Source organism: Citrobacter sp. Cb023 (genome assembly GCF_030336805.1).
Taxonomy (GTDB): Bacteria; Pseudomonadota; Gammaproteobacteria; order Enterobacterales; family Enterobacteriaceae; genus Citrobacter; species Citrobacter braakii.
Genome location: NZ_JAOWCV010000034.1, coordinates 288228 through 403570 on the forward strand (window position 1 = coordinate 288228; position 115343 = coordinate 403570).

Annotated in this window: 100 protein-coding genes, 1 pseudogene, 1 riboswitch and 1 other annotated feature (1 of these 103 only partly in view); of the genes and pseudogenes, 59 read left to right on the forward strand and 42 right to left on the reverse strand. The window is 50.7% G+C overall.

Annotation, left to right across the window (positions count from 1 at the left end; genetic code table 11):
* Together OGW44_RS11590 and OGW44_RS11595 are read left to right on the forward strand one after the other, a co-directional pair.
* Positions 1-53, forward strand: the end of a protein-coding gene (locus OGW44_RS11590) for a fimbrial biogenesis outer membrane usher protein (protein WP_185654852.1). The gene continues 2434 nt to the left of window position 1, outside the view; the window shows 53 of its 2487 coding nt (coding positions 2435-2487); the start codon falls outside the window, past its left edge; its stop codon occupies positions 51-53.
* An 11-nt stretch (positions 54-64) separates the two neighbouring features.
* Complete coding sequence (locus OGW44_RS11595) at positions 65-1048, forward strand: fimbrial protein (RefSeq protein WP_047359144.1); 984 nt, start codon at positions 65-67, stop codon at positions 1046-1048.
* Between the two features lie 53 nt (positions 1049-1101).
* Here OGW44_RS11595 and OGW44_RS11600 read toward each other — a convergent pair whose 3' ends face one another.
* Positions 1102-1434, reverse strand: coding sequence for an RcnB family protein (locus OGW44_RS11600; RefSeq protein WP_103284015.1), 333 nt, complete (start codon positions 1432-1434; stop codon positions 1102-1104).
* Positions 1435-1655: 221 nt separating this feature from the next.
* Positions 1656-1752: riboswitch (TPP riboswitch) on the forward strand.
* 31 nt (positions 1753-1783) lie between these two features.
* Here OGW44_RS11600 and thiM point away from each other — a divergent pair.
* Genes thiM through OGW44_RS11615 form a run of 3 tightly spaced genes read left to right on the forward strand, consistent with a single transcriptional unit; the run spans position 1784 to position 4157 of the window.
* Positions 1784-2572, forward strand: a complete 789-nt coding sequence (gene thiM, locus OGW44_RS11605) for a hydroxyethylthiazole kinase (RefSeq protein ID WP_185654851.1) — start codon at positions 1784-1786, stop codon at positions 2570-2572.
* The gene (gene thiD, locus OGW44_RS11610; protein ID WP_019077204.1) at positions 2569-3369 is read left to right on the forward strand and encodes a bifunctional hydroxymethylpyrimidine kinase/phosphomethylpyrimidine kinase; all 801 of its coding nucleotides are present in this window, start codon (positions 2569-2571) and stop codon (positions 3367-3369) included. Before thiM ends, thiD begins: the two co-directional genes overlap by 4 nt.
* 41 nt (positions 3370-3410) lie before the next feature.
* Positions 3411-4157 (forward strand): GntR family transcriptional regulator, encoded by a 747-nt coding sequence (locus tag OGW44_RS11615; RefSeq protein ID WP_016153677.1) that lies wholly within the window; start codon positions 3411-3413, stop codon positions 4155-4157.
* Here the strand turns inward: OGW44_RS11615 and OGW44_RS11620 are convergent.
* From OGW44_RS11620 to OGW44_RS11630, 3 genes are read right to left on the reverse strand one after another with little or no spacing between them, the layout of a single operon-like run.
* Complete coding sequence (locus OGW44_RS11620; RefSeq protein ID WP_019077203.1) at positions 4131-5096, reverse strand: PfkB family carbohydrate kinase; 966 nt, start codon at positions 5094-5096, stop codon at positions 4131-4133. The two genes, OGW44_RS11615 and OGW44_RS11620, sit on opposite strands and share 27 nt — an antisense overlap.
* The gene (locus OGW44_RS11625) at positions 5093-6097 is read right to left on the reverse strand and encodes an ADP-ribosylglycohydrolase family protein (RefSeq protein WP_019077202.1); all 1005 of its coding nucleotides are present in this window, start codon (positions 6095-6097) and stop codon (positions 5093-5095) included. Before OGW44_RS11625 ends, OGW44_RS11620 begins: the two co-directional genes overlap by 4 nt.
* Positions 6094-7371, reverse strand: a complete 1278-nt coding sequence (locus OGW44_RS11630; RefSeq protein WP_049269027.1) for a nucleoside permease — start codon at positions 7369-7371, stop codon at positions 6094-6096. Before OGW44_RS11630 ends, OGW44_RS11625 begins: the two co-directional genes overlap by 4 nt.
* A 252-nt stretch (positions 7372-7623) precedes the next feature.
* Here OGW44_RS11630 and fbaB point away from each other — a divergent pair, with 252 nt between their 5' ends.
* Complete coding sequence (gene fbaB / locus OGW44_RS11635; protein ID WP_016153672.1) at positions 7624-8676, forward strand: class I fructose-bisphosphate aldolase; 1053 nt, start codon at positions 7624-7626, stop codon at positions 8674-8676.
* A gap of 22 nt (positions 8677-8698) precedes the next feature.
* On the opposite strand, the gene yegS is transcribed toward fbaB, so the two are convergent.
* The 7 genes from yegS to OGW44_RS11670 all read right to left on the reverse strand — a co-directional run bounded on the left by yegS (position 8699) and on the right by OGW44_RS11670 (position 14316).
* Entirely contained in the window at positions 8699-9598 is a 900-nt protein-coding gene (gene yegS, locus OGW44_RS11640) for a lipid kinase YegS (protein ID WP_046275436.1), read from the reverse strand.
* A gap of 131 nt (positions 9599-9729) precedes the next feature.
* A complete protein-coding gene (artJ, locus tag OGW44_RS11645; RefSeq protein ID WP_185654850.1) occupies positions 9730-10461 on the reverse strand; it encodes an arginine ABC transporter substrate-binding protein ArtJ in 732 nt (243 codons plus the stop codon).
* Between the two features lie 246 nt (positions 10462-10707).
* Positions 10708-11376, reverse strand: coding sequence for an arginine ABC transporter permease ArtM (gene artM / locus OGW44_RS11650; protein ID WP_016153669.1), 669 nt, complete (start codon positions 11374-11376; stop codon positions 10708-10710).
* Entirely contained in the window at positions 11376-12092 is a 717-nt protein-coding gene (gene artQ / locus OGW44_RS11655) for an arginine ABC transporter permease ArtQ (protein WP_016153668.1), read from the reverse strand. The genes artM and artQ overlap by 1 nt, the downstream gene beginning before the upstream one ends.
* A 6-nt stretch (positions 12093-12098) precedes the next feature.
* Positions 12099-12830 carry an arginine ABC transporter substrate-binding protein ArtI gene (gene artI, locus OGW44_RS11660; protein ID WP_003027298.1) on the reverse strand — a complete coding sequence of 244 codons (732 nt, stop codon included), beginning with the start codon at positions 12828-12830 and terminating at the stop codon, positions 12099-12101.
* 16 nt (positions 12831-12846) lie between these two features.
* Positions 12847-13575: an arginine ABC transporter ATP-binding protein ArtP gene (gene artP / locus OGW44_RS11665; protein WP_016156950.1), complete on the reverse strand. Its 729-nt coding sequence runs from the start codon at positions 13573-13575 to the stop codon at positions 12847-12849.
* 225 nt (positions 13576-13800) lie between these two features.
* On the reverse strand, positions 13801-14316 hold the full coding sequence (locus OGW44_RS11670) for a lipoprotein (protein ID WP_019077200.1): 516 nt from the start codon (positions 14314-14316) through the stop codon (positions 13801-13803).
* 251 nt (positions 14317-14567) lie between these two features.
* Here OGW44_RS11670 and OGW44_RS11675 point away from each other — a divergent pair, with 251 nt between their 5' ends.
* Both OGW44_RS11675 and OGW44_RS11680 read left to right on the forward strand, forming a co-directional pair.
* On the forward strand, positions 14568-14891 hold the full coding sequence (locus tag OGW44_RS11675; RefSeq protein WP_001160725.1) for a heavy metal-binding domain-containing protein: 324 nt from the start codon (positions 14568-14570) through the stop codon (positions 14889-14891).
* On the forward strand, positions 14888-15718 hold the full coding sequence (locus tag OGW44_RS11680) for an N-acetylmuramoyl-L-alanine amidase (protein ID WP_065554093.1): 831 nt from the start codon (positions 14888-14890) through the stop codon (positions 15716-15718). The genes OGW44_RS11675 and OGW44_RS11680 overlap by 4 nt, the downstream gene beginning before the upstream one ends.
* Here the strand turns inward: OGW44_RS11680 and OGW44_RS11685 are convergent.
* From OGW44_RS11685 to poxB, 4 genes are all read right to left on the reverse strand, one after another.
* Positions 15715-16728 carry a 3-beta-hydroxysteroid dehydrogenase gene (locus tag OGW44_RS11685; RefSeq protein ID WP_016153664.1) on the reverse strand — a complete coding sequence of 338 codons (1014 nt, stop codon included), beginning with the start codon at positions 16726-16728 and terminating at the stop codon, positions 15715-15717. The two genes, OGW44_RS11680 and OGW44_RS11685, sit on opposite strands and share 4 nt — an antisense overlap.
* A 94-nt stretch (positions 16729-16822) precedes the next feature.
* On the reverse strand, positions 16823-18256 hold the full coding sequence (locus tag OGW44_RS11690; RefSeq protein WP_185654849.1) for an SDR family oxidoreductase: 1434 nt from the start codon (positions 18254-18256) through the stop codon (positions 16823-16825).
* A 10-nt stretch (positions 18257-18266) separates the two neighbouring features.
* Positions 18267-19268 (reverse strand): low-specificity L-threonine aldolase, encoded by a 1002-nt coding sequence (gene ltaE / locus OGW44_RS11695; RefSeq protein ID WP_115190453.1) that lies wholly within the window; start codon positions 19266-19268, stop codon positions 18267-18269.
* A 36-nt stretch (positions 19269-19304) separates the two neighbouring features.
* Positions 19305-21023 (reverse strand): ubiquinone-dependent pyruvate dehydrogenase, encoded by a 1719-nt coding sequence (gene poxB, locus OGW44_RS11700; RefSeq protein WP_049042460.1) that lies wholly within the window; start codon positions 21021-21023, stop codon positions 19305-19307.
* Positions 21024-21175: 152 nt separating this feature from the next.
* Between poxB and OGW44_RS11705 the strand changes: the two genes are divergently transcribed.
* On the forward strand, positions 21176-21610 hold the full coding sequence (locus OGW44_RS11705; RefSeq protein WP_016156945.1) for a DoxX family protein: 435 nt from the start codon (positions 21176-21178) through the stop codon (positions 21608-21610).
* Positions 21611-21680: 70 nt separating this feature from the next.
* On the opposite strand, the gene OGW44_RS11710 is transcribed toward OGW44_RS11705, so the two are convergent.
* From OGW44_RS11710 to aqpZ, 5 genes are all read right to left on the reverse strand, one after another.
* Entirely contained in the window at positions 21681-23297 is a 1617-nt protein-coding gene (locus tag OGW44_RS11710; protein ID WP_047414010.1) for an FAD-NAD(P)-binding protein, read from the reverse strand.
* A gap of 201 nt (positions 23298-23498) precedes the next feature.
* Entirely contained in the window at positions 23499-24467 is a 969-nt protein-coding gene (gene hcr / locus OGW44_RS11715) for an NADH oxidoreductase (RefSeq protein WP_016156943.1), read from the reverse strand.
* Positions 24468-24477: 10 nt separating this feature from the next.
* Entirely contained in the window at positions 24478-26130 is a 1653-nt protein-coding gene (gene hcp, locus OGW44_RS11720) for a hydroxylamine reductase (RefSeq protein WP_016156942.1), read from the reverse strand.
* 155 nt (positions 26131-26285) lie between these two features.
* The gene (locus OGW44_RS11725; RefSeq protein ID WP_016156941.1) at positions 26286-27185 is read right to left on the reverse strand and encodes a LysO family transporter; all 900 of its coding nucleotides are present in this window, start codon (positions 27183-27185) and stop codon (positions 26286-26288) included.
* Between the two features lie 142 nt (positions 27186-27327).
* The gene (gene aqpZ / locus OGW44_RS11730) at positions 27328-28023 is read right to left on the reverse strand and encodes an aquaporin Z (RefSeq protein WP_016156940.1); all 696 of its coding nucleotides are present in this window, start codon (positions 28021-28023) and stop codon (positions 27328-27330) included.
* 372 nt (positions 28024-28395) lie between these two features.
* On the opposite strand from aqpZ, the gene OGW44_RS11735 reads away from it, so the two are divergent.
* A complete protein-coding gene (locus tag OGW44_RS11735) occupies positions 28396-30054 on the forward strand; it encodes an ATP-dependent endonuclease (protein WP_016153655.1) in 1659 nt (552 codons plus the stop codon).
* On the opposite strand, the gene OGW44_RS11740 is transcribed toward OGW44_RS11735, so the two are convergent.
* Complete coding sequence (locus OGW44_RS11740; protein WP_016156939.1) at positions 30051-31001, reverse strand: VirK/YbjX family protein; 951 nt, start codon at positions 30999-31001, stop codon at positions 30051-30053. The genes OGW44_RS11735 and OGW44_RS11740 overlap by 4 nt on opposite strands.
* Before the next feature lie 160 nt (positions 31002-31161).
* On the opposite strand from OGW44_RS11740, the gene macA reads away from it, so the two are divergent.
* Positions 31162-32277, forward strand: a complete 1116-nt coding sequence (macA, locus tag OGW44_RS11745; RefSeq protein WP_016156938.1) for a macrolide transporter subunit MacA — start codon at positions 31162-31164, stop codon at positions 32275-32277.
* Positions 32274-34220 (forward strand): macrolide ABC transporter ATP-binding protein/permease MacB, encoded by a 1947-nt coding sequence (gene macB / locus OGW44_RS11750; protein ID WP_103284007.1) that lies wholly within the window; start codon positions 32274-32276, stop codon positions 34218-34220. Before macA ends, macB begins: the two co-directional genes overlap by 4 nt.
* Positions 34221-34294: 74 nt before the next feature.
* On the opposite strand, the gene cspD is transcribed toward macB, so the two are convergent.
* Entirely contained in the window at positions 34295-34519 is a 225-nt protein-coding gene (gene cspD / locus OGW44_RS11755) for a cold shock-like protein CspD (protein WP_003036813.1), read from the reverse strand.
* 323 nt (positions 34520-34842) lie between these two features.
* Between cspD and clpS the strand changes: the two genes are divergently transcribed.
* Both clpS and clpA read left to right on the forward strand, forming a co-directional pair.
* A complete protein-coding gene (gene clpS, locus OGW44_RS11760; protein WP_003036810.1) occupies positions 34843-35163 on the forward strand; it encodes an ATP-dependent Clp protease adapter ClpS in 321 nt (106 codons plus the stop codon).
* Between the two features lie 30 nt (positions 35164-35193).
* A complete protein-coding gene (clpA, locus tag OGW44_RS11765; protein ID WP_016153651.1) occupies positions 35194-37470 on the forward strand; it encodes an ATP-dependent Clp protease ATP-binding subunit ClpA in 2277 nt (758 codons plus the stop codon).
* Positions 37471-37729: 259 nt separating this feature from the next.
* On the opposite strand, the gene trhP is transcribed toward clpA, so the two are convergent.
* The 8 genes from trhP to OGW44_RS11805 form a co-directional block, all read right to left on the reverse strand.
* Positions 37730-39091, reverse strand: coding sequence for a prephenate-dependent tRNA uridine(34) hydroxylase TrhP (gene trhP / locus OGW44_RS11770; protein WP_046275427.1), 1362 nt, complete (start codon positions 39089-39091; stop codon positions 37730-37732).
* A 159-nt stretch (positions 39092-39250) separates the two neighbouring features.
* The gene (locus OGW44_RS11775; RefSeq protein WP_016153608.1) at positions 39251-39583 is read right to left on the reverse strand and encodes a YegP family protein; all 333 of its coding nucleotides are present in this window, start codon (positions 39581-39583) and stop codon (positions 39251-39253) included.
* A 135-nt stretch (positions 39584-39718) separates the two neighbouring features.
* Positions 39719-40441, reverse strand: coding sequence for an envelope stress response regulator BaeR (baeR, locus tag OGW44_RS11780; RefSeq protein ID WP_016156936.1), 723 nt, complete (start codon positions 40439-40441; stop codon positions 39719-39721).
* Positions 40438-41841 carry an envelope stress sensor histidine kinase BaeS gene (gene baeS, locus OGW44_RS11785; protein WP_016153606.1) on the reverse strand — a complete coding sequence of 468 codons (1404 nt, stop codon included), beginning with the start codon at positions 41839-41841 and terminating at the stop codon, positions 40438-40440. The genes baeR and baeS overlap by 4 nt, the downstream gene beginning before the upstream one ends.
* On the reverse strand, positions 41841-43253 hold the full coding sequence (locus tag OGW44_RS11790; protein ID WP_016153605.1) for an MFS transporter: 1413 nt from the start codon (positions 43251-43253) through the stop codon (positions 41841-41843). Before OGW44_RS11790 ends, baeS begins: the two co-directional genes overlap by 1 nt.
* The gene (gene mdtC / locus OGW44_RS11795; RefSeq protein WP_185654848.1) at positions 43250-46324 is read right to left on the reverse strand and encodes a multidrug efflux RND transporter permease subunit MdtC; all 3075 of its coding nucleotides are present in this window, start codon (positions 46322-46324) and stop codon (positions 43250-43252) included. The genes OGW44_RS11790 and mdtC overlap by 4 nt, the downstream gene beginning before the upstream one ends.
* A complete protein-coding gene (locus OGW44_RS11800; protein ID WP_185654847.1) occupies positions 46325-49447 on the reverse strand; it encodes an MdtB/MuxB family multidrug efflux RND transporter permease subunit in 3123 nt (1040 codons plus the stop codon).
* Positions 49447-50694: an MdtA/MuxA family multidrug efflux RND transporter periplasmic adaptor subunit gene (locus OGW44_RS11805; RefSeq protein WP_016153602.1), complete on the reverse strand. Its 1248-nt coding sequence runs from the start codon at positions 50692-50694 to the stop codon at positions 49447-49449. Before OGW44_RS11805 ends, OGW44_RS11800 begins: the two co-directional genes overlap by 1 nt.
* A gap of 279 nt (positions 50695-50973) precedes the next feature.
* Between OGW44_RS11805 and OGW44_RS11810 the strand changes: the two genes are divergently transcribed.
* On the forward strand, positions 50974-51033 hold the full coding sequence (locus OGW44_RS11810; RefSeq protein ID WP_109017525.1) for a type I toxin-antitoxin system Ibs family toxin: 60 nt from the start codon (positions 50974-50976) through the stop codon (positions 51031-51033).
* A gap of 99 nt (positions 51034-51132) precedes the next feature.
* On the opposite strand, the gene yegD is transcribed toward OGW44_RS11810, so the two are convergent.
* Complete coding sequence (gene yegD / locus OGW44_RS11815) at positions 51133-52485, reverse strand: molecular chaperone (RefSeq protein WP_046275425.1); 1353 nt, start codon at positions 52483-52485, stop codon at positions 51133-51135.
* 136 nt (positions 52486-52621) lie between these two features.
* On the opposite strand from yegD, the gene alkA reads away from it, so the two are divergent.
* Positions 52622-53491: a DNA-3-methyladenine glycosylase 2 gene (alkA, locus tag OGW44_RS11820; RefSeq protein WP_185654846.1), complete on the forward strand. Its 870-nt coding sequence runs from the start codon at positions 52622-52624 to the stop codon at positions 53489-53491.
* Here alkA and OGW44_RS11825 read toward each other — a convergent pair.
* Entirely contained in the window at positions 53459-56788 is a 3330-nt protein-coding gene (locus tag OGW44_RS11825) for a diguanylate cyclase (RefSeq protein ID WP_049270765.1), read from the reverse strand. The two genes, alkA and OGW44_RS11825, sit on opposite strands and share 33 nt — an antisense overlap.
* 315 nt (positions 56789-57103) lie before the next feature.
* On the opposite strand from OGW44_RS11825, the gene udk reads away from it, so the two are divergent.
* The 3 genes from udk (at position 57104) to asmA (ending at position 60294) form a co-directional block, all read left to right on the forward strand.
* Positions 57104-57745: a uridine kinase gene (gene udk / locus OGW44_RS11830; protein ID WP_003036776.1), complete on the forward strand. Its 642-nt coding sequence runs from the start codon at positions 57104-57106 to the stop codon at positions 57743-57745.
* A 91-nt stretch (positions 57746-57836) separates the two neighbouring features.
* On the forward strand, positions 57837-58418 hold the full coding sequence (gene dcd / locus OGW44_RS11835; RefSeq protein WP_016153598.1) for a dCTP deaminase: 582 nt from the start codon (positions 57837-57839) through the stop codon (positions 58416-58418).
* 25 nt (positions 58419-58443) lie between these two features.
* Positions 58444-60294, forward strand: coding sequence for an outer membrane assembly protein AsmA (gene asmA / locus OGW44_RS11840; protein ID WP_185654844.1), 1851 nt, complete (start codon positions 58444-58446; stop codon positions 60292-60294).
* A gap of 44 nt (positions 60295-60338) precedes the next feature.
* On the opposite strand, the gene OGW44_RS11845 is transcribed toward asmA, so the two are convergent.
* The gene (locus OGW44_RS11845) at positions 60339-61922 is read right to left on the reverse strand and encodes a TerC family protein (RefSeq protein WP_019077138.1); all 1584 of its coding nucleotides are present in this window, start codon (positions 61920-61922) and stop codon (positions 60339-60341) included.
* 654 nt (positions 61923-62576) lie between these two features.
* Between OGW44_RS11845 and OGW44_RS11850 the strand changes: the two genes are divergently transcribed.
* The 38 genes from OGW44_RS11850 (at position 62577) to ugd (ending at position 105894) form a co-directional block, all read left to right on the forward strand.
* Positions 62577-63716: a polysaccharide export protein gene (locus OGW44_RS11850; RefSeq protein WP_016153595.1), complete on the forward strand. Its 1140-nt coding sequence runs from the start codon at positions 62577-62579 to the stop codon at positions 63714-63716.
* Between the two features lie 5 nt (positions 63717-63721).
* Positions 63722-64171, forward strand: a complete 450-nt coding sequence (gene wzb, locus OGW44_RS11855) for a low molecular weight protein-tyrosine-phosphatase Wzb (protein ID WP_016156925.1) — start codon at positions 63722-63724, stop codon at positions 64169-64171.
* On the forward strand, positions 64168-66330 hold the full coding sequence (gene wzc / locus OGW44_RS11860) for a tyrosine-protein kinase Wzc (RefSeq protein ID WP_185654843.1): 2163 nt from the start codon (positions 64168-64170) through the stop codon (positions 66328-66330). Before wzb ends, wzc begins: the two co-directional genes overlap by 4 nt.
* Positions 66331-66450: 120 nt before the next feature.
* Positions 66451-67293, forward strand: a complete 843-nt coding sequence (gene wcaA / locus OGW44_RS11865) for a colanic acid biosynthesis glycosyltransferase WcaA (RefSeq protein ID WP_016153592.1) — start codon at positions 66451-66453, stop codon at positions 67291-67293.
* Between the two features lie 2 nt (positions 67294-67295).
* Positions 67296-67784: a colanic acid biosynthesis acetyltransferase WcaB gene (gene wcaB / locus OGW44_RS11870; protein WP_016156923.1), complete on the forward strand. Its 489-nt coding sequence runs from the start codon at positions 67296-67298 to the stop codon at positions 67782-67784.
* Positions 67781-68998, forward strand: a complete 1218-nt coding sequence (gene wcaC / locus OGW44_RS11875; protein WP_065554134.1) for a colanic acid biosynthesis glycosyltransferase WcaC — start codon at positions 67781-67783, stop codon at positions 68996-68998. Before wcaB ends, wcaC begins: the two co-directional genes overlap by 4 nt.
* Positions 68973-70190: a colanic acid polymerase WcaD gene (gene wcaD / locus OGW44_RS11880; protein ID WP_286454088.1), complete on the forward strand. Its 1218-nt coding sequence runs from the start codon at positions 68973-68975 to the stop codon at positions 70188-70190. The genes wcaC and wcaD overlap by 26 nt, the downstream gene beginning before the upstream one ends.
* 5 nt (positions 70191-70195) lie before the next feature.
* Entirely contained in the window at positions 70196-70942 is a 747-nt protein-coding gene (wcaE, locus tag OGW44_RS11885; protein ID WP_049270706.1) for a colanic acid biosynthesis glycosyltransferase WcaE, read from the forward strand.
* 9 nt (positions 70943-70951) lie between these two features.
* On the forward strand, positions 70952-71506 hold the full coding sequence (gene wcaF, locus OGW44_RS11890) for a colanic acid biosynthesis acetyltransferase WcaF (protein WP_016153587.1): 555 nt from the start codon (positions 70952-70954) through the stop codon (positions 71504-71506).
* A gap of 24 nt (positions 71507-71530) precedes the next feature.
* Positions 71531-72652: a GDP-mannose 4,6-dehydratase gene (gene gmd, locus OGW44_RS11895; protein ID WP_016156920.1), complete on the forward strand. Its 1122-nt coding sequence runs from the start codon at positions 71531-71533 to the stop codon at positions 72650-72652.
* Positions 72653-72654: 2 nt separating this feature from the next.
* Positions 72655-73620 (forward strand): GDP-L-fucose synthase, encoded by a 966-nt coding sequence (gene fcl / locus OGW44_RS11900; protein WP_016156919.1) that lies wholly within the window; start codon positions 72655-72657, stop codon positions 73618-73620.
* Between the two features lie 2 nt (positions 73621-73622).
* Positions 73623-74102: a GDP-mannose mannosyl hydrolase gene (locus OGW44_RS11905; protein WP_153690222.1), complete on the forward strand. Its 480-nt coding sequence runs from the start codon at positions 73623-73625 to the stop codon at positions 74100-74102.
* Positions 74099-75325 carry a colanic acid biosynthesis fucosyltransferase WcaI gene (wcaI, locus tag OGW44_RS11910; RefSeq protein WP_185654841.1) on the forward strand — a complete coding sequence of 409 codons (1227 nt, stop codon included), beginning with the start codon at positions 74099-74101 and terminating at the stop codon, positions 75323-75325. Before OGW44_RS11905 ends, wcaI begins: the two co-directional genes overlap by 4 nt.
* The gene (gene cpsB / locus OGW44_RS11915) at positions 75325-76761 is read left to right on the forward strand and encodes a mannose-1-phosphate guanyltransferase (RefSeq protein ID WP_053388855.1); all 1437 of its coding nucleotides are present in this window, start codon (positions 75325-75327) and stop codon (positions 76759-76761) included. Before wcaI ends, cpsB begins: the two co-directional genes overlap by 1 nt.
* 127 nt (positions 76762-76888) lie before the next feature.
* Positions 76889-78259: a colanic acid biosynthesis phosphomannomutase CpsG gene (gene cpsG / locus OGW44_RS11920; RefSeq protein ID WP_185654840.1), complete on the forward strand. Its 1371-nt coding sequence runs from the start codon at positions 76889-76891 to the stop codon at positions 78257-78259.
* Positions 78260-78313: 54 nt separating this feature from the next.
* On the forward strand, positions 78314-79708 hold the full coding sequence (gene wcaJ, locus OGW44_RS11925) for an undecaprenyl-phosphate glucose phosphotransferase (protein ID WP_016156914.1): 1395 nt from the start codon (positions 78314-78316) through the stop codon (positions 79706-79708).
* 1 nt (position 79709) lies between these two features.
* Positions 79710-81188 (forward strand): colanic acid undecaprenyl disphosphate flippase WzxC, encoded by a 1479-nt coding sequence (gene wzxC, locus OGW44_RS11930; protein WP_019077129.1) that lies wholly within the window; start codon positions 79710-79712, stop codon positions 81186-81188.
* A gap of 23 nt (positions 81189-81211) precedes the next feature.
* The gene (wcaK, locus tag OGW44_RS11935) at positions 81212-82492 is read left to right on the forward strand and encodes a colanic acid biosynthesis pyruvyl transferase WcaK (protein WP_075848357.1); all 1281 of its coding nucleotides are present in this window, start codon (positions 81212-81214) and stop codon (positions 82490-82492) included.
* The gene (gene wcaL / locus OGW44_RS11940) at positions 82489-83709 is read left to right on the forward strand and encodes a colanic acid biosynthesis glycosyltransferase WcaL (RefSeq protein ID WP_169329983.1); all 1221 of its coding nucleotides are present in this window, start codon (positions 82489-82491) and stop codon (positions 83707-83709) included. The genes wcaK and wcaL overlap by 4 nt, the downstream gene beginning before the upstream one ends.
* 11 nt (positions 83710-83720) lie before the next feature.
* A complete protein-coding gene (gene wcaM / locus OGW44_RS11945; RefSeq protein ID WP_185654839.1) occupies positions 83721-85115 on the forward strand; it encodes a colanic acid biosynthesis protein WcaM in 1395 nt (464 codons plus the stop codon).
* A gap of 164 nt (positions 85116-85279) precedes the next feature.
* On the forward strand, positions 85280-86170 hold the full coding sequence (galF, locus tag OGW44_RS11950; protein ID WP_185654838.1) for a GalU regulator GalF: 891 nt from the start codon (positions 85280-85282) through the stop codon (positions 86168-86170).
* A gap of 403 nt (positions 86171-86573) precedes the next feature.
* A complete protein-coding gene (rfbB, locus tag OGW44_RS11955) occupies positions 86574-87662 on the forward strand; it encodes a dTDP-glucose 4,6-dehydratase (RefSeq protein WP_278085790.1) in 1089 nt (362 codons plus the stop codon).
* Positions 87663-87676: 14 nt separating this feature from the next.
* On the forward strand, positions 87677-88543 hold the full coding sequence (rfbA, locus tag OGW44_RS11960) for a glucose-1-phosphate thymidylyltransferase RfbA (protein ID WP_185654882.1): 867 nt from the start codon (positions 87677-87679) through the stop codon (positions 88541-88543).
* Between the two features lie 41 nt (positions 88544-88584).
* Positions 88585-89475, forward strand: coding sequence for a dTDP-4-dehydrorhamnose reductase (gene rfbD, locus OGW44_RS11965; RefSeq protein WP_185654836.1), 891 nt, complete (start codon positions 88585-88587; stop codon positions 89473-89475).
* Positions 89476-89494: 19 nt separating this feature from the next.
* Positions 89495-90043, forward strand: a complete 549-nt coding sequence (gene rfbC, locus OGW44_RS11970; RefSeq protein ID WP_185654835.1) for a dTDP-4-dehydrorhamnose 3,5-epimerase — start codon at positions 89495-89497, stop codon at positions 90041-90043.
* Between the two features lie 2 nt (positions 90044-90045).
* Positions 90046-90861 carry an ABC transporter permease gene (locus OGW44_RS11975; protein WP_181630347.1) on the forward strand — a complete coding sequence of 272 codons (816 nt, stop codon included), beginning with the start codon at positions 90046-90048 and terminating at the stop codon, positions 90859-90861.
* A complete protein-coding gene (locus OGW44_RS11980) occupies positions 90851-92170 on the forward strand; it encodes an ABC transporter ATP-binding protein (RefSeq protein WP_181630349.1) in 1320 nt (439 codons plus the stop codon). The genes OGW44_RS11975 and OGW44_RS11980 overlap by 11 nt, the downstream gene beginning before the upstream one ends.
* Before the next feature lie 3 nt (positions 92171-92173).
* Positions 92174-95521 carry a methyltransferase gene (locus tag OGW44_RS11985; protein ID WP_185654834.1) on the forward strand — a complete coding sequence of 1116 codons (3348 nt, stop codon included), beginning with the start codon at positions 92174-92176 and terminating at the stop codon, positions 95519-95521.
* Complete coding sequence (locus OGW44_RS11990) at positions 95518-96837, forward strand: glycosyltransferase WbsX family protein (protein ID WP_181630352.1); 1320 nt, start codon at positions 95518-95520, stop codon at positions 96835-96837. The genes OGW44_RS11985 and OGW44_RS11990 overlap by 4 nt, the downstream gene beginning before the upstream one ends.
* Positions 96838-96846: 9 nt before the next feature.
* On the forward strand, positions 96847-97962 hold the full coding sequence (wecB, locus tag OGW44_RS11995; protein ID WP_185654833.1) for a non-hydrolyzing UDP-N-acetylglucosamine 2-epimerase: 1116 nt from the start codon (positions 96847-96849) through the stop codon (positions 97960-97962).
* Positions 97963-97997: 35 nt separating this feature from the next.
* Complete coding sequence (locus OGW44_RS12000; protein WP_185654832.1) at positions 97998-99041, forward strand: glycosyltransferase family protein; 1044 nt, start codon at positions 97998-98000, stop codon at positions 99039-99041.
* A 22-nt stretch (positions 99042-99063) separates the two neighbouring features.
* Positions 99064-99879: a glycosyltransferase family protein gene (locus OGW44_RS12005; RefSeq protein ID WP_181630360.1), complete on the forward strand. Its 816-nt coding sequence runs from the start codon at positions 99064-99066 to the stop codon at positions 99877-99879.
* 80 nt (positions 99880-99959) lie between these two features.
* Positions 99960-100322, forward strand: coding sequence for a GtrA family protein (locus OGW44_RS25645; RefSeq protein ID WP_185654831.1), 363 nt, complete (start codon positions 99960-99962; stop codon positions 100320-100322).
* Entirely contained in the window at positions 100319-101305 is a 987-nt protein-coding gene (locus OGW44_RS12010; protein ID WP_185654830.1) for a glycosyltransferase family 2 protein, read from the forward strand. The genes OGW44_RS25645 and OGW44_RS12010 overlap by 4 nt, the downstream gene beginning before the upstream one ends.
* 105 nt (positions 101306-101410) lie before the next feature.
* Positions 101411-102079 (forward strand): hypothetical protein, encoded by a 669-nt coding sequence (locus OGW44_RS12015; RefSeq protein WP_185654829.1) that lies wholly within the window; start codon positions 101411-101413, stop codon positions 102077-102079.
* A 250-nt stretch (positions 102080-102329) separates the two neighbouring features.
* Positions 102330-102833, forward strand: a complete 504-nt coding sequence (locus OGW44_RS12020) for a hypothetical protein (protein ID WP_185654828.1) — start codon at positions 102330-102332, stop codon at positions 102831-102833.
* A gap of 252 nt (positions 102834-103085) precedes the next feature.
* Positions 103086-104492 (forward strand): NADP-dependent phosphogluconate dehydrogenase, encoded by a 1407-nt coding sequence (gene gnd / locus OGW44_RS12025; protein WP_185654827.1) that lies wholly within the window; start codon positions 103086-103088, stop codon positions 104490-104492.
* A 235-nt stretch (positions 104493-104727) separates the two neighbouring features.
* Positions 104728-105894, forward strand: coding sequence for a UDP-glucose 6-dehydrogenase (gene ugd, locus OGW44_RS12030; RefSeq protein WP_104651480.1), 1167 nt, complete (start codon positions 104728-104730; stop codon positions 105892-105894).
* Between the two features lie 46 nt (positions 105895-105940).
* On the opposite strand, the gene hisIE is transcribed toward ugd, so the two are convergent.
* The 9 genes from hisIE to hisL form a co-directional block, all read right to left on the reverse strand.
* Positions 105941-106552, reverse strand: a complete 612-nt coding sequence (gene hisIE / locus OGW44_RS12035) for a bifunctional phosphoribosyl-AMP cyclohydrolase/phosphoribosyl-ATP diphosphatase HisIE (RefSeq protein ID WP_075848371.1) — start codon at positions 106550-106552, stop codon at positions 105941-105943.
* Entirely contained in the window at positions 106546-107322 is a 777-nt protein-coding gene (gene hisF / locus OGW44_RS12040) for an imidazole glycerol phosphate synthase subunit HisF (RefSeq protein WP_016153558.1), read from the reverse strand. The genes hisIE and hisF overlap by 7 nt, the downstream gene beginning before the upstream one ends.
* On the reverse strand, positions 107304-108041 hold the full coding sequence (gene hisA, locus OGW44_RS12045) for a 1-(5-phosphoribosyl)-5-[(5-phosphoribosylamino)methylideneamino]imidazole-4-carboxamide isomerase (protein WP_185654826.1): 738 nt from the start codon (positions 108039-108041) through the stop codon (positions 107304-107306). Before hisA ends, hisF begins: the two co-directional genes overlap by 19 nt.
* Positions 108041-108631 (reverse strand): imidazole glycerol phosphate synthase subunit HisH, encoded by a 591-nt coding sequence (gene hisH / locus OGW44_RS12050; RefSeq protein WP_003030129.1) that lies wholly within the window; start codon positions 108629-108631, stop codon positions 108041-108043. The genes hisA and hisH overlap by 1 nt, the downstream gene beginning before the upstream one ends.
* Entirely contained in the window at positions 108631-109698 is a 1068-nt protein-coding gene (gene hisB, locus OGW44_RS12055; protein WP_185654825.1) for a bifunctional histidinol-phosphatase/imidazoleglycerol-phosphate dehydratase HisB, read from the reverse strand. Before hisB ends, hisH begins: the two co-directional genes overlap by 1 nt.
* Positions 109695-110774 carry a histidinol-phosphate transaminase gene (hisC, locus tag OGW44_RS12060; protein WP_047357924.1) on the reverse strand — a complete coding sequence of 360 codons (1080 nt, stop codon included), beginning with the start codon at positions 110772-110774 and terminating at the stop codon, positions 109695-109697. Before hisC ends, hisB begins: the two co-directional genes overlap by 4 nt.
* Entirely contained in the window at positions 110771-112075 is a 1305-nt protein-coding gene (gene hisD, locus OGW44_RS12065; protein WP_047357925.1) for a histidinol dehydrogenase, read from the reverse strand. Before hisD ends, hisC begins: the two co-directional genes overlap by 4 nt.
* Positions 112076-112080: 5 nt before the next feature.
* Positions 112081-112980 carry an ATP phosphoribosyltransferase gene (gene hisG, locus OGW44_RS12070; protein WP_003834191.1) on the reverse strand — a complete coding sequence of 300 codons (900 nt, stop codon included), beginning with the start codon at positions 112978-112980 and terminating at the stop codon, positions 112081-112083.
* Positions 112981-113025: 45 nt separating this feature from the next.
* Positions 113026-113148, reverse strand: a sequence feature (His leader region).
* The gene (gene hisL, locus OGW44_RS12075; protein ID WP_100250077.1) at positions 113124-113171 is read right to left on the reverse strand and encodes a his operon leader peptide; all 48 of its coding nucleotides are present in this window, start codon (positions 113169-113171) and stop codon (positions 113124-113126) included. Its footprint overlaps the feature before it by 25 nt.
* Before the next feature lie 174 nt (positions 113172-113345).
* Between hisL and OGW44_RS12080 the strand changes: the two genes are divergently transcribed.
* Both OGW44_RS12080 and OGW44_RS12085 read left to right on the forward strand, forming a co-directional pair.
* Positions 113346-114170: an SDR family oxidoreductase gene (locus OGW44_RS12080; RefSeq protein WP_016156891.1), complete on the forward strand. Its 825-nt coding sequence runs from the start codon at positions 113346-113348 to the stop codon at positions 114168-114170.
* A 40-nt stretch (positions 114171-114210) separates the two neighbouring features.
* Positions 114211-115195, forward strand: a pseudogene (locus OGW44_RS12085) (LysR substrate-binding domain-containing protein).
* The last annotated feature ends 148 nt before the right edge of the window (positions 115196-115343 follow it).

A 115343-nucleotide genomic window follows, 5' to 3' on the forward strand; every position in this document is an offset into this window, starting at 1 on the left:
CAATTACCTTCGATAGGGTGATTGATGAGAATAAAGTCTATATTTGCCGATAAGGATGCAAGATATGAAAGGATACGTATTTTTGATATTTTTGCTGCTGTCATCCTTTGGCGCTGATGCCGGGTGTACATTTCAGACGAAAAATGGCGGGTTAGCGACAATTAATCTGGATATGACATCTGGAACGGCAATAAATCAAATTAATCTCAGTTCCAGTGGCAACATAGTGTGTACAGCCAACAGTGATAGCTTATATTATACAACACCGCTTAAGGATTACATTGTTGCAATTCAGGGGGGCAGCGGCAAGAAGGTTTTAATTAATATCAATCTGACCAGCAATGATTTTCCAGTAAGTGTTGGTAAGAAAACGGTTAGTGCCGGCGAAGTGCTGGATACCAAAAGTTTCACCATCTCAGCAAGATATGTAAATTCAGGGACTATTAAGCAGACAGTATCCGGTGATGCGTTTAGTCTGAGCGACCCGGCAGTAAGTATTACCTCTGATAATTCTTGTACTTCAAACTGGCTAGCTTATCTTTATTGCTGGGTTACCGGACGTTTATCGAGTAATTCAGCTTTTACACAGAATTTAAGCTTTACAGTAACGCATCAACCCACCACGTGTCAGTTTTCATTACCCCGATACGAAATTAAAATGCCAGATACCACATTGAATGAGATGCTCACGGTTAATAATACCAAATCGGGTTCCACAAATCTGGTATTGAATTGCGAAAGTATATATAACGTTACTACCAATCCCGTCACTTTTAAAGTGGTGCGCGGTGACTGGGATGAAAGCGGGAAAATACTAAAAAACACGATAGCGAATGGCGCCAAAGGGGTGGGGTTCCAGATATATAATGGCACCGCGACTTCTCCTCTAAAACAGGGGGATAATCTGATGAACAGAATGACCAAACTGGAAGCAATCAGTAATCAGTACACTTTCCCTATCACTGCGAAATACGTTCGCGTGACAGGGGAATCATTACTGCCTGGTGAAATACAAAGTAAAGTGATATTTGCAGTATCTTATGACTAATTGATTTGCGGGTATTTCACGTACTTTCTTGCTGAAAGTACGTGTTTTTTCTATTAACGATGATAAAAAATCTCGCCGTCGTAGGCTTTAATGATCTTACCGTCAGCATCGTTGATCAGCACGTACGCACCACCCATGTAGGTCCAGTGGGTACTGGCGGTAGGTGCTGGCAGGTTGCGTTGGTTCCATTGCTTAATCGCATATTCGTCAGTACGGTACAGCGGTGGGACCGTGTCACCAGGTTTAAAATGGGTAAAATCGGCGATGAAACCGCTCAACTCATACTTATCAATTCCGGTGGGAGCAGCTGTTGCGGCCGGCGCGGCCCAGACGACGCTGCTTGCAAGCAGGAGTGCACCCAGCAACATTTTATTCTTCATACCCATCCTCTTTACCTGTTCGGGTCATCAACATCAGTCGTGTATCATTCCTGGCTTATAGGGCATCTGACAAGAACTTTTTTGTGATCACGCCAGTCATTTCGTAAAAAGTGTAAATGAATGTACAGATTAGCTGCAACCTTACCCCGTAATTTCGTGGAGGGCCATGGTGCTGCGCTAATTTACATCATCAAGCGTAGGCAGTATTCTGTTACCGAAACTTGTGTTTCAACGACTCGGGGTGCCCCATCGCTGATGGGCTGAGAAATACCCGTACCACCTGATCTGGATAATGCCAGCGTAGGGAAGTCTGACACTGCTCGTGTCCCTTCTTCGCGCGGGCAGGAGCTGAACCATGCAGCCTGACCTGCACAGCCGCGCACTCGCGGCTCACACCTTACACCAATTTAGAACGCTTTCCCCTCTCACACACTGCATGACCAACGAGGTCGTGCAAAGCTTTACGGCCAATACGCTGCTGGCGCTGGGCGCATCACCTGCAATGGTAATCGAGCCTGAGGAAGCCAGTCAGTTCGCGTCTATTGCCAGTGCATTACTGATTAATGTCGGCACCTTAACCCGGGAACGGGCTACGGCGATGCGCGCCGCAGTTGAGCGGGCACAACTTGCTAAAACTCCGTGGACGCTCGATCCCGTTGCCGTGGGGGCGCTGGAGTTTCGTCGTCGCTTCTGTCTGGATTTGTTGGCGCTACAGCCTGCAGCTATCCGCGGCAACGCTTCGGAAATACTGGCTCTGGCGGGTATGAACGGCGGGGGACGCGGCGTGGATACGACCGATACGGCAGCCGCTGCGCTTCCCGCAGCGCAGGCACTGGCTCGTCAGGTTGGGACCATTGTCGTGGTTACCGGCGAAATTGACTATGTCACCGATGGTCAGCGTACCGTCTGCGTGAACGGGGGTGACCCGTTGATGACGCGCGTGGTGGGCACCGGATGCGCGCTGTCGGCGGTCGTTGCGGCCAGTTGCGCCCTGCACGGTGACCGGCTTGATAACGTCGCCTCCGCCTGTAGCTGGATGAAACAGGCCGGACAAATAGCCACTCGACAATCAACCGGACCGGGCAGTTTTGTCCCGGCATTTATTGACGCCCTCTATAACCTGAACGCGCAGGAGCAACTATGAAACGGATTAACGCATTAACGATTGCCGGAACCGATCCAAGCGGTGGTGCGGGTATTCAGGCCGATTTAAAAACGTTCTCGGCGCTTGGCGCTTACGGCTGCTCGGTTATCACGGCGTTGGTGGCGCAAAATACGCGCGGGGTGCAGTCGGTGTATCGCATTGAACCTGACTTTGTCGCCGCGCAGCTGGATTCGGTGTTCAGTGATGTGCGTATCGACACCACTAAAATCGGTATGCTGGCGGAAACGGATATTGTTGAAGCGGTCGCCGAACGTTTGCGTCGCCATCGGGTGCAAAATGTCGTGCTGGATACCGTGATGCTGGCGAAAAGCGGCGATCCGTTGCTGTCTCCTTCGGCGGTTGAAACTCTGCGTACCCATTTGCTGCCGCAGGTTTCGATTATCACCCCAAATTTACCCGAAGCTGCGGCGCTGCTCGGGGCTCCCCATGCGCAGAGTGAGCAGGAGATGTTAGAGCAGGGAAGGGCGCTGCGGGCGCTGGGTTGCGAGGCGGTGTTGATGAAAGGCGGTCATCTGGAGGATGCGCAAAGCCCCGACTGGCTCTTTACCCGTGATGGCGAGCAGCGTTTTACCGCGCCAAGGGTGATGACCAAAAATACCCACGGTACTGGCTGTACGCTATCGGCGGCACTGGCGGCGCTGCGTCCGCGCCATGACAACTGGGCACAGACAGTGCAGGAAGCTAAGTTGTGGCTTTCAGCGGCATTGGCGCAGGCCGACACCCTGGAAGTCGGTGAGGGAATTGGTCCGGTGCATCATTTCCACGCGTGGTGGTAATGAGTATACTGGCTGCAGAAACGGCTGCAGGAAAAAGATAAATGGAACAAGCGCATACCCAGCTTATCGCGCAACTGAATGAACGTATTTCCGCGGCAGATAACACGCCGCTGTATATGAAATTTGCGCAAACGGTGAAAAACGCTGTGCGCAGCGGGATTCTGGAGCATGGAAACATCCTGCCTGGCGAGCGCGATCTCAGCCAGTTAACCGGCGTTTCGCGAATTACGGTTCGTAAGGCGATGCAAGCCCTGGAAGAAGAAGGCGTCGTGACGCGCGCCCGCGGTTACGGGACGCAGATCAACAACATCTTCGAGTATTCGCTAAAAGAAGCGCGTGGTTTTTCACAGCAGGTGGTGTTGCGCGGTAAAAAACCAGATACGCTGTGGGTTAACAAGCGGATTGTGCCTTGCCCGGAAGAGGTAGCGCAGCAGCTGGCTGTTGCCACGGGGAGTGACGTCTTCCTGCTCAAGCGCATTCGCTACGTAGATGAAGATGCGGTTTCTATTGAAGAGTCATGGGTTCCTGCCCATCTAATTCATGACGTGGATGCCATCGGCGTTTCACTGTATGACTATTTTCGCAGCCAGCATATTTTCCCGCAGCGCACCCGCTCACGTGTCAGTGCCCGAATGCCTGACGCAGAGTTCCAGGCGCACATTCAAATGGACAGCAAAGTGCCGGTGCTGGTGATCAAGCAGGTAGCGCTTGACCAGCAGCAACGGCCCATTGAATACAGCATCAGCTATTGTCGAAGCGATCTATACGTGTTTGTGTGCGAGGAGTAACGCCTCGCGCGTAGGGGCGCAATCGCCCCCGCGATGCCCTACCACCCAGGACGCCACGGCGTTTCCAAGCAGTACAGCGTCAGCCAGCGACCAGCCAGACGCCAGTCCCGCCAGCATGCCGCCAGCGTGGCTGTCACCAGCGCCAATGGTATCAACGACTGCTGTCGCAAATGCCGGTATGCAACCGGAAGTTTGCGTGCTGAAATACCACGCACCGTCTTTATCGTGGCGTACCACCACCGGTGTGGCAAAACGTTGCACCCATTGTGCGCCAAAACCTTCTATATCCTGGCTTAATGCAAACCGCTCGGCGGCAATTTCCGCCTCCTGCCGATTGAGCGATACCAGTGGACGGCAGGCCATAATTCTTGCCAGTAAGGGCTCGGGAATGTCGCCGATGCGTGGGCCAAAATCGATAAACGGCGTCACTTCCTCCAGCCCTTCCAGCCAATGCACCAGCAACTCACCACACGGAGAGGCTAACTGATAGCCCGAGAGATAAACCAGGCTGTGACGTGGGATCTCCAGCTGTGCCAGCCAGTCAGCGTTCCACTGATTTTCGACGCCACTAAAGGACATAAAGGTACGTTCTCCATCCGGCTCGACCAGAGCCAGACACCAGCCGTTATCGCCTGCGGCGTTATCGATCAGGCTGTGCAGTCCCTCTTTTGCCATCCGGTTGCGGATAATATCGGCCCACACTCCCTGACCCAGCGGTAAAGCATTACTGGCCTCGATACCTAACCGCTTGAGTGCTACGGCGATATTGAGCGCGCAGCCGCCAACGTTCACCCCTTGCTGTTTGAGTTCAATGTCACATCCGCGCCAGGGAAGGGCATACGCATCGGCAATGACATCAATCACCGCCGCACCCACCACCGTAACGGGTCGCTGTGTGCGTAACTGCGGGAGAAGTTGTTGCAGACGCGTGGTGCTCATAGTGCCTCCCGCTGCTCGCGCAGTCGCATCAATCCACTGGCGTAGCGGATAAAGTCCAGCTGATTTACCGCATCGAGCTCATGTTTCAATGCCGGATTAATCGCACTTACGCCGTGGAGCGCGCCACAAATGGCAGTTGCCATCGCCCCGATGGTGTCGGTATCGCCCCCGAGGTTCGCGCACAGAATGGCGCAGCGGTTAGGATCGGTCTGCGCCAGCTCAACCATAGCGATGGCGCATGGCACGGATTCAATGGTACTGGTTCCGGCCCCTACAACCTGATACAACTGCTCGCAGGCAGATTCAATGCCGTCAGCGTTACGGACAATTTTCAGCGCCAGTTCAAGGCGTGCAGAGAGCGATGCGCTAAAGGTAGTGATCCTTTTTTGCTGCGCATGCCGGGCAATGGCTGGCAGCGCGTCGACAATCTCTGACCATTTTCCGCCGTCGATAGCGCGTGATACCGCCCACGCGACCACCACTGCGCCAGCGATAGCCAAATCCGATTTATGCGTCGGGCTGGAGGCTAATGCCACATCATCGATAAAGGCATCGAGATCGCGCGCGGGGAGCAGACATCCCAGCGGTGAAACGCGCATTGCCGCTCCGTTGGTAACGCCGTTATTTTCCAGTTCGGCGACAGGTTTGCCGTCGCGAATGGCTTTTAGGGCAATTTTTGAGGTCGGGCCGAGCACGTTTTTATTAAAAGCATCAAAACGTTCGGCCCAGGCCAGAATATTGCGGCCAATAACGTCGGGTACAATCTCTCCGTCGCACTCAAGCAGGGCATCAGCCAGACACAGCGCCATGGAGGTGTCATCAGTGAACTCCGCCTGGTTAAAATAGCAGGCGGCATTATTCTCCGCAGGGCCGGGTAAAAAACGGTCGATCCAACCGAAATGGGCTTTAACCCGGGTTCTTGGCCACAGTTCCGACGGCATACCCATCGCATCCCCTAACGCCTGCCCATAAAGAGCACCGAGAATACGTTCTGCTTTCATTTTACTTCCCCTTGTTTCAACGCTACATCGCGATCGTCCACCTTAATGGCGGTGATTTCTTTATCTGACTCGCGAAAGAAAATCATAAACATTACGGCAATGACGGCGATCATGACCGCGCCAAATCCCCACATGCCAGCCCAGTTAAAGGTAAGGCCATTCACCGGTTCCTGATAAGCAAACATTTTTTCCATCATCACGCCGCCCAGACGATAACCGAGCAGGCTACCGAATCCCTGACAGCAGAGGGTGATAAGCCCTTGCGCCGCGGTGCGCATATGTACGGGCGCTTTTTTATCGACATAAATGTAGGCTGTGACGTAGTAGAAGTCGTAACTGACGCCGTGCAGCAGAATGCCGAGAAACAGCAGAGCGTAAGTGAAATATTCTTCCGCGCCGCCGTAAACGAAAAATCCGTAGCGGATAGCTGCAGTAATAAGACCAAGCAGCAATACCTTTTTAATGCCAAAGCGTTTGGTGAAAAACGGTAGCGCTAGCATAAAGAAGATTTCAGAGAACTGGCCCAGCGTCATCCAGCCGGTGGCGTTTTTCATCCCGACTTCTGTCAGATAACCGTTGGCGAAGATGTAATAGAACGCCAGCGGCATCGCGAACAGAAAAGAGCAAAAGAAAAAGACGAGGAAGTTCTTATCCCGCAGCAGGATCAGCGCATCCAGACCCAGCATGACCTTGAAATCCATTTTGCCGGTACTTTTCGGCGGTGTATCCGGTAAAAAGAACGCAAAGACGCCCAACAGAGCCGAGCTTCCGGCAGTGATTAGCAGAGGAATATTGGTAGGGGAGATGTCACTATAGCCAAGCATTTGCGGTAAGAAACCGCAGGCCAAACCAGAGGCGATCCAGCCAATGGTCCCCATTACACGGATGCGCGGGAAATCACGTTCAACGTCACTGACATTGGCAAAAGCGATACTGTTAGTCAGCGCAATCGTCGGCATATAGGTCAACGAATAGGCCAGTAACAGTGGGAAAAATCCGCTGAAGGTGGTTTGCTGGGCGGCGAAGTACATCAAAATAGCGCCGACGAACATCAGCACCGCCAGCACTTTTTGCGCGGAGAAAAAACGGTCAGTGACAGAACCGACCAGGATGGGCGACAGGATCGCAGCAATCGCGGTACAGGCGTAGGACCAGCCGATCTCCCCGGCGCTAAAGCCACTTTTACTCAGCCACAGCCACAGCGGTACAAACCAGGCGCCCCAGATAAACCACTCTATAAACATCATGAACGACAGCTTAACTGTAGTTTTCATCTTTAAATCCTTCATGACAGGTAAGGTACGCACTGATAGTACCATTCGATAATACCTTTAAAATACCTTTGAGGTCTAAATTTGACCGCCTTAACATTATTTCTTCCTGAATCGAGCCAGCAGAAGTTGCTGAAAAGTGCGCTAAAGATGGAAAAAAAACGCAGTCGGTACCAGGCTTATTGCTGCCCGCAACAAAGCGGGTCAGGACAATCCACATTCCGGTTTCAAATCGGAACTTACGGGAGCATAGCTATGACTGATATTGCGCAGTTGCTTGGCAAAGATGCCGACAACCTTTTACAGCATCGTTGTATGACCATTCCTTCTGACCAACTTTACCTGCCTGGACATGATTACGTCGATCGCGTGATGGTGGATAACAACCGTCCGCCAGCGGTGCTGCGTAATATGCAAACGCTGTATAACACGGGCCGACTGGCTGGGACAGGTTATCTGTCAATTCTACCGGTGGATCAGGGCGTGGAACACTCCGCGGGGGCATCGTTTGCGGCTAACCCGCTGTACTTTGATCCGAAGAATATTGTGGAACTGGCTATCGAAGCAGGGTGTAACTGCGTGGCATCGACCTATGGCGTGCTGGCTTCCGTCTCCCGTCGCTACGCGCACCGCATTCCGTTTCTTGTAAAAATTAACCACAACGAAACGCTGAGCTACCCCAATACGTTTGACCAGACGCTGTATGCCAGCGTAGAACAGGCATTCAATATGGGCGCGGTTGCGGTAGGGGCAACCATCTATTTCGGTTCAGAGGAGTCCCGTCGCCAGATTGAAGAGATTTCTGCGGCGTTCGAGCGCGCTCATGAACTGGGGATGGTCACCGTGCTATGGGCGTATCTGCGTAACTCCGCGTTTAAAAAAGATGGCGTGGATTACCATGTTTCCGCCGATCTCACCGGGCAGGCTAACCATCTGGCAGCCACTATCGGGGCGGATATCGTTAAGCAGAAAATGGCGGAAAATAACGGCGGGTATAAAGCAGTCAACTTTGGCTACACCGACGATCGCGTTTACAGCAAGCTGACCAGCGACAACCCAATTGATCTGGTGCGTTATCAACTGGCGAACTGCTATATGGGGCGCGCCGGATTAATTAACTCTGGCGGTGCGGCTGGCGGCGAAACCGATCTGAGCGATGCGGTACGTACGGCGGTGATTAACAAACGTGCTGGCGGCATGGGGCTGATTCTTGGACGAAAAGCATTCAAGAAAACCATGGCTGACGGCGTTAAGCTGATTAACGCCGTGCAGGATGTTTATCTGGACAGCAAAGTCACCATTGCCTGATCCCAGTTGGGGTGTCGTCGTGTTAACGCAGTAGCGGACAACCCGGCGGCAGTCTGCAACGTAGCGCTGCGGGCAGGATTTCAATATGAAATTCTTGTCCGCTAAGCGGTTCGCCATCGAGATTAAACGTAATTTCATGCGGGGCGCGGATATCAAACCACGATGATGCGCCTTCGATGATGTTAGGGTTGTCTTCGGATTGCGTGAGCGCCGAAAGCAGCCCTGGCAGCAGCTCTTCGCCGGTAAAAATACGCAGTTGCAGCAGACCATCGTTGATCAGCGCCGTTGGGCAAAGCTGTTGCCCACCACCGGCCTGACGACCATTACCGATACCAATGACCAGCGCCTTACCCTGCCAGTGAAAATCTTCCCCACGAATGTCGCAGATGTCGGGTTTGAGCGTATCCATGCGCATTAATCCGTGAATAAAGTACGATACGCCACCTAATGCGGCCTTGAGTTTTTCTGGCGTCTCGCTGGTGATGCGTGTGCCGAAGCCGCCGGTCGCCATATTGATAAAACAGGTTTTATCATTGACCTGAACCATATCGATATCAGTCGCATTTCCGGCGATAGCCAGTTTTAACGCCTTATCAAGGGCGTCGGGTATGCCTACGCTGGTTGCAAAATCATTCGCCGTTCCCAACGGTAAAATACCTAGCGCCGGGATATTGCCGCCCTGCGACTGGATCAGCGCCGTCGAGACTTCGTTAATTGTGCCGTCGCCGCCGCCGGCAATCACCGTTGCAACACCTAACTGGCGAGCTTCATCAACGTAGCGTTGGGCGTCGCCTTTTTCCCAGGTAACGCGAACATGGATTTCCACGCCTTCATCGCGTAGCTCTGCAATGACATCACGCAGGGGAAGATTATCAGCACTTTTTCCGTTGAGGATCAGTAAACTGGCAGGGAACGCTATCATCCGTTTGCCTCACTTTTTTTCGTTTTAACAAGTGTACGCCAGGAATGGGTTTATGGCGTAAGAACTGACTGAAAGCGAAGGCGAAGAGATAAAAAAAGCCGCAGAATGCGGCTTTTCAGATTGGGCAGACGTTACTGTGGGAACCACTGATCGCTGATTTTTTGGTACGTGCCGTCAGCTTTGATTGCGGCCAGCGCGCTATTCAGTTTTTCCAGCAGGGCTTTGTTATCCGGGCGAACCGCAATGCCAAGACCAGTACCGAAGTATTGTGTGTCGGTCACTTTGTCAGTGGCTACGCCTAACTGCGGGTTGGTTTTCAGCCACTCGTTAACCACGGCGGTATCGCCAAATACGCCATCAATACGACCATTTTTCAGGTCGATAATCGCATTCTGATAGCTGTCGTAGGCCACGGTTTTCACTTCAGGGTGTTTGTCCTGCAGGTATTTCTGGTGCGTGGTGCCGTTTTCCATGCCAATGCGTTTCCCTTTCAGGTCGGCAAAGGTTTTATAGGTGTCTTTTTTCGCAATCACCAGCGCGGAGTTTGCATAGTAAGGCTGAGTAAATGCCACCTGCTTGCTACGCTCAGGCGTGATGTCCATTCCGGAAATCACCGCATCATATTTTTTGAATTTCAGCGCGGGAATCAAGCTATCAAAAGCATGATTGGTGAAAGTACAGTCAGCCTGCATTTGTTTGCACAGTGCCGTTGCCAGGTCGATGTCAAAACCGACAATTTTATTGCTTGCATCCAGTGACTCAAATGGCGGATAAGTCGCTGATACACCGAAACTAATTTTATCAGCAGCTGAGGCGCCTGCGGCGAAAGTAGCAAGTAATGCGGCCAGTACTAACTTTTTCATGGTGGAACTCCCGTCTGTCAATCTTATGATTATTTACCGTGTCTGCGGCGTGAATTAACAATGCCATTTAATGAATTTATATGCAATAAAAATGATTAGTTATTTTTAAAGATATAAAAAAAGACGGACAATTTAGGTTGTTGTCCGTCTTTTTTATTTTGGCTTTATGCATATTCACCGGAGAGTGTACAACGGAAGATGAATCGTAGCCTGATAAGCGTAGCGCCATCAGACATAAAAACCGATTTAATTCCGGTGTTCAAACGCCAGCGCTTTACGTTCGATCAAGCGCATCATCAGCGTCAGCAAACCGTTGACGATCAGGTAAATCACACCCGCCGCGCCGAAAACCATGACGTCATAAGTGCGACCATACAGCAGCTGACTATAGCCCATGACTTCCATCAGCGTGATGGTGTATGCCAGTGAGGTACTTTTAAACACCAGCACCACTTCGTTAGAATACGAGGAGAGGGCGCGTTTAAAGGCGTACGGCAACAGAATCGCCAGCGTATCCTTCTTACTCATCCCCAACGCTCCACAGGACTGCCACTGGCCTTCCGGGATTGCGCGGATAGCACCGTAGAACAGCTGGGTGGTATAAGCCGCACTGTTTAACGATAGCGCAATTAAGGCGCACAGCCACGGTTCAGAGAGCAGGTGCCACAGTACCGGATACTCCTGTAGCGTCGGGAACTGCCCTGGCCCGTAGTAGATCAGGAAGATTTGCACCAGCAGCGGAGTACCGGTAAACAACGTGATATAGGCGCGAACCAACCAGACCACAATCGGCGTTTTTAGCGTCAGGATGACGGTGAAAACCAGCGCCAGCACCAGAGCAACTACGATGGAGGCGACCGTCAGCGTCAGGCTGGTATGCAGCCCTTTTAACAATTCAGGTAAATACTCAAGCATCAGCCTGGTCTCCGCTCAAATCGTGTCGCGCGCAGGTCAATGCGTTTGAGAATGTACTGACTCACCAGCGTAATCACCAGGTAAATAGCCGCCGCCACAATGTACCAGGTAAACGGCTCCTGGGTACGGGTGGCAATGCTTTTGGTTTGCAGCATCAGATCGTTCACGCTGATAAGGCTGACCAGCGCGGTATCTTTCAGCAATACCAGCCACTGGTTACCCAGTCCCGGCAGAGCGTGGCGCCACATCTGCGGCATCACCAGGCGGAAGAAGATCGCGGCTTTAGACAAACCCAACGCCTGACCTGATTCCCATTGTCCGAGTGGTACGGCCTTCAGCGCGCCACGCAGCGTTTGCGACGCGTAAGCCGCATACAGCAATGACAGCGCAATCACACCGCACAGGAACGGGCTGACGTCAAAGTTTTCGATCTGCATCTGAACCGGGATTTGTACAAACCCGAGATTGATCGTAAAGCCATCGGCCAGCGTCAGCAGCAGCTGTGAAGAGCCGAAATAGATGAACAGAACCACCAGAATTTCCGGCAGACCACGCAGGATGGTGACCAGAGCTGAACCCGTCCATGCCACTGGACGCCATTTTACTGACTCCCAGACGGCAAAAAACATGGCGAGCGCGAGGCCAATAATCAGCGCACAAACGGCAAGGCCGACGGTCATCCCGGCGGCGCTTGCTAAAGGAAAAAATTCATTCATCAAGTATTACTTCTGGAACCATTTGTTGTAGATGGTCTCGTAAGTCCCATCTTTCTTCACTTTTTCCAGCGCAGCGTTAAATTTCTGCTGCAGCTCGGTATTGCCCTGGCGCACAGCGATGCCCAGACCCGTACCGAAGTAATCTTTATCCGTCACTTTGTCGCCAACAGCGGCCAGCTTTGGATTGTCTTTCAGCCATTCGGTCACCACTGCGGTATCACCAAATACGCCGTCAATACGACCATTTTGCAGATCGAGTTTGGCATTCTGGTAGCTGTCATACGGTACGGTGGTCACTTCCGGATGTTTATCCATGATGAATTTCTGGTGCGTAGTACCGTTTTGTACACCGACTTTTTTGCCTTTCAACTGGTCAATGCTGGTGTATTTACCCTGTTGACCAACAAACAGGGCAGAGTTGTCGTAATACGGGGTGGTGAACAGAACCTGTTTTTCACGCTCTGGCGTGATGTCCATACCGGCCATCACCGCGTCAAAACGACGGAATTTCAGGCTCGGGATCAGGCTGTCGAAGGCCTGATTGGTGAAGGTACAGGTCGCGTCAATCTCTTTACACAGCGCATTCGCCAGATCAACGTCAAACCCTACGATTTTGTTATTCGCATCAATAGATTCAAACGGAGGATAAGACGCTTCGGTGGCGAAACGGATGGTTTGGGCTGCGGTAGCGGAAAGGCTAAAACCTGCGATTAGCGCGGCAATCAGAACTTTTTTCATTGTATTGTCCCGAATCTTAGTGAGAGAGATAGTTTTTAAACGCTTCGGTTTGCGGGTTGGCAAAGCAGCTCGCATCCCCAAACTCGACGATATGACCGTTTTCCATATACACCACACGGCTGGCCGTTTTACGTGCAACTTCCACTTCGTGGGTGACGATCACCTGAGTAATGTTAGTTTCCGCCAGTTCACGAATGATGCTGACGATTTGGGCAGTAATTTCCGGATCAAGCGCTGCGGTAGGTTCATCAAACAGCAGCACCTGCGGCTCCATCATCAACGCACGGGCAATGGCCACACGCTGTTGCTGGCCACCGGAGAGATGCAGTGGGTAGCGATCGCTGTACGGCTTCAGGCGCAGACGTTCCAGCAATTTTTCGGCACGCGCCAGCGCTTGATCTTTTGTCAGACCCAGTACGCGGCAGGGCGCTTCAATCAGATTCTGCACAACCGTGAGATGCGGCCAAAGGTTGTATTGCTGGAAGACCATGCCCACGTTCTGACGCAGCTCCCGAATGGCTTTGTCTGATGGGGTCTTCGTGAAGTCGAAACGGTTTCCCGCAATAGAGAGTGTGCCCGAGCGCGGCATCTCAAGCAGGTTGAGTACGCGCAGCAGCGAGCTTTTCCCGGCTCCACTTGGGCCAAGTAACACCAGTGTTTCACCCTGAGGGCAATCCAGCGTGATATCGAACAGCGCCTGATGTGCGCCGTAGAAGCAGTTAATGCCGTTTAATTGAATACTCATTGACACTCGATACTGGCAGTCTGATAGCTATTGAAGCCGCAGATACTACCTTTGACAGAATAGTTATGCAATATTTATGCGTTAAAAGTTAAATGCAAACCGCATTCTTATCTAAACATAGCACAAAATAGCGGGGCCACCAGTGGGCAAGAATAATTGTCGGCATTCTATGCAGAATGCCAGACAATTTATGGGGGTTATGATTCAGGCGGGTGAATGGGGCGGTTAGCGGTTTTCGACAGACTGGCGCAGCGTCCCGGCTGGCGCGTGTACGCTGCCGCCCAGATAGCGGACATCGTCAATTACCCAGCACTGGCCTTCGCGGATCATCAGCACTTCATCACGCCAGCTTTGGTCACCCTGTTTAAGCTCTACGCGCAGCGGAATGTTGCGTGCATCACTATTCGGAATGGTCGATGCGCTGGCGACGCTGGCACTGTCCGGTAACGTAGCGCGACTAGAGAACGGATCGCTGTTAAACAGATCGCGATGCGCGTTATCACGGCTGGCATCGTTCAGCAGTTTCGCCAGGTTGTCGCTGAGGTACGGACGAAGGGGAGTAATGTCATTGTTTCGGTGCTGAATACGGTAATCATAGAATTGTTGAGCCACGCTGTCTGGCCCGCCTTCTACGCAAGAGCCGCTACGCGTGCCGTTATCTTTGTAGGCCGGCGTTACGGTAGTACAGGCGCTGAGAAGTAGTGCACATGGAACCAGCAGAGAGAGTTTCGAGTAGCGCATAATGATTTCCTTATTAGCTTTCTACTATTAGTGTTCTACGTTGATTTACATGTCATACTTCAAGTTGCTTGTGCGTTGGCTACGTGCGTTCACCCCAGTCACATAGTTATCTATGCTCCTGGGGATTCACTCTCTTGCCGCCTTCCTGCAACTCGAATTATTTTGTGTAAAGAATATATCCTTTCAATGATAGTGGATCGGTTCGATAATGCTTTTGAGATCGTGCTCTTAGCGCAAAAAGGAGATTAACCATGCAGTTTTCGACTACCCCTACGCTGGAAGGGCAGAGCATCGTGGAATACTGCGGTGTTGTGACTGGCGAAGCCATTTTAGGCGCGAATATCTTCCGCGATTTCTTCGCCGGCATTCGCGATATCGTCGGCGGTCGCTCCGGCGCGTATGAAAAAGAGCTGCGTAAAGCGCGTGAAATTGCTTTTCAGGAGCTTGGTGAACAGGCAAAAGCGCTCGGTGCTGATGCGGTAGTCGGTATCGATATCGATTACGAAACCGTGGGCAAAGACGGTAGCATGCTGATGGTGAGCGTCAGCGGCACCGCGGTGAAAACTCGCCGATGAAGCGTTTGTTGTCTCTGCTGGCATTAACACTGCTGCTGGTAGGATGTGCTGGCGAAAAAGGGATTGTCGACAAAGACGGGTATCAGTTAGATACCCGTCGTCAGGCACAGGCTGCTTACCCGCGCATTAAAGTGCTGGTTATCCATTACACGGCCGATGATTTCGACTCTTCTCTGGCTACGCTGACCGATAAAAACGTCAGCTCGCACTATCTGATCCCGGCAGTGCCGCCGCTCTACCACGGCAAACCGCGTATCTGGCAACTGGTAGCGGAAAAAGATCTGGCCTGGCATGCGGGGATTAGCTTCTGGCGCGGCGCTACGCGAATTAACGATACCTCGATCGGCATTGAGCTGGAAAACCGCGGCTGGCAAAAATCGGCGGGCAGCAAGTATTTTGCGCCGTTTGAACCCGCGCAAATTCAGGCGTTAATCCCCTTGGCGAAAGATATTATTGCCCGTTATGACATAAAACCGCAGAACGTGGTGGCCCATGCGGATGTCGCACCGCAGCGCAAGGACGATCCAGGTCCACTGTTTCCATGGGAAGAACTGGCTGCGCAAGGAATTGGCGCGTGGCCGGATGCTCAGCGGGTGGCGTTTTATCTTGCCGGGCGAGCGCCCGATGCACCGGTAGAAACCTCATCATTGCTCGATCTGCTGTCGCGCTATGGTTATGAGGTAAAACCTGAAATGACGCCGCGTGAACAGCGGCGGGTGATTATGGCCTTCCAGATGCACTTCCGCCCGACCTTGTGGAACGGCGTGGCGGATGCAGAAACTCAGGCGATTGCCGAAGCGTTACTGGAGAAATACGGGCAGGGTTAACGCGGCAGCTTGCCGTGGTCACGCAGCCAGGCCGCGGTACGCTCAATCCCTTCATCCAGCGTCACAACGGGCTGATAACCTAATTCTTCCTGAGCGCGGGTGGTATCCAGCGTAAAGTCAAAATTCAGCTTCGAGACGCCGTAATGCGTAAGCTTTGGCTCTTTCGCCGATTTATTGCCTAACCGCTCCATGCTGCGGGCAATCATGTCCAGCATCGGGTAGGGTACGGAGCGGATACGACAATCAATATTTAGCTCGTCGATGAGTTTCTGCACAATACTGCGCAGGGTGCGATGCTCGCCGTTGGTAATGTTGTACGCACGACCCGACGGCAGATTATCGCAGGCTTGCTGACTTGCCAGCCACATCGCGTGCACCGCATTCTCGTAGTAGGTCATATCCACCAGCGCACTTCCGCCGTGCGGCAACAGAATGCTGCCGTAGTGGTACATCATATGGGCCAGGCGTGGGATAAAGACTTTATCGTGTGGTCCGAACAAGCTTTGCGGACGCAATACCGTAAAACGGGTCTGCGGGTTGGCCTGTGTCAGCAACGCAATCACATCTTCGCCAGCCGCTTTACTGCGGGCGAATTCATTGGCGAAGCGTTGGGGGCGGAAGTCCTCTTTGATATCGCGATGGTGGTGATAATCAAAATAGAGCGACGGTGATGAGATATGAATGAAGTTACGAACGCCCCAGGCCACGGCCCACTCGCCCAGACGGCGGGTTGCGCGAACGTTGGCCAGATCGAAGGCTTCCTGAGTTCCCCAGGGTGAGGTAAAACTGGAGCAGTGCCACAGCGTATCGATACCGGCGAGCATCACTTTTGCCTGCGAAGAGACCAGCTCGGTCAAATCGGCATGCACAAACTCTGCGCCCATTTTCTCCAGCAGCTTGCCCATCGCTTCGTTGCGACCGGTAGCTCTGACGCTGACGCCTTTGCTGCATAAAAACTCAACCGCGTTTCGGCCTAAGCCGCTGGTGGCTCCGGTAACCAGTACCTTCATATCAATCCACTGTGTTTAAAAAACGTCGTGCGCATTCTTCCGTGAATTTCGTCTGTATGCAATGGGAAACATGAAAGAATACAGGCTCTTTTTATCATGAGTCTGTGATTTGTTCTGCAAGTTTAGCAATACGCTTCGCCATCCCTCTGAAAATGAACAGATGCGCCGGGATCATTAGCAGCCAATAGAAAAGACCTGGCATGCCGTGCGGATGCCACCAGGCGCGGACATCAATGCGTCGGTGGTCGCCTTTATCTTCCAGCGTGAAGCTCAGACGACCCAATCCTGGCGCTTTCATCCCAAACAGCAGCGTCAGCTGTTTTTCTGGCTCAACGATGATAACTTTCCAGCTATCAACGGTATCGCCAACCTGCAACAGAGAGTGTTGCGGTCTGCCTTTCGCCAGCTTATGGCCGACCAGCAGGTCCAACGCCGCGCGCGTTTTCCATAAAATATTGCCAAAGAAATAGCCTTCTTTGCCGCCGAGGCGATTCACCACCTGCCACAGCGCCTGCCGACTGGCGGAGGTTTCAACGCTAAAGCCAGCTTGTTTAGCGAAATAGCCATATTCGGGGCGCCAGCGGGCAAATGCCTGCGCGTCGTAACCCCAGTCGCTGGAATTGACCAGCTTCTCTTCTTCTTTCAACGTGCTGCGCACCGCGTCATCAAAGGCAATCAGCTTTTGCGGGATCAGCGTGCGTAATTCGGTGTCATCGGCCAGCAGGTCGTGTTTTAACCCCTGTATCAGCGCTTTTGCCGTGGTCGGCGGCACTGACGTTATGACGTTCAAAAACCAGACCGAAATCCAGCGGGTAGGAAAGGGGACAGGGATGAGCAGGCGATGTTTACCGCTGACCGCCATAAAATGCTCGAACTGCTCCTGATAGCTCAATACCTGCGGCCCGGCGGCTTCGAGCACGCGGTGTTGGCGTGTAGGATGGTCCAACAACGCCACCAGGTAGTACATTAAATTCTCCAGCGCGATAGGTGTGGTACGCGAGCGCACCCAGCGCGGAGGGGTGAGTACCGGCAGGTTGTAGACCATGTCGCGCATCACTTCAAAGGCGGCAGAACCTGCCCCTACGATAATACCAGCGCGCAATTCGGTCATCGGCACGCCTGATTCGCGCAGGGTGTCCGCGGTTATCTGTCGCGCACGCAGATGATCGGATTGTTCATGCCGGGGAGCCTGTAATGAGCTCAGGAAAATAAGCTGTTTGACTGGCGTATCACGTAGCGCATCGCGCACGTTCATTGCTACCTGGCGCTCATGGGCGATAAAATCACCGCCTTCTCCCATGCCATGGACCAGGTAATAGACCGTATCAACGCCGGTCAGCAGCGGCGTTAGGTTATCTGGCCAATTCAAATCGACCTTATGGCAACTGACGTTGGCCAACTGCTGCTTTTCCAGTCGCTCGATGCGGCGTGCCGCAGCCAGCACCTGATGCCCTTGCTGACTGAGCACCTGTACCAGATGCTGACCAATGTAGCCACTGGCGCCAAGAACCAAAATCCGTTGCGGCACGCCCATCTCCTTAGCGGGTTAAAAAAGCGCGCCAGTGGGCGACGACTTCAGCAAGCTGTTCACGCGATACGTCCAGATGCATCACCAGACGCACAATCGGCGAGGCGTTAATCAGCACGCCTTGCGCTTTCATGTACTCGCCCAGTGCCGCAGCGTGTTCTTCGCCAACGCGGACAAACAGCATGTTGGTGTCGTGGCGCATGACGTCCGCTCCTGCTTCGCGCAGTTGTTCCGCCATCCAGGCGGCGTTGTCATGGTCTTCTTGTAAGCGCGACACGTTATTTTTCAGCGCATACAGTCCGGCCGCCGCCAGAATACCGGCCTGACGCATTCCGCCACCGGTCATTTTACGCCAGCGAATGGCGCGCTTGATGTACTCGTGGCTGCCGACCAGCAGTGAGCCTACCGGCGTTCCTAAACCTTTGGAAAGACAAATGGTGAATGAATCGCAGTATTGCGTGACATCTTTTAACTCACAGCCATAGGCGACGATGGCGTTAAAAATACGCGCGCCGTCGACATGCAGCGCAAGATTGCGCTCACGGGTAAATTCCCAGGCTTCTTTCAGATACACGCGTGGTAGCACTTTGCCGTTGTGGGTGTTTTCCAGGCTGAGCAGACGCGTGCGGGCAAAATGGATATCGTCCGCTTTGATTTTTGCCGCAACTTTGTCAAGCGGCAAAGTGCCATCCGGCATGGCGTCGATAGGTTGCGGTTGAATGCTGCCGAGTACCGCTGCGCCACCCGCTTCGTAGAGATAGTTATGCGCGCCCTGACCGGCGATATATTCTTCGCCGCGCTGACAATGGCTGAGGAGAGCCACCAGGTTCGCCTGAGTGCCTGTGGGTAAGAAAATTGCGGCTTCTTTACCAGCAAGCTCGGCTGCGTATTGCTGGAGGGCATTAACGGTAGGGTCATCACCGTAGACGTCGTCCCCGACCGGGGCGGCCATCATCTCTTCGAGCATGGCGCGACTTGGTCGGGTGACGGTATCACTGCGTAAATCAATCACGGGCATTCCTTTTTAAGTGAGGTAATGCCCTCTGTTTTACCTGAGCCAGTTAGTTTTCGCCAGTTCGATCACTTCATCACCGCGCCCGCTGATGATTGCGCGCAGCATATATAGGCTAAAACCTTTAGCTTGTTCGAGTTTGATCTGCGGCGGGATCGCCAGTTCTTCTTTCGCGACGACCACATCGACCAGCACCGGACCGTCAATCGACATCGCCCTTTGCAGCGCTTCATCAACCTCTGAGGATTTCTCCACGCGAATGCCTGTGATGCCGCAGGCCTCGGCAATCCGAGCGAAATTTGTATCGTGCAGTTCGGTGCCGTCGGTCAGATAACCGCCAGCTTTCATCTCCATCGCCACAAACCCCAACACGCTGTTGTTGAAGACAATAATCTTCACCGGCAGCTTCATTTGCACAACCGACAGAAAGTCGCCCATCAGCATGCTAAAACCGCCGTCACCGCACATTGCGACAACCTGACGTCCCGGTTCGGTCGCTTGCGCGCCGAGCGCCTGGGGCATGGAATTGGCCATCGACCCGTGGTTAAACGAACCGATCAGACGGCGTTTACCGTTCATTTTCAGATAACGTGCCGCCCACACCGTTGGCGTGCCTACGTCGCAGGTGAAGATGGCGTCGTCAGCGGCAAAATGGCTGATCTGCTGCGCCAGATACTGCGGATGAATGGCTTTATCGCTGGGTTTGGCTAAATCATCCAGCCCTTTACGCGCCTCACGATAGTGTTCCAGCGCTTTATCCAGGAACTGCCGATCGGTTTTTTCTTCCACCAGCGGCAGCAGGGTGCGGAGTGTGGATTTAATATCGCCTACCAGCGCCATATCAACTTTACTGTGCGCGCCAATGCTTGCCGGATTGATATCGATCTGAATAATCTTGGCGTCGGTGGGGTAGAACGGGCGATAGGGGAACTGGGTACCGAGCAGGATCAGCGTGTCGGCATTCATCATGGTATGGAAGCCGGATGAAAAGCCGATCAGCCCGGTCATGCCCACGTCGTAAGGGTTGTCGTACTCCACATGCTCTTTACCACGCAGGGCGTGCACAATCGGCGCTTTTATTTTAGCAGCAAACTCAACCAGTTCTTTATGCGCACCGGCGCAGCCACTGCCACACATCAGGGCGATATTGCTGGAGTAGCGTAGCAGTTGCGCTAGTTTTCTGAGCTCTTCTTCTTCCGGAGTGACCACCGGGAGCGGCGCATGATACCAGTGAGTGCTGGCGCTTTCAGGTGCTGGCTTCAGCGCAACGTCGCCGGGTAATACCACCACGGAGACGCCGCGGTTGAGCACCGCTTTACGCATGGCAATTGCCAGCACCTGTGGGATCTGTTCAGGGCTGGAAACCAGCTCGCAATAGTGGCTACATTCGCGAAACAACTCTTGCGGGTGGGTCTCCTGAAAATAACCGCTGCCTATCTCACTGGATGGAATGTGTGCAGCAATTGCCAGCACCGGGACGTGGTTGCGGTGGCAATCAAACAGGCCGTTAATCAGGTGCAGGTTGCCTGGCCCACACGAGCCTGCGCAGACGGCCAGTTCTCCCGTCAACTGCGCTTCAGCTCCCGCGGCGAAGGCCGCAACCTCTTCATGACGTGTTGGCATCCAGTCAATCGTTCCCATACGATTCAGACTGTCACTAAGGCCATTTAGCGAGTCACCCGTCACACCCCAAATGCGTTTAACGCCAGCTTGTTCGAGTGTTTTAGCAATAAAAGCGGCAACCGTTTGTTTCATGGTTTTCCTTCTCCTTTAATGTGATACCGGTTACAAGTTTAGATGAAGATAATAGTTATGCTTATCATTACCTCTTATTTCCGGCAGGTTTCATTAAGCCTGTATTAAGCGTAGTTTGTTATTGGTCATGGTGAAACAAGGAATAAATTCAAATGGTTATAAAACTATTAAATACAGTTAACCGGGTACTGACTCATGAAGATTTTGGCAAGTTTTTGTTACGTATTGCCGTGGGTGGATTAATGCTGTTTCATGGGCTGCATAAACTGTTCGCGGGTATTGATGGCATCAGTGGCATGCTGATAGCGAAAGGTTTTCCTGGCTTCATTGCGTATGGCGTTCTGCTGGGAGAGGTTGTGGCACCTTGCCTGATTATTCTTGGGATCCTGACGCGTCCGGCGGCGTTGGGGCTGGCGTTTACGATGGTGGTGGCATGGCTGATGGTCGGGATGGGTGAAACCTGGTCACTGGATAAAACCGGCGCATGGGCAATTGAAAGTCTGGTCTATTTCTTCATCGGCGCTCTGGCCGTGGCATTTTTGGGCGCGGGGCGTTTCTCCGTTGCTGGAAACTCGGCCTGGCGATAGTTTGCCATCCGAGAATCAAGACAGAGGCGGGACGCATTACCTATCTCCGCCTCGCCATGAAATCTGGCCGCTAATCCATCTCGTCACTGCTCCACAGTTTGTGCCGACGTTTCAGTGCTCGTTGCGTCAATGCCTTTGCCATCGCCGCACCTATTTCAGCGCTAACCACCAGCCCCTGAATAAAGGGACGGTCGTGCATCAACCACGGCAGTCCGCCAAAGGCGATGCGGTTGCGGGCGTTTTCCGGTGCTTGCAGCGTGTAATCTTCGCCGATATCCGGGATCTCATCGCCACAGGCCATCAGTTGATCGCGTAGCGTTGGGAACGGAATATCTTTGCTCTGCAATGCCCGTTGTCCTCGGGCGTCAATAAATACATCAAATTCACTGCGCTGACCGTGGTGGTAAATGACCGTCCTTTCCTGCTCATTTGTACGCTCATAATCCTTGCCGAGTGCGAGGATCTCAATCAGCCCGGCATCGTGCAGAGCCAGCAATCGGCGGATAGATTCAGACGGGATTGCCGCATAGTTATCAATAAAGACGCGCGCCAGTCCGTGCCTGAAACGTTTTTCGTCGCGAGCATCAAGATGAGGAACGATCTCTTCAATAACCTCGTGTAGGCGCAATAAGGTATAGCGCCAGGCGACGGTATGTTGTTCCTGCTTGTTGCGTTCAACCTCCACCAGGTTACGCCTCGCCCAGTCAAAAGGGTCATGCTTGAGCCTGTCGGCAAAATAGACCTCGGGGAATGTGTCGGCGTTAAGCGTTGCAAGTGCAACCTGTTGGCACCACCCTGGGGCCGCGTCTTGCAGTTGTTGCACAATAAGCCGGAAGATGCGGTCCAGTAATCCGTTTTGGCCCTCGGCAATGGCGTTTTCAATCGCTTCTTGCGTCGCGATATTCAGCGGTTCATAGGGAAGAGGGCAGTAAAAATCCGCTTCAGGCAGTACACCGCTGCGCGACATCAGGGTCAGCTTCAGGTTTTGGCTGTCGGGTTTACGCGTGAACTGCAGTGAACGGTCGGTATTGGTGGTGAAGGTACCATGCTGACTGACCACGGCCATCGCCGCGTCGATAGCGCTTAGCGAGGTGCCCAGAATACCCACCCTGCAAGCGCTAATCTGCGCCTCCATCAGGCCGGTCCACGGACTGGGGAAAAACTTGCGTGCCTGAGCATCAGTTTCTGGCCACAGATGACCGCTGGCGATAGCGGCGAAATCCACTTCGACGGGCTGTGACGCGTGATTGATCCACAGGGAGACCCCGGTCGGGTTTGCTTGCAGGTCGGTGACTTTACTTGATTCATATACGCGAATTGTGAACCCGGATCTTTGCGCTTTATCGACGATGGCTAAAAAACGATCGCGATAATAGTCGCCGAGGATCACGCGGGGCAAAAATTGCCGCTCATGCAACGATGTACGTTCAAGCCGAAACTGCGCCAGGTATTCATCGCTTTGATTCTGTAGCCACGTCAGATAACTGATATAAATCGGCGGGATCTCAATGCTGGCTATATTGGCCAGCATGTGGTCTGCGTTGTTGTCGCTGTTATAAGGCATGCCTACGCCAGCTTCCTCAGCTTGCTCATAAAGCTGTATCTCCAGCGGTTCACCGCGCTCAACGAGGGCATGAAACGTATAAATTCCGGTGGGACCTACGCCGACGATGGCCACTTTTTTCATGGGGATCCTTTGTAGAAAGTTCGACGTGGTAGTCGGGGTTTTGCTTAACCTGTGCCAGGTAAGTGTGGTCGATAATTCGCGGGAAGAGGGCGGTATTTTGCCTCGGAGGGTGAAAAAATCGGAATTTTGCAGCGTCTGACAGCATAAAAAAAGGCCACCCGATATAACCGGGTAGCCTTTTGCACATCAGATATCGGTCAATTACGCCAGCACTAAATCACCCTGCGGATGACAGGAGCAGGCCAGCACATAACCTTCAGCAATTTCTGCGTCGGTCAGCGTCATGGTGCTGCTGACCGTGTAGTTACCGTCAACCACTTTGGTTTTGCAGCAGCCGCAAACGCCCGCACGGCATGCGGCGACAACCGGCACTTTATTGCTTTCCAGCGCTTCCAGCAGCGTACTGCCTACCGGCGCATAAAACTCTTTTGCCGGCTGCAGTTTGGTGAACTTCAGACCGCTGGTGGCGGCTTCAGCTACCGGGGTGAAGAACTGCTCTTTAAAGAAGCGTGTCACGCCCAGCGCGTTGACTTCTTTCTCGACCAGATCCATATACGGAGCCGGGCCGCAGGTCATCACGGTGCGCGAAGCCAGGTCCGGTACGCTTTGCAGCAGTTCGGTGGTCAGTCGGCCGGAAACAAAACCGTCAGTGGCATTGTTTTCAGCAACTAAGGTCACCGGATACTCGCGCCATTCGTCGGCAAAAATGACATCTTGCGGTGAACGGACGTTAAAGATCACCTGCACATCTGCCTGTGGGCGGTATTTTGCCAACCAGCGACGCATTGACATGATTGGCGTGACGCCACAGCCAGCGGCCAGCATCAGGATCCTGTCTTCCGCTTTATCTTCACAGGTGAATTCACCCATTGCATCGGACAGCCAGATATAGTCGCCGCGCTTCACGTCGCGGGTTAACCACTGTGAGCCTGCGCCATCGTCAATGCGGCGGATGGTCAGCGTGATGTATTCGCTAACGCCCGGCGTTGAAGAGAGGGTGTAAGCACGCAGCGTGTCCGCTGAATTACGTACGCTGACCAGTGCATACTGCCCGGCGCGGTACGGATAATAGTCGTGGCACAGCAACGAAATTGTCCATACATCCGGCGTTTCCTGATGGATGTGATGAACCTGCATCCGCCATGGGCACTGATGAGTTGGCATTGTCATTCTTTACTCCTTACGCGCTCAGCAGTTGCTTCATGTCTTCTTCAACGGTGGTCACGGAACGCAGACCGAACTTCTCGTTGAGAACGGTCAGCAGGTCCGGCGTGAAGAAGCCAGGCGCAGTCGGGCCAGTGACGATGTTTTTCACACCCAGAGACAGCAGGGTCAGCAGAATGACAATCGCTTTCTGTTCGAACCAGGAGAGCACCAGAGACAGCGGCAGATCGTTCACGCCACAGCCCAGTTTCTCAGCCAGGGTTACTGCCAGGATGATGGCAGAGTATGCATCGTTACACTGACCTGCATCGACCAGACGCGGCAGGCCTTCGATATCGCCGAACTCCAGTTTGTTGAAACGGTATTTACCGCACGCCAGAGTCAGGATCAGGCAGTCGTCCGGCACGCTGGTGGCGAAGTCGGTGAAGTAGTTACGTTCGCCACGCGCGCCATCACAACCGCCAACCAGGAAGATGTGACGCAGTTTTTCGCGGCTTACCAGGTCGATCAGGGTATCAGCAGCGCCCAGTAGAGTCTGACGACCGAAACCAACGGTGATCAGGTGCGGAATTTCGCTGTATGGGAAGCCCGCCATCTGCTGAGCCTGAGCAATTACCGGAGCGAAGTTGTCGCCTTCGAGGTGGCTTACACCCGGCCAACCGACGATGCTACGAGTCCAGATACGGTCATCGTAGGCGCCAACGGTTGGGTCGATGATGCAGTTAGAGGTCATTACGATTGGGCCCGGGAAGCGGGCAAATTCAACCTGCTGATTCTGCCAGCCGCTGCCGTAGTTACCGATCAGGTGTTTGAACTTACGCAGTTCCGGGTAGCCGTGCGCCGGCAGCATTTCACCGTGGGTATAGACGTTAACGCCGGTACCTTCGGTCTGCTCCAGCAGGTTGTACAGATCTTTCAGGTCGTGACCGGAGATCAGGATGCACTTACCTTCGGTTGCTTTGACGTTGACCTGAGTTGGCGTCGGGTGGCCGTATTTAGTGGTTTCGCCAGCATCCAGAATGCTCATCACTTTGAAGTTCATCTGGCCGATTTCCATTGAGCACTCCAGCAGAGCGTTCATATCGGAAGGCCAGGTTCCCAGCCATGCCATGATTTTGTGGTACTGAGCGTAGATGTCGTTGTCGTACTGACCGAGAACGTGCGCGTGCTCCATGTAAGCTGCCGCACCTTTCAGGCCGTACAGGCACAGCAGACGCAGGCCGAGAATGTTCTCGCCGATGGCTGCTTTGTCTTTGTTCGGGGTAAATTCAGCGGCCTGACGTTGCAGGTCGCCCAGATCGTCGCTGACCAGTTGCAGATCGGCCATCGGGTTAGCGACCGCTGCGTTCGCGTCGATGTTCAGGCATTGCGCTTTCAGGGCGTCGCGCATGGCGATAGCTTCACGGGCATAGCCAACAATACGCGGGGAATCGAAGTTAACGTTGGTCAGCGTGGAGAAGAATGCACGCGGCGCAAAGTTATCAACCTCATGGTCGATGATGCCGTATTCACGTGCCTTAACAGCCCATGCAGACAGACCTTGTAGGGAAGCAATCAGCAGATCCTGCAAATCGGAGGTTTCAGCCGTTTTACCGCACATACCCTGCGCGTAAGAGCAGCCGTTTCCTGCCGGAGTACGGATGGTTTGTTCACATTGCACACAAAACATGGTCACACCTTTTAAAGTTATATTTAATATACATGTTTAAGGTTATGCCTGTGCGCGAAGGGATAAAAGGGATTTCTGCTACAACTTGCAGGGAGATTGATTTAGCGCAATTTTGGCGGTAGATGACTACCGCCAGAGAGGTATTTGTCCTGACTTCAGGCGGAGAAAAACGCCATCAGCAAAGGCACTAACAGACTCAGAATAAAGCCGTGGACGATGGCTGCCGGAACCATCTCCAGACCGCCGCTGCGTTGTAGCACCGGTAAGGTGAAATCCATTGATGTCGCGCCACATAGCCCCAGCGCGGTTGAGCGGCTGCGGCCCACCATTCCAGGAATCAACATAATGGCAATCAGCTCGCGGGCCAGGTCATTAAAGAAGGCGGCGCTACCAATCACCGGCCCGAAGGATTCGGTTAACAGAATACCGGACAGGGAATACCAGCCAAAACCTGATGCCATCGCCAGCGCGGTTTTCAGCGGCAGGCCGAGGATCAACGCATTGATAACCCCCGCCAGCATCGAACTGGCGACGACGACCACCGCAACAATCATCCCCCGGCGATTCAGCACAATTTGCTTTAAGGTCATACCGCTGTTGCGCAGTTGAATCCCGACCAGGAACAGTAAAAAGATTAACGTATATTCGCTGGCTTCGGTGGCGTGCTGCAGAATAGGAAGACCGGTGAGGCCGAGCAGAAAACCCACGACGACGACGCCACAAAGCTGGAGCGACTCAAGTGCCATCGCAATTCGCGAGGGTAGCTTTTCTTGCTTGTGGTTATGTCGCCAGGGCAGTGAACGCTCCAGCCAGAACAGCGCCGCAATATTACACAACAAAATGACCGTCACGCTGACCGCAGAATAATGAAGAATGGCTAACAGGTTGCTGGTGAGATTATCCAGAAACGCCAGGCTGATACCCATAAAAAAGAGAATAAGGTAGACGATCCAGCTCAACAGGCGATTGATGAGTTTTAATGCAGCCCTGTGCCGAAGCGGAATAAGGTAGCCCACAATAAGGGGAACCAGAATGATTAACAGCCCTGAAAACATGAAAACCAGATCCTTGCTGAGAGTAAGACGAAATGCGCCAGCACACACTACTCAATGCAAAGAAGGGAGTAAAGTTGCAAATAAAAGGAAATATAGCGGGAAAAAAAAGACCTGACTTGCGCCAGGCCTTTTTTGTTATCGATTAATCGCGTTTTTCCAGCAGAGTGCGGTAAATAAGACCGCCGAGGACCCCACCGATAATCGGCATAACCCAGAAGAACCACAATTGCTGTAATGCCCAGCCGCCCTGGAAGATGGCTACAGCGGTACTACGTGCCGGGTTAACGGAGGTGTTGGTAACCGGAATACTGATCAAGTGGATCAGGGTTAACGCCAGACCAATCGCAATGGGTGCAAAACCTACCGGAGCATGTTTATCGGTCGCACCGTGGATCACTAATAAGAAACCAGCGGTCAAAATAATTTCAATTACGACGGCAGACATCATTGAATAGCCGCCAGGTGAATGTTCACCAAAGCCGTTCGAGGCAAAACCACTGGCAGTTGCGTCAAAACCAGCTTTACCGCTGGCAATAAGATACAGTGCCGCTGCTGCAACAATACCGCCCACAACCTGAGCGATAACATAACCAATAACGTCTTTTGCCGGGAAGCGACCGCCCGCCCATAAACCGAAGGTCACCGCCGGGTTAAAGTGTCCGCCGGAAATATGACCTACGGCGAATGCCATGGTTAATACGGTCAAACCAAACGCCAGCGCGACACCGGCAAATCCAATACCCAACTCCGGGAATGCTGCGGCCAGAACTGCGCTACCGCACCCACCAAAGACGAGCCAAAACGTACCGAAGAATTCGGCTGCTAATTTCCTGAACATAACCACCTCAATAAAAAGTTCCGGGTTCGTGTTCCTTACCCGGTAATTCATCGCTAAAAGGGACGATGATGAAAGAGCCGGTATTTTAGAAAAAAACATCATCCCTTCGCCAGTTAAATTGATGAAAAAATTTGATTTAAGGCAATATGTTGTGATTCCTTTTTGAATATTGGATGAATGAAGCATAGTTCAATTAGCAAAACGGCGATGATTGAGTTCTGAAATAATATTCTGGAGAAAACATAAGAAGAATATTCTTATATTTTTTGATTTCTGCGACTAACCTCCTGATCATATCGGGTGTCCTGAGCGCCCGCTTGCCGTTATACTCCTGATAACTTGAAGGAAAAAGTTAGCATTTCCGGAGGCTATATGATTCTCGAACGCGTTGAGATTGTTGGATTTCGTGGTATTAACCGTCTGTCGTTGATGCTGGAGCAAAGCAACGTGCTGATTGGGGAGAACGCGTGGGGTAAGTCCAGTCTGCTGGATGCTTTAACCCTGTTGCTGTCGCCGGAAACTGATTTGTACCACTTTGACCGCGAAGATTTCTGGTTCCCGCCGGGCGATATTCAAGGCCGGGAACATCATCTGCATATCATCCTGACGTTTCGTGAGTCTCAACCGGGTCGCCACCGCGTGCGCAGGTATCGTCCTCTGGAAGCCAGCTGGACGCTGTGTCAGGATGGCTATCACCGCATTTTCTATCGGCTGGAAGGTGAATGTGCGGACGACGGTAGCGTTCTGACGTTACGCAGTTTTCTGGATGGCGAGGGCCATCAGCTTCCCCTCGACGACATTAACGATCAGGCGCGGCACCTCGTGCGTTTGATGCCAGTACTGCGCCTGCGCGACGCGCGTTTTATGCGACGGATCCGTAACGGGACGGTGCCGGATTCGGCGGATGTCGAAGTGACCGCGCGGCAACTGGATTTTCTGGCACGTGAACTGGCTACCCGACCGCAAAACCTGACAGATGGGCAGATACGTCAGGGGTTATCGGCCATGGTACAGCTATTGGAACACTATTTTTCTGAGCAGGGTTCCAGTCAGTCCCGCTATCGTCTGATGCGTCGACGTTCCAATAACGAACAACGTAGCTGGCGCTATCTGGATATTATCAACCGTATGATTGATAGGCCGGGCGGACGCACGCACCGCGTGATCTTGTTGGGATTGTTTTCGACGCTGTTACAGGCCAAAGGTACGCTGAGGCTCGATAAAGACGCCCGGCCGTTACTGTTGGTAGAAGATCCTGAAACGCGTTTACATCCGATTATGCTGTCGGTTGCCTGGCACCTGCTGAATTTGCTTCCTCTGCAACGGGTGGCGACCACCAACTCAGGTGAGTTACTGTCCCTCACCCCCGTGGAACATGTTGTCCGCCTGGTGCGTGAGTCCTCCCGCGTCGCCGCCTGGCGGCTTGGGCCAGGTGGGATCAGCGCAGAAGATGGTCGGCGTATTGCCTTTCATATTCGTTTTAACCGTGCATCGTCGTTGTTTGCCCGCTGTTGGCTGCTGGTGGAAGGCGAAACGGAAACCTGGGTCATTAACGAACTGGCCCGCCAGTGTGGGCACCACTTTGATGCGGAAGGTATCAAAGTCATTGAATTTGCCCAGTCCGGCCTTAAGCCGCTGGTTAAGTTCGCCCGCCGGATGGGTATCGAGTGGCATGTGCTGGTTGATGGTGATGAAGCCGGGAAAAAGTATGCCGCTACGGTGCGGAGTTTGTTGAATAACGACAGAGAAGAAGAGCGCGATCATTTAACCATGCTTCCCGCGCTGGACATGGAACACTTTATGTATCGCCAGGGGTTCGCTGACGTATTCCACAGGGTGGCGCAAATCCCCGAAAACGTGCCCATGAATATGCGCAAAATTATCTCGAAGGCGATTCACAGGTCGTCAAAACCAGATTTAGCCATTGAGGTGGCGATGGAAGCCGGGCGGCGCGGCGTTGACGCGGTGCCAACGCTGCTGCGAAAAATGTTTTCCCGCGTGCTGTGGTTGGCACGCGGCAGAGCGGATTAGTTGCGAAACATCGACGACAGCTGCGAGTGGATGCTGTCCAGTAACTGGTAGCGACGGCGGTATTCCGCGCGTTTTTTGCTGGCAATGTCCGCTTCGCTTTTTCGCGCCATTGTGCGTGGGATATGGTAATAGCCGTGACTGTCGCACTCACCGCCAACCGACTCCCAAAATGCGTTGTAGTCGGAAAGTATCACCTTGTTTTTATCGTGGTAACGCGGGCTGCGAAAGATATGCTGTTCATTGCTGACAGCCAGAATTTGTTTAATATTCAATTGTTCTGCAAAACAGCAAATGGCTTCCATCACAATACGTTTAGGGAAAATTCCGTAGCATGATTTGGTCGCTTTTTGAATTTCTTCATGTGGCAGTAATCGACTGCCTCCCTGTAACCCGCCAATAAACAGTGTGCTGCTTCCTTGATAATTGCACAGCGTAAACGTCATTTCCGCTAAAGTCTCGCCAGCGCTATTGCGTACCAGAATGGTACTTTCACCTTCTTTATCCAGTGAGATAAATGAGCCCAGTATTACGCTAAATATTTCGCTATTTTTGCCTTCAATTTGTGCCAGTTGTAATCCATCCGCACTTAAATAAGCTTTATATTCAGTGGCTGAAAAAGAGCTGCGGATAGCATTGTAATGAAAACGCACAGCATCCAGTTTCATTTTCCGATCAAGGTTTTGTGCGAGATAGGCGCGATGTAGGCGAACCGGCAGACGAGGCTGGCGTGCCAGTACGCTATCGAGATCAGGCCACTGCGCCAGTTCAGTCATCCATTCATGCATTAATCGTGGCATAAGCGCTGAGCGCAACAAAAACTTACGACGGAAGCTACGCTGATGCCAAAATTTTCCAGGGCGCCAATGTCCGGTCATCAGGCTACAAAAGAGGCTAAAACTTGTGGCGGGTTTTGAAGAATGAAAAGTGCTGTCAGTTAGCTGGCTCATAATAACAATCCGATGGATACTCTGGTACTAATTTCAACACAGCGGATCTTAACCATTCATCAATAACTCTGTTATTCTTGCGTTTTTCAACGGCTATTTATTTAACGTTGATGTTTACCACTCCACTCTGGTGGACGTATTGGGGGAAATTGGGACATTTATGAAGCTCAAGGGAAAAATCAAAAAGCGCTATTTTCTCTTCGCCATCATCATTATTGTGGCGATAATTGCACTTTGGCGAACGCTTAATGCGCCTTTACCTCAGTATCAAACGTTAATTGTGCGTCCGGGCGATCTGCAGCAAAGCGTACTGGCAACCGGCAAACTGGATGCGTTGCGGAAAGTTGACGTCGGGGCGCAGGTAAGCGGGCAGTTAAAAACGCTGTCGGTCGCGATTGGCGACAAAGTAAAAAAAGATCAACTGCTTGGCGTTATCGATCCTGAACAGGCGCAAAACCAGATTAAAGAGGTTGAAGCGACGCTGATGGAATTACGCGCTCAGCGTTTACAGGCTGAAGCCGAGTGGAAACTGGCGCGGGTAACGCTTTCCCGTCAGCAACAGCTGGCGAAAACCCAGGCTGTCTCGCAGCAGGATCTCGACACGGCGGCTACTCAGATGGCGGTCAAACAGGCGCAAATCGGCACAATTGATGCGCAAATTAAGCGTAATCAAGCCTCTCTCGATACGGCAAAAACCAACCTTGATTACACCCGCATCGTCGCGCCAATGGCAGGCGAAGTCACGCAAATTACTACCCTTCAGGGGCAAACCGTTATTGCTGCCCAGCAGGCGCCTAACATTCTGACATTGGCAGATATGAGCACCATGCTGGTGAAAGCGCAGGTTTCCGAGGCGGATGTGATTCACCTGCATCCCGGGCAAAAGGCCTGGTTTACCGTACTGGGCGATCCTCAGACGCGCTACGAAGGTAAGCTCAAAGATGTTCTTCCGACGCCAGAGAAAGTGAATGATGCAATTTTCTACTATGCTCGCTTCGAAGTTCCCAACCCGAAAGGGATCCTGCGTCTGGATATGACCGCGCAGGTCCATATCCAGCTCACCGATGTGAAAAATGTCCTGACGATCCCGCTGTCGGCGCTGGGCGATCCTATTGGCAACAATCGTTATAACGTCAGGCTGCTGCGTAACGGCGAAACCCGTGAACGTGAAGTGGTTATCGGCGCGCGTAATGACACCGATGTGGAGATCGTGAAAGGGCTGGAAGAGGGGGATGAAGTCATCACCGGTGAGGGCAACGCTGGAGCGCCAAAATGACGGCATTGCTTGAACTGAGCAATATCCGCCGCAGCTATCCGTCAGGCGAAGGTCAGGTCGAGGTATTGAAGGACGTATCCTTGAGCATTCAGGCCGGGGAAATGGTGGCGATTGTCGGGGCGTCTGGCTCGGGTAAATCGACGCTGATGAATATTCTCGGCTGTCTGGACAAACCCACCAGCGGTACGTATCGGGTTGCCGGGCGCGATGTCTCCACGCTGGATAGCGATGCGTTAGCCCAGCTGCGTCGCGAACATTTCGGTTTTATCTTCCAGCGTTATCATTTGTTGTCGCATTTAACCGCCGCGCAAAACGTTGAGGTGCCTGCAGTCTACGCTGGCACCGAACGTAAGCAGCGCCTGGCCCGTGCGCAAGAACTCCTGCAGCGACTGGGTCTGGGCGACAGAGTCGACTATCAGCCTTCCCAGCTTTCCGGTGGTCAGCAGCAGCGGGTCAGTATTGCGCGTGCGCTGATGAACGGGGGACAGGTTATCCTCGCCGACGAACCCACCGGCGCGCTGGACAGCCATTCAGGCGAAGAGGTGATGGCGATTTTGCATCAGCTGCGCGATCGCGGGCATACGGTGATTATCGTCACTCACGACAGCCAGGTCGCCGCACAGGCCGAACGCGTCATTGAAATTCGTGACGGCGAGATTGTGCGCAATCCGCCGTCGCACAAACCCTCTACCGGGCACGATATCGCGGAGCCGACGGTGAAAACGGCGTCCGGCTGGGGGCAGTTTGTCAGCGGTTTTCGCGAAGCGCTCACTATGGCCTGGCTGGCAATGGCTGCGAATAAAATGCGAACGCTACTGACCATGCTTGGGATCATCATCGGTATTGCTTCGGTGGTGTCGATTGTGGTGGTAGGCGATGCGGCTAAACAGCTGGTACTGGCAGATATTCGCGCTATTGGCACCAATACCATCGATATCTATCCTGGCAAAGATTTCGGCGACGACGACCCACAATATCAACAGGCGCTGAAGTATGACGATTTAACGGCGTTACAGAAGCAGCCCTGGGTCAGTTCGGTGACGCCTGCGGTGTCGAAAAACCTGCGGCTACGCTATGGCAATATCGACGTGGCCGCCAGTGCTAATGGCGTTAGCGGCGACTATTTCAATGTCTATGGCATGACGTTTAGCGAAGGGACCACTTTTAACGCTGAACAACTGGCGGGGCGCGCTCAGGTGGTGGTGCTCGACAGCAATACCCGTCGTCAATTGTTCCCCAACAAAGCGAAAGTTGTCGGCGAAGTCGTGCTGGTGGGGAATATGCCTGCCACGGTGATTGGTGTTGCAGAAGAGAAACAGTCGATGTTTGGCAGTAGCAAGATCCTGCGGGTCTGGCTGCCTTACAGCACCATGTCCGGGCGAATTATGGGGCAGTCGTGGCTGAACTCGATCACCGTGCGGGTGAAAGACGGTTTTGATAGTGCCCAGGCCGAGCAGCAGCTCACCCGACTACTGACGTTACGCCACGGTAAGAAGGATTTCTTCACCTGGAATATGGACGGTGTCTTGAAAACCGCCGAAAAGACCACACGTACATTACAACTCTTCCTGACGCTGGTGGCCGTGATTTCGCTGGTGGTCGGTGGAATTGGTGTGATGAATATTATGCTGGTTTCGGTAACCGAACGAACGCGCGAGATTGGCATTCGTATGGCGGTTGGCGCCCGCGCCAGTGACGTACTGCAGCAGTTCTTAATTGAAGCGGTGCTGGTGTGTCTGGTTGGCGGCGCGTTGGGCATTAGCTTGTCGATGCTGATCGCCTTTACGCTTCAGCTATTCCTGCCTGGCTGGGAAATAGGTTTCTCACCCGTAGCCTTATTGACGGCGTTTCTGTGTTCGACTGCGACCGGGATTTTGTTTGGCTGGCTACCGGCGCGAAATGCGGCGCGGCTGGATCCGGTAGATGCTCTGGCGCGGGAATAATACCATCGAGATAAAAATGCCAGCCGCAAAGGCTGGCATTTTGACTGCGGGATGTACACAATGAAACAGAAGAGCTATGCGACAGCTTCTGCTTCAATGACAGGCACGATGACACTGGCATGATTGCCTTTTGGCCCCTGGTGGACATCAAACTGGACAGACTGCCCGGCTTTTAGCGTTCTGTAACCATCCATCTGAATGGTGGAGTAATGGGCGAAAATATCTTCGCCGCCGCCTTCGGGGCAGATGAAACCAAACCCTTTGGCGTTGTTGAACCACTTAACAGTACCCGTTTCCATGCTTCGACATCCTTCGTAAATCTTATATAAGTAAGATGGAATGAACCGGTGGCGGAGTGGGGGCTGTTCAAAACCTCGCCAACTCTCGAAACTACAATTTAGAGAAATCAGGCGAGGCGTCAAGCGCCAGGCTGACGGAATAGGGTAAAAATGCATCAAAATTTGAAGCAGTTAACGCTATTGTCGGTTATGTGACAGATGTCGCGGATGGCACTAATAGATGATAGTTATCTAATACTTGAGGTAGATTGATTGTGCGCATAGGCTGCTTGTCAGCGGCAAGATTTTCTGCCGGAAACCGTAACTGAAGATGACGACTGACAATGGGTAAGACTAACGACTGGCTGGATTTCGATCTGCTGGCGGAAGATAAATTGCGCGACGCGCTAAAACCGCCATCTATGTATAAAGTGATATTAGTCAATGATGATTACACTCCGATGGAGTTTGTTATTGACGTGTTACAAAAATTCTTTTCTTATGATGTAGAACGTGCAACGCAACTGATGCTTGCCGTTCACTATCAAGGTAAAGCGATTTGCGGCGTATTCACTGCCGAAGTGGCTGAAACCAAAGTTGCGATGGTGAACAAGTATGCGAGGGAGAACGAGCATCCGTTGCTGTGTACGCTAGAAAAAGCCTAAATGCAGGCATAAATATTGGGGGAGGTGCCTATGCTCAATCAAGAACTGGAGCTCAGTTTAAACATGGCTTTCGCCAGAGCGCGCGAGCACCGACATGAGTTTATGACCGTCGAGCACTTGCTACTGGCATTGCTCAGTAACCCATCGGCCCGCGAAGCGCTGGAAGCGTGTTCTGTGGATCTGGTGGCGCTGCGTCAGGAACTCGAAGCCTTCATTGAACAAACCACACCCGTATTGCCTGCCAGTGAAGAAGAGCGCGACACGCAGCCAACGTTGAGTTTTCAGCGTGTGTTGCAACGCGCGGTCTTTCATGTTCAGTCCTCCGGGCGCAATGAAGTTACCGGTGCTAATGTGCTGGTCGCCATCTTCAGCGAGCAGGAATCTCAGGCGGCTTATCTGCTGCGTAAGCATGAAGTGAGTCGCCTTGATGTGGTGAATTTTATTTCTCATGGCACGCGCAAAGACGAACCAAGTCAGTCCTCTGACTCTGGTAATCAGCCGAATAACGAAGAGCAAGCTGGCGGGGAGGACCGTATGGAGAACTTCACGACTAACCTTAACCAGCTTGCCCGTGTGGGCGGAATTGATCCGCTCATTGGACGGGACAAAGAGCTGGAACGCGCCATTCAGGTACTGTGCCGTCGTCGAAAAAACAACCCGCTGCTGGTAGGTGAGTCTGGCGTCGGTAAAACCGCTATTGCGGAAGGCCTAGCCTGGCGTATCGTCCAGGGCGACGTGCCGGAAGTGATGGCTGATTGTACCCTTTACTCTCTGGATATCGGCTCGCTGCTGGCGGGCACCAAATACCGTGGCGATTTTGAAAAACGCTTTAAGGCGCTGCTGAAACAACTGGAACAGGATACTAACAGCATTCTGTTTATCGATGAGATCCACACCATTATCGGCGCGGGTGCGGCATCGGGCGGCCAGGTGGATGCAGCTAACCTGATCAAACCGTTGCTCTCCAGCGGTAAAATCCGTGTGATAGGCTCAACAACCTATCAGGAATTCAGCAATATCTTTGAAAAGGACCGCGCGCTAGCACGCCGTTTCCAGAAAATCGATATCACTGAGCCGTCGGTAGAAGAGACCGTGCAGATCATCAATGGTCTGAAGCCGAAATACGAAGCGCACCATGACGTTCGCTACACCGCCAAAGCAGTGCGTGCAGCGGTCGAACTGGCGGTGAAATACATTAACGATCGTCATCTGCCGGACAAAGCGATTGACGTGATCGATGAGGCGGGCGCGCGGGCGCGTCTGATGCCGGTCAGCAAGCGCAAGAAAACCGTCAACGTGGCGGATATCGAGTCCGTCGTGGCCCGCATTGCGCGGATCCCGGAGAAGAGCGTTTCGCAGAGCGATCGCGATACGCTGAAAAACCTGGGCAACCGTCTGAAAATGCTGGTATTCGGACAGGATAAAGCCATTGAGGCGCTGACTGAAGCGATCAAAATGAGCCGTGCTGGTCTGGGACACGAGCATAAACCTGTCGGTTCGTTCCTGTTTGCCGGACCGACTGGCGTCGGTAAGACCGAAGTCACGGTGCAGTTGTCCAAAGCGCTGGGTATTGAGCTGCTGCGGTTTGACATGTCCGAGTATATGGAACGTCACACCGTCAGTCGCCTGATTGGTGCGCCTCCAGGATATGTCGGTTTCGACCAGGGCGGTTTGCTGACGGATGCTGTCATTAAGCATCCGCATGCGGTACTGCTGCTGGATGAAATCGAAAAAGCGCATCCGGACGTCTTTAACCTGCTGCTGCAGGTGATGGATAACGGTACGCTGACCGACAATAACGGGCGTAAAGCGGATTTCCGCAACGTGGTGCTGGTCATGACCACTAACGCCGGCGTGCGTGAAACTGAGCGTAAATCGATTGGGCTGATTCATCAGGACAACAGTACTGATGCGATGGGCGAAATCAAAAAAGTGTTTACGCCGGAATTCCGTAACCGTCTAGACAACATTATCTGGTTCGATCATCTCTCTACTGAGGTGATTCATCAGGTTGTTGATAAGTTTATCGTCGAACTTCAGGTTCAGTTGGATCAAAAAGGTGTCTCTCTGGAAGTGAGTCAGGAAGCCCGTGACTGGCTGGCTGAGAAGGGCTATGACCGCGCAATGGGCGCACGCCCGATGACGCGCGTTGTCCAGGATAACCTGAAAAAACCATTGGCTAACGAACTGCTGTTCGGCTCGCTTGTGGATGGCGGTCAGGTGACCGTTGCGCTGGATAAAGAGAAAAATGAGCTGACCTATGGTTTCCAGAGTGCGCAAAAGCACAAGCCAGAAGCAGCGCATTAATATCTAACCACCTAATGAACCGGGCGTAATGCCCGGTTTTTTTTCGCCTGTAAGTCGTGATTTGAATAGGGGGAGTTAAACGGCAGGCAAAAAATAAGCCTGCGTAAGGGAGATTACGCAGGCTAAGGAGGTGGTTCCTGGTACAGCTAGCATTTATGGGTTATGTTTTTCAGCGGATGAGATAATACCCTTAATGAACGAAGCGGTATGTGATCGATTTCTAAGAATCTTCCGAACGCTGAAAAATAACCGTAATTAACTACTTAGCATGTGGGTTGCGCGTGGACTCACCGGTAAAATTACGCATCAACAATGCATAATTCAGATCGATATCCTCCGGTACAGGCATCCACACGGTGTAACCATCGCCCGGCGCAACCGGCATCGCTTCGCCTTTCGCGTTTTCCATCTGTTCGAGGGTAAAGTTGATGTTGCCCTGTGGGGTCATCAGCTCCAGGCTGTCGCCGACGGTGAATTTATTTTTCACCAGCACAGCCGCCAGTTCACCTTTACGTTCGCCAGTGAATTCGCCGACAAACTGCTGACGCTCGGAAACAGAGAAGCCGTATTCGTAGTTCTGATAGTCGTCATGCGTATGGCGGCGCAGGAACCCCTCGGTGTAACCGCGATGCGCCAGACCTTCCAGCGTTTCCAGCAGTTGCGGGTCGAACGGTTTACCGGCAGCGGCATCATCAATGGCCTTGCGATAAACCTGCGCGGTACGTGCACAGTAATAGTATGATTTAGTACGGCCTTCAATTTTCAGCGAATGCACGCCCATCTGAGTCAGGCGCTCAACGTGGGCAATGGCACGTAAATCCTTCGAGTTCATGATGTAAGTGCCGTGTTCGTCTTCAAACGCGGTCATGTACTCACCCGGACGCTGGGCTTCTTCGATCATAAAGACTTTGTCAGTCGGCGCGCCAATACCCAGCGTCGGCTCAACATTTTGTACCGGGATAGGCTCGTACTTATGCACGATATTGCCCACCACGTCTTCTTTGCCTTCCTGCACGTTGTATTCCCAGCGGCAGGCATTGGTACAGGTACCCTGATTTGGGTCACGCTTGTTGATGTAGCCAGAGAGCAGGCAGCGGCCGGAGTAAGCCATGCACAGCGCGCCGTGAACAAAGATCTCAATTTCCATATCCGGCACCTGGGTGCGGATCTCTTCAATTTCTTCCAACGACAGTTCGCGGGACAGGATCACACGGGTCAATCCCATCTGCTTCCAGAATTTCACCGTCGCCCAGTTTACGGCGTTAGCCTGTACTGAAAGGTGAATGTCCATGTCAGGGAAGTTTTCGCGCACCAACATAATCAGACCAGGGTCGGACATGATCAGTGCATCCGGTCCCATTTCCACCACCGGTTTCAGGTCACGAATGAAGGTCTTCAGCTTGGCGTTATGCGGGGCAATATTAACCACCACATAGAATTTTTTACCCAGTTCATGGGCTTCATTAATGCCTAGCTGCAGGTTTTCGTGATTGAATTCGTTGTTGCGTACGCGCAGTGAGTAACGCGGTTGGCCCGCATATACAGCGTCTGCGCCATAGGCGAAAGCGTAACGCATGTTTTTCAGCGTTCCCGCCGGGGAAAGGAGTTCCGGTTTAAACATAATTATCTCGTTCTGATGACAGGTCAGACTCGCCTCACTCAATGAGGCGGTTAGGGGAGTGCCCCCATATTAAGGGCGGGCATTGTAGCGCTGTGGGGAAGACAGGTAAAGAAAAACGCCGGGCGACAGCGTGGCGTTACCCGGCTGAGCGAGTCATTATCAGGTTTTATCTTTTATCGTCTGACTTACACCATTGGTCTTAACTGAAGCAATACCGGTCTCGCGCGACTGTTCATTCGCATACAGTTGACTGCTACCAATAATCTGGTGGTTTGCTGCTTTCAGATTGAAATGCAATTTGCCATTAGCTGCCGTTTTTTTCTCATAACGCTCGGCCAGAGGGCTGTTAGCCTGGACAGATGCGATCCCTTTTTCTGCCGCGCCTTTTGTCGTGTAAAGCTCACTGGTAAGGATAGTTTCCCCGTTTCCAGCCTTAAGAACAAAGCGGTACTGATCATCGCTACTCTTGCTTAATTCAAACCAACCAGCCATATGAACTCCTTGATTAAAGTTTTATATCAAACAGTTATTGACGACAGTGTTGCCACAAAGAGTATGAGCGATATTTGGAGAGTTGCTAGTCAACAGGACTCCACGAAGCCGCGGAGTCCTGCAGGACGGGAGTGTTTACACAATCCGGCAGGCGTCGGCTTCCCAGCGATACCCTACGCCATAGACCGCGCGGATAAACGACTGCTCCGCATCCAGCGATTCCAGCTTGCGTCGCAGGTTCTTAATATGGCTGTCGATGGTTCGGTCGGTAACGACACGGTAATCGTCATAGAGATGATTGAGCAACTGTTCACGGGAGAACACTTTTCCCGGTTCATGCGACAACGTTTTGAGTAAGCGAAATTCAGCAGGCGTTAAGTCGAGCATTTTCCCACGCCAGGACGCCTGAAAACGACCTTCATCGACGATCAACGGGCTGTCAGCATCCATCTGTTGCAGTTCGCGCTGCGGCTTGCAACGGCGCAGAATCGTCTTTACGCGAGCAACAACTTCACGCGGGCTGTAGGGTTTGCAAATATAATCATCCGCACCGATCTCCAGCCCCAGCAGGCGATCAATTTCTTCTATCTTGGCGGTTACCATCATGATGGGGACTTCAGAGAATCGGCGGATTTCCCGGCACAGAGTCAGGCCGTCGGTACCAGGCAGCATCAGATCCAACAAGATCAGATCGGGCGGCGTCTGACGCACGTAAGGAAGAACCAGATCGCCGTGGCTGATGAGCGTAGGAGCGTAGCTTGCCGCGCGCAGATAGTCGATAAGCAGTTGCCCCAGCTTGGGCTCGTCTTCCACGATCAGAATACGCGGCGTGTTTTCATCAATGGGTAGCTCAGTCATACATCTCTCTGTAAATCGCGTTCCAGCGGTAATGTTACTGTAATGCTCACCCCGCCAAAAGGCGAATGGGCGGCGCGAATCAGACCATTATGCGCCTGTACGATATTGACGCAAATTGCCAGCCCCAGCCCGGAACCACCGCTGGCACGGTTACGCGAGCCTTCGGTGCGATAAAAGCGTTCAAACAGCTTCTGTAACTGGTCGTCACTTACGCCGGGAGCGGAATCAGCGAAGGTTAATAAAACCATACGCTCGCGTTGTTCGGCGCTGATGTGCAGCCCGCCGCCGCTGTCGGTGTAGCGCAGACTGTTTTCCAGCAGATTGTTGAACAACTGCATCAGACGATCCCTGTCGCCAAATACCGTCATGCTGTCCGGGAGTGAAAGTTGTATCGTCAGTCCACGGCTGGCAAAGCGTTCACGAAATGCGCCACTTGCCACTTCCAACAGCGGGATGAGATCCAGCGATGTTTTCTGGTAGGCCAGCGCGCCTTCATCGGACATGGAGAGCTGATGCAGATCGTCCACCAGCTTGGTGAGCGTACCCACTTCAGCTTGCAAAGAGGCAACGGAGTCAGGGGTGAACTGGCGTACGCCATCCTGAATGGCCTCCAGTTCACCGCGCAACACCGCTAACGGCGTACGCAGTTCGTGAGAAATATCGGCCATAAAGTCACGACGCATCTGCTGGTTTTTTTCCAGCGTACTGGCAAGCTGGTTGAAGTCCTGCGCCAGCTTGCCCAGCTCATCCGTACTGGTCGGCGCAACGCGAGTGGTGAAATCGCCAGCCGCCAGTTTGTGCGTGCCTTCCACTAACCGCTTGACCGGGGCCAGCAGGCTGCGCGCCAGCGTAAACGTTGCCAGCGCAGCCAGGATCGTGGAAAGCGCGACGATGAGCCAACTGGAACGTCTTTGCTGCATGTCGAAATTGATATCCGTATTGCGCGTTAAGCGTTCCACGGGAGAGGCAATCACGGCACCGACTTCGCTACCGTTGACGCGGATCGGATGGCGCATACCGTCACGGGGGACCGGAGCACGCGGACCGACCAGCACGCGGGCATTTTGGTCGACAACCCAAAACTGCGTACGCCAGCCGTGCGGCGGCATGCCGGGGCCGGGTTTATCATCGTCGTTGTCGTGTTCAAAAGAACGCAGGATCTGAAAAACAAACCGATCGTTATTGCGTAAGAATCGCCAGTTGCCGTGCTGCTCATACTGCTCGCTTAATGCGTCGCTGAGCATTTGCAGCCGCTGTTCGTTACCGTGCTTGATATAGTCAATAAAACCGCGTTCGAAGCTTATGCGTACGGCCCAGTGCATGCTGATCAGCAATACGATGCAGGTGGCGAAAATCGCCAGAAACAGTTTGCCGGTGATACCGGGCCGCCAGAACTTCATCAGGTGCTCCTTTTGCGCCGTGAAATCACCGCGTTGGTTTGCGTGTCGTTCGGCACGCGGGCAAAAATAATGGCGGGCAGCGCGATAATGAATGCGATGCACAGCCAGGTATACATAAAGACGGTATGCGTACTTCCGCTGTCGATGACGCTATGCTGCTGACCGAACATGCCTAGCAGCAGGCCCGCGATGGTCACCCCGATACTCATCGACAGCTGCATGATCATTGACAGCAGGCTGTTACCACTGCTGGCGAGATCGTCAGGCAGGTCTTTTAACGTCAGGGTGTTCATGGATGAAAAGCGCGTTGAGTTGACCATTCCCTGTAAGAACAGTACGAAGGGCAGGGCGTAATACCAGCCGAGCAGCGCGGTGGTCATCAGCAGCAGACTGACCAGCGACAGGCCAAGCGTTGTAGCGACCAGTACGCGACGGTAGCCAAAGCGATTAACGACCTGCACCACAATGCGCTTCATGCCCATACTGCCGAGCACCATCGGGATCATCATCAGCCCGGCATGAAAGGGCGAAAAACCGAGGCCTATTTGTAAAAACACCGGCGTCATAAACGGCAGCATACCGCTACCGATGCGTCCCGCAAAACTGCCGAAAAGACCCAGCGAGAAGGTCGGTGTGCGAAACAGATTCAGGCTGAACAGCGCGCGTGGATTACGATGGGCGTGTTTCAGATACAGCGCAATAGCCAGCACTCCGCAGATAACCAACGCTGCCAGCGAGATACTGGAGATGCCGGTTCCTTTACTGCCATCAAGTGCCAGCGTCAGTACCGCCATGCCGACTGCCAGCATCGCAAATCCGGAGAGATCGAAGCGTCGGGTTTGCATGGTGTAGTTGGGCATCAGCATTAACGTCGCTATCGCGCCGACAATACCAACCGGAATGTTAATCAAAAATATCCAGTGCCAGGAGGCGTACTCAACCAGAATACCGCCTAATGCCGGTCCCAGTAGCGGGCCAATCTGACCGGGCAATGTGACAAACGTCATCGCCGCCATATATTGCTCACGCGGGACGATTTTCATCACCGTTAGCCTGCCGACCGGCACCATCATCGCACCGCCAACGCCTTGTAAGACGCGCGCCATCACCAGCTCGTTGAGTGTGCTGGACCCGGCGCAAAACAGCGAGCCAAGCGTAAACAGGATGATGGCGGTGAAGAAGATATTACGCACGCCAACTTTGTCCGCCAGCCATCCGCTGGCGGGCAGCATCACGGCAACGGTTAAAACATATGACACAATGACCATATGCATGTGTAACGGGCTTTCCCCGAGGCTTGCCGCCATCGAGGGAAGCGCAGTATTCACGATGGTGGTATCCAGCGACTGCATAAAAAAGCCGAATGCCACAATCCAAAGCTGCCAGCGGGTGCTGTCGGGAAGTTCTGTCATAACTCTGCTACCGGTTTGCTGTTTTTACGCGAAAAACGCAGACGGTCGAAAAAGAGATAGACCACAGGCGTGGTGTACAGCGTCAGGAGTTGACTCACGACCAGCCCGCCGACAATGGTTATCCCCAAAGGTTGACGTAGTTCGGAGCCATCCCCGGCGGATAACACCAGCGGCAGCGCGCCAAACAACGCCGCCAGCGTGGTCATCATGATTGGGCGAAAGCGCAGCAGGCAGGCCTGGAAAATGGCTTCTTCTGGCTGCAGCTTGCCGTTTCTCTGTGCTTCCAGCGCAAAATCGACCATCATGATGGCATTTTTCTTCACAATGCCAATTAATAGCATTATCCCTATCAGGGCGATTAGGCTGAACGGGGCATTGAACAGCTCCAGCGCCAGCAAAGCCCCGACGCCAGCTGAAGGTAGCGTGGAGAGAATGGTCAGGGGATGGACATAGCTTTCATACAGCATCCCCAGAACGATGTAGACTGTGGCAATGGCGGCGATAATCAGGATCACCTGTGAGTTCATGGTGTCCTGAAATACCTGTGCCGTGCCGGCAAAGCTACCGCGAACCGTGGAGGGGACGCCGAGCTGGGTCATGGTTCTGTTGATAGCCTCTGTCGCCTCAGACAGTGAAGAACCTGTTGGCAGGTTAAACGACACGGTTGAGGCAGCAGACAAGCCCTGATGGTTTACCGACAGCGGGGCATTCGCCGGTTGCCATTTGGCAAAGTACGATAGCGGGATTGCCTTACCGTCATTGTTGATGACGAACATTTTATCCAGCGCGCTGATGTCCTGGGTGTAACGTCGATCGACCTCCATCACCACTTTGTACTGGTTCATCGGTTGATAAATAGTTGAAATTTGCCGTTGTCCAAAAGCGTTGTTCAACAGGCTGTTAGCGGCTGCAACGTCGATCCCCAGACGAGACATGGTGTCGCGATCGTAGACCAGGTTCATTTCCGCGCCATTGTCCTGCTGATCGGAGTTGACATCCGCCAGTTGGGGCAGGGCGGCAAGCGCCTTACGGATCTTCGGTTCCCACTCGCGCAATGCCGCCAGATCGTCAGAAAGCAATGTGTATTGATAGCTGGCATTGGCCTGGCGACCGCCGACGCGAATATCCTGCACCGCCATCAGAAACAGATTCGCGCCAGGCTCTTTTGCAAGCGCGACGCGCAGGCGGTCGATCACCTGCTGAGCGGTTTCACCGCGCTCATCGCGTGGCTTGAGGGTGATAAACATCATCCCGCTGTTAACCCGGGAACCGCCGGTAAAACCGGTGACGTTATTCACCGCCGGGTCGTCGCGGATGATCTTCATAAAGTCCTGCAGTTTGCCGCGCATCGCCTGGAAAGAGATGCTCTGGTCGGCCTGAATCCCCCCCATCAACACGCCCGTATCCTGCTCCGGGAAGAAGGTTTTGGGGATGGAAATATAAAGCCAGATATTCAGCGCAATGGTGCCAAGTAACACCACGCCAACCAGTCGCGTATGGCGCAGCACCCATTTAAGCGAAGTGCCGTAACTCTGTTGCAGTGCCACCAGCACACGACCAAAACCCCGTTTACGAGACTGTTCACGCGGGGCGCTGGATTTGAGCATCCAGCCACACATCATTGGCGTTAATGTCAGCGACACCAGCAGCGAGATACCGATAGCAACTGACAGCGTGACGGCAAATTCGCGCAGCAAGCGCCCAGGCAATCCGCCCATTAACAGCAGCGGGAGGAACACCGCTACCAGCGACAGGCTCATTGAGAGCACCGTGAATCCCACTTCGCGCGTACCCTGTAGCGCCGCCTGCAGTGGCTTCATTCCCGCTTCCAGGTGGCGGGCGATATTTTCCAGCACCACGATTGCGTCATCAACGACAAATCCCGTGGCAATGGTCAACGCCATTAATGACAGGTTGTTCAGGCTGAATCCGCACAGATACATGGCGGCAAAGGTACCGATCAGCGAGACCGGAACCGCTACCGCAGGGATCAGGGTCGCGCGCCCGGAGCGCAGGAAAACAAAGACCACCAGAATAACCAGCGCAACGGAGATAATCAGCGTCTGTTCGACTTCCTCCAGCGAGGTGCGAATGGTCGGTGAACGGTCCTGGGCAATTTGCAGATCGATGGCGGCCGGGACCAGCGTTTGTAACTCCGGTAATTTGGCCCGAATGCTGTCTACCGTCTGAATAATATTGGCTTCTGGCAGCTTGCGGATCATCAGCAGGATAGCCGGTTTTGCGTTGGTCATCCCCGCGTTACGTACGTCCTGCACCGAGTCGCTCACAGACGCAACATCGCCCAGCCGCACCGCAGCGCCGTTATTGTAGTGGATGATAATCGGCTGGTACTCGGCGGCGGTTTTCAGCTCATCGTTGGTTTGTACCTGCCAGCGGTGGGTATCATTCTCGATAGCTCCCTGCGGCTTACGCACATTGGCGTTAGCAATCGCGCTACGCACGTCGTCCAGCGACACGCCCTGATTAAACAGCGCTTGCGGATTAAGCCCTACGCGCACGGCAGGCAGAGAGCTGCCCCCAACGTCGACGTCACCCACGCCGTCGATTTGCGCGATGGTCTGTGCTAATTGGGTTGATGCGAAATCGTACAGCTCACCCTGCGAGTAAGTGTCCGACGTGAGCGTCAGGATCATGATTGGCGCATCGGAAGGGTTGGCTTTGCGGTACGTGGGACGGCTTGGCATACCGCTGGGTAGCAGGCTTTGCGCTGCGTTAATCGCGGCCTGAACATCCCGCGCCGCGCCATTGATGTCACGGTCGAATTTGAATTCAAGAATAATGCGCGTACTGCCAAGGGAACTGCTCGAGGTCATTTCGTTCACGCCCGCGATGCGCCCCAGTGAGCGCTCCAGCGGGGTGGCTACCGAAGACGCCATCGTTTCAGGGGAAGCGCCGGGTAATGATGCGCTGACCATGATCACCGGGAAATCCACCTGCGGCAGCGGAGCTACCGGCAGCAGACGAAAGCCCAGTATCCCGCACAGGGTGATGGCCACCGAAATGAGAATGGTCGCCACCGGACGATGAATGAAAAGCGCGAAAAATTTCATTTACGCTTCCTCTTCCTGACGCGGGAAGCGGCTTTTCACGTACAGCGACAGACGGTCAAACAGCAGATAAATCACCGGGGTGGTAAACAGGGTTAATACCTGGCTTACCAGCAGACCGCCGACCATACCAATTCCTAATGGACGACGTAATTCGGCCCCCACGCCGGTACTTAACATCAGCGGCAACGCACCGAGCAGTGCCGCCAGCGTAGTCATCAGAATCGGGCGAAAACGCAGCAGACAGGCCTGGAAAATAGCGTCGCGTGGGGTCATGCCCTGTTCGCGCTCCGCGGCAAGGGCGAAGTCGATCATCATGATGGCGTTTTTCTTGACGATACCGATGAGCAAAATAATGCCGATAATCGCGATGACGTCCAGTTCACTGCCGGCAATCATTAACGCCAGGAGGGCACCGACACCCGCCGTGGGTAGCGTGGAGAGAATGGTAATCGGGTGAATAAAGCTCTCATACAGCACGCCGAGGACGATATACATCGCGACAACCGCAGCCACAATCAACCAGATGGTATTACCCAGTGCGGCCTGGAAAGCGAGCGTACTGCCCTGGAACTGGGTGGTAATATTTGCTGGCAGATTGAGCGTTTTTTCGGCATCCAGAATTGCCTGCACCGCATCGCCCAGCGAATGATCGTCCGGTACGTTGAACGAGATGGTGGTGACCGGGAACTGATCGAGGTGGTTAATCGACAGCGGAGCGAAACGCTGTTCAATGCTGGCGATTGCGCTGAGCGGAACCACGCCGCCGTCGCTACTGGTCAGACGGATAGTGTCCAGTGCAGCAAGTCCCGGCGTACTATTGGTGTCATGCTCCAACACGACGCGATACTGGTTGGCCTGGGTGTAGATGGTTGAAATCAGTCGCTGGCCGAAGGCGTTGTACAGGGCGTTATCGACATCCGCCATGCTGATGCCTAAACGGCTGGCGCTATCGCGATTGACGTTCACATACGCCACCAGCCCTTTGTCCTGCCAGTCGCTACTGACATCAGACAGTTGCGGTAGCTGGTGAAGTTTTTCTAACAGCTGTGGAACCCAGGTGCTGAGGGCGTCAAGGGACGTTGCTTGCAGCGTAAACTGATATTGCGTCCGGCTGACCTGGGTATCAATCGTCAGGTCCTGGGTGGGCTGAAGATAGAGATCAACGCCGGGTACTCTGTCAACCGCGTCCTGTAGGCGTGCGATCACTTTCTGCACGCGATCGTCGCGATCGTCCAGCGGCTTAAGGTTGATTTGCAGACGCGCGCTGTTCAATGCCGGATTAGTACCATCCACGCCGACAAAAGCGGTCAGGCTCTCTACCGCCGGATCTCGAAGGATGACATCGGAAACCTGGCGCTGGCGCTGGGCCATGCTGGCAAATGAACTGGACTGCGGCGCCTGCAGCGTACCCTGGATGATGCCGTTGTCCTGGATTGGGAAGAACCCTTTGGGGATAAAGACCCATAACATAACGCTCAGTGCCAGCGTGCCGAGCGCCACGCCCAGCGTGAGCCACGGATGGTTCAGCACTTTTGCCAGCCAGTGACCGTACCCGGCAATGACGCGATCGAACATTCGCTCCGAGGCACGGGAAAAGCGGTTTTGCTTACGCAACGAGGCCTGATTAAGCATGCGCGCGCACATCATCGGCGTGAGGGTGAGCGAGACGACGGCGGAAATCAGAATTGCCACGGCCAGCGTAACGGCAAACTCGCGGAATAATCGGCCAACGATATCACCCATAAACAACAGTGGGATCAGCACGGCGATTAGCGAAAATGTCAGAGAGATGATGGTAAAACCAATCTCACCAGCCCCCTTCAGGGCGGCAGTCAGCGGTTTTTCGCCTTTTTCGATATAGCGAGAAATATTCTCGATAACCACGATAGCGTCATCCACTACGAATCCTGTCGCGATGGTTAGCGCCATTAGGGTCAGGTTATTGATGGAGAAATCAAGAAATACCATCACCGCGAAGGTGCCGATGAGCGACAGCGGAACGGCGACCGCAGGAATAATCGTCGCCGGAATATTGCGCAGGAACAGGTAGATGATCATCACCACCAGCGCAATCGCCAGCATTAGCTCAAACTGGGTGTCTGCAACGGACGCACGAATATTGGTCGTACGATCCGAAAGCACGCTGACCTTAACTGATTTGGGCAGGCTTTCGGTGAGCTGCGGCAGCATTTGACGGATACTGTCTGCCGTGGAGATGATGTTCGCCCCAGGCTGGCGCTGAACATTCATCACAATGGCTTGTTGCTTATTGGCCCATGCGCCCAGCCAGCTATTTTCTGCCCCTTGTTCGACGGTGGCGACATCGCCCAGACGAACCGGCGCACCGTTTTTATAGGCCACGATGAGCTGGCGATATTCGTCTGCGGACTGCATCTGGTCGTTGGCGGAAAGGGTGACAGCACGCGTTGGGCCATCAAGACTCCCTTTTGCCGAATTGACGTTAGCCCCGGTAATGGCTGTACGGATGGTTTCGCTGGTCAGACCGAGTGCGGCAATAGCCTGTGCGTTAAGCTTCACGCGGACCGCCGGTCGTTGCCCGCCGGAAAGTGTTACCAGACCGACACCGGAAACCTGAGAGATTTTCTGCGCGACGCGGGTTTCGACCATATCTTCCACCTGCGTCATCGGCATGGCGCTGGACGTGACCGCCAGCGTCATGATCGGTGGATCTGCCGGGTTTACCTTGCTGTAGACCGGCGGATTGGGCAGATCGCCCGGTAATAAATTGGTGGCGGCGTTAATCGCAGCCTGAACTTCCTGCTCGGCAACATCCAGCGGCAGCGTCAGTTGAAACTGCAACGTGACGACCGATGCGCCGCCGGAACTTTGCGAGGACATCTGTTTTAAGCCGGACATCTGTCCGAACTGACGCTCAAGCGGCGCGGTTACCGCCGAGGTCATGACGTCCGGGCTGGCGCCCGGGTACAGCGTAACGACCTGAATCGTGGGGTAATCGACTTCCGGTAAGGCAGCGATCGGCAGGAAACGATAACCGATAATACCGGCAAGCAAAATCGCGACCATCAGCAGCGTGGTGGCGACAGGTCGCAGAATAAACAGGCGTGATGGCCCGCCTGTGTTGTGCGGAGGTAACACCTGCATCAGGAGTTAGCTCCTTTTTTGCCGTATCCGCGGGGCGCAGTTTTCTCATCCTGAGCAGAGGCGTCATGCGCCTCTACGACTTCTACTTTTGCGCCTTCCGTCAGGCGGTCAATACCGTCGGTTATGACCCGATCGCCTGCGGACAACCCGGCGGCGATCACTACTTTTTGGCTATCCTGAATACCTGGTTTAACCAGATGTTTGCTCACTTTATTCTCGCTGTTCAGCACCCAGACAAAATGGCCCTCATTGCCCATCTGCAGGGCGGCCGTTGGGATCACCACGGCGTTTTGTTCCGTGTCGACCAGCATGCGGGCGTTAACGAACTGGTTAGGGAATAAAGCATCATCCTGATTGTTAAAACGGGCTTTAACTTTGATGGTTCCGGTCGTGGCATCAATCTGATTGTCGAGACTGAGCAGGACGCCTTCGCTCAGTTTTTGCGAATTGGTTCGGTCCCAGGCTTCGACCTTTAACGGAGTCCCCGATTTTTGCGCCCGCAACACGGTGGCAATGTCGTTTTCAGGCAAGGTGAATATCAGGTCGATAGGATGGGTTTGCGTAATGACGACGATTCCGGTGGTATCGCCGCTGGAAATTTGGTTACCGACGTCGACCTGCTTCAGACCGACACGCCCCTCTACAGGCGCGGTTATCCGGCTCCAGTCAAGCTGCAATTGGGCGCTGGCGACGCTGGCTTCATCGGCTTTGATTGTCCCTAACGTTTCATTTACCAGCGCCTGCTGGGCATCCAGCTCCTGGCGGGAGACCAGATTAGTTTTCACCAGTTGTTGATAGCGGGCAAGATCGCGACGGGCATTTGCCAGCGTGGCTTTATCTTTTGCCAGTTGGCCCTGCGCCTGAGCCAGAGCAACTTTGAACTGGCTGGGATCTATCTCTGCCAGCAGGTCGCCGGCTTTTACCTGCTGTCCTTCCTCGAAGTGTAAGGCAATGAGCTGACCATCCACCCGGCTACGTACCGTGGCGGTATTTGCGGCAGTAATGGTACCCAGCCCTGTCAGGTAACGCGGAACGGCTTCCATGGCGGCGGTGGCAGCCTGAACGGGAGCCAACGGCCCGGAGCGCATTCCACGCCGTCCCGAACCTGGCGTGTGCTGCGCTGGTTTGGTCGCGCCCGGTGCGTTTTCCTGGGCGTCGTTACGGCTTTGCCAGAACCAGATGGCGGCGACGGTGGCCACAACGATCGCGATTGCTATAACCCAGCGGGATTTTTTACTGCCTTTCATTGTTATAAGTTTCTCATCCTGAAACGATTCGCGGAATGATACTAGTTTAGCCAGCGAACAAGGGAGAAAAATGGAGGAATTATGAAACACTGTCGGGATTCGTCTGAATGCTGATGCGGCTTTGCGAAGCGTTACGCAACAATCGGTGGTGAAGATAGCGAATACGTGATTGTGCGTTAGAGTGCTGACAAGGCAAAAAGGAGGAGAGCCAGAGATTTCAGCAGGACGCTGGAACGGAAAAGCCCCTCCCGAGGAAGGGGCCAAAATAGGGAAAGGGTTATGATGAAGCAGGTCATCATCCTGGTGATACTCTTAGTGATTAGCTTACCGGCTTACTAAGACACCAGGAGGAGGGGAAGCCCTCCCTAACCCTCACTCCTGAAATTAAGCCACAGCAATGGTGATGTCAATACGCGTACTTTTCAGCATGCGAGCCGCTTAGCGGAAAACAACGTCAGCCCAGCGGGCCAGTCCGGCAGTAACGGAACCGAAATCATCGCCCCCCGCGATCGGAATCCCGGGAAGTTGCTGGGCGAGGGCTTTTTTAATCAGCGGCGAACGCGCGCTACCGCCGGTCAGGTAAATCACGTCCGGTTTTTCCTGCGCGTTTTCAAGCGCCAGTTGAACCTGCTCCAGAATGCGCGCCAGGGGCTGATTGAGCGCAGCTTCCAGCCCGTGTTGACTGATATCGGTTGCCAGCGTGTCGCTGATAAACGGTATCGCCGCCGTCACAATGGTCTGATCGGAGAGCGCGATTTTGCTCTCTTCTGCGCTGCGCACCAGGCGATAGCTCAGACGCTCGCGCCAGACTTTAAGCAGTAGGGCGACTTTATCGGCTTCTTTCGCGTCACGGACAAGATCGTTGAGCAAGCGACCGTTGGCGCTACTGTAGAAGTCACTTTGCGCGGGAACATCGTTGATCGCGACCGCGTTCCACCAGGGCAGAATAGGTAAGGCGATCCCTTTTTCCGTTTCTCCCCCCATACCGAGCAGCGGCATCAGATGTTTAAACGCCAGCGCAATATCCAGATCGTTCCCGCCAACGCGGCAGCCGCTGTGCCCCAGCAGGCTGTTTTCGCGATCGGCGCGCTGATGCCATTGCGGCCCCATCAGCAGCAGTGAACAGTCGGTTGTACCCCCGCCAATATCCACCACCAGCACGCGTTTTTCTTCCTGCAGCGTGGCTTCGTAATCCAGACCAGCCGCTACCGGCTCGTACTGGAAGACGACATCCTGAAAACCGGCGCGTTTAGCCGCACGTTCAAGAATACCCTGCGCCTGGGCGTTGGCATCATCGCCCCCTAACCCCTGGAAGTTGATGGGACGACCAATAACGGCCTGGGTGATGGCTTCCGGCAACTGATTTTGTGCCTGGTTGCGTATGTGCAGCATCATCGCGCAGACCAGATCTTCAAACAGCGCAACCTGCTGCGGCTTCAGACCGCTGGCACCCAAAAATGATTTTGGCGATTTAACGAAGTACACCTCTTCCGGGTCTTCAATATATTGACCCAGCGATGCCAGACCGAACTGCACGCTGTTGGCGTTAACGTCAATGTCTTCTTCGCGGTTATAGCGCATCGCGCGGCGAAGCAGCGCCTGCGTTTCGTCGTCCGTGGTTGGGATGTCGTGATGGCGATACAGCCACTCGCTGACCGCTTCGCGCGTTGGCGCGCACAGCATTGAAGGCAGAAGCGTGCTGTTATTTTCCATTTTGAGCAGGTGAGGCTGCCCGTCACGCATAACGGCCACTGAACAGTTTGCCGTACCGTAGTCAAAACCAATAAACACCGTAAAAATCCCCATGCCAGTGAAGAAGGGGCGTGACTTTAACGAAATGTTGACGCTCCGACAACTGGAATATGAAAGCAAGGCGCATCGATTGAATACCGTTTATGCTGTAGGTTTGCATAAAAAGGAAAACTGAATGTTCACGCTGAGCTGGCAACCGCCTTATGACTGGCCCTGGATGCTGGGATTTCTTGCCGCCCGTGCGGTTAACGGTGTCGAAACGGTGGAGGAACTGAGTTATACCAGAAGCCTGTCCGTAGGGGAGCATCGGGGTCTGGTGCGCGTCGTACCGGATTTGCACGCCAATGTGCTACACGTGACGTTAAGTTCGGGATTACAACCCGCCGCCCCCGAGTGCCTGGCGAAAATAACCCGTTTGTTTGATCTTACCTGCTGCCCGCAGCAAATTGTCAGCGCGCTGGGAAGCCTTGGTGCGGCGCGTCCGGGACTGCGCCTGCCGGGATGTGTCGATGCTTTTGAGCAAGGGGTACGGGCGATTTTAGGGCAGTTAGTCAGCGTGGCTATGGCGGCAAAACTGACAGCGAAAGTCGCCCATGCTTATGGCGACACGCTGGAGGATGCGCCAGGGTATGTTTGTTTTCCCACGCCTGAAGCGCTTGCTGACGCCGAACCGTTGCACCTGAAAGCGTTAGGGATGCCGCTCAAACGCGCTGAAGCGTTGATTCACCTGGCGCGTGCAACGCTTGAAGGAACGCTTGCGACAGAAGCGCCTGACGATATTGAGCAAGGCGTTAAGCAACTACAAACGTTTCCCGGAATAGGGCGCTGGACCGCCAACTATTTTGCGCTGCGTGGTTGGCAGGCGAAGGATGTTTTTCTGCCGGATGATTATCTGATTAAACAGCGTTTTCCCGGCATGACGCCAGCCCAGATCCGGCGGTATGCAGAGCGTTGGAAACCCTGGCGCTCCTATGCACTCTTGCATATCTGGTACACGGATGGCTGGCAACCGTCAGTTGATGGCGAAATTACTGGTATTCAGTAGCAGATCCAACGGTTGGGCGTTGGCAATAATGTCGCCATAAATCATGTCAATACCGATGCCAGAAAGCGCATCCATGATAAGCGGCAACTGCACCGGACCGGCGATGCTTTTAATGTCCAGACGCTGGGCATGGCCCTGGATAATGGACACCCACATCTCGTCAATCAGGTCTCCGTGAGCGCTGGCGCTTAGCTCGCTGTCAAGCAACAGGTAATCGACAATGCGGTATTTCAGATTGTCAAAAAGCTCTAAATCACGACCGACCTGACTTAACACAATTCGACAACCGAACTGACGTAGCCGATGCAGGGCGGATATCGCCTGCGTTGGATTCGTTTTGATGACGCTGGCCGGAACGGTCAGGTGCAGCAGCCGCGGCGGTAACGGACTATGTTGCAATTGTTCCAGCAGCTCATCAACAAGTTCTGAATTGAGCAGCCCGGCGGCGGAAAGGGGGAGCGCAACACTGAGGCCCTTGCTGGCGACTGCTGGGGCCGCATTCTGGAAGAATTCGCTGAATACCCGACGGTCGAGCGCTTGATTCAATGTGGGATCGACCAGCCCGGTACGGAATGTCTGCTCTTCAATCACTTCGCCTTCAGCGGTCCCTAAGCGTAGCGATATAAGCCAGAAGCTAAACGTCTCAGGTATACGTGGAGAAGCCACGCCTCTGGCGATCATCAGCATCGGGCTGTGCGTAATGGTATGCTTTTGTTCGTCCAATGACAGTTGGCTACGCGCGGCATGCGCCTGGCTTTGCTGGGGTTCATAGACGCAGACACGCCCACGTCCGCTGTTTTTCGCCGCGTAGCAGGCGATATCCGCCTGAGACATGACGTCAGTCGCGATATGGTTTTTGTCATCAATCAGCGTAATTCCCGCACTGGCGCCAATGCGGTGCAAGCGGCCATCCCACATGAAGTGGTAATCGTTAATAGCACTGATGATGCGACCTGAGATGAAGCGGGCGCTTTCGATATTACAATCCGGCAGCAACAGACCAAACTCGTCGCCGCCAAGGCGCGCCAGCATATCGCTGGACCGCAGCATGCTTAGCATCAGTGAAGAGAGTTCGCGCAGCAGGGCATCGCCTGCGGCATGACCTGCGCTATCGTTCACCGCTTTAAAACGATCAAGATCGATAAAAACCAGCACATGACTCTGGTGCGCGTCGTGCACCGTATGCAGCAACTGTTTGAGATGGTTTTCAAAGCTGACCCGATTGGCCAACTGCGTCAGGTCGTCATGTGAAGCGCTGTAGCTAAGCTGGCGCAGCATCTTACGTGACTCGGTGACATCCTGAATAACCAGCACCGAGCCAATGCTGCCGCCATCAAGGGTGCTGAGGGGCGTGATGCTGTACTGAATGTCATAACTGTTGCCGTTGCGACAATGCAGGACGACTTCCTGCTCCATTGCCTTACGTGACATGTCGGCACTGTAGATATTTTCCATCAGCGGACCGTTATCGCCGAAAGTAATACGCAGTACTGTCAGGAGCGGAATGCCAATTGCGTTTTCCTGCTGCCAGCCGCTCATTTTCTCAGCGACCGGATTCATAAAGGTCACATTCATGTCGACATCAATACAAATCACCGCCTCGCCGATGGAGTCCAGCGTAATATGCAAACGCTCTTTTTCTTGAAACAGCGCTTCGTTGAGCTGCTTCACCTCGGTCATATCCATATTGATGCCAAGTAAGCGTTCAACTTCACCGTCTTTATTCAGTACCCGGTTGGCCAACGAGCGGATATGCCGTATGCCACCTTTTACTGCGATACGAAACTCAAGCTTAAACGGGGCTCGTGCGGCCAGCGAATCGCGAATCACATTTTCGGCGTGTTCGCGATCTTCAGGCACAACGCATTCATACCAGACTTGCCAACTGGGCTTGATATGTGCCGGGACTTCGTAGAGATCGAACATACGCTTATCCCAACTGATCACATCAGGCTGCAGTTCCCATTCCCAAATGCCGATCCCCCCGGCTTCATTAGCGAGCGTAATGCGCTCCATCAGCCGTTTGTTCATCCACTCGGTGTGCTTCAGATCGTTAATGTCCTCAATCTGCGCAATAAAGTAGAGTGGGGTGTTGTCGCTATGGCGCACCAGCGAAACGGCCAGCAAAGCCCATACCACCTCGCCTGCGCGCGTGTAATAGCGTTTCTCCATGGAATAGCTGTTAATTTCCCCGCGCGCCAGCATGTTTAACTGTTCGAGGTCATTGTTCAAATCTTCCGGCCAGGTTAATTGCTGGAAGGTGAGCGAACGTAGCTCCTCCTGGCTATAGCCCAGAAACTGGCACAAGGCTTTATTGGCCTGTAGCCATTGCCCCTCGGTCCCGACCAGCGCCATGCCAATTGCGGAATACTCCATAGCATTGCGAAAGCGCGCTTCGCTTTCTGAGATGTGCTTGCGTTCAGCCCGAAACGCGTACATCACCATGGTCATCATATTGGCTGGCAACAGGATCATCAAAAACGGCAGCCACGGTATGCTGGTCATCATGTTCTGTTTGGGGGTGTAGAGCAGCGAAGGGTCAGCGGCCAACATCAGCGAAACCATCATCACGGTGCTGAGGAAAATTAAAAACGCCTCCATACGCGGCAGACGGACAGCGCTCCACATCAACAGGACAATAACGCAGGTAAACGGCCATGGAATGAACATCATCGACAGCCAACTGAACGTTAACGTCACCAGAAGCGTAATCAGGGTTTCAAGCAGTAATCGCGGATTGCGGTGGCGCAGCAGATAATGTGGCTTAAACAGTAAACCTAATGGTACCAGCGCCAGCGCGCCGATGGATTCTGACAGCACCCAAATGAGGAAGGTATTTAACGACGTTTCTTGCGGTAATAATAACCAGAGTAATACGCCGCCCAGCAGCGGAGGGACCACTGCGCTGCCGAATGCCAGACGCGCCCAGTCGTTGAGATTTTGTAAAGGATTGTACCAGGGCAGCAGTTTGCGCAATAACATTGCCCCCACGACAGCCTCAATAATGTTGATGGCCGTGTAGGTAAAGCTAAGCGACTCTCCGGGGAAGAAGAGCAAAGAACCCGCGATGTTACCCAATGAGCACGCCAGCGCGATCCCCGGCCACATTTTTCCCGCATGGCGGTAAAAAGCCACCATCATGATTGAGGTCGGAAACCACAGCGGCGCCAGCTGCGCACCGAAACGAGACAGTTCCAGCGAGAACAGCGTGAAGATGAAAGCCACCAGACCTAAACTGGCCAGGCGCAGTAGAGGATGAGGTAAGGTAACTAAAACATGTTGGGATTGTTTACTCATTACCACTCTACCCAAATAGCCGTTGTCGCCCAGTAGAGATGCCGGACGCATCACATTTAATCTGGGTTTATGCTAGTACAAATAATTTACAATTTATACGCCAGCTGCTCATAAATTAACACTCTCAAGCTATTAATTACTAAGGCTGGCGAATAAATGTAGCGCATGCTTTAAATATGACCGTTTTAATTTGCGACAGGGAAGGCATTGGTGCAGCCTGGGCTGGCGTCGCGCCGCTGAAATCCCTATAATTGCCGCGTTTGGCGTTTCGGCGCCGCCCTTCCTAACATCCAGGTTAATCAGGTCGCTAAATTTATGACTGATCAGTCCCATCAGTGCGTCATTATCGGCATTGCCGGCGCATCGGCTTCCGGCAAGAGTCTTATTGCCAGTACTCTTTATCGCGAATTGCGTGAACAAGTCGGTGACGAACATATTGGCGTTATTCCCGAAGACAGCTATTACAAAGATCAAAGCCATCTATCGATGGAAGAGCGTGTAAAAACCAACTACGACCATCCGAACGCGATGGATCACAGCCTGCTGTTCCAACATCTGCAAACGCTGAAACGCGGTAGTGCCATTGAGCTGCCGGTGTACAGCTACGTTGAGCACACGCGCACGCAAGACACTATTCATATCGAACCCAAGAAAGTCATCATCCTGGAAGGCATTTTGCTGCTGACGGATGCGCGTTTGCGTGATGAGATGAACTTCTCTATTTTTGTTGATACCCCGCTGGATATTTGCCTGATGCGCCGTATCAAGCGCGATGTGAACGAACGTGGTCGTTCAATGGATTCAGTGATGGCGCAATATCAGAAAACCGTCCGTCCAATGTTCCTGCAATTTATTGAGCCTTCAAAACAATACGCCGACATCATTGTGCCGCGCGGGGGTAAAAACCGCATCGCCATCGATATTCTGAAGGCTAAAATCAGTCAGTTCTTTGAATAAGTTCAGCGAATTGTGTACCGTTCAGTGATAACCTGGTTCACCCTTAATGCACCTGGCATTAAGGGGTTGAAGCACGAAAGGAGAAAGTGCCATGCGTTTATGTGACCGAGATATTGAAGCCTGGTTGGATCAAGGTCGTCTGTCGATCAATCCACGCCCTCCTGTCGAGCGAATCAACGGCGCCACGGTAGATGTGCGCCTTGGCAACAAATTCCGTACGTTCCGCGGGCATACGGCGGCGTATATCGATCTGAGCGGACCGAAAGATGAAGTCAGCGCCGCGCTGGATCGCGTGATGAGTGATGAAATCGTCCTCAAAGACGGCGAGGCATTTTTCCTGCATCCGGGCGAACTGGCGCTGGCAGTGACGTTCGAATCCGTGACGCTGCCTTCCGATCTTGTGGGTTGGTTAGATGGCCGCTCTTCGCTGGCGCGTCTGGGACTGATGGTACACGTCACCGCACACCGTATCGATCCGGGCTGGTCTGGCTGTATCGTACTGGAGTTTTACAACTCCGGAAAACTACCGCTGGCCCTGCGTCCTGGCATGCCGATTGGCGCATTAAGCTTCGAACCGCTTTCCGGTCCGGCGGCGCGACCTTACAACCGTCGTCAGGATGCAAAGTATCGCGATCAGCAGGGCGCCGTTGCCAGCCGGATCGATAAAGACTGAGTATTTTCAGTCCATTGGGGATAGCATGAGACGATTTCTGACGACGCTGATGATTCTACTGGTCGTGCTGGTGGCCGGTTTTTCTGCGTTAGTACTGTTGGTTAATCCGAATGATTTCCGCGCATATATGGTCAAGCAGGTTGCTGCGCGTAGCGGATATCAGCTGCAGTTAGATGGCCCTCTGCGTTGGCACGTATGGCCACAGCTGAGTATCCTCTCGGGGCGCATGGTGTTAACGGCTGAAGGCGCCAGCGAACCCCTGATTCGTGCCGACAATATGCGTCTTGACGTCGCGTTGTGGCCGCTGTTGAGTCACCAGCTCAGCGTGAAGCAGGTGATGCTCAAAGGCGCGGTGATTCAACTGACCCCGCAAACTGAAGCGGTGCGCGGCGAAGATGCGCCCGTTGCCCCAAAAGACAATACCTTGCCCGACCTGGCTGAAGACAGAGGATGGTCGTTTGATATTGCCCGCCTGCGTGTTGCCGATAGCGTTCTGGTATTCCAGCATGAAGACGATGAACAGGTCACGGTTCGCGATATGCGTCTGGACATGGAACAGGATAACCAGCACCGCGGCACGTTTGATTTCTCCGGGCGCGTTAACCGCGATCAGCGTGACCTCGCGTTATCCTTCAACGGCAGCGTTGATGCCTCCGACTATCCGCATAACTTATCCGCGAATATTGAGCAGCTAAGCTGGCAACTGCAGGGGGCCGATCTACCGGCGCAGGGGATCAAAGGTCAGGGACAGTTTCAGGCGCAGTGGCTGGAAGAGAAAAAAAAGCTCGCGTTTAGCCAGATTCATTTGACCGCTAACGACAGCTCTCTCGCCGGGCAAGTTCATGTGACATTGTTGGAAAAACCAGAATGGGCCGTCGACCTGAAGTTTGGTCAGCTCAATCTGGACAATCTGCTCGTACAGCGTGAGGCTGTGACGACGAACGGTGAAGTTCAGCAAGGTCAGAGTCAGTCAACGCTGGCGCGCCCCGTCATTGCTTCCCAGGTTGATGCCGTTTCGTATCAGGGGCTGAAGGGATTTTCGGCAGACATCGCGTTGCAAGCTGACAAAGTGCTGTGGCGGAAAATGGCGTTTGACAATGTCTCGGCAAAAATTGACAACCAGTTCGGCTTATTGAACGTTACGCAGTTGCAGGGGAAAAGTGACGGCGGGCTGGTGTCGCTTCCTGGTATGCTGGATGCCAGAAAAGGACAGCCTCGAGCGGTCTTCCATCCGCGCCTGGAAGGCGTGGAAATTGGTACTATCCTGAAAGCCTTCGACTACCCCATCGCCCTCACCGGTAAGCTGTCACTGGCAGGGGATTTCTCTGGCTCAGATATTGATGCCCAGGCGTTTCGTCATAGCTGGCAAGGGCAGGCCCATGTCGAAATGAGCGATACGCGAATGGAAGGAATGAACTTCCAGCAGATGATACAACAGGCCGTCGAGCGTAGCGGTGGGGATGTTAAAGCTCAGCAAAACCTGGATAACGTGACCCGGTTGGATCATTTTGTAACCGATATGACGCTGGATAACGGCGAGGTTACGCTGGATAACATGGCGGGTGAGTCGGCGATGCTGGCGCTGACCGGCAAGGGAACGCTGGATCTGGTGAAGCTGAATTGCGACACGCTGTTTAACATTCGCGTGCTGGGCGGCTGGGATGGCGAAAGTAAGCTGATTAACTTCCTGAAGGCTACCCCGGTTCCTCTCAGAGTCTACGGTCAGTGGCAGGCGCTAAACTACAGTCTGCAGGTCGACCAGATTTTGCGTAAGCATTTGCAGGATGAAGCGAAACGTCGCCTTAACGACTGGGCCGATCGCAATAAAGACTCCCGCAACGGTAAAGATGTTAAAAAGTTGCTGGATAAACTCTGATTCATATTGCCGGATGGCGGTTGATGCCGCCTCCGGCTCGTGATTTACACCTCGTAATCCATCTCTTCTTCACTGTGCAGCGGTATCAGTTGGACTTTTTGCACGCGATGATTTTCCACCTGCAGGGTTTTTAGTCGATAGTCGCCGACCTGAACTTCCTCCCCGGTTTTCGGGATGCGCTGCAAATACTCCATTAACAGTCCGGCAATGGTGTGATATTCACGCTTATCATCTAACGGGATAGGCACGTACTGCACCAGATCTTCCAGCGGCATGTGTCCGTTTGCGGTCCATGAACCATCCGCGTTTTTCTGAATGTCATGGCGGGCGTCAATCTCCTCTACCTCATTTGGCAGGTTACCGGCGATGGTTTCCATCACGTCACTGAGCGTTACAATCCCTTCAACTGACCCAAATTCATCGGCCACAAAAGCGAAGTGCGTCCGGGCGTTACGAAACTGTTCAAGCGCCGGAAGCAGCGGCAGAGTTTCCGGGAATACCAACGGCTGGCGAATCAAGACGCGTAAGTCGAGCGGCTCGCCGCGAAGAGATTGCTGCAGCAGGTCGATGACATGCACCACGCCCAGCAGGTCTTCCTGCTCATCTTCGCCGGTGACCACCAGACGCGTATGCTGGTTTTTTTCCAGCAAAGCGCGGATTTCTGTTTCCGGCGCATTGAGGTCGATGTGCTCAATATCATGGCGCGAGGTCATGATGCTGCTGACCGTACGCTGATTAAGGTTCAGCACACGTTCAATCATCCGCCGTTCCTGAGGGGCAAAAATTTGGCCTTCATGATGGTCTGCCAGCATGGCCGCGGTTTCGGCATCCAGTTCGGCGTCTTCTTTTTGCCCGCTCAGCAGTCGCATTACCGCCTCGGCGGTGCGCTGGCGCAGGGTATGGTTGGCTGACAGGAAGCGACGACGGTTAAAGATAGCCAACTGGTTCAATGCTTCTATCATGACCGAGAAGCCGATGGCGGCGTACAGGTAACCTTTCGGAATATGGAAACCAAACCCATCGGCGACCAGACTGAAACCAATCATCAGCAAGAAGCTCAGGCACAGAATGACGATAGTTGGATGGCTGTTGACAAAGCGCGTCAGCGACTTGCTGGCAAGCACCATCAGGCTGATGGCAATAATCACCGCGGCCATCATTACCGCCAGGTGATCGACCATCCCTACGGCGGTAATGACGGAATCCAGGGAGAAGATAGCGTCCAGCACGACTATTTGCGCGACGACGCCCCAGAACTTAGCGCCTTTACGCTGGGTCGGGTTCTCGCTGTCTTTGCCTTCCAGCCGTTCGTTTAGCTCCATGGTGGCTTTAAACAGCAGGAAGAAACCGCCGAACAGCATGATCAGATCGCGCGCGCTGAAGCTCAGGCCGCGAATGCTGAACAGCGGCGTGGTCAGCGTTACCAGCCATGATATTGATGCCAACAGCAGCAGGCGCATGACCATCGCCAGCAGTAGCCCGGTAATACGCGCCTTATCCCGCTGGGCAGGAGGCAGTTTCTCCGCGAGGATGGCAATAAAAACAAGATTATCAATGCCAAGAACAAGTTCGATCACGATTAGCGTGACGAGTCCGGCCCAGATTGACGGATCGGCAATCCATTCCATAGTAAATGCTATACCCATAGTTGTATGACAATTGTCACAATTCGATCATGGGTAAAACTGGCGAAAAATGCAATGGCGAGGAGGGATTTCTCTGTAGGCTATTACAACCAGGTACGGGATATTAGCCTTAATGTAACTACAGGAAATAATATTATTAATCCAAAGCTCTTTAAGAAATATCGCAGGTGGGATATTTATATATTAATGTTGTCAATATCAATAAAATCCTAAAAATATACAAATTCAACGCTTAATATTAATCTTAAAAGCAAGTTGTCGGTAACTTGTTACCTTGCCTGATATTCGCTTAGCTGCAACAATTCCTCCGGTAATAATCAAAAGATAAATATTTCCTTATCAACCAGCGGCGCTATTCCTGATGCGTTCCCGTTGTGAATGTTATGAAAATAAAGGAGAAGATAAAAATTTAAATTAATCAGTGCATTGGTAGCTAATGAAGCCAGGGGCGGTAGCGTGTCTGGTCGCCTGAGACGAGCCTAAATTATTCTGTCAAGAGACCGCAGATGAATTCATTTTTTTTAGGACAGATGCCAGTTAAATTCCATTTCAATTAACGGCAAGGTAAATGCGTACAGGCGAAGTCGCTATTTAGATCGCACATGATAATTACTCTGCCAAAGTGATAAATAATCAATGATGAAATCCAAACTTAAATTGATGCCTGTATTGGTATCGGTAATCTTGATAAACGGTTGTACCGTGCTTCCGGGCAGCAATATGTCTACGATGGGCAAAGATGTGATTAAACAGCAGGACGCTGATTTTGATATCGATCGCATGGTGAATGTTTATCCACTCACCCCACGACTGGTCGAACAATTACGTCCCCGACCAAATGTTGCGCAGCCTAATATGTCTCTCGACCAGGAGATTGCCGGGTATCAGTACCGGGTTGGCCCGGGCGATGTCCTGAATGTTACCGTCTGGGATCATCCTGAACTCACCACGCCGGCCGGGCAGTATCGTAGCTCAAGTGATGCCGGCAACTGGGTGCAGCCTGATGGCACCATGTTTTACCCCTACATCGGCAAAGTTAGCGTGTCAGGGAAAACGTTGGCCGAAATTCGTAGTGATATTACCGGGCGCTTAGCGAAGTACATTGCTGACCCGCAGGTGGACGTTAATATCGCCGCTTTCCGTTCGCAGAAGGCCTATGTCTCCGGGCAGGTGAACAAATCCGGCCAGCAGGCCATCACCAACGTGCCGCTTACCATTCTCGATGCCATTAACGCCGCAGGCGGTCTCACCGAGGCGGCAGACTGGCGCAACGTTGTACTGACTCATAAAGGGCAGGAGCAACGCATTTCACTGCAAGCGCTAATGCAAAATGGCGACCTGAGCCAGAACCGTCTGCTCTATCCTGGCGACATCCTGTTTGTTCCGCGTAATGACGATTTGAAAGTCTTCGTGATGGGGGAAGTGAAAAAACAGAGCACCCTCAAAATGGACTTCAGCGGCATGACGCTCACCGAAGCACTCGGCAACGCGGAAGGTATCGACCTGACCACCTCCAACGCCAGCGGCATTTTCGTTATTCGTCCATTGAAAGGCGAGGGCGGGAACAACGGCAAGATTGCCAATATCTATCAGCTTGATATGTCCGATGCGACATCGCTGGTGATGGCGACGTCATTCCGACTCCAGCCATACGATGTGGTGTACGTCACTACCGCGCCGGTTGCTCGCTGGAACCGTTTGATCAATCAGTTGCTGCCGACTATTAGCGGTGTTCGCTATATGACGGACACGGCCAGCGACCTTCACAACTGGTAATCGTCATGTTTAACAAAATCTTAGTTGTCTGTGTGGGGAACATTTGCCGCTCTCCGACGGCAGAGCGCTTGTTAAGGCAATTTCACCCGGCGCTGACGGTCTCTTCTGCCGGCCTCGGGGCGTTGGTAGGCAAAGGCGCGGACCCGTGCGCCATCAGCGTGGCGCAGGCGCACAACCTGTCACTGGAGAATCATTGTGCCCGGCAGATCTCGGGACGAATGTGCCGGGAGTATGACCTGATCCTGACCATGGAAAAACGCCATATCTCTGCCCTGTGTGAAATGGTGCCGGAGATGCGCGGCAAAGTGATGTTGTTTGGTCACTGGGACAGCGAGCGCGAAATTCCCGATCCGTATCGTAAAAGCCGTGATGCGTTTGACGCGGTGTACGCATTACTTGAACGGTCTGCACGCCAATGGGCTCAGGCACTGAACGCAGAGCAGGGAAAACAATGATAGAAAAAGTAAAACAGTCTGCTGCGCCGGTAACGGGCAATGATGAAATCGATATTGGCCGTCTGGTGGCAACGGTGGTGGAAGCCCGCTGGTGGGTGCTTGGTATTACTGCGGCATTTGCATTATGCGCAGCGGTTTACACGCTATTTGCCACTCCGATCTACAGTGCGGACGCGCTGGTGCAAATTGAGCAAAATACCGGAAATTCACTGGTGCAGGATATTGGCTCGGCGTTGTCGAACAAACCTCCGGCCTCTGAAGCGGAAATTCAGCTCATCCAGTCACGGCTGGTATTGGGGAAAACGGTAGACGATCTCAACCTGGATATCGCGGTTACCAAAGATACGTTCCCCATTTTTGGCGCGGGTTGGGATCGGTTGATGGGTCGCCAGAACGAAACGGTTAACGTGACGACTTTCACGCTGCCAAAGGCAATGAATGAACAGACCTTCACGCTAAGCGTGCTGAATGACAAAAGTTATCAGCTGGTGAGTGACGGAGGTTTTAGCGCCCAGGGGCAGGTTGGGCAGGTGCTGAAACATGACGGCGTGACGATGCTGGTCGAGGCGATCCATGCCAGCCCTGAGAGCCAATTTACCGTCAGCAAATTCTCCACGCTGGGCATGATCAACACCTTGCAAAATAATCTGATGGTGACGGAAACCGGCAAAGACACTGGCGTACTGAGCCTGACCTTTACCGGCGAAGACCGCGAGCAAATCCGCCAGATCCTTGACAGTATTACCCGCAACTATCTGCAACAAAACGTGGAGCGTAAATCTGAAGAGGCCGCCAAAAGTCTGGCGTTTCTGGCAAAGCAGTTGCCCGAGGTACGTAACCGGCTGGACGTTGCCGAAAACAAGCTGAATGCCTTTCGTCAGGACAAAGACTCCGTGGATTTGCCGCTGGAAGCCAAAGCGGTGCTGGATTCCATGGTGAATATTGATGCGCAGCTTAATGAGCTGACCTTCAAAGAAGCGGAGATTTCCAAGCTGTTCACCAAAGCGCACCCTGCGTACCGCACCTTGTTGGAAAAACGCCAGGCGCTGGAAGATGAGAAAAGCAAGCTGAACGGGCGCGTAACGGCGATGCCGAAAACGCAGCAGGAAATTGTCCGTCTGACGCGTGACGTGGAGTCCGGCCAGCAGGTCTATATGCAGCTGCTGAACAAGCAACAGGAGCTGAAGATTACCGAGGCCAGTACGGTCGGAGATGTGCGCATCGTCGATCCCGCGATTGCCCAGCCTGGCGTGCTGAAGCCGAAAACGACGCTGATTATTCTCGGCAGCATCATTCTTGGTTTGATGCTTTCAGTGGTGGGCGTACTGCTGCGTTCCCTGTTTAATCGCGGCATTGAAAGCCCACAGGCGCTGGAAGAGCATGGTATCAGCGTGTATGCCAGCATTCCGCTATCAGAATGGCAAAAAGCACGCGATAACGTGCAGACCATTAAAGGCGTGAAACGCTACAAGCAAAGCCAGTTGCTGGCAGTGGGGAATCCGACGGATCTTGCGATAGAAGCGATCCGCAGCCTGCGTACCAGCCTGCACTTTGCCATGATGCAGGCGCGCAACAACGTCTTGATGCTGACCGGTGTCAGCCCGTCGATTGGTAAAACATTTGTCTGCGCCAACCTGGCGGCGGTCGTTAGTCAGACCAACAAACGCGTGCTGTTGATCGACTGCGACATGCGCAAAGGCTATACCCACGAGCTGCTGGGGACCAATAACGTTAACGGTCTGTCTGAGATCCTCATCGGCAAGGGGGATATCTCATGCAGTGCGAAACCGACATCGATTCCACATTTCGATCTGATCCCTCGCGGACAAATTCCCCCCAACCCCTCCGAGTTGCTGATGAGTGAACGCTTTGGCGAACTGATTGCATGGGCCAGCTCGCACTATGACCTGGTGCTGATCGATACCCCGCCAATACTGGCGGTGACCGACGCGGCTATCGTGGGGCGTCACGCTGGAACCACGCTGATGGTGGCGCGTTACGCGGTCAACACGCTGAAAGAGGTGGAAACCAGCCTGAGTCGCTTTGAGCAAAACGGCATTCAGGTGAAAGGGGTGATCCTGAACTCGATCTTCCGCCGCGCCAGCGGGTATCAGGATTACGGTTACTACGAATACGAGTACACCTCGGATACGAAATAGGTTACGAACATTGCCGGATAGCGGCCCACAAAAACATATTTATACCCTAAATAATTCGAGTTGCAGGAAAGCCAACGCAGATGCAACTCGAAGTATGACGGGGATATCTGGGAAACGAAAATGACGACAGACAACCCGCTAATTTCAATTTATATGCCCACCTGGAACCGTCAGCAACTGGCCATCCGGGCGATTAAATCGGTACTGCGCCAGGACTATCCTCACTGGGAGATGATCATTGTGGATGATTGCTCTTCCTCGTATGAGCAACTGCAGCAATTTGTTGAAGAACTCAACGATCCGCGTGTGTCGTATACGCGTAATCCCACTAACTCCGGAGCCTGTGCGGTGCGTAATCAGGCCATCATGCAGGCCAGTGGGCAATATATTACGGGTATTGATGATGATGATGAATGGACGCCGAACCGCCTGAGCGTATTTCTCAATTATCGCCATCATCTGGTGACGCGGGCGTTTCTGTATGCCAATGACTATGTCTGTGAAGGCGAAGTATATTCGCAGCCGACCAGTTTGCCGCTCTATCCGAAGGCCGTTTATTCACGCCGTAAATTTTATAAGCGCAATATTATTGGTAATCAGGTATTTACCTGGGCCTGGCGGTTTAAAGCATGCCTGTTCGATACCACGCTGAAAGCGGCGCAGGATTATGACATTTTCCTGCGCATGGTGGTGGCGTATGGCAAACCGTGGAAGGTAAAAGAGGCAACGCAGATCCTGCATGTGAATCACGGTGAAATGCGTATTACCTCATCCCCGCATAAATTCTCCGGCTACTTTCAGTTCTACCGTAAGCACAAAGGCAAATTTGACCGGGCCAGCAAGAAATATCAGCTGTTTACCCTCTACCAGATCCGCAACAAACGGATGAACTGGCGCACGTTGCTGACGCTGCTTTCTGTTCGCAATAGTAAGCGCCTGGCCGACGGACTGCGAGGACGCTAAGTATGCTGGAAGATTTGCGCGCGAACGGCTGGAGTCTGCGACCCTGCTGCATGGTGGTGGCCTATCGGATTGCCCATTTTTGCTCCGTCTGGCGTAAAAAAAATGTCTTGAACAACCTGTGGGCGGCGCCGGTGCTGGTGATGTATCGCCTTATCACTGAATGCGTGTTTGGCTATGAAATCCAGGCCGCTGCATCTATTGGTCGTCGTTTCACCATCCATCATGGCTATGGGGTGGTGATCAATAAACACGTGGTGGCGGGGGATGATTTCACCCTGCGCCATGGCGTCACCATCGGCAATCTTGGCGGCAACGATCTGTCCTGTCCGGTCATCGGTAACGGCGTTGAGCTGGGGGCCAATGTCACTCTGCTTGGCGGCGTTGCCATTGGCGATAACGTGACGATTGGCGCCGGGAGCGTCGTAGTGGATAGCATCCCGGACAATACGTTGGTCGTGGGCGAGAAGGCACGGGTGAAGGTAATAAAATGAAGATATTACAGTTTAATGTGCGGCTCGCAGAAGGCGGGGCGGCAGGCGTGGCGTTAGATTTGCATCTGAGGGCGCTGGAAAAAGGGCTGTCATCGCATTTTGTCTACGGCTATGGCAAAGGCGGTAAGAAAAGCGTCAGCCATGCGAATTACCCGCAGGTTATCAAACATACGCCACGTCTGACGTCGGCGGCGAACATTGCGCTGTTTCGTTTCGCGAACCGCGACATGTTTGGCAATCTCGACAAGTTGTACCGTACGGTAACCCGCACTTCCGGCCCTCTGGTACTGCATTTTCATGTGTTGCACAGCTACTGGTTGAATCTGGAAGAGGTGGTCGCCTTTTGCCAAAAAGTGAAGGCGCATAAACCGGATATCACCTTCGTCTGGACGCTGCACGATCACTGGAGTGTGACCGGGCGCTGTGCCTTTACCGATGGCTGCGAAAGCTGGAAAACGGGCTGTCAGAAATGTCCAACGCTCAGTAACTATCCGCCGGTAAAAATCGATAAAGCCCATCAACAGTTGCCTGGTAAACGGCAGATGTTTCGCGCCATGCTGGCGCTGGGCTGCCAGTTCATCTCGCCCAGTCAGCATGTGGCCGATGCATTCAACAGTCTGTATGGCGCCGGTCGTTGCCGCATTATTAACAACGGCATCGATGTGGCAACGGAAGCCATTCTTGCCGAACTTCCCGCTAAGCATGAGGAAAGCGGCAGACCAAAAATCGCCGTAGTGGCCCATGACCTGCGCTATGACGGTAAAACCAGTCAGCAACTGGTGCGAGCGATGATTGCGCTCGGAGAAAAAATTGAGCTGCATACCTTCGGCAAATTTTCCCCGTTTGTGGGGGATAACGTCATCAATCACGGGTTTGAGAGCGATAAGCGCACGTTGATGAGCGCGCTTAACGAGATGGATGGGCTGGTGTTCAGCTCGCGCGTTGATAACTACCCGCTGATTCTGTGCGAAGCGCTTTCCATCGGCGTACCGGTGATTGCTACGCACAGCGATGCCGCGCAGGAAGTGCTGGCGAAATCGGGCGGCAAAACGTTCAGCGAAGCGGACGTTTTGCACCTGGTGCAACTGAAAAGATCAGACATTGCGCAGGCGGTATTTGACACGTCGCTTGCCGCGTTCAGCCAGCGCAGCCGGGTGGCATACAGTGGACAACAGATGCTGGAGGAGTATGTCTCGTTCTATCAGAATCTGTAGCTATCTGGTGCTACCGCTGCTTTATCTGCTGGTTAACGTCAAACTCGCCCAGCTTGGCGAGAGCTTCCCGATAACTATCGTCACGTTCTTGCCCGTTCTGCTGTTGCTGTTTGTCGAGCGCATCAATATTAAAAAATTAATGATTGCGCTGGGCGTAGGAGGCGGACTGACGGCGTTTAACTATCTGTTCGGACAATCACTGGATGCCAGCAAGTACGTGACGTCCGCAATGCTGTTTGTCTATACCGTGGTGATTATCGGTATGGTGTGGAGTATTCGCTTCAAAACCATTTCGCCGCATAACTACATTAAGATCTTGCGTTTTTTCTGGCTGGTTGTGTGCCTGGTGGTGGGGTTAGCTGCGGTGGAAATGGCGCAGATAATTCTTAGTGGCGGCAGCAGTTTAATGGAAGTTATTTCGAAATATCTTATTTACAGTAATAGCTATGTTCTGAACTTTATTAAGTTTGGCGGGAAGCGTACCACTGCACTCTATTTCGAGCCGGCATTCTTCGCTCTGGCGTTAATCTCAATTTGGCTCAGTATCAAACAGTTTGGTATCAAAACGCCTAAGTCCGATGCTATGATTCTGGCAGGGATAATATTATCAGGATCGTTTTCAGGGGTAATGACATTTATTTTGTTTTACCTCCTGGAGTGGGCGTTCCAGTATCTGAATAAAGATGCGATAAAAAAGAAGTTGCCGCTGGCGATAATCTCATTATGCGTGTTTGTTGTTGGTGTGATATTTGCGTTTCCGTACATCGCGACACGGCTTGGAGATTTAGGAACTGAAGGCTCATCATCGTATTATCGTATCGTGGGACCATTAGTAATGGTCGGTTATTCGTTACTTAACGTTGATGGGGTAGTGAGATTCGGCTCACTTTATGAATATGTTGCGTCATTCGGAATTTTTAACGGTGCAGATGTTGGTAAAACGATAGACAATGGCTTGTATCTGCTGATTATTTATTTCTCATGGTTCGCGGTGATATTAGCCCTGTGGTACATGGGGAAAGTCATGAAGATGATGATCAATGCGTTTGGTGATAATCAGAATTATCGGGTGCAGCTTTATCTTTTTACGCCGCTGTCGCTGTTTTTTACAGGTTCAGTATTTAGTCCGGAATACGCATTTTTAATTGTATGTCCGTTTATTTTGCGCAAGGCGCTGAATATAGCGAGGTAGAACGCATGCTGCTCAGTATTATTACCGTCGCCTTTCGTAATCTGGAAGGGATCGTCAAAACTCACGCGTCGTTAGCTCATCTGACGCAGGCGGGTGATATCAGTTTTGAGTGGATTGTTGTTGATGGCGGCTCCTCTGACGGTACCTCGGCCTTTCTTGAAGGGCTCAGTGGAGAGCACCGGTTACGGTTTGTCAGCGAGCCGGATAAGGGCATCTATGATGCAATGAATAAAGGTATCGCTATGGCGCGCGGGCGGTTTGCGCTGTTCCTCAACTCCGGGGATATTCTGCATGCAGATGCTGCTCATTTTATCCGCCAGCTAAAAACGCAGAGCGATAAAGCGATGGTCATTGGCGATGCGTTGCTGGATTTCGGTAATGGTAACAAAATTAAGCGGCGGGCCAAGCCGGGTTGGTATATTTATCACAGCCTTCCCGCCAGCCATCAGGCAATCTTCTTTCCTCTCTCTGGACTGAATGTCTGGCGCTATGATTTGCAATATAAGATATCGTCTGATTACGCACTGGCAGCCAAATTATACAAGTCAGGTTACGCGTTTAAAAAGCTGAGCGGGCTGGTGTCAGAGTTTTCCATGGGTGGGGTGTCAACGACGAATAATCTGGAATTGTGCCGGGATGCAAAAAAGGTACAGCGCCAGATATTACACATGCCAGGTTTTTGGACCGGGTTGTCAGAATATTTACGTCTGCGCACAACCGGTAAAACAAAAACCTTATATGGAAAAGCGTAAGGGTACATTATGCAGGATTTAAGCGGCTTCAACGTGCCGGGAGGTTTTCGCGGCGGCGGTGCCATTAAAGTGCAATTATGGTGGGCAGTGCAAGCCACATTATTTCGCTGGTCCCCACAGGTAATGTATCGCTGGCGTGCGTTTTTATTGCGAATGTTTGGCGCAAAAATAGGAAAAAACGTAGTTATTCGACCTTCAGTAAAAATTACTTATCCGTGGAAATTAACCCTGGGAGATTATTCCTGGGTGGGTGATGACGCGGTTTTATATACGCTGGGTGATATTACGATTGGTGCGCACGCGGTTATTTCGCAAAAAAGTTATTTATGCACCGGGAGTCATGATTATGCCAGTCAACATTTTGATATTAACGCCACACCAATTGTAGTTGGTGATAAATGCTGGCTGGCGACAGATGTCTTTGTCGCGCCTGGCGTGACGATTGGCGATGGCACCGTCGTCGGAGCACGCAGCAGTGTATTTAAATCGCTGCCAGCCAATGTCGTTTGTCGGGGAAATCCCGCAATAGTCACACGCGAACGCGTCGAGAAAGTTACTCCCTGAGGGGATCATTTAAGAGGTAATAACATGTCAAAAGTCGCTCTCATCACTGGCGTAACCGGGCAGGATGGTTCTTACCTGGCAGAGTTCCTGCTGGAAAAAGGGTATGAAGTACACGGTATTAAGCGCCGCGCTTCATCATTCAACACCGAACGAGTGGACCACATCTATCAGGATCCGCATTCGGGCAATCCCAAATTCCATCTGCACTATGGCGATTTGACGGACTCCTCCAACCTGACCCGTATTTTACAGGAAGTGCAACCGGATGAGGTCTATAACCTCGGCGCCATGAGTCATGTCGCGGTATCGTTTGATTCACCGGAATACACCGCGGATGTCGATGCTATCGGCACCTTACGTTTGCTGGAAGCTATCCGCTTCCTCGGCCTGGAAAAGAAGACCCGTTTTTATCAGGCTTCCACCTCTGAACTGTACGGTCTGGTACAGGAAATCCCGCAGAAAGAGAGCACGCCGTTCTACCCGCGCTCGCCGTATGCCGTTGCTAAGCTGTACGCCTACTGGATAACCGTCAACTACCGCGAATCTTACGGTATGTATGCCTGTAACGGTATTCTGTTTAACCACGAATCTCCGCGCCGCGGCGAAACCTTTGTCACGCGCAAAATTACGCGTGCGATCGCCAACATCGCGCAGGGGCTGGAGTCTTGCCTGTACCTGGGCAATATGGATTCGCTGCGTGACTGGGGGCATGCCAAAGATTACGTCAGGATGCAGTGGATGATGCTGCAGCAGGACAAGCCGGAAGATTTCGTGATTGCCACCGGCGTGCAGTATTCCGTGCGCCAGTTTGTGGAAATGGCCGCCGCTCAGTTGGGGATTAAATTGCGCTTTGAAGGCGAGGGCGTGAATGAGAAAGGCATTGTGGTTTCCGTAACCGGACACGACGCGCCGGGTGTGAAACCTGGGGATGTCATGATTGCCGTTGACCCGCGCTATTTCCGTCCGGCAGAGGTGGAAACGCTGCTGGGCGATCCGGCCAAAGCGCATGAAAAACTGGGCTGGAAGCCGGAAATCACGTTGCGCCAGATGATCTCGGAAATGGTTGCCAACGATCTGGAAGCAGCGAAGAAGCATTCCCTGCTGAAGTCGCACGGTTACGAGGTCGCCATCGCGCTGGAGTACTGAGGATGAAGACACAACGTATTTTTGTGGCGGGCCATCGCGGGATGGTGGGGTCCGCCATCGTCAGACAATTGTCGCAGCGAGATAATGTCGAGCTGGTGCTGCGTACCCGCGACCAACTTAACCTGCTGGACGCAAGTGCGGTGCAGGCGTTCTTTGCCACTGAACGTATTGACCAGGTTTATCTGGCGGCGGCTAAAGTTGGCGGGATCGTGGCGAATAATACTTATCCTGCTGATTTTATTTATGAAAACATGATGATTGAGAGCAACATTATTCATGCTGCGCATTTGCATAACGTGAATAAACTGCTGTTCCTCGGATCATCCTGTATTTATCCAAAGCAAGCCACCCAGCCAATAGCCGAAAGCGAGCTGTTGCAGGGGCAGCTGGAACCGACCAATGAGCCGTATGCGATTGCCAAAATTGCCGGGATCAAGCTGTGCGAATCGTATAACCGCCAGTATGGCCGCGATTATCGCTCGGTGATGCCGACCAATCTGTATGGGCCGCATGACAACTTCCACCCGAGTAATTCGCATGTGATCCCGGCGCTGCTGCGCCGCTTTCATGACGCTCGCGAGCACAATACGCCGGATGTGGTGGTGTGGGGAAGCGGGACGCCAATGCGTGAATTTCTGCATGTTGACGATATGGCAGCGGCCAGTATCCACGTGATGGAGCTGGCTCAGGAAGTCTTGCAGGAATATACCCAGCCGATGCTGTCGCATATCAATGTGGGGACCGGCGTGGACTGCACTATCCGCGAACTGGCGCAAACCATCGCGCAGGTCGTGGGTTACAAGGGGCGCGTGGTGTTCGACGCCAGCAAACCGGATGGAACGCCGCGCAAATTGCTCGATGTTACGCGTCTGCATCAGTTGGGCTGGTATCACGAGATATCACTGGAAGCGGGGCTTGCCAGTACCTGGCAGTGGTTCCTTGAAAACCAGCAGCGCTACCGGGGGTAAGCATGTTTTTACGTCATGAGGATTTTGCCACCGTAGTACGTTCAACTCCGCTGATTTCCATCGATTTGATCGTGGAAAACACCCACGGTGAATTTCTGCTCGGTAAGCGTCTCAATCGTCCGGCGCAGGGTTACTGGTTTGTGCCCGGCGGTCGGGTGCAAAAAGATGAACCGCTGCACGTGGCCTTTGAGCGGCTTACCGAAACGGAGCTGGGGTTACGTTTACCGCTGTCTGCTGCGGAGTTTTACGGTGTCTGGCAGCACTTCTATGACGACAACTTTTCTGGGGATGATTTCTCAACGCATTACATCGTGCTGGGATTTCGTCTGCGGGTGTCGGAAAACGACTTGCAACTGCCCAATGTCCAACATGATGCGTACCGATGGATGGCGGCTACACAGATTCTGGTCAGTGACCACGTGCACGACAACAGTCGGGCTTACTTCTGTAAAACAAGTCAGGCCGGAGTACCCGGGCTATGAAGATCCTCGTGTATGGCATCAACTATTCGCCGGAGTTGACCGGTATCGGCAAATACACCGGTGAAATGGTGGAGTGGATGACGCAGCAGGGGCATGACGTTCGGGTGATCACCGCGCCGCCTTATTATCCCCAGTGGAAGGTAAACGGCAGTTATTCATCCTGGCGCTACCGTCGCGAAGAGGGCGACGCCCTCGTCTGGCGTTGTCCGCTGTATGTGCCTGAGCAACCCTCAACGCTCAAGCGCCTGCTGCATTTGGGCAGTTTCGCCCTGAGCAGTTTTTTCCCGCTACTGGCGCAACGTCGCTGGAAGCCGGATCGCATTATCGGCGTGGTGCCGACGCTGTTTTGCACGCCGGGCATGCGCCTGCTGGCAAAGCTTTGTGGCGCACGTACGCTATTGCACGTTCAGGATTACGAAGTCGATGCCATGTTGGGGCTAGGAATGGCGGGCAAAGGCACGCGCGGTATGGTGGCAAAACTGGCCAGCGCCTTTGAGCGCAGTGGGCTGTTGAATATGGACCATATTTCGACGATTTCCCGTTCCATGATGCACAAAGCCATGGAAAAAGGCGTTGCGCCGCACAAGGTTATTTTCTTTCCGAACTGGTCAGAAGTGACGCGCTTTCGTGATGTGAGCGACGCCGATGCCCTGGCGTTGTCCCAGCAACTGGGATTGCCTGCCGAACAAAAGATCGTTCTTTACTCAGGCAATATCGGTGAAAAGCAGGGGCTGGAGAGCGTGATAGACGCAGCGCTCGAGTTGAGCGAACACCCCTGGATGTTTGTGATTGTCGGGCAGGGCGGTGGTAAAGCGCGGCTGGAGAGCATGGCCTGCGAACGCGGCCTGAATAACGTGATGTTCTTTCCGCTGCAATCATATGACGCGCTGCCAGCGTTGCTCAAGATTGCGGATTGTCATCTGGTCGTGCAAAAGCGTGGTGCGGCTGATGCCGTACTGCCCTCCAAATTGACCAATATCCTCGCTGTTGGTGGTAACGCAGTTATTACCGCCGAACCAGAAACCGAGCTGGGTCAGCTTTGTGACGCTCACCCTGGCATTGCGGTGTGCGTGGAGCCGGAGTCGGTAAACGCGCTGGTTTGCGGTATTAAACGGGCATTGATGATGCCAAAAGTAAACACGGTGGCACGTGATTATGCCGAACGCACGCTGGATAAAGAAAACGTGCTGAGTCAATTTCTTGCAGATATACGGGGTACATGATGAGTCAAAGCAAACTCTTTCCGGTGGTGATGGCCGGTGGCTCGGGTAGCCGTTTATGGCCACTGTCCCGCGTGCTGTACCCAAAGCAGTTCCTGTGCCTGAAAGGCGATCTCACCATGCTGCAGACGACGATTTGCCGTCTGAACGGCGTGGAGTGCGAAAGCCCGGTGGTTATCTGTAATGAACAACACCGTTTTATCGTAGCGGAACAGTTACGACAGCTGCACAAACTGACTGAGAACATCATTCTCGAACCTGCCGGGCGTAACACGGCACCGGCGATAGCGCTGGCCGCGCTGGCGGCAAAACGTCAAAGTCCGGGTGAGGATCCGCTGCTGCTGGTCTTGGCGGCCGATCACATGATTGCCAACGAAGAGGCATTCCGCGAGGCGGTTCGCAATGCGATGCCATATGCCGGAGCGGGTAAGCTGGTGACGTTCGGTATCGTGCCGGACCAGCCGGAAACCGGCTATGGCTATATCCGCCGGGGGGAAGTCTCGCCGACGAATACCGACGCTGTGGCTTTTGAAGTGGCACAGTTTGTTGAAAAGCCCAATCTGGAAACCGCGCAGGCTTACGTGACGAGCGGCGACTACTACTGGAACAGCGGCATGTTCTTGTTCCGGGCCGGACGTTACCTGGAAGAACTGAAAAAGTATCGTCCCGACATTCTTGAAGCCTGTGAGAATGCCATGAGTACGGTCGACCCCGATCTCGATTTTATCCGCGTTGATGAACAGGCATTCCTCGCCTGCCCGGAAGAGTCTGTGGACTATGCGGTAATGGAACGTACCGCCGATGCGGTGGTGATGCCAATGAACGCAGGCTGGAGCGATGTTGGCTCCTGGTCATCGCTGTGGGAAATCAGTGCCCATACCGCTGAAGGCAATGTGCATCACGGCGACGTCATTAGCCATAAAACGGAAAACAGTTACGTGTATGCCGAATCCGGCCTGGTGACGACCGTCGGGGTGAAAGATCTGGTGGTGGTGCAGACCAAAGACGCGGTGCTGATAGCCGATCGCAACGCGGTGCAGGACGTCAAAAAAGTGGTAGAGCAAATTAAGGCTGACGGGCGTCATGAGCATCATATTCACCGCGAAGTTTATCGTCCGTGGGGCAAGTACGACTCAATTGATGCCGGAGAGCGTTACCAGGTGAAGCGAATTACCGTCAAGCCTGGTGAGGGATTGTCTGTGCAGATGCATCATCACCGGGCTGAACACTGGGTTGTGGTTGCCGGTACCGCGAAGGTGACAATCAATGATGATATCAAACTGCTTGCTGAAAACGAGTCTGTCTATATTCCGCTGGGGGCGACCCATTGTCTGGAGAACCCCGGGAAAATCCCGCTCGATCTGATTGAAGTGCGCTCCGGATCTTACCTCGATGAGGATGATGTGGTGCGGTTTGCGGATCGCTACGGGCGCGCGTAACACAACATCATCGTTGCCGGATGGCGGCGTGAACACCTTATCCGGCCTAAAAACTAACGGCTAGTCATTTTGGGAAAAATATCTCCAGTCAGGAGAGGGCTAACTGTTGCCTGAAGAAGGGGAAATCATGACGAAATTAACCTGTTTCAAAGCCTACGATATTCGCGGCAGGCTGGGCGAAGAGCTGAATGAAGAGATTGCGTGGCGCATTGGCCGCGCTTACGGCGAGTTCCTGAAGCCAAAATCTATCGTTCTGGGCGGCGATGTGCGTCTGACCAGCGAGACGCTAAAGCTGGCGCTGGCGAAAGGGCTGCAGGATGCGGGGGTGAATGTGCTGGATATTGGCATGTCGGGCACCGAAGAGATTTACTTCGCCACCTTCCACCTTGGCATTGACGGCGGTATTGAAGTGACCGCCAGCCATAATCCGATGGATTACAACGGCATGAAGCTGGTGCGGGAAGGGGCGCGGCCCATCAGCGGTGATACCGGTCTGCGTGACGTGCAGCGCCTGGCGGAAGCCAACGACTTCCCGGCGGTTGATGCGACAAAACGTGGCCACTACCAGCGTATTACTACCCGCGATGCCTACATCGACCACCTGCTGGGTTACATCAATCCCGGCAGCCTGAAACCGATGAAGCTGGTGCTCAACTCCGGCAACGGTGCGGCAGGTCCAGTGGTTGACGCCATTGAAGCCCGTTTTCAGGCGCTGGGGGTGCCGGTCGAGTTCATCAAAATTCACAATACGCCGGATGGCAACTTCCCCAACGGTATCCCCAATCCTCTGCTGCCGGAATGCCGGGCCGACACGCGCAATGCGGTGATTGAACACGGTGCGGATATGGGGATTGCCTTCGACGGTGATTTTGACCGCTGCTTCCTGTTCGATGAAAAAGGTCAGTTCATTGAGGGCTATTACATTGTCGGTCTGCTGGCGGAAGCGTTTCTGGAGAAGAATCCGGGGGCGAAAATTATCCACGACCCGCGCCTGTCCTGGAATACCGTGGACGTGGTGACGGCAGCAGGCGGTAAACCGGTGATGTCAAAAACCGGGCACGCGTTTATCAAAGAGCGCATGCGCCATGAAGATGCCATTTATGGCGGCGAAATGAGCGCGCATCACTATTTCCGTGATTTTGCTTACTGCGACAGCGGAATGATCCCGTGGCTGCTGGTGGCGGAACTGCTGAGTCTGAAAGGACAGTCGCTGGGTGAACTGGTCCGTGACCGGATGGTGGCCTATCCGGCGAGTGGGGAAATCAACAGCACGCTGGCAGAGCCGGCGGCAGCGATTGCGCGTGTGGAGCAGCACTTTTCCCGTGAGGCGCTGACGGTGGACAGAACGGACGGTATCAGCATGGCGTTTGTCGACTGGCGCTTCAATTTACGCTCTTCCAATACCGAACCGGTGGTGCGCCTGAACGTGGAATCGCGCGGAAATATTCCGTTGATGGAAGCGCGAACGCGCACTCTTCTGGCGTTACTGAATCAGTAATGCCGGTGCTTCCTTTGCCCGCTTATGGGCAAAGGGTGACTAACAGGAACCACGATGACACATCTAAAAAAGCGCGAACGCGCCAAAACCAATGCGTCGTTAATTTCGATGGTGCAACGCTTTTCAGATATCACCATCATGTTTGGCGGGTTGTGGGTGATCTGCGAATTAAGCGGTTTGCCTTTCCTGTATATGCACCTGCTGGTGGCGCTGATCACGCTGGTCGTTTTTCAGATGCTCGGTGGCATAACGGATTTTTATCGCTCCTGGCGCGGCGTCAAAATTTCCACTGAGCTGGTGCTGTTACTACAAAACTGGACGCTGAGTCTGATTTTTAGCGCAGGTCTGATCGCCTTTAATAACGATTTCGATAACCGTCTCGCCGTCTGGCTGGCATGGTATCTGCTTTCAAGCGTCGGCCTGGTGTTGAGTCGTTCGTTTATTCGCTACGGTGCGGGGTGGCTGCGTAATCGTGGTTACAACACCCGCCGGGTGGCGGTGGCTGGCGACCTGCCCGCCGGACAAATGCTGCTGGACAGTTTTCGCCATGAACCGTGGCTGGGATTTGAAGTGGCGGGGGTCTATCACGACCCAATCCCTGGAAAAAACTCCCGCGACTGGGCCGGTAATCTGCAACAACTGGTGGACGACGCCAAAGCTTCACGCATTCATAACGTTTATATCGCCATGTCGATGAGCGATGGCGCCAGCGTAAAAAAACTGGTGCGTGAGTTGGCCGACACCACCTGCTCGGTGATCCTCATTCCTGATGTCTTTACCTTCAACATCCTGCATTCACGGATTGAAGAGATGAACGGCGTTCCGGTAGTGCCGCTGTATGACACGCCGCTCTCGGGGATTAATCGCCTGTTAAAGCGCGCGGAAGATATCGTGCTGGCTTCACTGATCCTGCTGCTTATTTCCCCGGTGCTGTGTGGTATTGCGCTGCTGGTAAAACTGACCTCCAAAGGTCCGGTGATTTTCCGCCAGACCCGCTATGGCATGGACGGGAAGCCGATCAAAGTCTGGAAGTTTCGCTCGATGAAAGTGATGGAGAACGACGCGGTGGTGACGCAGGCGACGCAAAACGATCCGCGCGTTACCCCTGTGGGAAATTTCCTGCGCCGGACGTCGCTCGATGAACTGCCGCAGTTTATTAACGTCCTGACCGGGGGGATGTCTATCGTCGGGCCACGTCCGCATGCGGTGGCGCATAACGAACAGTACCGTCAACTGATCGAGGGCTACATGTTACGCCATAAGGTAAAACCGGGCATTACCGGCTGGGCGCAAATAAACGGCTGGCGCGGTGAAACCGATACGCTGGAAAAAATGGAAAAACGTGTGGAGTTTGACCTCGAATACATTCGCGAGTGGAGCGTGTGGTTCGATATCAAAATTGTTTTTCTGACGGTATTCAAAGGCTTTGTGAACAAAGCGGCGTATTAACATGAGCTTACGAGAAAAAACGCTTAATGGCGCAAAGTGGTCGGCGATTGCTACGGTGATCATTATTGGTCTGGGGCTTATCCAGATGACTGTCCTGGCACGGATTATTGATAACCACCAGTTTGGGTTGTTAACCGTGTCGCTGGTGATCATTGCGCTGGCCGATACGCTGTCGGATTTCGGTATCGCCAATTCAATTATTCAGCGCAAAGACATCGGTTATCTTGAGCTGACGACGCTGTACTGGCTCAACGTTGGGCTGGGTATGGTGGTATGTGTGGTGATGTTTCTGCTTAGCGGGACGATTGCCAGCGTGCTCAATAATCCCGAACTGGCGCCACTCATCAAAACCTTATCGCTGGCGTTTGTGGTGATACCGCACGGGCAGCAGTTTCGCGCGCTGATGCAAAAAGAGCTGGCCTTCAACAAAATTGGCATGATTGAAACCAGTTCGGTGTTGGCCGGTTTTACCTTTACCGTGGTCAGCGCCCATTTCTGGCCGCTCGCGCTGACGGCCATTCTCGGGTATCTGGTGAACAGTACGCTACGAACGCTGCTGTTCGGCTATTTTGGTCGCCGGATTTACCGGCCGGGGCTGCATTTTTCGCTGGCATCCGTTTCGTCGAACCTGCGTTTTGGCGCGTGGCTGACGGCAGACAGCATTATCAATTACCTCAATACCAACCTTTCCACGCTGGTTTTAGCCAGAACGTTGGGCGCTGGCGTGGCGGGCGGATTCAATCTCGCCTGGAACGTGGCGGTTGTTCCCCCGATCAAACTGAACCCGATTATTACCCGTGTCCTGTTTCCGGCGTTTGCCAAAATTCAGGACGATAGTGAAAAGCTACGGGTGAATTTTTACAAGCTGCTGTCGGTGGTCGGGATCATCAACTTCCCGGTACTCCTGGGATTGATGGTGGTGTCGAACAATGTGGTGCCGCTGGTATTTGGCGAGAAGTGGAACGGTATTATTCCCGTCTTGCAACTGCTGTGCATTGTTGGACTGCTGCGCTCTGTGGGGAATCCGATCGGTTCACTGCTGATGGCGAAAGCACGGGTCGACATCAGCTTCAAATTCAATGTGTTCAAAACCTTTCTGTTTATTCCCGCCATTTTCATCGGTGGTCATCAGGCCGGGGCGATTGGCGTGACGCTGGGCTTTTTGCTGGTCCAGGTGATTAACACGATCCTCAGTTACTTCGTGATGATCAAACCTGTTCTTGGCTCCAGCTACCGCCAGTACATGCTCAGTCTGTGGCTGCCGTTATATCTCTCTTTACCTACCCTTGTGGTGAGCTATGCGCTGGACGTAATGCTGCGCAGCCAACTGTCGCCAGGTGCGTTACTGGGGATCCAGGTAGCGGCAGGAGCGCTGGCGTTTGCGGCGATGATTGTGGTGTCGCGCCATCCGTTAGTGGTGGAAATAAAACGCCAGCTTTGCCGCAGTGAAAAAATGAAAACCTTGCTTCGTGCAGGATAAGAACAACGCTTTAAGAGGTCATAATGAAACTATTAATTTTAGGCAACCATACCTGTGGGAACCGTGGGGATAGCGCGATTCTGCGCGGTTTGCTGGATGCCATTAACGCGTTGCGTCCTGAGACTGAAGTGGATGTTATGAGCCGTTATCCGGTGAGTTCTTCGTGGTTGCTGAACCGCCCGGTGATGGGCGATCCGCTGTATTCGCAGATGAAGCAACACAATAATGCTGCCGGCGTCATGGGACGCGTGAAGAAAGTGCTGCGTCGTCGCTATCAGCATCAGGTGCTGCTCTCGCGTGTCACCGATTCCGGTAATCTGCGCAATATCGCGATCGCCCAGGGGTTTACCGATTTTGTTCGTCTGCTGTCGCACTACGACGCCATTATCCAGGTCGGCGGATCGTTTTTTGTCGATTTGTATGGCGTACCGCAGTTTGAACATGCTCTGTGTACGTTTATGGCGAAAAAACCGCTGTACATGATTGGCCACAGCGTGGGGCCATTCCAGGATGAACAGTTTAATCAACTGGCGAACTACGTTTTTGGACACTGTAATGCGTTGATTTTGCGTGAATCCGTCAGTCTGGATCTGATGAAACGCAGTGCAATAAACACGGATAAAGTCGAAACCGGGGTAGATACCGCCTGGCTGGTAAATAACCATGATGAGGATTATGAGCCTGGTTATGCCGTACAGCACTGGTTACACATGGCGGCAAAACAGAAGACCGTTGCCATTACTCTGCGTGAGCTGGCTCCTTTTGATAAGCGTCTGGGGACTACGCAGCAGGCCTATGAGCAAGCTTTTGCTGGGGTAGTGAACCGCATCCTTGATGAAGGTTACCAGGTGATAGCGCTGTCAACCTGTACCGGAATTGATAGTTACAACAAAGATGACCGCATGGTGGCGTTGAACCTGCGCCAGTATATTAACGACCCGGGCCGTTATCACGTGGTGATGGATGAACTCAACGACCTGGAGATGGGGAAAATTTTGGCTGCATGCGATCTGACGGTGGGGACTCGTTTGCACTCGGCCATCATCTCGATGAATTTTATGACGCCAGCCATCGCCATTAATTATGAGCATAAATCGGCAGGGATCATGCAACAACTGGGGTTAGCAGAGATGGCCGTCGATATTCGCCATCTGCTCGATGGCAGCCTGGAAGGGAAGGTCGCCGATGCTCTCGGACAGCTACCTGAGCTGAACATACGTCTCGGCGACGCGGTTAGGCGTGAGCGTGAACGTGGGGTGAACATGGTGCAATCGGTTTTAACGCGTATTGAGGGGGAAAAATGAAGGTTGGCTTTTTCCTGCTTAAATTTCCGCTCTCCTCCGAGACCTTTGTACTTAATCAGATTACCGCATTTATCGACATGGGCTACGACGTGGAAATTGTCGCGTTGCACAAGGGCGATCTTGAAAATACCCATGCTTCATTTAATACCTACCGTCTGGGTGAAAAAACGCGCTGGTTACTGAATGAGCCGAACAGCAAACTGGCTAAGCTTAAGTATAGGGCAGTGGCGGCCCTGCGCGGTATTACCCACGCAGCCACCTGGAAAGCGCTGAATGTTTCACGCTATGGCGATGAGGCGCGCAATCTGATTTTGGCGGCCATTTGTGGCGCGAACCCGCGGGCGTTTGAAGCGGATGTCTTTATCGCTCATTTTGGACCCGCAGGCGTAACGGCCGCCAAACTGCGTGAGCTAGGGATGATCCGCGGCAAAATCGCCACGGTATTTCACGGCATTGATGTTTCGCATCGGGATGTGCTTGCCCACTACACCCCTGAATATCAGCAACTGTTTGAACGTGGGGATTTGATGTTACCCATCAGCAACCTCTGGGCCGGACGTTTAAAAAATATGGGGTGCCCGCCGCAGAAAATCGCGGTCTCGCGCATGGGAATCGATATGACGCGCTTTACGCCCCGCCAGTTGAAATCGCCAGCCGCACCGCTGGAGATTATCTCTGTCGCCCGGTTAACTGAGAAAAAAGGACTGCACGTCGCCATCGAAGCCTGTCGTCAGTTGAAAGAGCAGGGCGTCTCATTCCGTTATCGCATCCTTGGCATTGGCCCCTGGGAGCGTCGTCTGCGTACGCTAATTGAGCAATATCAACTTGATGATGTGATTGAGATGCCCGGCTTTAAACCCAGCCATCAGGTGAAGGAAATGCTTGAGCAGGCCGATGTCTTTTTGCTGCCGTCGATCACCGGAAGGGATGGCGATATGGAGGGGATCCCGGTGGCGCTGATGGAGGCGATGGCAGTGGGCATCCCGGTGATTTCCACCGTCCATAGTGGGATCCCTGAACTGGTCGAGTCGGGCAAGTCTGGCTGGCTGGCACCGGAAAACGATGCGCAGGCGCTGGCCGAGCGATTAGCGGCATTTAGCCTGCTCGACAGTGAGCAGGTGCAGCCGATTGTGCAGTGCGCGCGAGAAAAAATTGCAACTGAATTTAATCAGTTAGCGATCAATAAACAGTTAGCCAGTCTGCTGCAAACGATGTAAATCGAGGTTGTATGTCAGAGAAAAAACTCTCACGCCGTACTTTTCTGACGGCAGGCTCTGCGCTTGTCGTGCTGCATTCTACCGTTGTTCGGGCGCTAGAATCACCGGGCAGCGTCAACATTCAGGATTACAACCCACAGGATTGGGTGGCCTCTTTCAGGCTGGCGTTCAAAGAAGGACAAACGGTCGTCGTACCAACAGGCCTGGAATGTGAGGATATCAATACCGCTATCGTTATTCCGCCAGGCAAAACGCTATTCCTGCAAGGGCGAATTAGCGGCAATGGCCGTGGGCGCTTTGTTCTGCAGGATGGATGCAAGGTGATGGGCGAGCAGGGCGGGAGCCTGAGGAACGTTACCCTCGATGTGCGGGGGTCGGACTGTGTGATAAAAGGGATTGCCATGAGCGGTTTCGGTCCGGTGACGCAAATCTATATCGGCGGTAAAACCTCGAGGCTGATGCGTAATCTGACTATCGATGATATTACCGTCACGCGTGCTAACTATGGCATTTTGCGTCAGGGTTTTCATAATCGAATGGACGGCGTAAAGATCACGAACAGCCGTTTTAGCGATTTACAGGGTGATGCTATCGAGTGGAATGTGGCGATAAACGACAGCAATATCCTCATTTCTGACAATGTCATTGAACGTATCAACTGTACCAACGGCAACGTGAACTGGGGCATCGGCATCGGTCTGGCGGGGAGTACCTATGACAATACCTATCCCGATGATCTGGCGGTAAAAAACTTTGTGGTAGCGAACATCACCGGTAGCGACTGCCGACAGTTAGTCCATGTGGAGAACGGCAAACACTTTATTATTCGTAATATTACCGCGCGAAATATCACCCCGGATTATAGTAAGAAAGCGGGCATTGATAATGCGACGGTCGCTATTTACGGATGTGATAATTTCGTAATTGATAATATCAATATGGAGAATAGCGCAGGTATGCTCATTGGTTACGGCGTAATCAAAGGGCGTTATTTATCCATTCCACAAAACTTTAAGTTAAATAATATCCATCTGGATAATACGAAACGTGAATACAAATTGCGCGGTATTCAGATCTCCTCTGGTAATGCGACATCATTTGTGGCGATTACCAATGTGGAGATGAAACGTGCCACGCTTGAGTTGCATAACCAACCACAGCACCTTTTTTTACGTAACATCAGGGTTATGCAGCAATCCGCGACGGGACCCGCGCTTAAGATGCACTTCGATCTCCGTCAGGATGTGCGCGGCAAGTTTATGGCAAAACAGGACACATTACTCTCGCTGGCGAATGTCCATGCGGTAAACGAAACCGGGCAAAGCTCAGTTGACATCGACCGGGTAAACCATCAGGTGGTGAATGTCGAAGCGGTGAATTTTCGACTCCCGGGACGGGAGAGGTAACTTTGCGACCATTCCTGGCTAAAGTGACACTCCCTGGGATTAAGATTACTGCATTGCGAAGTTAAGCGGCGTAACATACGCTGCATCGGAGTAATGTAATTCATACTGGCTAAAACAAGCTAAAAAGCTATAATTCAGCAACAATTGAATAGGTGAATGACTTAATGATTAATTTGAAAGCAGTTATTCCGGTAGCAGGTCTGGGGATGCACATGTTGCCTGCCACGAAGGCAATCCCTAAAGAGATGCTACCGATCGTAGACAAGCCGATGATTCAATACATTGTCGACGAAATTGTAGCTGCAGGTATCAAAGAAATCGTGCTGGTGACTCATGCGTCTAAGAACGCGGTTGAGAACCACTTCGACACCTCTTACGAACTCGAATCGTTGCTTGAGCAGCGTGTTAAGCGCCAGCTATTAGCCGAGGTGCAGTCTATCTGTCCTCCTGGCGTGACTATTATGAACGTTCGTCAGGCTCAGTTACTGGGCCTGGGTCATTCAATTCTTTGTGCTCGCCCAATTGTTGGGGATAACCCTTTCGTCGTCGTATTACCTGATGTGGTTCTTGATACAGCGAGCGCGGATCCGCTGCGCTACAACCTGGCTGCCATGGTTGCTCGTTTTAATGAAACCGGGCGTAGTCAGGTGCTGGCTAAGCGTATGGAAGGCGATTTGTCTGAGTACTCTGTTATTCAGACCAAAGAACCTTTAGATAACGAAGGTAAAGTCAGCCGTATCGTTGAATTCATTGAAAAACCAGACCAGCCGCAGACTCTGGATTCCGATCTGATGGCAGTAGGGCGCTACGTGCTTTCTGCTGATATCTGGGCAGAACTGGAGCATACCCAGCCCGGTGCCTGGGGGCGTATTCAGCTGACGGATGCTATTGCTGAGCTGGCTAAAAAACAGTCGGTTGATGCGATGCTGATGACGGGTGACAGCTACGATTGCGGGAAGAAAATGGGCTATATGCAGGCGTTTGTTAAGTACGGCCTGCGTAACCTGAAAGAAGGGCCGAAGTTCCGTAAGAGCATTGAGAAGTTGCTTACGTGATAAATTCATAATCCGAAGATTTGACTGATAGTTGCAAGTAGGTAGCAGAGAAGGATTCTGAGCTGTTCAGAGCTTAGTAAGTTCTCATTGCTACCTTTTTTTTATATTTGAATCAATAGTTAATGTTAGTAGTACTTCCCGTTAGCACTTGTCTGAAGGTGATATTTTTTCTTGTTTTCAAGGGCGTTTAAGGGGAGAATATAGGATTAGCATTTTGTGCCAACTCCTATATTAAATTGCTCACCAGTTTCGGCTGGAGAGTTGATAACGTTGTAATTCTTTTCAGTATACTGGTAGCTGTAGAGCCTGGGGCGGTAGCTTGCTTATAATTTTACGCAACACAGTTTGGCTCTGCAGGATGAAGTTTGAATTTAAACATTGCGACGTAATACGGAATAGTCTTGTGAAAATACTCGTCACTGGTGGTGCAGGTTTTATTGGATCTGCAGTTGTTCGTTATATTATTAATAATACTAATGATTATGTGGTAAATGTAGATAAATTGACCTATGCTGGTAATCTAGAATCGTTAGTAGACATTGCTAGTGATCCGCGTTATGCGTTCGAGCGAGCAGACATTTGCGATAGAAATGCCATGGCACGAATTTTCGCTGTGCACCAACCTGATGCGGTCATGCATCTTGCGGCAGAAAGCCATGTTGATCGCTCTATCACAGGTCCAGCGGCATTTATCGAAACAAACATTATCGGTACCTATGTTCTTCTGGAATCGGCCCGTCAGTATTGGTCAGAACTGGACGACTCACGTAAGACCGCATTTCGGTTCCATCATATATCGACCGATGAGGTATACGGTGATTTGCCACATCCTGAGGAAGTAGCGAGCGGAAGCGATTTACCACTGTTTACTGAAAAAACGCCTTATTCCCCAAGTAGCCCTTATTCCTCCTCGAAAGCATCCAGTGATCATTTAGTTCGCGCCTGGCGTCGAACCTACGGTTTACCTACTCTGGTGACGAACTGTTCAAACAACTATGGTCCATATCATTTCCCCGAAAAATTGATCCCTCTTACTATATTGAATGCATTGGCGGGTAAGTCGTTGCCAGTTTATGGGAATGGTGAACAAATTCGCGACTGGTTGTTTGTAGAAGATCATGCGCGTGCCTTATATAAAGTAGTGTCTGAAGGGAAGGTTGGCGAGACTTACAATATTGGTGGCCACAACGAACGTAAAAATATAGACGTTGTAAAGACTATTTGTAGTATTCTCGATGAAATTATTACGGATAAACCTGCGGGAATTAATCACTATGCAGATCTCATTACCTATGTAACCGATCGCCCAGGGCATGATCTGCGCTATGCGATTGATGCCAGTAAAATTCAAAATGATCTCGGCTGGATACCGCAAGAAACATTCGAATCAGGCATTCGTGAAACGGTACACTGGTATTTAAATAATAGAGATTGGTGGCAGAGAATAATGGATGGCTCTTATACAGGCGAGCGCCTGGGATCGGTAGAATAAGAAAGGAAAGAATGATGAAAGGTATTGTACTTGCAGGTGGTTCCGGAACTCGCCTTTATCCAATAACCCAAGGCGTATCAAAACAACTGTTGCCTGTTTATGATAAGCCAATGATTTTTTACCCTATTTCCGTACTGATGTTGGCGGGTATTCGTGAGATTTTAGTAATTACTACACCCGATGATATGCCATCATTCAAACGTTTGTTAGGCGATGGTTCACAGTTTGGAATCAGTTTATCCTACGAAGTTCAGCCTTCTCCAGATGGTTTGGCACAGGCCTTTATTATTGGTGAAGAATTTATCAATAATGAGCCATGCGCGCTTGTGCTAGGAGATAATATTTACTTCGGTCAAAGCTTTGGTAAAAAACTTGAAACTGCAGCACAGCTTACGAGCGGCGCGATGGTATTTGGTTATCAGGTCTTGGATCCTGAACGTTTTGGCGTTGTTGAATTTGATGAAAACTACACGGCATTATCGATTGAAGAGAAGCCACTAAAACCAAAATCAAACTGGGCGGTGACCGGACTCTATTTCTATGACAACCATGTGGTGGAAATGGCAAAGCAGGTTAAGCCTTCCAGACGTGGTGAACTTGAAATTACAACCCTGAATAAAATGTATCTGGAGAAAGGAAATCTCCAGGTAGAATTGTTAGGCCGTGGGTTCGCCTGGCTTGATACCGGTACACATGATAGCCTTGTTGAGGCGTCGCAGTTCATCCATACCATTGAAAAACGGCAGGGAATGAAAGTTGCCTGTTTGGAAGAGATTGCATATAGAAAAGGTTGGTTAGAAAAGGCACAAGTAGAGGCCCAAGCTCAAGTGCTGCAAAAAACAGAATATGGGCGTTATCTTTATATGTTAATTAATGAGTAACTTTGTAACTCAAATATATGACTATATAGTATGGAGCATCGATGAATATCCTTCTCATTGGTAAAAATGGTCAAGTTGGCTGGGAGTTACAACGTTCTCTTTCCTTATTAGGTAAAGTTACAGCCGTTGATTACTTCGATACAGATATTTGTGGCGATCTGACGAATCTTGCTGGTATTGCGAAAACAATTAATGACGTGAAGCCTAATGTCGTTGTCAATGCTGCTGCACATACTGCAGTTGATAAAGCCGAAAGTGAACGTGAGCTTGCGCATTTGCTCAACGCCGAAAGTGTCGAAGTTATAGCTAAAGAGACAGCAAAGATTGGTGCTCTGTTGATTCATTATTCAACTGATTATGTTTTTGATGGTGAAGGGCAGCACTATCGTAGTGAAAAAGAACTCCCCAACCCGTTAAATGTGTATGGGGAAACAAAGCTGGCAGGCGAGTTAGCTATTAGCCGCTTAAACCCGCGTCATTTAATCTTTAGAACGAGTTGGGTCTATGCTGCGCGAGGGGCTAACTTTGCTAGAACCATGCTTCGTCTTGCAAATGATAAAAAGTCATTATCGATCATCAATGATCAATACGGGGCACCAACTGGTGCAGAATTGCTTGCCGATTGCACCGCCCATGCGATTAGAGTTGAACGACAAAATAGCCAAGTTCACGGCACATATCATTTAGTTGCTAGCGGTGAAACGACATGGTTTGATTATGCAGAGTACGTTTTTGCTATTGCGAAAAAGAACAATGAGAGATTAATTGTGGAAGAGGTACATGGTATTCCTACATCTGCCTACCCTACCCCTGCAAAGCGGCCACATAATTCAAGATTATCCAACGATAAATTTCAAAATGTATTCAACGTCGTTTTGCCGCACTGGAGTCAGGGTGTAGAACGAGTTGTTATTGAAATTCTTGGTAAGTGAAAATTTTAAAGAGTAATATATGAATATAGTCAAAACAGACATTCCAGAGGTGTTAATCTGCGAACCAATAGTTTTTGGTGATTCTCGGGGTTTTTTTTTCGAAAGTTATAACAAAAATATATTTGATGAGGCTGTTGGTCGCAGTGTCGAATTTGTTCAAGATAACCATTCTCAATCACAAAGAGGTGTGTTACGTGGCCTCCATTTTCAACTTGAGCCTTATGCCCAAGGGAAGCTAGTACGGTGCATTGAAGGTGAAGTCTTTGATGTCGCTGTTGATATTCGTAAAAAATCAAACACATTTGGTAAATGGGTCGGTGTTAGTTTAAGTGCAGAAAATAAACGTCAACTGTGGATACCGGAAGGTTTTGCACATGGTTTTCTGACGCTTAGCGAGAGAGCCCAATTTGTTTATAAAACCACTAATTATTATCATCCACAAAGCGATCGTGGAATTATGTGGAATGATCCTGATATTGGTATTGAATGGCCTGAGTTTGATGGACAGCTAATTCTTTCTGAAAAAGATAAATTGCATTCGTCTTTGAATGAAACTATAAGTTTTTAAAAATGAAAAAACACGATGCCACACTTAAATATTTACTCCAGAGTTTCTTTGAGAATTACCCATTATTAAAAGGGTTAGTCATAAGAGATATAAAGTCACGTTATAATGGTTCATATATAGGAGTGCTTTGGTCAATAATTACTCCTATTGTTATGCTGGCAATTTATACCTTTGTCTTTAGTGTTGTGTTTAAAGCTAAATGGGGTGTAGATAGCGGATCAAAAACAGAGTTTGCACTAGTATTATTTGCTGGGATGATAATGTTCAATTTGTTTTCAGAATGCATCGCCCGATCAACGTCATTGATAATACAAAATGCCAATTATGTAAAAAAAGTGGTATTCCCTCTGGAAATTTTAGTTCCAGTTTGCGTCGGAAGTGCATTATTCAATTTTGTAGTTAGTTTTTCTGTATGGATAATTGCATATGTTGTATTGAATGGAATTCCACCAATAACATTTTTTCTATTTCCATTGATTCTTTTACCATTTATATTCTTTGTTGCTGGTGTATGCTGGCTCTTGAGTGCATTAAGTGTCTTTATTAGAGATATAGCACAATTTATTAACATCATAATTACTGTGTTACTTTTCATGTCACCTGTATTTTATCCAGTAACAGCATTACCGGAAAACTACAGGCATTATCTTTTCATCAACCCGTTGACCTATTTTGTTGAAACGTTTAGAGCTTTTATCTTTTTCGGCCATGGAATAGATATTTTCTATGCAATTTGCTTTGTGGCATCACTGCTGATGTTGTGGATGGGTTTCTTCTTTTTTCAGAAAACAAGAAAAGGTTTCGCTGATGTCATTTGATTATGCAATCAAAGTTGAGAATATAGGTAAGTGCTATCAGATATACGATAAGCCGATAGACAGACTTAAACAAATGCTCTCAAGAAAAGATCATAAATATTATAGAGAGTTTTGGGCGCTACGAAATATCTCATTTGAAGTAAAAAAGGGCGAAACAGTTGGCATTGTTGGCAAAAACGGCAGTGGTAAATCAACATTATTACAAATAATCTGCGGGACACTTAATCCAACATCTGGTGAAGTTACTACTAAGGGGCGCATAGCTGCTTTGCTGGAGTTAGGGTCAGGGTTTAACCCTGAGTTCAGTGGTAGAGATAATGTATATATGAATGCTGCCTTATTAGGTTTAAGTAAAGCAGAGATCGACGAGAAATTTGAGAGCATTATTGACTTTGCGGATATTGGGCCGTTTATAGATCAACCTGTAAAAACCTACTCCAGCGGTATGATGGTTCGTCTTGCATTTGCGGTTCAGGCACAGATCGAACCGGATATCTTAATAGTCGATGAAGCTCTAGCAGTTGGTGATGCAAAGTTTCAAGCAAGGTGTTTTGAACGATTAAAACAGCTTAAGCAGAGTGGCACCAGTATCCTATTAGTGACACACTCAACTGAACAAATAGTAACGCACTGTTCTAAAGCAGTGTTAATTGATAGCGGAGTGGTTATGGATATTGGGGAGCCCAGACAGGTCACTAATTACTATCTTGATTTACTATTTGGTCGCAGCGTAAAATCTAAGGCGAAGCAAAACCAACCCCTTGAAACAGTACAGAATGTATGCAGTGACGACGTCGTTACTCTTAACCAAAGTGAAGATGTCTTTTTAGGCCGTCCCAATTCAAATAGTTTAAGTTATCGTTGGGGAGATCGAAAAGCAATTATTCTGGATTACATACTTTCTTGTGAAGGCATCAATTATCCCCCAGCACTGAGATCAGGAAGTAATATAGAACTGTCGATGTCAGTACGGTTTATAGAAGAGATCTTTCGTCCGATTATTGGATTTACAGTAAAAAACAAAGAGGGTGTCACTGTATATGGTACTAACTCGGAGTTACTAGAATTTGAAGACGTAATGTCTACAGGTTCAAAAGGTAGTGTCGAGATTATTAATATGAGTTTCACATGCAATCTTGCACCTGGTGACTATTTTATATCCTTGGGAATTGCGAGCAAAGCATCAGAAGATGTCGAACCACATGACCGACGCTATGATGCTATCCATATACAGGTTGAACCTGATAAGACAATGTTCGGATTGTCAAATATGAATTTAAAAATGAATAAGCTTTCAGGGGATGAGTAAATAATGTCCAGCCTTTTTAATACTCGGAAATACTCCTTAAACGATGATATCAAAGTCTATTGCAATAACGAATACAAAAGTATCAACTATAGCGATGGAGATAGCATTGAACAAAAAATCTATGAAATTATTAGTAACACCAATGACTTAAGTGTTCTTTCAACTGAATTAAGAAGTCATTGTGTTGATTGGCCTACTGTCTATCATCTTGGTTCAGAAAGAGCGAATATCCTGAGACCATTTGAAAGTCTACTTAAAGGGGTTGATGTACTTGAAATTGGTGCAGGATGCGGTGCTATTACTCGTTTTCTTGGGGAAAGTGGGGCGAATGTATTAGCTGTGGAGGGATCTCTTAGACGGGCCAAAATAGCACGTTCTCGTACCAGAGATTTAGATAATGTAACTGTTCTCGCAGAAAAATTTGCTGATCTTGAAACAGACCATAAGTTTGATGTTATCACGTTAATTGGCGTTCTCGAGTATGCGAATTTGTTCACTACAAGTGATACTCCAACAAAAACGATGCTGGATGATGTATATAGTTACCTTAAACCAAATGGTAGGTTAATTATTGCAATTGAAAATCAACTGGGCTTAAAATACTTTGCTGGTGCACCTGAAGATCATAAATGGAAAGTGATGTATGGTATCGAAGGACGTTATACTAAAAATGATCCAGAGACTTTTGGTAAGCATAAGTTACAAAGCATTCTGAAAAGTGCTAATTTCAACTCTCTACAATTTTTTGCTCCATTCCCGGACTATAAAACGGCAAACTCAATTGTTACTGAGAGTGCGTACCGGCATAACTCATTCAATGCAGCAGCTTTTGCAATAGAAAATTCTCTTAAAGATCATCAATTACCAAGCCATCTACTTTTCTCACAGGAAAAAACATGGAAAGTAATACATGATAATAATCTTGGACTGGAATTTGCGAACTCATTTCTAATTGTTGCAAGTCCTTTAGAAGATCCCCACCTTGTTGTTGAATCTGAATATTTAGCATTTCACTATAGTACCTCAAGGCTCAAAAATTTCTGTAAGCAAAGTCATTTTATCTCTGATGGTGATGATAAAATAAAGATTAAAACGTATCGATGTGCTGCGGAATTTAAGGATAAAGAAAAAAATGGCTCATTAATTAATAATATTAAAGCTGAGGATGACTATTTAGTAGGAATGTCGCTAAATGAGAAAATATCACAAATAGTTTCTAGTGAATATTGGTTGTTAGATGATTTCATTAATATTTTAAAAAAATATTTGGTGTTTGTCTACGGTTTAAAAAATCAAGGCTCGAGTGATTTTGACCCTGAATGGTTGGCAAATACAGTTTCCGGGGAATTAATTGACTGTATTCCGCAAAATATAATCGTTTCGGAGTCAGATTTTGAGACATGGTGCTTAATTGATCAAGAATGGATTTATGAAGGTGAGGTGTCGTTAGCTTGGTTGTTATTTAGAGTATTATTAATTACTGTTCAGTCAAATACTCGCTTTGGGTATAATGAGCAAGTTAATGATCTGACTAGGCGAGAGTTTTTCGAATTATGTTATAAATCATTAGGTTTTAATATTACACCTGAAGACCTCGAAAGATGCGCTGATTTTGAATCTGAATTCCAGAGTTTGGTATCTGGCCGAAACAAAGCTAATTTAGGTAACTGGTATTCTTCACAGATTATTAAAAGTAGAAGCTATATTGATGAAGCAGAGCGTTTTAGAAACGTCGGTATGCTTCTTGCTGCCCAGAAAGAGCAGATCGAAAATCAAACAATCGAATTGTCAGAATTCAATACCAGCGTTGAGCGCCTGGTATTAGCTGAATCGTTGCTCGTTAAGGAAGTAGAACAATTTAAACTCGAAATAGATCAACATAAACTCGAAGTAGAACAACATAAACTCGAAGTAGAACAATATAAGATTAACGTAGAGTTGATGCGGGCATCGCTTAGTTGGAAGGTAACAAAACCGTTGAGAATGGTGAGAATGTTGGCTAAAATTCCATATGAAGGTAAAATAGCTAACTGGTTAAGAAATAAAAAGCAGTTAGGCGGTTATTTAGTAAAACGTATTCAAGGGGGAGTAAAAAGACATGGTCTTATTAATGCAATCCCTCTGGCTATAAAAACAGCCGGGAATTTATCTGTTAATCATTTTAAAAAAATCCAAAAAAGTAAATTGTATCAGCAAAGAATTAACGAACTCGAAAAATTTATTCTTAACGAAAAAAATTACATTGACCTTTTCCATGTACCGATGGGATGGCACACACCGCTGTTTCAAAGATTTCAGCATATTTCGTTGCAGGCGGCTCGACTTGGTGGGTTGGCTATTTACGGTGGGCACATTCAGGTTGATAAAAAACTATTTGTTTATGAACGCGAAGATAGCAATGTGATTGTCTTCGATGCACTCGACAGCGTGCTAAATGAAAAAATAAAGAAAGCGTTGAAATCAAATACACTTGCGCAAAAAGTTGTAAGAATACAATCAATCGATCTCGCAACTACAATAGAAGATATCTTGGAATTCCAAGATATGGGATTCAAGGTTGTATATGAGTATATTGATGAAATAACAGAAGAGATTGTTGGCGATTTTCCGGATACGATTATAAATCGTCATAAATGGATACTTGAGAATGAGTCGGTTTTTGTTGTTGCTACAGCAACTAAATTGTTCGAAGAAGTAGCAAACCATCGAACTAAAAATATGCTGTTATCAACCAATGGTGTTGATATCGAACACTGGCATGTTACTGCAAATAATCCTCCTGAAGATATTAAACCATTATTGGCTAATAAGAAAACTATTGTTGGTTACCATGGGGCTTTAGCTAAATGGATAGATTATGATTTATTGAAGAGAATAGCTGATGTTGATGGCTTACAACTGTTATTAATCGGATATGAACACGACAATTCGTTTAGAGACAGCGGATTAGCAGAAAGGGAAAATGTTTACTTCCTTGGTAGTAAGTCTTATTTTGAACTTCCACAATATGCCTGTTATTATGACGTAGGGATATTGCCATTTAAAAAGTATAAGTTAACTGAATCAGTATCACCGGTTAAATTGTTTGAGTACATGGCATTACGTAAACCTGTTGTTACAACAGACCTTGTGGAGTGCCTGAAATATAAAAGTTGTCTTGTGGCTGGGTCGATGAACTACGATAACTTTATAGAAAACATACAAAAAGCCATCAATTTAAAAAATGATCAAGATTATCTCAGTACATTAGATGCTGAAGCGTTGAGTAACTCATGGCAATCAAAAACACTTGAATATCTGGAATTAGCCGGAGTCAATGTTAATAAAAATATTGAAGGTAAGTATAAATGAATCGCAAGTTATATCAGTTAGTAAGAAAAGTTTATTGGAAGCTACCATTTAGTGATGAAACTAAAGAAGCTATCGTAGGGCGTGTAAGAAGAGCCATACGTAATGCAAAACAACAACCTAATAGTACAGCCAATGACTTTGTTGATACGACTAAAGATGATTACATACATCAGATACTAAGTTCTGCAAAACCTGCCTCTTCTGAATACGTGGCCGAAAGTATGGACCATTTTGAACGTAAAGAAGGTGATGCGAAAATAATTGCTTACTATCTTACGCAATTTCACCCTAACCCCGAAAATGATGAATGGTGGGGGAAGGGGGTTACAGAATGGAATAATGTTTGTCGCGCTAAGCCACAATTTGTTGGACATTCCCAGCCACGGTTGCCTGGCGAGCTAGGATTTTATGATCTACGTTTGAAAGAGAATATGCTTAGACAAGTGGAACTCGCTAAAAATTACGGTGTCTACGGTTTTTCTTTTTACTATTACTGGTTTGATGGCGCAAGGTTGCTTGAAAGACCACTAGACTTGTTTATGAGTAACCCTGATATTGATTTCCCATTTTCGTTATGCTGGGCAAATGAGTCTTGGACGCGCCGTTTTGATGGTACCTGTGGTGAAATTCTGATGAAGCAGAGCGATAGTGTTGATAGCTATAAAACCTTCATTGAGAGTGTCATTCCTTACATGCAGGATCCGCGCTATATCAAGGTTGGTGGAAAACCGCTGTTGACAGTATATCGCCCATCCTTTATTCCTGACTGTAAAAATGTTCTTCAGCACTGGAGGAATAAATGTAATGAGGCGGGAGTGGGAGATATTCATCTTGTAGGCGTGAAAGAGCATACTTGGGAGCATGATCTTCTGGCTATAGGATTTGATGCGCAAAGTGAATTTCATCCCGGCACTTTGTTCAAACACTGTAGTGATATAACTCATTCAATAAAATTTGTTCAGCCGAAATTTGAAGGTTTAGTCCTAGATTATGAAGATATTGTAGTTAATAAAAAATATTTTAAATATAATTATGACCGTTTGTATCGTGCTGTAATGCCAATGTGGGATAATACTGCGCGTCGCGATAACAAAGGAATGATATTCCATAAATCGACTCCAGCACTCTATAAAAATTGGCTTCAGGATGTGATTGTCGAAGCCAATGAGCGTACTGATGTTGAAGATAAGTTGATCTTTATCAATGCCTGGAATGAATGGGGTGAAGGTGCATATCTTGAGCCTGATAGGGAGTATGGCTATGCTTATTTGCAGGCTACTCGTGATGCGGTTGAATCTTCTCGATATAAAAAATAGGATTTAGATATGTTTGGTAAAAAAGTTATGTGTGTAATTGGTACACGTCCGGAAGCCATTAAAATGGCTCCGGTTGTAAATGCTTTTAAACAAGCTACCGATTTTGAGGTGTGCGTGTTAGCTACTGCACAACACCGAGATCTTTTGGATCAAGCCTTATCTTTATTTGATATCAAGAGCGATTACGACCTTAATATTATGCAGCCGGGACAGAGCTTACCAGAGTTAACAGCTCGTTTGATGGTTGGTATTGATAAAACTTTAACCGATGTAAAACCAGATTTGGTGATCGCGCAAGGAGATACAACGACGGTATTTGTAACAGCGCTTGCATGTTTCTATCAAAAAATCCCCTTTGCTCACCTCGAGGCAGGCCTAAGGACGCATGATCTTTACTCTCCATACCCTGAAGAAGCCAATAGAATCCTAGCTGGTAACTTAGCATGTTTACATTTTTCCCCAACAGAGGTCTCTCGTAGTAATTTGCTTCGAGAGGCGATCAACTCGGAGAAGATTTTTGTCATAGGCAATACTGTTATTGATGCTTTACTCTCAACAGCAGAAAAAAATTTCCCAATTGGAGTAGATATTCCAGAAGGCATGCGTATGGTTCTTGTGACATCACATCGCCGCGAGAATTTTGGCCAGCCAATTATCAATACTTGTAAAGCTATCCTTGAGCTAGTAAATAAGTATGACGATATTTTTGTTGTATTTCCGGTTCATCCAAATCCAAATATTCGTAAGGTTACGGATGAATATCTCCAGAATCATCCACGTATTAAGCTAATAGCACCTTTTGATTACGGTCCGTTTGTCTCTGCTATGAAAAAGGCACATATCATTTTGACAGATTCCGGCGGTGTTCAGGAAGAAGCTCCAGCACTTGGTAAACCGGTATTGGTGCTCAGACGAGATACAGAAAGGCCTGAAGCAGTTACTGAAGGCGTTGTTAAACTCATTGGCACTGAAATGAATGATATTGTCGAACAGGTATCTATCCTACTTGATGACCAATCAGCTTATCAGGCGATGGCCAAGGGTGCTTCACCTTATGGTGATGGAAAATCGAGCGACAGAATTGTTAAAATTGTTCGTAGTTATTTTGGAATAATTTCCGAATGAAGCTAGTATATCTATCTCCAGTACCCTGGAATAGTATGAGTCAAAGGCCCCATTTCTTTATCCAGCATGCTTTTCATGCTGGAGTAAAAGAAATTATTTGGGTTGAACCTTATCCCGGTAGGTTACCAAATTTAGGCGACCTTATCCCTGGTAGGCATGCCAGGGAACCAGCGAGTAAACGTACTTTTATTAACTTTACAGTAGTACCTGTTCCAGCTGTATTTCCAATTGAACCCTTTCATTTGTTATTTAAACTTTTTAATAAAGGTTCATTGGAGTTTGTTAAAAAGCAAGTGAATGAATTTAAAGATGAAAATACAATACTTGTAATTGGGAAACCTAGTCTTTTGGCTCTGGAGTTATCTAAGCAATCTGGTTGGAAAAGTATTTTCTTTGATGCAATGGACAATTATCCTGCCTTTTTTAAAGGTTATTCATCTTTTAGTATGGCTAACATAGAAAAAAAAATTGCTTCTACTGTTAATACAGTAATATGTACTAGTCATCCGTTACAGGAAAAATTTTCAAGATTTACTAATGTTGAGCTTTGCTTAAACGCATGTACTTCTGATTTCGTTACTGGACTGCGCCGGGAAAGGATTGAAAGCGGGAAGGGGGTTGTGTTTGGGTATGTTGGAACAATTGCGAGCTGGTTTGACTGGAGCTGGGTTATTGAGCTGGCTGAACTTAACCCATCATCAAAAATCCGTTTAATTGGGCCACTCAAAACGCTAAAGCCCATTAATCTACCGAAGAATATTCTGATAGAGAAAGCTATCTCTCATGATGAGGTTCCGATTGTATTGTCACACATAGATGTTGGGTTAATACCATTCCAAATCAATGATATTACTAGGTTTGTTGATCCAATAAAATTTTATGAGTACTCGGCAAAAAAGATACCGTTACTTTCAACTCGATTCGGTGAGATGTTTTGGCATAATAAAAAAATAGAAGGCCATAGGACGGATTGTCCATTTAAGGTTCCAAACGATACACTTTATTTTTGTGAAGATAGTCTTGAAAGTGTTACATGGGAAGATCGATTTTCTGAACTTTTCCCAAAAATATTCGTATAGTGTATTTGCTATGAGTGTATTAATGAACAATGTTACTGAATTAACTATTTCATTAGTTGTTTATAAGCCTGAGCTTAATCAATTGAATGATACTCTTACTAGCCTAGTCACAAGCTTAGATAATGCAGGGAGCATTTATCACCTTTATGTAATTGATAATAGTCCAGATGAATATCAATCTGGACTATCAACGGAGTATATTGGTCGCTATTTTAAGCACGTTGATTTTACCTATTCAAAAAATGCTACGAATGTCGGTTTTGGTAGCGCACACAACCAGGCATTAGACGTACAGTCGGATTACCATCTTATTATTAACCCTGATTTGATAATAAGTAGAGATGCGATTGTTAATGCAATCCAGTTTATGCATAATAACTCACGTTGTGGTCTTATTACACCTTATGCAAAATGGACCGATGGAACGGTCCAGAGGTTATGTAAAGAGTATCCCTCGGTATTGGTTCTTTTATTGAGAGGATTTGCTCCAGCATTCATGAAAAAAATATTTTATAAGTTATTAAAGAACTATGAAATGGTAGATGTTATCAATAGCAATGAAGTTTATTGGAATCCGCCAATGGTAAGCGGATGCTTCATGTTTTTCAAAACCGATGTATGGAAAAAATGTCAGGGTTTTGATCGCCGGTATTTTTTATATTTCGAAGATTTCGATTTAAGCATTAGAGCTAAACAGTTCTGCGATATTGCTTATGTACCTTCAGTTGAAGTTATTCATCATGGTGGCTATGCTGCACGTAAGGGATTGAAACATATTATCTTGTTCTTTAGATCAATGATTTCATTTTTTAGGATTCATCATTGGCGTTGGTTTTAATATTAACTTAACCTGTGTATGGCTTATGGTTTTAATAAGAATAATATGTAATGAAATATAATATAAACGATCTGCACATCATGAATAATCAACTTGTGAGATTTTGCATTATTGGTTTTGTGAATACGATTACCACTATGTTGATAATTTTTACATTGATGCATATAGGTATTCCGATGTTTATTTCAAACGGTTTGGGATATATCGCTGGTATTGTAATTAGTTTTTTCATGAATTCGAAATTTACTTTTTTGGTAGGTATAAAGTTAACTCGATTTATAAAATTCTTGGTTACTGTTGCAATTTCGTACGGACTTAATATCTTAACTATAAAGTATGCGATTGATTTTCTGTCTTTCAATGAATATCTGTCTCAATTTTCAGGTATGGTAATCTATACAACCTCTTGTTTTGTAATTAATAAGCTATGGGCGATGAAATGACTCTGGGAAAAAAGAAACATCCTTTGCTTGCTATTGTTGTGCCTTGCTATAATGAAAGTGATATGTTTTCGATGTGCCTATCTCAATTGAGGGATGTCATTCATTCTTTGGTTGAGACTGAGCGTGTATCAGCAGATAGCTATGTGTTATTTGTTGATGATGGCAGTCGAGATGATACTTGGGAAAAAATTAACACTGCTTCTCTTGAATTCGAAAATGTCCGTGGTTTGAAGTTATCCCGTAATAAGGGGCATCAACTTGCTTTAAGAGCAGGGTTAAGATTTTCTGATGCTGATATTACCATTAGTATTGATGCTGATCTACAAGACGATGTCACTGCTATAACTAAAATGGTTGATGAGTATCATAATGGCTATGAGATTGTTTATGGTGTTAGAGATGACAGAACGACGGATAGCTTTTTCAAGCGAAATACAGCTGCATTGTTCTATAAATTGATGGGCAGACTTGGAGTTCATCAAATCGAGCAACATGCTGACTATCGATTAATGGGGCGAAATGCATTAAATGCATTTCTCGATTTTAAAGAAAAAAATTTGTATATCCGTGGAATTATCCCTTTATTAGGTTTTAAAAGCACAACAGTTCTTTACTCAAGAAAAGCACGTCTTGCTGGTGAGTCGAAGTATCCACTAAAGAAGATGTTGTCACTTGCGCTTGATGGAATTACCTCTCTATCAGTAAAACCTCTTCGTATTATCTCATCGTTAGGTTTTTTGGTTTCTTTAGTCTCATTTGTTATTGGTTCTACGGCATTAATGCAAAAATTATTAGGTCATACCATTGAAGGGTGGGCCTCTGTAATGGTTGGCTTGTTCTTTATGGGAGGCGTTCAACTTTTGTGTATTGGAATATTGGGTGAGTATATCGGTAAAATTTATGTAGAAGTAAAAAACCGACCATCTTATTTTATTGAGAAGTGTACGTGGATTCAATCGGACCTTAATGATGAGCATGATTGACCTTGAAAATCATAAATATCAATATTGTCATTATATTAATTTTTGTGCCTGCAAGGGATTTTTGTGTGCTTTGGCTATCTGATGCTTATGGAGAGTATTCCTTAAATGAGAAAGATGTTTGCGTTTATTAACTTCACAAGTGTTTTTGTTTTGTTCTTATTTGTAGGGTTTATTGTATCATTAAATGTTTTATCACTAAACTCTGCATATATTACGCACTATTTCAATTTCCTAGGTATCGGACTTGTATTCCTTTTTATTGTTGTTCTGACTTTTTTTATCAATAAATCAGATAGTGTGCTCCATCAAACCAATCATGTATGGATAATATTTATTCTTAGTCTGACTACAAAATTAATATTTGTAATGCTTGTGAATAGCAAGCCAGAAAGCGACTTTGAAACAATTTTTCAGACTGCAGGTATGTATGCTGATGGTACGGTTAACACCTTTAATGTTGGACCTGGTGGTTATTATGATATATGGGCATATCAATCGGTATATACTTTATACCAAGCATTAGTTCTTTATCTATACCACTCTATTGATGCTTTGATGCTTTTGAATGTTTTTTTCATGGCAGGACCTTCTGTGATGATATACAAAATATGCAGCACGATCTTTTCTCATAAAATCGCCTTTGTTACTGCATGTTTGTACTCACTATATCCGGAAATGATTTTTTATTCTCCGTTGCTGTCAAATCAGCACTTATCTACTTTTTTGTTTTACTTGGCATTTATTTCCTCCTTAAAAATAATTACATCTCGTTAGTTTTCTCAGGTATTTTTTTAGCGTTGGCTGATCTAATGCGACCAGAAATCATTATTGTCTTAGTTGCAGCTTTTTTTGTTTGATTGTTGGATGTGTTCGTTACGACCGAAACAATGTGGTAAGGGAATTTTCAAAATTTAATATAGTTCTTTTTATTTATATCATCATTCATTTACTGACCAGTTCCGTAATCAAATTATCCGGTGTTAATCAATATGGAATTGATAACAGAAACCCTGAATGGAAATTTATGGTTGGTCTTGATAAAGAACATCTTGGCGCGTGGAATACTTCTCATGTTAATATTTTAGCGATGGAAGATGCCTCAGAACGAAAAAAAGAAATTATTGATTATGTTAAGGCAACGTACAAAACCCCTCAGGATGTGGCGAGTTTTGTGTTTGATAAGCAATCTTTCATGTGGTCCTCACCAAGCCCAGTTTATTTTACATTTAATGATGGTGAACTTACCAGGACGGTGAAGTTATTCGGAAAAGAACATTACATGAACGATTTGGTTAATATTTTCATTTCTGTTGACAAGATTTACTACACATTTATACTTGGTTTGTTTTTAATCAGTGTAGCTGATGTATTTCTCTCAATGATTAGAGGTGTTCAACCTTCAAAAGAGTTATATTTTATTATGATGGTGTGTTTGGTTAATTTCATGATTTATCTTCTTATTAAGTTCAACCGCGCTATAAGTATTTTGTCATGCCCTTTGTTCTCATTGTTGCGGCCCAAAGTTTAACTTTTTTAAATAAGTTGTGGGTTGGAAGATTAAAAACGCTCACATTAAAAGTCGTCCATTAAAGTGAGCCGTTTTCGATACCAAAAAATAATACCAATTTACTGAATACGTAAATATTGTACTGTTTTCAAAGGTAAGTATCTTCAGTATTTAATGCTACTATCGTAAGCGATTCTTCTGGGTTAACATATTGTTCACTAAAGTCCTGCAGTAATAGTCTACAGGGCGAACCGCACCTGACAGGAGTACATAATGTCTAAGCAACAAATCGGCGTCGTTGGTATGGCTGTGATGGGGCGCAATCTGGCGCTCAACATCGAAAGCCGTGGTTATACCGTGTCCGTTTTCAACCGCTCGCGTGAAAAAACGGAAGAGGTTATCGCCGAGAATCCGGAGAAAAAACTGGTTCCTTGCTATACGGTAAAAGAGTTTGTTGAATCCCTTGAAACGCCTCGTCGTATCCTGTTAATGGTGAAAGCAGGCGCTGGCACTGATGCTGCTATCGACTCCCTGAAGCCATATCTGGATAAAGGTGACATCATTATTGATGGCGGTAATACGTTCTTCCAGGACACTATCCGTCGTAACCGTGAGCTCTCAGCTGAAGGATTTAACTTCATCGGTACCGGCGTCTCCGGTGGCGAAGAAGGTGCGCTGAAGGGACCATCTATTATGCCTGGTGGCCAGAAAGAAGCTTACGAGCTGGTTGCCCCAATCCTGACCAAAATCGCCGCTGTTGCAGAAGATGGTGAACCGTGTGTGACGTATATCGGTGCCGACGGTGCTGGTCACTATGTGAAGATGGTACACAACGGTATTGAGTACGGTGATATGCAACTGATTGCTGAAGCTTACTCATTGTTGAAAGGTGGTTTGAACCTAAGCAACGAAGAGCTGGCTAGCACCTTCACCGAGTGGAATAACGGCGAGCTGAGTAGCTACCTGATCGATATCACCAAAGATATCTTCACTAAAAAAGATGAAGATGGTAAATATTTGGTGGATTTCATCTTGGATGAAGCGGCGAATAAAGGGACGGGTAAATGGACCAGCCAGAGCTCTCTGGATCTCGGTGAACCACTGTCTCTGATTACTGAGTCTGTGTTTGCACGTTACATCTCTTCACTGAAAGATCAGCGTGTTGCTGCCTCTAAAGTCCTGTCCGGTCCTAAAACTCAGCTTGCGGGTGATAAGGCAGAATTTATTGAGAAAGTACGTCGTGCGCTGTACCTCGGTAAGATCGTGTCTTATGCTCAGGGCTTCTCACAGCTGCGTGCCGCATCTGACGAGCATAATTGGGATCTGAACTACGGCGAGATTGCAAAAATCTTCCGTGCGGGCTGCATCATCCGCGCGCAGTTCCTGCAGAAAATCACCGATGCCTATGCTAAAAACCCTGGTATCGCAAACCTGCTGCTCGACCCGTACTTCAAGAACATTGCTGATGAATACCAACAGGCGCTACGTGATGTTGTTGCGTATGCTGTGCAGAATGGTATCCCGGTACCGACATTCTCTGCTGCTGTCGCTTATTACGACAGCTATCGTGCAGAGGTGCTCCCTGCAAATCTGATTCAGGCCCAGCGTGACTACTTCGGTGCGCATACTTATAAACGTACTGATAAAGAAGGTGTTTTCCATACTGAATGGATGGAATAAGTCTTCTGACGTTCACTGGCCCGGTTTTTTGACCGGGCTTTTTTTTATCCCAAATCTTATTGATTTAAGTTGATTGCTTAATTTTTACTTAATATTTCTAGCGTACACTGATAAAGAAAATCTGAATTGTTTTAACCTTCGTTGACACAATATTCAACAAAACGTTAAAACATTATTCTCTTATCAGGATGTACGACATCATGATTAATTATTAAGATAATACTGAGAGCATGAAATGAAAATCACCATTTCTGGTACCGGATATGTTGGCCTGTCAAATGGTCTTCTTATCGCCCAACATCATCAGGTCATTGCTCTGGACATAGTTCCTTCCCGTGTCGAGATGCTAAATAATCGGATATCTCCGATAGTTGATCAAGAAATTGAACAGTATCTGCAATCAAAAGATATAACATTCAGCGCTACCCTGGATAAGCACAAAGCTTATCAGAACGCAGAATTTGTCATTATTGCTACCCCAACAGATTACGATCCCAAAACTAATTATTTCGATACTAGCAGCGTCGAGTCAGTTATACAGGATGTTATTAAAATAAATCCAGATGCAGTAATGGTAATAAAATCGACTGTTCCTGTCGGTTTTACTCAATCGATGCGTCAAAAGTATAGCTCAGACAATATCATCTTTTCCCCAGAATTCCTGCGAGAGGGTAAAGCGCTATATGACAATTTGTACCCTTCACGCATTGTAATTGGTGAACGATCTTCCCGTGCAGAAACGTTTGCTGCACTGCTACAGGAAGGGGCTCTGAAGAAAGATATTCCGACCCTATTTACCGACTCAACCGAAGCCGAAGCTATCAAGCTCTTTGCAAATACCTATCTGGCGATGCGTGTTGCCTATTTTAACGAACTTGATAGCTATGCAGAAACCCTGGGGCTTAATGCTCGACAGATCATCGAAGGGGTTTGTCTGGACCCGCGTATTGGTAACCATTACAACAATCCCTCATTCGGTTACGGTGGATACTGTCTGCCAAAAGACACTAAGCAATTACTCGCCAACTATAAATCTGTACCAAATAATATTATTTCAGCAATCGTTGATGCTAACCGGACGCGAAAAGACTTTATTGCTGATGCAATTATTTCACGAAAGCCAAAGGTCGTCGGTATTTACCGATTGATTATGAAAAGTGGCTCAGATAATTTCCGGGCATCGTCTATCCAGGGTATTATGAAGCGTATTAAAGCGAAAGGTATCCCGGTCATAATCTATGAGCCTGTATTGCCAGATGATAGTTTTTTCAATTCGCGGGTTGAGCGTGATCTGGCTAAATTTAAAAGCGAGTCCGATGTTATAATCTCTAACCGGATGGCCGAAGAACTGTTGGATGTAGCCGATAAAGTCTATACCAGAGATTTATTCGGAAATGATTAAACACTCAGTTAAATAAAGATACCGGCATAGTGCCGGTATCTGTCTATTACTGATGTCTTTTGCGTAAATTCTCAATCACCGTCGTCAGGTCGAGGTCCTGGTCCTGCAGCAGAACCAGCAGGTGATACATCAGATCAGAGGCTTCATTGGTCAGTTCGAAACGATCGTTCACGGTTGCGGCCAGCGCGGTCTCTACGCCTTCTTCGCCTACCTTCTGGGCAATACGTTTAGTGCCGCTGGCATACAGCTTCGCGGTGTAGGAGCTTGCCGGGTCAGCGGTTTTACGTTCGGCCAGTAGTTGCTCCAGTTGATACAGGAACAGCCACTGGTGGCTGGCATCGCCAAAGCAGCTTGAGGTGCCTTTATGGCAGGTCGGGCCAATCGGGTTAACCAGCACCAGCAGGGTGTCGTTGTCGCAGTCGGGCGCGATGCTCACCACGTTCAGGAAGTGACCGGAGGTTTCACCCTTGGTCCACAGGCGCTGTTTGGTCCGCGAGAAAAAGGTCACTTTGCCGCTTTCAACCGTTTTATCCAGTGCTTCCGGGTTCATATAACCCAGCATTAGTACCTCACCGGAAACCGCATGCTGCACGATGACTGGCATCAGTCCGTCGGTTTTTTCCCAGTCCAGCTCGCGGCATTGTTGCTTCGTTAACATATCCTGATCTCCACGCCCTGTGTTGCCAGGTACGCTTTTAATTCGCCAATATTAATAATTTGCTTGTGAAAGACGGAGGCGGCAAGCGCGCCGTCAACGTCGGCGTCCCGGAATGCTTCAAGGAAGTGTTCCATGGTGCCCGCGCCGCCGGACGCGATCAGCGGTACGTGGCACACGTCGCGCACTTTTTTCAGTTGCTCCAGATCGTAGCCGTTACGCACGCCGTCCTGGTTCATCATGTTCAGGACGATTTCACCTGCGCCGCGTTTTTGTACTTCCTGCACCCAGTCCAGCGTTTCCCACTGCGTGATGCGGGTACGGCTTTCATCCCCGGTATATTGGTTAACATGATATTTGCCGGTTTCGGCGTCATACCAGGTATCAATGCCTACCACGATACACTGCACGCCGAAGCGGTCCGCCAGGCGGGTGATAAGCTCCGGTTCGGCCAGCGCCGGGGAGTTGATAGAGATTTTATCCGCCCCGAAGGAGAGGATTCGCGCCGCATCGTCGATGGATTTAATGCCACCGGCAACGCAGAACGGAATATCGATCACTTCCGCCACGCGAGATACCCAGCTTTTATCCACTACGCGGCCATCGCTGGAGGCGGTGATATCGTAGAACACCAGTTCATCTGCGCCTTCATCGGCATAGCGTTTTGCCAGCGGGACAATGTCACCAATAATCTCGTGATTGCGAAACTGGACGCCTTTTACCACCTGTCCATCACGAACGTCCAGACAAGGAATTATGCGTTTTGCCAGCATTGAATGGCCTCCTCAACGGTGAACTTACCTTCCAGCAGGGCGCGTCCGACGATCACGCCGCGTACGCCGGTTCCACGCAGGGCTGCTACGTCCTCGATCCCGCCAATGCCGCCAGATGACTGGAATGCTACCTGCGGATATTTGGCGCACACTTCTTCATAAAGCGCGACGTTTGAGCCAGCCAGCGTACCGTCGCGGGAGATATCGGTGCACAGCACGTGCTTCAGGCCGACGGGTAAATAGGTCTCAACCAGTTCTTCCAGAGAAACCCCGGAATCTTCCTGCCAGCCGCTAACCGCTACCTGTTTATTACCGCGCTCGTCAATACGAACGTCCAGCGCCAGTACCAGCGCGTCGGCTCCAAAACGGGCAAACCAGCTTTTGACGACTTCGGGGGATTTTACTGCCGTCGAACCTACCACCACGCGCGCCACGCCTGCGTCAAGCAGCGCCGCAACGTCCGATTCAGTACGCACGCCACCGCCAACCTGTACCGGAACATTGACACCAGCGACCAGCGTTTTAATCAGCGAGATCTGCCGCTGCGCCGGGTCTTTCGCGCCAGTTAAATCAACCAGGTGCAGTACTTCGGCACCCTGAGCTGCGTAATCCTGTAAACGGGGGAGAGGATCATTGCCATAATCACGTTGCGTTGCGTAATCGCCCTGATGAAGACGCACCACCGTGCCGTCGATTAAATCTAATGCCGGAATAATCATTACATCTCCAGAAAGTTTTTCAGCAACTGCGCCCCAGCCGCGCCCGAGCGTTCAGGGTGAAACTGCACGCCAAAGAAATTGTCCTTTTGTACTGCCGCTGTAAACGGTTCGCCGTAATGGCACTGGGCGATGGTCCACGGGTTCACCGGCATAGCATAGCTGTGTACAAAGTAGAAATATGCGCCATCTTCAATGCCCTGGAACAGACGATTTCCCGCCTGCGGATAGACGCGATTCCAGCCCATATGCGGCAGCGGCAGACCGAAATCGGTCATCTTCGGAACGTCCTGCTCAATAATGCCCAGCAGAGAGACACCGTTACTCTCTTCGCTGCGACGGCCAAGCAGTTGCATGCCTAAGCAGATCCCCAGTACCGGTTGCGTACAGGCTTTAATCAGTTCAATCAGTTCACGCTCGTGCAACTGGTCCATAGCCGCCTGGGCGGTACCGACGCCCGGCAGAAACAGTTTATCGGCACGCAGCACCACGTCCGGGTCACGGCTGACAACCGGGTCGTATCCATGGCGCGCGACGGCGGATTTCACCGAGTGCAGATTGGCGCAGCCGGTATCAAGGATCACCACGTTCATTACAGCACTCCTTTTGAGGAGGGCAGCGTATCGCCTTCTACGCGAATAGCCTGACGCAGCGTACGACCAAAGGCTTTAAACAGGCTCTCCACACGGTGGTGGTCATTTTTCCCTTTGGTTTTCAGGTGCAAGGTGACACCCATGGTGTAAGAGAGTGAACGGAAGAAGTGTTCAATCATCTCTGTGCTCAGATCGCCAACGCGCTGGTAGGTAAACTCCGCGCGGTATTCCAGGTGCGGACGCCCCGAGATATCCAGCGCGCAACGTGCCAGGCACTCGTCCATCGGCAGCACAAAACCAAAACGGTTGATACCGCGTTTATCGCCTAATGCCAGCCTTAAGGCTTCACCCAGCGCCAGACCGGTATCTTCAACGGTGTGGTGATCGTCAATATACAGATCGCCTTTGACGGCAATCTCCATGCGAAAACCGCCGTGGGTGGCGATTTGATCCAGCATGTGGTCAAAGAAGCCAACGCCGGTATTGATTTTGCTACGGCCTTCGCGGTCCAGCCAGACTTTGACGTCAATCTGCGTCTCTTTGGTATTACGCTCAACGTGCGCGTAACGGTCTCGTTTGGTCAACTGCTCACCGATCATCGCCCAGTTCAGGGTGTCGCGGTGGTAGCGTAATCCGCTAATGCCCATGTTTTCTGCGAGCTGAATATCGGTCGCCCGATCACCAATGACGTAGCTGTTTGCCACATCCATGGCCTGTTCAACCAGATACTGCTCAACCAGTTTCACTTTTGGCTTACGGCAATCACACGCGTCCGCTGGCAGGTGCGGGCAGATCAGCACCTCATCAAATGCTACGCCCTGAGAGGTGAATATTTGCATCATCAGGTTATGCGGACCGTCAAAATCGGCCTGCGGGAAGCTCTGCGTACCGAGTCCATCCTGGTTAGTAATCATCACCAGCTTAAAGCCAGCTTTTTGCAGCTTCAGCAAAACGGGAACGACGTCCGGCTCGAAGGCGAGTTTGTCAAAGCGATCGACCTGAAAGTCACTTAGCGGTTCTGAAATCAGGGTTCCATCACGGTCAATAAAAAGATACTTCTGGCTCATACTTGCTCCGCACGTAAGGCGTCAATGACGCGCTGGCTCTCTTCGCGGGTTCCGACAGTAATTCGCAGACAGCCGCTTAATGAAGGTTGTTTATTCTGATCTCGTAAGATAATGCCCTGATCCCACAAAGATTTAAATACGCTGCTTGATGCGGTGAAGCGCGCCAGAACATAGTTGGTTTCAGAGTCGAAAACCTGCTCTACACAGCGAATGGTTTTCAGGTTCTCCACCAGATACTGACGCTCTAGCAGGATCTGCTCTACGCGTTGGCGCATGGCGGAAATCCCTTGTGGCGTCAGCGCCTGGGCGGCAATATCCGCTACCGGGGTAGAAAGCGGGTAGGGGGCAATCACCTTTAACAGCAGATTGATTACCTCTTCATTCGCCAGCGTAAATCCGCAGCGTAAACCGGCGAGAGCAAACGCTTTAGACAGCGTACGTAATACTGCCAGATGCGGATACTCAGACAGCCAGCCTGCCAGCGTGGCCTGAGGACAAAATTCAATATAGGCCTCATCAGCGACCACGATGGCTTTACCCTGCGTCATTTCGAGCAGTGAACGTAGGTCCTGCGGATTTATCAGCTGGCCGGTTGGGTTATTGGGGCTGCATACGTAGACCACTTTCACGCCATCAAGCTTGTCCGCGATGCCTTGTAAATCCAGCTGCCAGTTATCCAGGGTCGGGACGGTGCGGCATTCAACGCCAATCGTTTCGGCGCTGACGCTGTACATGCCGTAAGTCGGCGGACAGTAGAGAATTGCATCTTTACCGGGTTCGCAAAAAGCGCGCACCAGCAGTTCGATCCCTTCATCTGCACCGCGGCTGACCAGCACCTGCTCTGGTTTGACGCCAGCATACTGCGCGTAATTCTCAATTACGGCTTTCGGCTGACACTCCGGATAGCGGTTCAGCGTCTGCTGGCGTAGCTGGAACTCAACGGCGGTTGGGTACTCATTCGCGTTGAGCCAGACGTCCCCGTTACCGCCAAGACGACGGGCAGACTGATAGGGCGTTAACTCGCGAACATTCTTACGGGCTAAATCAGTGACGCTGAGAAAGTTGTCAGTGCTCATGCTTGCTCCTTCAGGGCGTTAACGCGCAGGGTGACGGCATTTTTGTGGGCAGTCAGTCGTTCAGCCGCGGCCAGTGTTTCAATGGTGGAGGCCAGGGCAGAGAAACCTTGGGGAGTTAATTCCTGTACCGTCATCCGTTTCTGGAAATCAGCCAGCCCAAGGCTTGAGCAGGTTGCGGTATAGCCGTAGGTCGGAAGAACGTGGTTGGTGCCGGAAGCATAGTCGCCAGCCGACTCAGGAGACCAGTCACCCAGGAAGACCGAACCAGCGCTGGTGATATCGTCAACCAGTTCACGCGCGTTACGGGTCTGAATAATCAGGTGCTCCGGGCCGTAGGCGTTAGAGATGGCCACGCATTGCTCAAGGTCTCTGGCGACGATCAGTCGACTGGCGGCGAGCGCCTGACGTGCGGTGTCGGCGCGGGAAAGCTCGGCAAGCTGGCGTTCAACGGCTTTAGCCACGCCTTCGGCCAGCGTAGCGTCTGGCGTCAGCAGGATAACCTGCGAGTCGGGGCCGTGTTCGGCCTGAGAGAGCAGGTCGGAAGCAACAAAGTCAGGCGTCGCGCCGCTGTCGGCAATAACCAGCACTTCAGACGGGCCCGCAGGCATGTCGATAGCCGCGCCGTCAAGACGTTGGCTGACCTGACGTTTGGCTTCGGTCACATACGCATTGCCTGGCCCGAAGATTTTATCGACCTTAGGAATAGATTTGGTACCCAGCGCCAGCGCGGCAATGGCCTGCGCGCCGCCCACGTTGAACACCTCTTTTACGCCACACAGTTGCGCGGCGTAGAGGATTTCATCGGCAATCGGCGGCGGTGAGCAGAGCACTACTTTTTTGCAGCCGGCGATACGCGCCGGGGTCGCCAGCATTAATACGGTCGAGAATAGCGGTGCCGATCCCCCAGGAATATACAGCCCCACGGAGGCGATAGGGCGAGTAACCTGCTGGCAGCGCACGCCAGGCTGAGTTTCAATATCCACCGGCGGCAGGATTTGCGCGGTGTGGAACGCATCAATATTACGCACCGCCGCCTGCATGGCTTGTTTCAGCTCGTCGCTCAGGCGGCTACTGGCTTGCTGAATTTCTTCTTCGGTGACGCGCAGCGCGCCGACCTCGGTTTTGTCAAACTTAGCACTGTATTCACGCAGCGCCCGGTCGCCGTTATTTTTGACGTTCTCAAGAATCTCGGCCACCGTACGGCTGATGCTTTCAGAGGCGGATATCGCCGGGCGCATCAGCAGTTCGCGCTGCTGCTCGGGGCTACAGCTATTCCAGTCGATCAGGGTATTGAAGCTCATGGCTATCACTCCATCATCTTCTCAATCGGCAGCACCAGAATGGAGCTGGCGCCGAGCGCTTTCAGTTTTTCCATCGTTTCCCAGAACAGCGTTTCGCTGCTGACCATGTGCATGGCTACGCGCTGCTGGTCACCCGCCAGTGGCAGAATGGTAGGGCGCTCAGCGCCAGGCAGCAGGGCGATGACTTCGTCCAGACGTTCGCTCGGCGCGTGCATCATGATGTATTTTGATTCACGTGCCTGAATAACCCCCTGAATACGGGTCAGCAGTTTGTCGATCAGTTGTTGCTTGGCTTCGGCCATTTCGCCGTCGCGCTGAATCAGGCAGGCTTTAGAGCGGTAAATCACTTCCACTTCACGCAGACCGTTGGCTTCAAGCGTGGCTCCGGTTGACACCAGATCGCAAATCGCATCAGCCAGACCTGCGCGGGGAGCGACTTCTACAGAGCCGTTTAACAGACAGGATTTAAACGACACCCCTTTTTGATCAAGATAACGTTTAAGCAGGTGTGGGTAAGAGGTAGCGATACGCTTACCGTTCAGCGCTGCCGGGCCATCCCAGGCTTCATCAACCGGGGTAGCCAGCGAAAGACGGCAGCCGCCGAAGTCCAGACGACGCAGGGTAAAATAGCGCGGATCTTCACCCTGGGCCCGGCGGTTGAGCAGTTCCTCTTCGAGAACGTTTTCCCCGATGATGCCGAGATCTACGACGCCGTCCATCACCAGACCCGGAATATCGTCATCACGCACGCGCAGAATATCGATCGGCATATTCTCAGCCATCGCGATCAGGCGCTGGGTGTGAAGATTAATTTTAATGCCGCAACGGGCCAGCAATTCGCGTGAATCATCGCTTAAACGACCTGATTTCTGCATAGCTATGCGTAAACGGGTGTTATCTAACATTCTTTATTCCTCGTTATCCTGTCTGAATCAGTTTGGGTCACGCACAAAAAAAAGCCCCCGGAAGAAATCTTCCGGGGGCTTTCTCATACGCTCATGCACCGCTGGAAGATTTAAATGTCTCCCAGCACACATCGCCTGAAAGACTAGTCAGGATGATGGTGATGATGGTGTTTGAATTGAGCGCGTGTCATAAATTTTCTCGATGAATGTTTATTCATTTGATGTCTTTTAACCTAAACCACTTTAGCTACGGAAAGCAAGGGCTTTTTTTGATCATTAATTCATTTCATATTGATACTATGAATTGTCAGCCACTGTGGGCTAGCGTAGCCTTGCGTTATAGGCCAAAAGTCAGGAGAGAAGGCATGAAAAAGGTCGCAATTGTCGGTTTAGGTTGGTTAGGCATGCCGTTAGCTATGTCGCTGGCGGCGAGAGGCTGGCAGGTTACCGGCAGCAAAACCACATTGGATGGGGTGGAAGCGGCCCGCATGAGTGGTATAGAGAGCTACTCGCTGCGCCTGGAGCCTGAACTGGTCTGTGAGACAGACGATCTCGACGCACTGATGGACGCCGACGCGCTGGTTATTACGCTACCTGCGCGCCGTAGCGGTCCGGGGGAGACATTTTACCTGCAGGCTATGCAGGAGCTGGTCGACAGTGCGCTGGCGTACCGTATCCCGCGGATTATTTTTACCAGTTCGACGTCGGTCTATGGCGATGCACAAGGCATCGTGAAAGAAGGGACTCCGCGTAACCCGGTCACGGCAAGTGGTCGCGTTTTGAAAGAACTTGAAGACTGGTTGCACAATTTACCCGGCACTTCGGTGGATATTTTGCGCCTGGCCGGACTTGTCGGCCCGGGAAGACATCCCGGTCGTTTTTTCGCTGGCAAGACGGCGCCAGATGGACACCATGGCGTCAATCTGGTGCATCTGGATGATGTGGTTTCCGCCATCTCTTTGCTGCTGCAAGCGCCAAAAGGGGGACACATCTATAATATATGTGCGCCTATGCATCCGGCGCGCAATGTGTTCTATCCACAGATGGCCCGCCAGTTGGGGATGGAGCCGCCGGAATTTCGTGGCAATGAGGATAACGGTAAAGGTAAAGTCATTGATGGCAACCGTATTTGTAACGAGCTTGGGTTTGAGTACCAGTATCCTGACCCGCTGGTGATGCCGATGGAGTGACAGACCAGCAGAGTGCCGCTGATACCGCCAGGGGGCGAGTATGAAACCACTGCTGGACGTTCTTATCATCCTCGATGCGTTGGAAAAAGAGGGCAGTTTCGCAGCGGCGTCGGCAAAATTGTTTAAGACGCCGTCTGCGCTTAGCTACACCGTCCATAAGCTGGAAAGCGATCTTAATATTCAGCTACTCGATCGCAGCGGACATCGGGCTAAGTTTACCCGTACCGGGCAGATGCTGCTGGAAAAGGGGCGGGAGGTGTTGCACACCGTCCGCGAACTCGAAAAGCAGGCGATTAAACTTCACGAAGGCTGGGAGAATGAACTGGTTATTGGCGTAGATGATACGTTTCCCTTTTCGCTGCTGGCCCCACTCATCGAATCTTTCTATCAACACCACAGTGTGACGCGCCTGAAATTTATCAATGGCGTGCTGGGCGGCTCCTGGGATGCCCTCACTCAGGGGCGGGCGGATATTATTGTCGGCGCCACACATGAGCCGCCTGCCGCGAGCGAATTTGGCTTTGCGCAGCTAGGGGTTCTGGAGCAGGTGTTTGTGGTTGCGTCGCATCATCCGCTGGCGCAGGAACAGGAGCCGTTGAATCGTCGCACTATTCGGCGTTTTCGCGCGATTGTGGTGGGCGACAATGCACAGCATGCCAACGTCTCGGGCTCTCAGGTGCTCGACGATCAGGAAGCCATCACCGTTTTTGACTTCAAAACCAAGCTGGAACTGCAAATCAGTGGTCTGGGATGCGGCTATATTCCGCGCTATCTGGCGCAGCGATTTCTGGAGAGCGGCGCTCTGATTGAGAAAAAGGTGGTCGCACAAATTATCTTTGAACCCGTGTGGATAGGTTGGAATGAACAGACTGCCGGGTTGGCCAGTGCCTGGTGGCGGGATGAGATTTTAGCAAATAGTGCTATTGCGGGGGTGTACGTTAAAACGGCTGCTGATAAATCAATCAGTTAAGAAAAAATATTCTTTTGTAGTAGCTTCAATCTCTTGTTATTTCTCTCCAAATTAGTGCAAAATACGCCGCTTGCAAAAAATGACATTAACCGACGTTTTAATACGCGTCGGTTATTTTTTTGCATCAAACCAATCATTCATAAAAGAGGCCGGGCTTCGTACCGGATAGATACTTACTTAAAAATCGACAGTTGTTGTCGCTG

Coding starts and splice junctions, on each gene's coding strand:
- OGW44_RS11685 (WP_016153664.1), bottom strand. CDS start 16,728: ATGAAGGTACTGGTTACCGGAGCCACCAGCGGCTTAGGCCGAAACGCG.
- wcaK (WP_075848357.1), top strand. CDS start 81,212: ATGAAACTATTAATTTTAGGCAACCATACCTGTGGGAACCGTGGGGAT.
- artQ (WP_016153668.1), bottom strand. CDS start 12,092: ATGAATGAATTTTTTCCTTTAGCAAGCGCCGCCGGGATGACCGTCGGC.
- hcp (WP_016156942.1), bottom strand. CDS start 26,130: ATGTTTTGTGTGCAATGTGAACAAACCATCCGTACTCCGGCAGGAAAC.
- OGW44_RS11705 (WP_016156945.1), top strand. CDS start 21,176: ATGGTTATAAAACTATTAAATACAGTTAACCGGGTACTGACTCATGAA.
- mdtC (WP_185654848.1), bottom strand. CDS start 46,324: ATGAAATTTTTCGCGCTTTTCATTCATCGTCCGGTGGCGACCATTCTC.
- hisA (WP_185654826.1), bottom strand. CDS start 108,041: ATGATTATTCCGGCATTAGATTTAATCGACGGCACGGTGGTGCGTCTT.
- hisD (WP_047357925.1), bottom strand. CDS start 112,075: ATGAGCTTCAATACCCTGATCGACTGGAATAGCTGTAGCCCCGAGCAG.
- wcaJ (WP_016156914.1), top strand. CDS start 78,314: ATGACACATCTAAAAAAGCGCGAACGCGCCAAAACCAATGCGTCGTTA.
- yegS (WP_046275436.1), bottom strand. CDS start 9,598: ATGATAGCGTTCCCTGCCAGTTTACTGATCCTCAACGGAAAAAGTGCT.
- hisG (WP_003834191.1), bottom strand. CDS start 112,980: ATGTTAGATAACACCCGTTTACGCATAGCTATGCAGAAATCAGGTCGT.
- artP (WP_016156950.1), bottom strand. CDS start 13,575: ATGAGTATTCAATTAAACGGCATTAACTGCTTCTACGGCGCACATCAG.
- OGW44_RS11850 (WP_016153595.1), top strand. CDS start 62,577: ATGATGAAATCCAAACTTAAATTGATGCCTGTATTGGTATCGGTAATC.
- hisF (WP_016153558.1), bottom strand. CDS start 107,322: ATGCTGGCAAAACGCATAATTCCTTGTCTGGACGTTCGTGATGGACAG.
- hisB (WP_185654825.1), bottom strand. CDS start 109,698: ATGAGCCAGAAGTATCTTTTTATTGACCGTGATGGAACCCTGATTTCA.
- galF (WP_185654838.1), top strand. CDS start 85,280: ATGATTAATTTGAAAGCAGTTATTCCGGTAGCAGGTCTGGGGATGCAC.
- gnd (WP_185654827.1), top strand. CDS start 103,086: ATGTCTAAGCAACAAATCGGCGTCGTTGGTATGGCTGTGATGGGGCGC.
- OGW44_RS11845 (WP_019077138.1), bottom strand. CDS start 61,922: ATGGAATGGATTGCCGATCCGTCAATCTGGGCCGGACTCGTCACGCTA.
- wecB (WP_185654833.1), top strand. CDS start 96,847: ATGTTTGGTAAAAAAGTTATGTGTGTAATTGGTACACGTCCGGAAGCC.
- hisC (WP_047357924.1), bottom strand. CDS start 110,774: ATGAGCACTGACAACTTTCTCAGCGTCACTGATTTAGCCCGTAAGAAT.
- dcd (WP_016153598.1), top strand. CDS start 57,837: ATGCGTTTATGTGACCGAGATATTGAAGCCTGGTTGGATCAAGGTCGT.
- trhP (WP_046275427.1), bottom strand. CDS start 39,091: ATGTTTAAACCGGAACTCCTTTCCCCGGCGGGAACGCTGAAAAACATG.
- OGW44_RS11975 (WP_181630347.1), top strand. CDS start 90,046: ATGAAAAAACACGATGCCACACTTAAATATTTACTCCAGAGTTTCTTT.
- OGW44_RS11625 (WP_019077202.1), bottom strand. CDS start 6,097: ATGAAAGCAGAACGTATTCTCGGTGCTCTTTATGGGCAGGCGTTAGGG.
- baeR (WP_016156936.1), bottom strand. CDS start 40,441: ATGACTGAGCTACCCATTGATGAAAACACGCCGCGTATTCTGATCGTG.
- wzc (WP_185654843.1), top strand. CDS start 64,168: ATGATAGAAAAAGTAAAACAGTCTGCTGCGCCGGTAACGGGCAATGAT.
- wcaM (WP_185654839.1), top strand. CDS start 83,721: ATGTCAGAGAAAAAACTCTCACGCCGTACTTTTCTGACGGCAGGCTCT.
- OGW44_RS12080 (WP_016156891.1), top strand. CDS start 113,346: ATGAAAAAGGTCGCAATTGTCGGTTTAGGTTGGTTAGGCATGCCGTTA.
- baeS (WP_016153606.1), bottom strand. CDS start 41,841: ATGAAGTTCTGGCGGCCCGGTATCACCGGCAAACTGTTTCTGGCGATT.
- hcr (WP_016156943.1), bottom strand. CDS start 24,467: ATGACAATGCCAACTCATCAGTGCCCATGGCGGATGCAGGTTCATCAC.
- artI (WP_003027298.1), bottom strand. CDS start 12,830: ATGAAAAAAGTTCTGATTGCCGCGCTAATCGCAGGTTTTAGCCTTTCC.
- gmd (WP_016156920.1), top strand. CDS start 71,531: ATGTCAAAAGTCGCTCTCATCACTGGCGTAACCGGGCAGGATGGTTCT.
- poxB (WP_049042460.1), bottom strand. CDS start 21,023: ATGAAACAAACGGTTGCCGCTTTTATTGCTAAAACACTCGAACAAGCT.
- asmA (WP_185654844.1), top strand. CDS start 58,444: ATGAGACGATTTCTGACGACGCTGATGATTCTACTGGTCGTGCTGGTG.
- OGW44_RS11600 (WP_103284015.1), bottom strand. CDS start 1,434: ATGGGTATGAAGAATAAAATGTTGCTGGGTGCACTCCTGCTTGCAAGC.
- fbaB (WP_016153672.1), top strand. CDS start 7,624: ATGACTGATATTGCGCAGTTGCTTGGCAAAGATGCCGACAACCTTTTA.
- alkA (WP_185654846.1), top strand. CDS start 52,622: ATGTTCACGCTGAGCTGGCAACCGCCTTATGACTGGCCCTGGATGCTG.
- OGW44_RS11985 (WP_185654834.1), top strand. CDS start 92,174: ATGTCCAGCCTTTTTAATACTCGGAAATACTCCTTAAACGATGATATC.
- udk (WP_003036776.1), top strand. CDS start 57,104: ATGACTGATCAGTCCCATCAGTGCGTCATTATCGGCATTGCCGGCGCA.
- rfbC (WP_185654835.1), top strand. CDS start 89,495: ATGAATATAGTCAAAACAGACATTCCAGAGGTGTTAATCTGCGAACCA.
- OGW44_RS11740 (WP_016156939.1), bottom strand. CDS start 31,001: ATGAGCCAGCTAACTGACAGCACTTTTCATTCTTCAAAACCCGCCACA.
- macB (WP_103284007.1), top strand. CDS start 32,274: ATGACGGCATTGCTTGAACTGAGCAATATCCGCCGCAGCTATCCGTCA.
- wcaA (WP_016153592.1), top strand. CDS start 66,451: ATGACGACAGACAACCCGCTAATTTCAATTTATATGCCCACCTGGAAC.
- rfbD (WP_185654836.1), top strand. CDS start 88,585: ATGAATATCCTTCTCATTGGTAAAAATGGTCAAGTTGGCTGGGAGTTA.
- OGW44_RS11825 (WP_049270765.1), bottom strand. CDS start 56,788: ATGAGTAAACAATCCCAACATGTTTTAGTTACCTTACCTCATCCTCTA.
- hisH (WP_003030129.1), bottom strand. CDS start 108,631: ATGAACGTGGTGATCCTTGATACCGGCTGCGCCAATCTGCACTCGGTG.
- ugd (WP_104651480.1), top strand. CDS start 104,728: ATGAAAATCACCATTTCTGGTACCGGATATGTTGGCCTGTCAAATGGT.
- OGW44_RS11790 (WP_016153605.1), bottom strand. CDS start 43,253: ATGACAGAACTTCCCGACAGCACCCGCTGGCAGCTTTGGATTGTGGCA.
- clpA (WP_016153651.1), top strand. CDS start 35,194: ATGCTCAATCAAGAACTGGAGCTCAGTTTAAACATGGCTTTCGCCAGA.
- OGW44_RS12000 (WP_185654832.1), top strand. CDS start 97,998: ATGAGTCAAAGGCCCCATTTCTTTATCCAGCATGCTTTTCATGCTGGA.
- OGW44_RS11735 (WP_016153655.1), top strand. CDS start 28,396: ATGATTCTCGAACGCGTTGAGATTGTTGGATTTCGTGGTATTAACCGT.
- OGW44_RS11620 (WP_019077203.1), bottom strand. CDS start 5,096: ATGAGCACCACGCGTCTGCAACAACTTCTCCCGCAGTTACGCACACAG.
- OGW44_RS11800 (WP_185654847.1), bottom strand. CDS start 49,447: ATGCAGGTGTTACCTCCGCACAACACAGGCGGGCCATCACGCCTGTTT.
- OGW44_RS11710 (WP_047414010.1), bottom strand. CDS start 23,297: ATGAAAAAAGTGGCCATCGTCGGCGTAGGTCCCACCGGAATTTATACG.
- OGW44_RS11595 (WP_047359144.1), top strand. CDS start 65: ATGAAAGGATACGTATTTTTGATATTTTTGCTGCTGTCATCCTTTGGC.
- thiM (WP_185654851.1), top strand. CDS start 1,784: ATGCAGCCTGACCTGCACAGCCGCGCACTCGCGGCTCACACCTTACAC.
- OGW44_RS11725 (WP_016156941.1), bottom strand. CDS start 27,185: ATGTTTTCAGGGCTGTTAATCATTCTGGTTCCCCTTATTGTGGGCTAC.
- wcaE (WP_049270706.1), top strand. CDS start 70,196: ATGCTGCTCAGTATTATTACCGTCGCCTTTCGTAATCTGGAAGGGATC.
- wcaL (WP_169329983.1), top strand. CDS start 82,489: ATGAAGGTTGGCTTTTTCCTGCTTAAATTTCCGCTCTCCTCCGAGACC.
- OGW44_RS25645 (WP_185654831.1), top strand. CDS start 99,960: ATGAATAATCAACTTGTGAGATTTTGCATTATTGGTTTTGTGAATACG.
- aqpZ (WP_016156940.1), bottom strand. CDS start 28,023: ATGTTCAGGAAATTAGCAGCCGAATTCTTCGGTACGTTTTGGCTCGTC.
- OGW44_RS11630 (WP_049269027.1), bottom strand. CDS start 7,371: ATGAAAACTACAGTTAAGCTGTCGTTCATGATGTTTATAGAGTGGTTT.
- wcaB (WP_016156923.1), top strand. CDS start 67,296: ATGCTGGAAGATTTGCGCGCGAACGGCTGGAGTCTGCGACCCTGCTGC.
- wcaD (WP_286454088.1), top strand. CDS start 68,973: ATGTCTCGTTCTATCAGAATCTGTAGCTATCTGGTGCTACCGCTGCTT.
- OGW44_RS11670 (WP_019077200.1), bottom strand. CDS start 14,316: ATGCGCTACTCGAAACTCTCTCTGCTGGTTCCATGTGCACTACTTCTC.
- rfbA (WP_185654882.1), top strand. CDS start 87,677: ATGAAAGGTATTGTACTTGCAGGTGGTTCCGGAACTCGCCTTTATCCA.
- OGW44_RS11615 (WP_016153677.1), top strand. CDS start 3,411: ATGGAACAAGCGCATACCCAGCTTATCGCGCAACTGAATGAACGTATT.
- OGW44_RS11680 (WP_065554093.1), top strand. CDS start 14,888: ATGAAGCGTTTGTTGTCTCTGCTGGCATTAACACTGCTGCTGGTAGGA.
- cspD (WP_003036813.1), bottom strand. CDS start 34,519: ATGGAAACGGGTACTGTTAAGTGGTTCAACAACGCCAAAGGGTTTGGT.
- wzxC (WP_019077129.1), top strand. CDS start 79,710: ATGAGCTTACGAGAAAAAACGCTTAATGGCGCAAAGTGGTCGGCGATT.
- OGW44_RS12020 (WP_185654828.1), top strand. CDS start 102,330: ATGGTTGGTCTTGATAAAGAACATCTTGGCGCGTGGAATACTTCTCAT.
- fcl (WP_016156919.1), top strand. CDS start 72,655: ATGAAGACACAACGTATTTTTGTGGCGGGCCATCGCGGGATGGTGGGG.
- OGW44_RS11905 (WP_153690222.1), top strand. CDS start 73,623: ATGTTTTTACGTCATGAGGATTTTGCCACCGTAGTACGTTCAACTCCG.
- wcaC (WP_065554134.1), top strand. CDS start 67,781: ATGAAGATATTACAGTTTAATGTGCGGCTCGCAGAAGGCGGGGCGGCA.
- OGW44_RS11980 (WP_181630349.1), top strand. CDS start 90,851: ATGTCATTTGATTATGCAATCAAAGTTGAGAATATAGGTAAGTGCTAT.
- OGW44_RS11990 (WP_181630352.1), top strand. CDS start 95,518: ATGAATCGCAAGTTATATCAGTTAGTAAGAAAAGTTTATTGGAAGCTA.
- hisIE (WP_075848371.1), bottom strand. CDS start 106,552: ATGTTAACGAAGCAACAATGCCGCGAGCTGGACTGGGAAAAAACCGAC.
- OGW44_RS11675 (WP_001160725.1), top strand. CDS start 14,568: ATGCAGTTTTCGACTACCCCTACGCTGGAAGGGCAGAGCATCGTGGAA.
- wcaI (WP_185654841.1), top strand. CDS start 74,099: ATGAAGATCCTCGTGTATGGCATCAACTATTCGCCGGAGTTGACCGGT.
- OGW44_RS12005 (WP_181630360.1), top strand. CDS start 99,064: ATGAACAATGTTACTGAATTAACTATTTCATTAGTTGTTTATAAGCCT.
- OGW44_RS11775 (WP_016153608.1), bottom strand. CDS start 39,583: ATGGCTGGTTGGTTTGAATTAAGCAAGAGTAGCGATGATCAGTACCGC.
- artJ (WP_185654850.1), bottom strand. CDS start 10,461: ATGAAAAAGTTAGTACTGGCCGCATTACTTGCTACTTTCGCCGCAGGC.
- OGW44_RS12010 (WP_185654830.1), top strand. CDS start 100,319: ATGACTCTGGGAAAAAAGAAACATCCTTTGCTTGCTATTGTTGTGCCT.
- thiD (WP_019077204.1), top strand. CDS start 2,569: ATGAAACGGATTAACGCATTAACGATTGCCGGAACCGATCCAAGCGGT.
- cpsB (WP_053388855.1), top strand. CDS start 75,325: ATGAGTCAAAGCAAACTCTTTCCGGTGGTGATGGCCGGTGGCTCGGGT.
- macA (WP_016156938.1), top strand. CDS start 31,162: ATGAAGCTCAAGGGAAAAATCAAAAAGCGCTATTTTCTCTTCGCCATC.
- clpS (WP_003036810.1), top strand. CDS start 34,843: ATGGGTAAGACTAACGACTGGCTGGATTTCGATCTGCTGGCGGAAGAT.
- OGW44_RS12015 (WP_185654829.1), top strand. CDS start 101,411: ATGAGAAAGATGTTTGCGTTTATTAACTTCACAAGTGTTTTTGTTTTG.
- cpsG (WP_185654840.1), top strand. CDS start 76,889: ATGACGAAATTAACCTGTTTCAAAGCCTACGATATTCGCGGCAGGCTG.
- wcaF (WP_016153587.1), top strand. CDS start 70,952: ATGCAGGATTTAAGCGGCTTCAACGTGCCGGGAGGTTTTCGCGGCGGC.
- artM (WP_016153669.1), bottom strand. CDS start 11,376: ATGCTTGAGTATTTACCTGAATTGTTAAAAGGGCTGCATACCAGCCTG.
- wzb (WP_016156925.1), top strand. CDS start 63,722: ATGTTTAACAAAATCTTAGTTGTCTGTGTGGGGAACATTTGCCGCTCT.
- OGW44_RS11805 (WP_016153602.1), bottom strand. CDS start 50,694: ATGAAAGGCAGTAAAAAATCCCGCTGGGTTATAGCAATCGCGATCGTT.